This is a genomic window from Flagellimonas sp. CMM7 (assembly GCF_021390195.1).
Lineage (GTDB): Bacteria > Bacteroidota > Bacteroidia > Flavobacteriales > Flavobacteriaceae > Flagellimonas.
The window spans coordinates 2,550,142-2,665,484 of record NZ_CP090003.1; the positions used below are offsets into that span (position 1 = coordinate 2,550,142).

A 115,343-nucleotide genomic window follows, 5' to 3' on the forward strand; every position below is an offset into this window, starting at 1 on the left:
CCATTGGGTATTTCAGAGCCTGAATTGGTTAAATTTATAATCGCACATTCTCTTTTTATAACCATATTCAATGGATTCGCCGTGAGCTATAAGCAATATAGAATAGGCAATTTTTATCTTAAGGAAGTTCTGCTCATTGGTATTCCGGCAGTTTTGGCCGGTTATATGATGTCCGAAATAGTTAAGGCTTCTCATTGGTACGATAAAATCTATTTTGACATACTCTTTTTAGTTATGGTCTCTCTTGTGGCAATTAGGTTTTTATTCTTTCGCACAAATAATACGGTTTCTAATAGACAGGAAAAACTCCAAAATGGGAAACTAATGCACTATATGCTTGGTTTGTTTACGGGAGTGACCACAGCACTTTCTGGTTTTGGTGGTGGCATTGTTATAATTCCTAGCCTAACAGATGTTTTTGGAGTCCAAATACGCAAAGCAAGCTCTATTTCTATTGGAGTGGTAATGTTATTGGCAATTGGGGTAACTGCCAGCTATATAAGTTTTGATACCTCAGAACAAATACAACAAGTATTACCTAATCAGTTTGGTTACATTTCCATGAGTTTGGTATTGCCTATATTGTTGGGTGTGTTTTTGGCAGCACCGTTTGGTGTAAAAATGGCCCATAGAACCAAACCTGCACTATTACGACTCATTTTTGGTGGAGTAATGGTTTTAATAATAGCCAAAACCATTTTTGGATTTATTTGATTTCCCGAAATCTAGCTGTCTATTTATCAATAAACTCAAGTTTTGCAAGTACAGGAAGGTGGTCAGAAGGGTATCTGTAATTTTTAGAATCACTTAAAATGCCGCTTTTAAGCACTTTGAGCGTATTCCCGGAAACAAAGACATAATCTATTCTTCGGGTTACTGGTTGTGTAAAATGAAACCCATTAAAAGTTCCTTCGGGGCCATAGGCATTATCGGCGGCCAAAATATGTGCATCATCCAAAACTTCTTCAAGTAATTGAATGCCTTTTGCATCGCTTTCCAAATTAAAATCACCCATAACAATTACAGGAAATTTCTTTTTATTCAACTCTTTAATTTTGTTTAAAATTAACTGTGAGCTTTTGGTTTTGGCCTCTTTTCCAACATGATCAAAATGCGCGTTGAAAACATAAAATTGTTTCTCCGTCCCATTTATTTTGAACAAACCGTAGGTACATATTCTTGGCAATGCGGCATCCCATCCCCTAGAAGGTTTTTCTGGTGTTGTGGATAACCAAAAGGTGTTCTCTTCCAATAGCGAATACAGTTCTTTATTATAGAAAATCGCTGTAAACTCACCTTTTTCATTCCCATCGTCTCGACCAATTCCGAAAAATGAATAATCGGTTAAACCTTGATCGATGTCCTTCAATTGATGAATCAATCCTTCTTGGGTTCCAAAAACCCCTGGAGCATAAAAGTTGAGTTGCGAAATAAGAAAGTCTTTTCGGTGCTCCCAACTGTTTAGACCATCCTTAGGGTTGTCATATCTAATATTATAGGACATAACATCTAAACGTTGTGCATACATCGTTGAAGTGCCAAGTGCCAAAATGGCCAATAGAATCTTATTTTTCATTTGATCGGAATACCTCTTAATTTTTTAAAAGCTTTATCGGCAACATCCACTTCTGCTTTTGTTGCAGTTTCAAACTCCTTTTCGGTTACTAAATAGTGCTCTTGTATACTGTCCAGCTTCTGATGCATTTTAGTAATGATGTCTTTGTACCCTTGGTCATCAATAGCATTGTACAGCTCTTTTGGGTCCTTTTTCAAATCGTAAAATTCCCAAGCATCAATATCGTCATAAAAATGGATTAATTTATAGCGTTTGGTGCGTATTCCATATTGTTTTTTTACCATATGAAAAGCTGGAAAATCATAATAGTGGTAATAAATAACCTCTTTAAAATCAGTTGCTGTCCCATCCAACAATGTTTTGAATGATTGGCCTTGCATTTTTTTGGTATACTGTGTTCCACCAGTCAAATCCAATAGAGTAGGGGCAAAATCCAAATTTTGGACCATAGCATCCGTAATGGTTCCTGGTTTTATTTTTCCTGGTAGTTGGGCCAATAATGGCATCCTTAGAGATTCTTCGTACATAAAACGTTTATCAAACCAACCATGTTCACCTAAATAAAAACCTTGATCGGAAGTATAAATCACTAATGTATTTTGATCCAATCCAGTTTTCTCTAAATAATCTAAAACTTCACCTACACCTTCATCAACACCTGCTATAGTTGCCAAATAATCTTGTAGATAACGCTGCCCTTTCCATATGGCAAGCTCCTTGCCATGATGATTAGCATTATGAAACGCGTTGTTTTTGGGCAAATAGGCATTATCCCATCTTTTTCGTTGTTCTGTGCTCATTCGTTCAAAATCCTTTGTCCATGGATTGTGAGCTAGTTCTGTACTGCCATATCCAATACTCATTTTTAGATCATGTCCCTCATACATATCTTCATAAATCGTTTGCTTTTGCTCTTTCGCCGCTTGTTGATTTTCAAAATGCTTAAAATACGTGTTAGGAAGTGGAAATTGAATGGAATCATATAAATTGGCGTGCCGTAATGCAGGCATCCAATTGCGGTGCGGAGCCTTATGATGCACCATTAAAAAAAATGGTTGGGTAGTATCTTGGTTTCGTTTTAACCAATCTAACCCTTTTTTGGTTATAATATCAGTTACGTAGCCTTCGACTACAGTGGTGTCGCTTCCTTTTATAAACTCTGGATTGTAGTAATTTCCTTGATCATTAAGAATATCCCAATAATCAAAGCCTTGAGGTTTTCCGTGCAAATGCCATTTTCCAACAATGGCGGTTTTATACCTTAGCTCTTGTAAATATTTGGGCAAAGTAGCCTGATTCCCATCAAAACGATCTCCGTTCATTCTAAAACCGTTGATATGACTGTGTTTTCCTGTTAAAATAACAGCCCTACTAGGACCGCATATGGAATTCGTGCAGAAAGCGTTTTTAAACAGAATCCCATTTTGAGCTAACCTGTCTATATTTGGTGTTGGGGCAAGTTTACTTAATTCATGGCCGTAAGCACTTATAGCTTGGACTCCATGATCATCGGACATGATAAAAATAATGTTTGGAGGTTTGATTTGTTCGACGATGTCGCTTTCTTTTTTCTTGCACGTCATTATGAGAAAAAATAAACAAACGACACCTAACCTCCAATTCATTTTAATTAGTTTAGGGTGAATGACTGTTTTAAGTTGCAATTGGAATCAGTTCCCATGAAAACCTCAAATTCACCAGGTTCTGCAACAAATTCCATTGAGCTATTATAAAATTTTAAATCATCAGGTGAGAGTTGGATGGTGACCGTTTTCTGCTCTCCTTTTTTCAGGAATACCTTTTTAAAACCTTTTAATTGCCTTATGGGAGGGGTAATGCTACGTACTACATCCCTTATATAGAGCTGCACCACCTCTTCACCATCGTAGTTACCTGTATTTGTTAGTGTGATACTTGCATTTATGGTTTCGCCTTGGTTGATTTTAGTCTTGTCCAAAGTCAAATTCGAATATTTAAATGCGGTATAACTAAGACCATAACCAAACGAAAGCAAAGGTGCGTTGGGAGAATCCAAATAATTGGATTTGAATTTCTCAAATTTTTGGGATGCTGGTCTACCCGTATTTTTCACACTATGGTAAATCGGTATTTGCCCTACATTTCTGGGCCATGTTGCCGTAAGTTTTCCAGAAGGGTTATAATTACCAAAGACAACATCGGCAACTGCATTTCCCGCTTCCACTCCAGGGTGCCAAACTTGTAAAATGGCAACTGGCAAGTCAAATTCTTCGGGAATAGTCAATGGACGACCACTCATGAGTACTAACGCAACAGGCTTGCCTGTGTCAACCAATGCCCTGATTAGCTTTTTCTGACTTTCTGGAATGGAAATATCAGTTCTACTGGCTGCTTCCCCACTCATTTCTGTTGCCTCACCTACTACAGCCACTATCACATCAGATTTGTTAGCTGCAATCAATGCATCTTTAAGAAGTTTTTCTGGGGATTTTGGGTCAATTTCAATTCTTGGGCCAAATACATTGACCTTTTTTGCAAATTCGTTATTATCAGAAATATTTGCCCCTTTTGCAATACTGATATCTGCTGTTGGAGCTACGTTTTTAAATCCTTCTACGATGGTCACCGCTAAATCAGAATCCCCCGTAGGAGCCCATGTACCTAACATATTTTTTCTGCTATCTGCTAAAGGACCAACTAATGCTATTTTGCTATTTTTTTTAAGCGGTAAAATATCATTATGGTTTTTCAACAATACAAAAGATCTAGCGGCCACTTGTCTTGCAGTTTGGCGATGCTCTTTTGTTAGAATAGTTTCTTTGGGGCGGTTACTATCCAAATATCGATAAGGATCATCAAACAATCCTAATTTGTATTTGGCCTCTAAAACTCTTTTACAAGCGGTTGTTATTTCAGCTTCTGTTACTTTGCCTTCGGCAATGGATTTGTTTAACGTGCTAAGAAAACCTTCCCCAACCATATCCATGTCCAAGCCTGCTTTTAGCGCTAAAGCAGATACGGATTGTAAATCTCCAAGACCATGAGCTATCATTTCATTAACAGAAGTATAGTCGGATACCACAAAACCGGTAAAACCCCATTGGTTTCGCAACACATCATTTAACAGCCATTTGTTTCCCGTGGCGGGAACTCCATCAATATCATTGAAGGATGTCATTACACTAAAAACACCGGCTTCAACAGCTGCTTTATAAGGAGGTAAGTATTGGTTGAACATTTTAATTCTACCCATATCAACAGTGTGGTAGTCGCGTCCTGCTTCTGGTGCGCCGTAAAGTGCAAAATGCTTTACACAGGCCAACATGGTATTGGCAACAGAGATATCTTCTCCTTGGTATCCTTTTACCATAGCTTTCGCTATAGCAGAACCGAGGTAGGGGTCTTCTCCAGCACCCTCGGCAATACGTCCCCAGCGAGGATCTCTGGCAACATCCACCATTGGTGAAAAATTCCAATTAATACCATCAGCGGTAGCTTCAATGGCAGCGATACGAGCTGTTTTTTGGATTAACTCCATGTCCCAACTGCATGATGTGCCCAAAGGTATAGGGAAAGTGGTTTTATAGCCATGTATTACATCAGAGCCAATGAGTAAGGGGATTTTAAGACGACTATGATTTACGGCCATTTGTTGAGCAATACGTATTCTATCTGGACCAGATACCCCAAATAAGCCTCCAACTTGACCTGCTTTTATTTTTTGTTCAACGTTTTTACTTACCACAGCACCCGTTGCGACACCTCCACCAGGTGTAAGTAAATTTAATTGCCCAATTTTTTCATCCAATGTCATTTTATCCAATAAGGCTTCAATATATTGGATTTTTCCATCAGTTTGTCCGTACGAAAAAACAGTTATGTTGAAATAAAAGATAATACTAGTAATGATACTTCTTGTGTTCATTTATGAAGTTTTGAGGATACTCCTTTTGATTTTTTAAAAGCTGATAGGATTAATTACTGTGTTGAAAAGCCCAACTTGTCCAGACCATTCTGAACATCTTCATTTTGCATAAATAGGTCCCATAAAAGCTCCGTTCTATAATTTTCTATCATGATGATAATAGGTCCTTGATCAATGGCCAAGTATGCCTCAGCTACCCAATCATTATATTCCGGGCTAAATGCATCATAAAACCCGGCTGGCCCTAAAAGCTTTTCTTTTTTACTATAAAAATGATGTAGTGCCTTTAAGGATTCTGTTGGGGTATAGGGTATGGAACTAATAGCTGCAGTTGGGGAGATTATACCAGTGTCATTTGTAGGGTGGTGAGCATTATAACCCAAACCGCCATCAGTGTTTCGTGTATAACTTGCGGTAAGTCCCCAACAATCTTCACCATAACCTTTGAAATTCTTTGGGTTTTCAACACAGTAGCTGTAGTTAATTTTAGAATGATTTACATTGACATCCCAATAGTTTACATAATCATCTGTGAGGTTTTTCGGATTTAAACCTAGATATGAATAGTGGGCCCAAAATAATGGACCACCAAACTCATTTGAACCGGCATGTCTTACCAATAGGGGAAATCCATATTTGTTGTTAGGATAAGTAATGTTTCCGTTGGAAGCCCATCCATTTGTATAAACTTCTTTTGCAATACTATGGTCTGGTGAAGCTGCTGCAAGAACATAAGCAATTAGAACTTCGTTATATCCTTTAAGTTCCAGGTTTATGGCAAAGCCTAGATTTGGACTCCAATGCCAATACAGTGCATCGTTGTTTTGAGTATACCAATCCCATTCAACACCTTTCCAAAGATCATCTGCTTTTTGTGCTAGAACTTTTTCTTCATCTGTTCCGTTTTTCAAATATTCCTTGATACAGATTAAGCCTTGGGTCAAAAATGCGGTCTCAACAAGATCTCCCCCGTTATCGTTTGGACTAAAAGGAATTACTGAGCCGTTGGAACCATTTATCCAATGCGGCCAAGCCCCATGAAACCGATCTGTCGTTTCTAGAAAGTCTAGAAGAGTAGTTAATCGTTCAATACCCTCACTTCTTGTAATAAAACCTCTTTCAATACCCACTACAATTGCCATGAGTCCAAATCCTGTACCTCCTGAGGTAACTATTTGAGCATCTCTAGTTGGGTCATTTGGATGATATCTTTCTTTAGCCCCTCCTGAATTACTTTCTGCAAAATCCCAGAAATATTTGAAGGTTTCCTTTTGGGTTAGTGTCAATAATTCTTCATCTGAGATCTGAGGTACTTCATCAGGTACTTCACTGGTACCATCATCTGGGAATTCGGGAGGAGTGTAGGTATAATCATCCTTGCCACATGAAAGAAGCAGACAACTTATTAAAATAAAAAGGGAAAGTCTATTCATCAACTTTTAAATAGGGGCTTTGGAAATCCAATTTTTTCAAACCTTTCTGAATGTCTTCATTCGCCATAAACAATTTCCAGAACAAACCTGATCTATAGTTTTCAATCATTACTGGTATTGGACCTTGGTCTATGGCCAAATATCTTGGTAGAAACCAGTTTTTTTCATGACTAAAGGCGTCAAAAGGACCAAACTTACCAATCAAGCTATCTTGGTCCACATACAAATGCCTTAAGAACTGCATGCTTTCCTTTGGTGTATAAGGCATAGAAGAAAGCGCTGCTGTGGGTGATATAACTCCAAGATCCTTATTTGGTCTATGCGCGGCATAACCATCAACAGAGTAACTTGAGGTCAATCCCCAATAGTTTTCACCATACCCTTTATATTTTTTTGGATTTTCTACACAATGTTTGTAATGGATAAGGGCATGATTGGTATTTAGTTTCCAATAATCGCCATATTGATCGGTAAGCCCGTTTGGATTCAATCCCAAATACGAATAATGAGCCCAAAACAGTGGGCCTACAGGAGAGGAATCATGCTCATAGTGGTTCAGTTCGGTATCCAAATCGTAGTACATGATACTTTTTGTGATATCTCCATTTCTTCCCCATCCTTTTTCATAAACCTCTTTCCTTATGGGGTGGGTGGGAGACGATGCTCCTAAAATATACATGATAAGGGCTTCATTATATCCGCCAACTGGAAAATTCATTTCCCATCCGTAGTTAGGGCTCCAATGCCAGTAAAGAACATCTTCACCATTTTTGGTATACCAATCCCATTCTACTTCTTCCCAAAGTTTTTGAATTTTTTGAGCCAGTTCTTGTTCTCTTTTATTCCCGTCTTTAAAATATTGTTTTACTGTAAGCAATCCTTGGATTAAAAAAGCGGTTTCCACCAGATCCCCACCTTCATCCTTGGTACTGAAGGGGGTGGTTTTTCCGCTGGATAGCAGCCAGTGTGGCCAAGCACCATGATATCGATCTGCAGAAGCTAGAAAATCAACAGCTTTTTCAAAACGTTCCAATGCTTGTTGTCTGGTTATAAATCTACGTTCTACACCAACCAATATGGCCATAAGACCAAAGCCTGAACCTCCAGTGGTAATGATATCCTTATCATGTGTGGGATAAATGTTGTCAAGGTGTATGCGCTCTCGGGCTAGACCAGAAATGGGTTCAGCACCGCTCCAGAAATATTCAAAGGTTTGCCGTTGAACCATGTCCATCAATTCTTCGTCTGAAAAGGCTGGCTTAACGATATTTTGGGCAACCAATGCTTTTTCTTTAGTAGTTTTTTGGCCATTGCACCCCGCTACTAAAGATGCAACAGCCAAGAAAACTGAAATTAAAACTAACCTCATAAGTAATAAAAACTAACTAATTCAAATATTTTATTCTGTTCTTAGACTGTATTTAGATTACAAATCTGAATTTCTGACACTTTGCACTTCTCCTTGAGATAATGCTTTGTCAAACAATCGTAATTCATCTATGTAGCTTAAATCGGATAAGTGATTCCATTGATTAAACCTTGGTGCACCTGAGCCAATGGACAGTATGTCGCAACCGGTCCAATCTATTCCCGTAAAATCTCCTTGTGCTACTACTTCTCCGTCTATATATACCACACATTCTGTATTGGAAATGGTAAAGGCCAAATGAACCCAATCTGCGGTGTCTGACGGTATGGAGGCCGTTGCTCCACCATCAAACCAGCTATCTGCTGTTCCGTTGCCTACATTTAGTTTGAAAATCTGTCCATCGCCGCCTGCTTCCCTAAAGAAGCGGAAACCATTTGTTCTTAGATTCTGAATATCTGGATATTCTGCGCCTTCTGTATCTGGAGGCCCCATAACCAGTATTCCAGCTCTATCGGGATCTGCGTTTATTTTATACCACATAGTTGCACTAAATTCACCTGTGGTCAATCCATTGGTTGGAAACGTTAGATATGCATCTGTTGCTCCGGCATAGGCATCACTTCCTGAGGCACTTTCTCCAGCAAAGCTGGGAGTGCCAACAACAGAGGCATCACTGCTGGTAAACATTTCTGTATTATTTCCATCAAAAGGCATATAGAACATTTCTGCATCAAAAGAACCAACAAAACCACCTGCTTCTGCGGTCATTATACTTTGGATTTCAGATTGTGGAAGTACTCTGTTGAACATTCGCAGTTCGTCCATACTACTGCCATCATATTTATGGTTCCATCCAGAAAAACGAGGTTCTCCAGACATAATGGAAAGCAAATCACAATTGGTCCAATCCACACCGTCAAAATCACCTTGGCTTACAATCTGGCCATTTATGTAAACGGTAGCTTGGTTTTGTGAAATAGTAAATGCCATATGAGTCCAATCGGTACCTGGGGCAACATCTGCAGCTGCACCACCATCAAACCAAGATTCTCCTGCTCCAGTACCTACATTAAGTTTAAACCGTTGGTTTCCTCCTGCGTTTTCGCGGAAAAATCTAAATCCATTTTGACGATTATTTTGGGCATCAGGATTGGCCTCATCTGGAGGACCTATAACCAAAATACCTGCTCTATCTGGATCAGCGTTTACTTTGTACCAAAAAATAGCACTAAATTCATTTGTTAACATGCCGTCTGTAGGCAAGGTGAGATAGGAATCCGGGGCGCCTGCATAGGCATTGATGCCAACAAATCCTTCACCAGTGAATCCTGGGTCTCCAACTTTATCAGCTTGACGAATGTTTACTAAATCAAAGTTGTCCCCATCAAAGGGCATGTAGAGCGTTTCTCCGGCATATAGAGGTGTGTAGGCCGGTTCTTTTTCAAAGTTAACAGAGGAGGAAGTGGTTTTACCGTCTAAATCTGTAGCCCTGATAATTAACTCGTGAGTACCGTCTGTTAATTGATCATAAACGAAATCATCAATCAGGACGCGACGATAGTCCTTGAAACTATTGAAATCTCCAATTTTAGTTCCATCCAATAGTATTTCGATAGAGGCAACCTCAATATCGTCTGTTACTTCAAAATCTACAGTTATTGAAGTCACGACCTCCAGTACTTTTATTTTGCTACCTTCTGTTGGGGAGTTAATTACAACTGCCGGAGCTGATGCATCGGCGCCGGAATCTACTGCGGTAATGCTATCTATGCCTTGTTCACATCCCAAAAGAAATGACATGGCTATTATATAAAAACCTAGTTGTTTTAAATGTTTCATTGGTTTTTGTTTTAATTATTTCGTGTTCAATTATTTATCTAGGATAGGAAATTGGTCTACTTGAGCCTGAGGGTAGGGAAGGAAACTCTTATCTTCTGTAAATGTTCTTCCATCATAACTTAACTCGTTCACTCTTCCTAACCTAATCATATCATAGTAGCGTTTGCCCCATTCCATACCTAACTCGGCAAACTTCTCGTCAATCACCTGATCTAATGTTACTCCTGATAAGGCTGACATTCCAGCTCGTTGTCTTACCAGGTTTACAGCTTGATCAGCTGTCATACCAGAAGCAGAGGCTCCTTGAGTCAACGCTTCGGCATAAACCAATAGGATTTCAGCATATCGGATTATGTTGTAGTTTTTATTACTGCCATACGATGTTCTTCCAGAGATTAATTGATTTGAAGGTAAATAGTGCTTGCCGCTGGCAAAGAGTGCTCTTGCATAGTCGTTAATAATATCGCCATCTCTAGTTGTGTTTGAAACAAAAGCTGGTAAGGTGGCATAGTTTGGATCGGCCTGAATTTCGGCAATGCCTCTATCCGTAAACAGAACACTGGTTTCCAACCTTGTTGTTTCCCCTCGATCCAGCATAAATTTGATGAATTTCATACTGGGTTCATAGAACCCCCATCCACTTGCTGCTCCATCCACTGCGGGTGTCCAACCTTGTGGGCCATAAGGGGCGTAAAGATGTGATTCTCTATCACCTTCTCCCTGCCCAAAATCAGAATACTGCATATCTAAAATGCTCTCGTCACTTAGTTTTCCGGGTATTTTGAAAAGCTCATAAAAATCTGGGAACAAACTAAATTCATTGGAGTTTATAATTTGGCCTGCGGCATCTGCAACTGCTTGATAGTTGCCTAGTTCTTGATTTGCCAAAGCTTTTATAGCCAATGCAGTATAAAGCGTTACACCACCAGGGAGATCTTGCCTTTTATTAGGGTGCGTATCCAACAAAAAGGGCATGGCCTCATCCATTTGATCTGAGATATGTTGCATTACTTCTTCTTGAGTAGGAAGAACTTCCACATCAAAAAGTTCTGCGGTATCTGAAGATGTAGGAATGAAAACTTCACCCCAAACTCGAGAAATATGGAAAAGCATAATGGCACGAATTACCTTGGCTTCTGCAATATATTGATCACCTAAAGCCTTGCCTGCATCATCTGCCAATTCTTGATATCTCATGATTTGATCCATAGCAGTATGAGAAGTGATGACGTCCACATATACATTCTCCCAAAGTGAATTGTACATCCAGTAATCTTTGTTGTAGTTGAAGAGATCTGTCTCAGCAAAATCTTGTTGATCACCCAAACCTCCGGCATTTACATCATCTCCACGGACGGAAATTAGAAGAGGTTGTTCCCATCCGCGTGATTGAAAAGCTTCATACACTCCTATGATGGAGAGTGTCATATCTTCTGTCTTTGTAAAATCTGTTCCCCCTGCAAAATTGTTGTTCAATTCAGGTTCTTCCAGTTTGTCCGAGCATCCGATAACAACCATTAAAAGGCTAGCTATCAGGGTTATTGCTTTTGTTCTTTTAGATAGTTTTTTCATAGTAACTTTTTTTAAATTTTGACATTTACACCTATGGTGTACACGGCAGGTATTGGGTAAGTTTGGTTGTCTACACCATTTGCTACTTCGGGGTTAAACCCATTGTAGTTAAACAGCGTTAATGGCTTTTCAGCAGTGGCATATATTCGTACTTGTGGTATTCCTTTATGTTGGCCATTTTTATTGATAGTATACCCAAGTGTTATGTTTTGGATTCTAAAGAAGTCCCCATCCTCAACAAAAAAATCGTTCAAGCGTTGGTTCCAACCTTTTCTAATTCCCGCAGAAGAAGGATAACTATTGGTTGTTCCCTCCCCGTGCCAACGGTTAACTGCAAAATCTCGATCCCAGTTGGTATCATTGGTAAAAATAACTTCGCCACGTTTACGGTTTAAAATGGAGTTTCCACCTTGCCCGATTCCGCTTGCTGAAAAATCCCAATTTTTATAGTTGAAACCTATATTTATTCCAAAGGAATAGGAAGGCAAAAATGAACCCAGCACAGTTCTGTCATCATCGGTAATATCTCCATCACCGTTGATATCTCTATAGATAAAATCACCTGGTGCCAAGTCATTGGCAACAGCTACCGGATCTGCCTGGATTTGAGCATCATTTTGATATACCCCAATTACTTCTCTGCCGAAAAAGGCAAAAATGGATTCTCCTACTATGGATCGTTGGCGGAACTCGGCACTACCGGCATCCAAGAATTCGGCGCCACCTAGTCCCAATACTTCGTTGTCCAAGGTTGTAAAATTGCCTCCAATACTATAGCTGAAATCTTCGGATACCCGTTTATCCCAGTTAATGGCTATTTCCAAGCCTGTATTTCGTATTTCACCTACATTTTGTCTTGTTGCACCTGGAATAAGCGGTCTTAGCACAGGTATTACTGCATCTTTTGTGTCCCTAACATAATAGTCAGCTTCAATGGACAAATTGTTATTAAGCAATCGAGCAGTAAGTCCGGCATTGATTTCTTCAGTAACCTCCCATTTTAGGGCGGTAAAATCACTACTGGTGTTTAATCCACTAAAAAGGATATCCCCCAAGGCCGTTGTAACTACCTCTGAGGTAATTGAGCCTTCGCTGGAAGGAACTCTATCATTACCCAATTCTCCCCAACTACCTCTCAATTTTAAAAAATCGAATATGCCGTTGTTTTCCATAAAAGATTCACCTGTCAATACCCAACCTACACCTACGGTAGGGAAGTAACCCCATTTTTCTTGATATTTATTAGTACCGTCCGCTCTGAAAGTCCCATATAATAGGTAGCGGTTATCATAGTTGTAGTTAACCCTTCCAAAATATGAGAAACCAAATTCCCTGGCACCACCATCAAAAGTGTCTTCTTGGACAATTGTTTGGGCAAGGTTGATAAAGTATGATTCTTCTCCCGTCAGTGGAAAATTTAAGCCTCTAGCCTGTAGAAGATCAAACGCTTCATCCCTAAATGAAGTTCCTGCCAACGCAGTTAAGTTGTGTTTGCCAAATGATTCGGTATAGGTCAACGTATTGTCCCAAATTTGATTGGATATTGTAATATTTCGTTTTAAAAGATTTGCGTCAACACGTTGGAAATTATCACCAATGAAATAGGGTAATCTAACTTCACGACGGTTTATACTTTCAAAATTGTGATTGTAAGCTGTTCTAAACTTCAATTTTTCGGGAACCAAATCAATTTCTGCATAAAAGTTTGCCAACACATTCTTTATTTTTTCTCGATTCTCACTAAAGTCCATTGTTGGGAATGGGTTTTGACCTCCTCGATAGCCTAAATCTTGAGCGTTGGCATAATTTGTTGGAAAAACTTCGGGGTTTTCAGCAAGTATGGGATCAAAGACTGGTAATATTGGTACAGCAAAGTAGGCTAGGCGCCAAGCCGAATTTTCGGCATCATAGCGAGTTGCATTGCTGAATACAACATTACCACCCACTTTTAACCAATCATTTACTTTAAAATCTAATTTACTTCTTAGATTAAAACGTTCATATTCATTTTTCATTTTTAGAAGGCCTCCTTGCTCAAAATAGTTTGCTCCAATGGCGTACGTGGCATCCTCACTGCCTCCCGTAATACCAATACTATGGTTTTGTATCAAAGCAACTCGCATTACTTCATCGTACCAATCTGTATTTACATCAGGAATATTCGGATTTACTCTGCTTCTCCCGTAGCGTTGCATCGCATTTAGAATAAACTGAGCATCTGGATCGGACCCAGATTCTAATGCCAAAGTAGTAAACTGCTCAGCGTTTGCCATGGCGAGTACATTTTGAGGTACTTGATATCCAGTATAGCCATCATAGGTTATTTGTGGTTTTTGATTTCGGGATCCGGACTTTGTTTCTATTAAGACTACACCGTTCGCGGCACGCACACCATAAATTGCGGCTGCGGAGGCATCTTTTAAAATTGACATAGATTCTATATCCGCAGGATTTAAAAAATCAATGTCATCAAAAAACGCACCGTCAACAACAAATAGAGGGCCTGAAGCACCTGTATTATATGAGCCAATTCCGCGTACCCTAACTGTGGGTGATTGTCCTGGTCCTCCGTTGTTTACTATTTGGACTCCGGCTACCCGTCCTTGTATTGCTTGCATAGCTTGCCCAACGGGAGCTAAATCCAGTACTTCTGAATCAACGGTTACAATAGAAGAGGTGAGGTCTTTTACTTTTAACTCTCCATACCCAACTACCACTACTTCATCCAAAACATTTGTGTCTTCCTGAAGTGTTACATTAATGGTGGTTTGGCCATTGATATCAATTTCCTGCGGGCTAAAGCCTATATAGCTAAATATTAAAGTGCCGTTATCAGACACGTTGTTTAGAATGTAATTTCCATCAAAATCAGTTTGTACCCCTGTAGTAGTAGCTTTTAAGATGACATTTGCCCCAGGCAAAGGCTGCCCTTCACTATCAGAAACAGTTCCAGATACCGTAATGTTGTTTTGTGAGAAAAGCACAGCTTGAAACAACATAAACGAGATTAACAATAAGACGCTTCTAATTTTCATAATTGTTCAAAGATTGAGTTATATTTTTGCTAAATTATTAAAGAGGCTGCTCGTTGGTGCGCAATACGATTACATAAAAAATACATCATGGAAAGAATGCCCAATTCTTCCCACCTATGGGGCTTTGCAGTAGAGAAGGTGTTAAAAAGAACTTGAAAATTTAACACTGTGATGTGGTAATGATGTAGTAGAAAAATAGCTTCTTTTTACAATAAATTTATAACCTAGGTAGCATTAGAAGGTTATTAAAAAGTTAGATAGGTTTTTTGTACTATCAATCTGTAGTTTTTTTCTTAATCTATACCGATGTATTTCCACACCTCTAATTGTAATAGCCATAAGAGGTGCAATTTCTTTGGTAGAGAGGTTCATCTTTAGGTACGCACATAATTTTAGGTCTTTTGGAGTTAAGGTTGGATATTTTTTTAAAAGACGTTCGAAAAAATCTTCATGTAACTCTTTAAAGTTTACCTCAAATCTTTTCCAGTCTTCCGTATCCTTTACTGAATTATTTAATTTTTTGATAAAAGACCTGTATCGTTGAGAATTAGAGAATTTATCCTTGTGCAGTACAAGCATGTTTTTTAATTCTAAAATCATCTCATTCTTTTTGGCAATATTCAAAGTTGTGCTTGCCAATTCGTTTTGTTTGAGCTTGATTTCTTTTGCTAACTTTTCTTTTTCAAGTGTGGCCAATTTCTCTTTTTGTTCCTTTTTCATTTGCAACTCAAGCTCCTCTCGTTTTCGTTCCAATTTCCTCGCATTGTACCATCTAACTATAAAGACACCCGCTATAGCCATTAAGATGTAAAGAGCAATACTTATCTTGGAAAGGTACCAAGGGGGGATATTTTAAATTCTACGGTACTTGGAGAGGAGGTTTCATTATCAATGCCTACCGTTGAAACATTGAAAAAATAGTCTCCATAGGGAAGGTTCTGAAAGTTGATAAAACCATTAGTTGCATACGCCTCATAATTTTTAGGGCCTTTTAATTTATAATGGTAACGGGGTTGTATCAGTTCTGGAGAGGCTACTTCAATGGTTATATCGTGTGAATATTTAAAAGGGATTTTTAAGGCATTCTGATTTACAGTATGAGTATCTTTTTCGTCTTTTATAAAATTCAATGTGGGAGTTGGTAAAGCGAAACTATCCAACTGTTTTTGAAATTGTGAACGATTGATTTTTGCAAAACCATCACTTAATGTGATGAAAGCTAGACTATCGCTCAGTTTTATCATGTTTTGTGAATCCGATACCAGTCTTTCGCGCAACTGAAGATCAGTAATCAATAAGCTATCTGTTTTAAGGTTTGTATGGATAATTTCTTTCTCTTCTTCGTTGTCCACAAACCAGAAATAACTGTCATCAAAAAATAAAAGTTCCTTGTTATTAAATTTTTGAAACTCTTCAAAAAGGATGATGCGGTCAAGAATAGGGTCATATTTGTACCATGTTTTATCATTGAAGAAAACAATCTGGTTTTTAATGTTGTATATTTTGATGTTAAACTCACTTGGTGCATTTTCACCTATATATTGCTTTATGCTAACTACTTCATCAAAATCATTGTTAATGTGGATTCTATAAAACCCTTTGTAGGGATGTGCCGCCCATAGAATATTTGGAGTTTCAAAACATAATTGCTTTATAGGAAAGTTGACATCTCCATCTACTTTGGTAACTTCCCACGAATCATCTTCCCTCTTTTTGTATTTAACAAGTCCATTGTATGTTCCTTGCATGTATGAGGAATTTTGTTCAGGTATTTTCTTAATCTCATAACCACCTGAAAAAGAGGAAACTTTTTCAAGTTTTGTATGGTTGAGTTTATAAGTGCCCGTGTTGTGTCCGCAAAATAAATTGTCAGCAACAACTTCCAAGTCCCAAACATGACCTTGGGAACCTTCTACAAATTTTAGTTCATTATTTTCAAAATAAAACACTCCAGTATTGCTGCCAACATAAAGTTTGTTGTTATGAAAAGCCATATCATATACCATTCCCAATGTTCCATAGTAATCGGTATAATACGTTATTGGGTTGTTGAGTCTTACCCTTGCTATTCCATTGTCAAGCCCCAACCATAACTGATTGTTGAATTGGAGCATTGCAAGAACTGTGTTGTTTTGTAACCCAGATTCTTTATTTAGCACTTGTGAGGTCTGCGTATCTGGGTCAAAAAGATAAACTCCGTTTTTAATTGTTCCGAACGCTATTTTTTTTGTGGTGAGATTGAGTATTTTATTTAATTGGTGCATTTTCAATTCGTCATTCACCATTGCTTTCCATGGTTCCAGTTTTGCATCATCCAATAAGTAACATCCATTGAGTTTAGTTCCGATCAATAGGCCGTTTTCAATTATGACCATATCGGTAATCGTTTTGTCCACTAATAATCCTTGATTGTCCAAAGGAACTATAGCTTCGTCCTTTATCTCAAAAAGCCCTTCGGTTCCGGCGGCCACAATGATTCTATTTTTATAAGCAATGATATCAGAAATAATTTCTTGAGGGTCTATAACCGTAATTTTATCATTTTCATAGATATAGATTGCTGAAAAAGACCTAAACAAAATTTTGTTGTCAACCTGAAGAATTTCCCAAAACTCCTCACTAGTAAACAAATGGTTTTTGATTAGATGGGTCAATGATGTGTATTCCAGAACTCCAGTTTTATTTTTTTTCCAAAACCCAAATTCTTCATAGGACCCGGTATATATCCGATCACCCACTGATGCCGCAGATCGTATAATGGTATTGTTTGGCAACTTGTTAAGACTCCATTTTTCGCCATTAAAATAGAGGAGTCCCTTATTGTTGGCCACAAAAAGCTCACCTTTTTCATTCACGGACAATCCCCAATTTTTGCTTGCTCCTTTATACTCCAGAGGTTTGTAATTATAAATAGGAGGAAGCAAGTTTTGTGCAATGGTCAGTGCGGGAATTAAATATAAAAGGATAAGTATTTTAGAGGAATTCAACATTTAGGTTTACTGCTTAAGTATGAAAAGTATAGGTTGCTTAAAATGAATATACAAAACTATATGTATTGAAAAAGTGAATAACCTATGCTTAACCTTAGTTTTTGAAATGTTTTTCTACATCATTAATACTTCATAATTTATAAAAGAAAGAAAATGAATATTCTACATGACCTTTGTGGGGTCTGCAGCATCGTTTTCATTTCTACGGATTTATCCCATTCTTCTTTTTTTGAATTTGGAGATGTTCTCCAAAAGAGATTTGAGGATAGATTATAGCCAATATCTCGCTCTGTAATCTTATGCTGGAAAGTTGGTGATATCGAATCTTTACTTTTGCAGAAATCAAGAAATTGAATAGTTTTACACTTCACAATGAAAAAACCTGAACAGTTAATCTTATTCCTTTTTGTAACCCTGTTTTTGTCTTCAAAGGTTGCAGGGCTTCATGTGCTTACACATGATACGGATGATGTTGATGTTCAGCATTGCGAGCTTTGTGATGTAACATCTTCCATAAGTTTTACCCCACTATTATCAACGGATAATGAATTTTCCTCACCAGGGAATACCCTTTTTATTGAGTCCAAACATATTAAGGGAACCGAGCTAGTTGTTTTTTACAAGAAACTCTTAGAAAATTCTAGCTTATCTAGACCACCTCCACAAATTTCTTAAACCATTTTTAATTTTCAATTAAGCACTGGAAGGACTACTGATGTTTTTTTCATGGCATGATGTAGATGACATTCTTTTGTAATATGAAGATGCCATTGAGATCATAGCTGCTTGTTTTGGAATTAGGATGGAATATCTCACACAAAAGGAGCTGCGTAATTCCCATCGCTTGATGGTATGAGCGGTCGATTCAATTAATCAATTTTAACAAAATATTTATGCTTAAAGCAGTTAATGTGACTAAGTCGTACAACGGCAAAGTCGCTTTAAAAGACATTTCATTTGAAGTAGGCAGAGGAGAGATTTTTTGTCTTTTAGGCCAAAATGGTGCTGGAAAGACCACAACGATAAACATCTTTCTGGGGTTCATAGAAAAAGATGGAGGTCAAGCCTTTGTTGGTAATAAGGAAGTGGGGAAGGATAAAATAAATCAACTTACCGCTTATATCCCAGAAACTGTACAGTTGTACAGTAACTTATCTGGGATAGAGAATTTGGATTTCTTCAGCCGTTTAGCAGGCTTCACCTACACTACACAACAACTAGAAGAATTTTTAACCAAAACGGGCTTACAGCAAGATGCGCAGCACAAACGCTTGTCATCTTACTCCAAAGGCATGCGCCAAAAAGTTGGAATTGCCGTGGCACTGGCTAAAAATGCGGAGGTCATTTTTATGGATGAGCCCACATCTGGCTTGGACCCTAAAGCCACTGCCGAATTCACTAAAATATGCAAAGAACTTGCAGGCTTAGGTAAGGTCATTTTTATGGCTACTCATGACATTTTCAATGCGGTTGAATTGGGTACAACCATAGGTATTATGAAAGAGGGTGTCTTAGCACAACAACTAAAAGCTAACGAAATAGACGCAGGCCAATTAAATCAACTGTATTTAGAAACTATATAATAACCAAAAATGAAAAAATATATCCTATTAACTATTGCATTGCTAACCCTTCAATTATCGGTTGGACAGCTAAGTGTAAAAGGCAAAATAACAGATCAGCAAGGCAATGCAGTATTTGGAGCAACTATTTCGTATAACAATACTGATACTGGTAAATATGGCGGAGCTGTAACTGAGCAAGACGGAAATTTTAATCTTGAATTACCTCAGACAGGGGCGTATCAATTAAAGATAGATTACATTGGTATGCGGTCCCAAAGCTTCGATTATACCTTTGATGAAGAAAAGGAATATGATTTGGGTATGCTTGTTTTAGAAGAAAGCCTACAACAATTACAATCTGTAGAGGTGATAGGTAGAGCAAGACAAGATTACAATAGCGACTACTCCTTTTCCGCAACTAAAGTTGCCATTAAAAACAGGGAGTTACCGCAGGCAGTGGCAACTGTCACTAAAGAACTTTTGGCCGACAGACAGGCTTTTCAATTAACAGATGCGGTAAAAACCGTAAGTAATGTTGCTATTACCGGCCTTTACAATCATTACAATATTAGAGGTATCACTCAGGCTGATGACGGACAAGTGTTAAACGGTATGCGTACACGTCAGTACTACTTTTTGCAGCCCATTACCTCTCACCTTGAGAGGGTGGAAGTGATTAAAGGGCCTTCGTCAGTAACTTTTTCTAGTGCTGACCCAGGTGGTACAGTGAATATGGTAACCAAAAAGCCATTGTTCGAAAAACGTAATGAGGTGTCCGTGGCAGCAGGTAGTTTCGGTACGTTGAGAGCTACAGCAGATTTTACAGGGCCTTTAAACGACTCTAAAACGCTATTGTATCGTTTTAATGCTGCTTTTCAAGAGGCTGATTCATTTAGAGACGTTGTAAACAACAATGCCTTTTTAATTTCACCCTCTTTAAGTTATATCCCTAACGATAACACATCGCTGAATGTGGAAATGATTTATAACAATGCTGAAGGTAATTTGGATAGAGGACAACCCATTTTTGGAGCAATCAATGGTGAGTTTGATTTGAATAGCACCCCGATTACCCGAAATGTTGGAGCATCAAGTGATCATTACAAAAACAAGGAGTTTATTTTCATGACCAACTTCAGCAAAAAGTTTACCGAAAACTTTGGGTTTAATGCCCAATACATGAAACAGACTTGGGATGAAGATTTAGCAGAGCACAGAGTTGATGGTACAGCAGTTGATATTGATGGCAATGTGATTCCTACACTTGCAAGAATGAGGTATGATGAGAGACAACAATTTTGGGAAACAGATAATTTCAGTGGGTTTTTTAATTTCGACATTAAGAAGGGTAAGGTAACCAACAAACTATTGGTAGGGTACGATGCTACACGTTGGGAAAGAAAAATTGGTGCTGGATTCCTTCGTGCCCGAAGGTATTTAACCGTCAGTGGAGGCCAGTCGAATTTTGACCCAGATAATCCGGATAACTTTCAACAAATGGTTGTTGATGGTGTAACCATGCCGGTGCCTGCAGTTCCTCATTTTAATCTCGAAGACCCTTTCAATGGCGCAAGAAATACAAATGCTTATAATCTTGCTGAATTAACGATTCCTGCCAATCTTAATACAAGTAATGGTATATATATTCAAAACCAATTCAAGATTGGAAAGTTTTCTGCCTTGGTTAATTTAAGATACGAATGGTTCAAAGATATTTTCGACTATGAAGGCGATGAACAAGAATTTAAAGCCAATTCTTTGATTCCGAGATTAGGTTTGACCTATGAAATCAACAAGGACATTAGTGCTTATGCAACCTATTTAGAAGGTTTTCAGCCACATACGAATACGGTATCGTTGTCGCCAACGGCGGAAGGTTTCTTTTGGGCAGCCTCGCCAGGCAGATTTGACCCACTGGAAAGTAACTTAAAAGAAGTTGGTTTTAAAGGCGAATTTATGAACGGAAAAGTATTTGCCAACTTAGCCATTTTTGAAATTACCCAAAAAAATCTCTTGCTTGGTGATACCTATGATTTAGATAACCTAACAACGAGAGGTGAGCAACGCAGTAGAGGTTTTGAGATGGATATTTCTGGTTATGTGTCACCAAATTTTCAATTGATAGCTTCTTATGGCTATAACGATGCAGAAATTGTGGAAGATGCTATTGAAGAATTTATTGGAGAACGTATTGGAGGTGCCCCAAAGCACAATGCAAATTTTTGGACACGTTACGATTTTGTCAATGAAGCTTTAAGAGGCATTGGAGTTGGTTTTGGTGCTCAATATGTTGACGAAAGATTTACTTGGTACAATCCTACTTACGACACAGGTAGGGTATTATTGCCAGACTATACCGTATTTGATGCTGCTGTATACTATAAACCAAATAATACAGGTATCCAGTTGACTTTGAAAGTAAATAATTTGTTTGATGAAACCTATTGGTTAGGAGGCCTCAACCCTTCAAGGTTAGGCCCTGGAGCACCAAGGAACGTCTTGTTGAATGCCACATATAAGTTTTAAAGATGCGTAAAAAAGTAATCTATTTATTGGCGCGTCAGTTATGGATAGATGCCTTTAGGTCAAAGGTGATGCAATTAGCCTCAATTTTATTGGGGCTATTGCTAGCCTTTTCTATCTATACGGGTTGGCAGAATTACCATGATCAGAATTTTACCCGAGATTTAATTCAAGATGAGGTAAGGGAAAGTTGGGAGAGCAACCCAGATAAGCACCCCCATAGAATGGCACACTATGGTTCTTTCGCCTTGCGATTAAAACATGTACTGAGTGTATTTGACCTAGGAATGGAAAACTTTGTGGGAAATGCTGTTTTTTTAGAAGCTCATAAACAAAATACCGTGAACTTTTCTGAAGCTAGCATGTCTACAGGTCTGCTTCGTTTTGGAGAAGTAAGTCTGGCCATGTTGCTTAAGGTAATTGCCCCCTTGCTTATTTTCTATTTAGGCTTTGCAACCATATCAGGAGAAAGGGAGAGCGGAACCTTAAAACTTTTAATAGGACAAGGTATTATTAGAAAAGAGATAGTTTTTGGTAAGTGGCTGGGATTATGGAGTTTGTCTTTGGTTTTTCTGATAACTGTTTTTACAATATTACTTTTTTTCGTCGTTCTGGAAGGACATGAAGTACAGCACGCAAGTAGTTTTTCAAGATATCTCGTTTTGCTAGTGGCCTACTGGCTATTTTTTGGAGTTTTAAGTGCGATCACCATTTTGGTTTCGGCCTTTAGCAAAACAGCCAAAGGCGCCTTGGTAAAACTATTGGGCATTTGGTTGTTGTTTGTCATAGTGCTTCCTAAATCACTTCAGGCCATGGGGTATTATCTATATCCTACCCCGTCTAAAATTGAGATGGAAACTGCTGTGGAACATGACTTAAAAAAACTTGGAGACAGCCATAATCCAGATGACCCACATTTCAAAGCCCTAAGGGATTCTGTGCTTAAAGCACATAATGTAGATAAAGTGGATGACCTGCCATTTAACTATAGTGGATTTATTATGGCTCAAGGTGAAGATTTGAGCACTCACGTCTACTTGGAACATCAAAATAAACTTTACAATGTTTATAGCAAACAGAATGATGTAGAGCGTTTATCTGCCTTTATAAATCCGTATACCGCTATTAAAAATTTATCCATGGCCTTTTCCGGAACAGATTTCAAGTCTTTTCTACACTTTAAAGAAAAAGCGGAAGCATATCGATTCAATCTAGCACAGGAAATGAACCAGTTGCAAATGGATTTGATCCCAAATAGAGGTAAGGCTGGACCAAGTAAAATTTCTAATACCTACTGGAAGGAATTCCCTCCTTTCGAGTATCGTTTTTTAAAGTTATCTGAGGTGGTTCACAATGAAATGACATCACTATTGGCACTTATCCTATGGAGTGTTTTAGTAGTACTGGGATTACTTCGATTATCAACTAAATTAAAAGCTATTTAAATGATTAAATTATTGTTTAAATCCTTTTTTAGGACAAAAATTTTCGTGGTTAGCTTGGTGTTGCTGCTAACTGTTGGAGTCATTAGTATTCTAATAGGCAAGCAATATTTGGTGAAACAAGAAAAGGCGATAGTAGCCGCAGAAAAATTTCAGGAAAAGAGCATTGAGAACAATGTACAGTATCATAAAGAAGATTTAGGCCTATTGCTATATTATTTGCGATTTACGCTAATAAAACAGCCTGCCAGTCTTAGTGCTATTTCAATCGGTCAGAGCGATGTAAATCCAATTTTACAGGCGGTTACCATTCGTGGACTGGAAGGGCAGAAATATGATACCGACTTTGAGAATCCATCGTTGTTAATGTCCGGTAATCTAGATTTGGGCTTCGTGATAATTTACCTATTTCCATTGGTATTGATTGCCCTTACATTTAATCTTTATTCGGAAGAAAAAGAATTGGGTACTTGGCGAATGCTAGCGGCACAGACCAAAAACAAGATGATATTTCTATTACAAAAGCTTGGAATACGGGTACTGTTTGTTTTTGTTCTTTTACTTCTTCTGATTTTGTTGGCCAGCGCAATTCTGCAGATTGAGTATGATCAAAACCTTTTAGCGTTTGCCATTCAAGGCTTTTTGTATTTATCATTTTGGAGTGCACTGTGCCTTTTAGTGGTCTCTTTTAGGAAAAAATCGAGCTTTAATGCTATCGGATTGATTGCTATATGGGTCGTGCTGACTATTTTGTTTCCCGCGATAATAAACAATTACGTCCTAAATAAGTATCAAGTGCCCGAAGCGCTACATGCTATGTTAGAACAACGTGATGGTTATCATGAAAAGTGGGATTTGGAAAAAGATGTTACCATGAATGTGTTTTTTGAGGATTACCCACAATTCAAAAAACACGCGGTTCCAGAAGACAGATTTAGTTGGATATGGTACTATGGTATGCAGTATATGGGTGATAAAGAATCGCATAATACCAGTTTAGAAATGGCGAATAAAATTCTGATGCGAAACAAGGTTAGTGAACAAGTAGCATTGTTTGTACCCACAATGCACGCTCAGTTAAGCTTCAATAAATTGGCTGGAACCGATATGTTAAGTCACTTGGACTTTTTGGATGCCTTAACTGACTTTCATTCAAATCTAAGACTTGGCTTTTATCCTGAAATTTTCAATGAACAATCAGCAGATGTTATTGATTGGAAAAAACATCAAGCGAAATACCATGAACTTAATGGTGATTTTAGTTGGGTTTTAATTTTGTTACCAACACTTATAATTACATTGCTGATAGGTGGTATTGGCATATTAAATCTAAAAAAGGTATAAAATAAGAGGTCGGAATTTCCGGCCTTTTATTTTACGGGTATCCCTATACACATGAGGGTTTCTCCTTTAGTAACTGGAGGTGTGCCAATTTTATAAAGAATGGTACCTGATTCTGGAGCCAAAACTTTTTCTAACAATTCACCAAATTCGTTAGTTATAACGCCTATTTTTTGTCCTTTTTTTACAGGTTCCCCAGCATATAAATCACTATAAAAAATACCTGTAGCGGGGATCTTTATGTAAACTTGGTTATCGTAAAGTTCAAGTTTTTCAGGGATATCAAAGTTGGATGTGTACATGTCCAAGGCATTCAAAACATTATAAATCCCATTCTTGTTAAGTACTACTGCATCTTCTTGTACGTTGGCCAGTTTACCTGCTTCAAAACTTAACCCTACTTTACCATCCTGTACTGCCTGTTTAAATGCATATTTGGCAGGTTCATCATCTTCAATGGTATATGGATAGGATACTACATTGGCAAAACCACTTGTTTTTGATAATTTTTTTGCCAACTCCGTGGCCTCAGATTTTCCTTTATGATTATAGTAACATACAAAAGGAATGAGGTCTTCGCTGGCATCACCACCATGAATGTCCAAAAAAACATCGGTTGGTGGAATTATATTTTTAGTAATAAAATGGGCAATTTGTTGCGTTATGGTTCCATCTTCTTTACCAGGAAAAGCATTGTTTAGATTTGCCCCGTCCAAAGGGTTGACAAAAAGTGACCTACCATAGAAAGCTGCCGTATTGGCTATGGGAAGAATAATAATTGTTCCCTTTAAGTCTTCGGGGTTTACTTCTTTTAAGAAGGACTGTACGGCCATTATTGGAGGATACTCATAACCATGAACACCTGCAAGGACTGTCAAAATTCTACCTTGTTGTTTTCCCTTCACTATGACTATCGGCAGTTTGGCCGAATTACCAAAACTATCCGTAAACTCAGTAGTATATTTTAAAATGGACGAAGCCGCTGTTTGCTCTATTTTTTGTGCAAAATTCTCTTGGGCTTTCCCATATACCGCTATTATGAAAAATATGCCACCAATAATACTACGCAAAGAGTTCAATTTTCTCATTGTTAAATTTTTGGCCCAAACGGATTTATAACTATTTGAAGGCACCGTAAAAGGCGTAAAACAAGATTTGATTATCCTGTGTCGAAGGTTTTGTTTTTAGATAAACTTCGCATATAAATATACTGATTTGATTGTAATTTAGAGTTTGGTGATTTAGTTGGGAGGTAGTGCAAAATACTGGTTTAAGGATACAAGTGATGGCTTGCTTAATCCTGTTTCCTCTTATTAATATATCATCTGTAGCGGGTGTAAAAGTGTTTAGCCCAGGTGGAACCGTTTATAGTAGGACTAAATTTGCCGTTCGAGCGATATCGGAAGGACTGCGTCACGAAGTTGGTGGAAATATCAGAACAACCACTATTGAACCAGGATTCATTGACTCTGAGTTAAAACATGGTAGCTCTTATAAGGAAAGTTCTGATTTTGTAAAAGACTTTTATGAAATTGCCATACCTTCAGATTCCATTGCAAGAACCATTGCATTTGCTATAGAACAACCCTCGGATGTAGATGTAAATGAAATATTGATTCGCCCTGCGGTTCAGGATTTCTAAACAATTAAAGAACATAGAAAATCCAATTGAAAAGATTTTTTTGTAATCTAACAATAGATTAACTGAACAATGGTTAACAATTGTATTCAATAATTAAAAAAGCGCAAGTCACTGGATTTGCGCTTTTTTAATATGACTTTCCTTAAGACTTCAAAATGAATCTAAAACATCTCAATGTTTACTGGAAACAAACTTTTCTTTATTTAGATCCATTAATCGACCGTTTTCTGTTATTAAAAAAAGCCCTTTAGATAAACCTGGATAAGTTTGGAAATAGGCATAGGAAATTGAACTTTTAAAATGGGCAATTAAAATGGTATATGCAAATGGAAAAAAAAGGCACAAGATTTTATAAGAAAGAACTTGGATAGGTTGCTTTAAAAAGCTAAGGTCAACTAGTTTGCCATCATGTTCTTAATTAATTGGGGTAAAAGTTCAAGTAAAGGACAAAAAATGTAAACACTAGGCGCCTTTCGCATTAGTCATAATTGATTAAAACACTTCAAATTTTATTGATTCTTAAAATTTAAAAAATACAAGGCCATATAAATATTATAAAAGTGCTTCTAATTAGCATCTTTAAAATAAGTTTGTTAAAATGAAGAAAACAACAACTAAGATTATAAAAATTAGTCCGAACCAATGCCACCATGGCCTTCGAAGTTTCAACTCGTTTTCGTAATAGATTTTTTTTAGTTCAAAATCAAACTCACTTTTCTTTGAAGTCTTTTTACAATAATCGCATTCGCCAAATGTTCTCCTACCCATTGGAAAAATGGGAATCAGAAAAACATGAAAGTAACGTCCATATTCTATAATATTTTGTTGTACGTTGGTTTCACAATAGCTACATTGTTTTTTTTTAATTTTCAATGACCCAATATAGCTTGATCTTAATCCAAAAATTTTCATGCAAAAGAGGTTTAAGTTGTTGTTTTGTCAAGCCCTTTTTTCTTTCTAATATGGAAAATCAACGCTTTAACGTAAAATGATTCTTTATTGTTCGGCCATTTTGCAATTTCAAAACAAACCAATAATCACTTGATGGAAGTTTACGGCCATTTAAAGTTCCATCCCACCCAAGATGACCGGATGTCAATTGCTTTAGGAGTTTGCCATATCTATCAAAAATTTGAACAGTGACATTCGAAAATCCTTCAATACCTTTAATGTGCCAATAATCGTTTACCCCATCGTTGTTAGGGGTAAAAAATTTGGGATAGTCCAAAATGAAAAAGTTTTTTGTAGTAGTGCCACACCCATTTATATTCCTAACATGCATGGTGTAAGCTCCGCCTAGAACATCTAAAAAAAGATTGCTATTTTGGTAATGTAATCCATCAATGGAATATTCAATAGCTTCTTCCGCCGAGGCGAGCACTTCGACGGTATTACTAGATGAAAAGTCGTTAATACTAATTTCGTCAATTTTTGGAATCTTGGGTTGTTCAACAGAAAAGGAAAATGTCTTTTCGCATAGTAGCCCATTCTCTTTTTTTTCAACTGTAAGAGAGTAGTTGCCTCCATTAGTTAAATCGACTAAATAAGAATTTGACAATACGATTCCCGCTTCATTACGCCATTCCCAAAAGTCCATTGTAGGGTTTACTGATAGGGTCAGAGCTGTTTCAGGGTCACACAAATGATATTTTTCTTTTAAATCAATTTCCAAAGGAGCATTCACAACCAACTCAAAACTTGTTTCTGAAAAGCAGTCCAAGTTTTTTTTGCTAGTTACTCTTACAAGAATGGTCTGCCTATACGGAACAGTGTTCTGAAATGGATTGGAAAGTGGGGAAGGCAATGGAGTACCATCAACATTAAAAAAAGAAACTTCAAGGCCTGTTTGCTCCCCTAAAACTATAGATTCAATGTCCGATGTATCAAATGTTGAAGAAAGCCCCGTTCCTTGAATGTCTTCACAAGAAAAAATAGTTTCTATTGGGTATGCCCTTACAGGTTCAAAAACTTCAATATTTTTTTTAAGGGTTACTACTTTTTTCCCAATGGTTGTAACTTTTGCTGTGACTATATAAGTCCCCTTGGAAGTAAATTCATGGAAAGGAGCAATAGCTGTAGAATTATTACTGGTTCCTGAATCAGGGTCTCCAAAATCCCATTCTACTGAGGTAATATTATCTGTATTGGTAAGGCCAAAGTCTGAAGAAAGACTACCGCAATTGATCTCGTGATTTATGTTGTGCTCAGTAACAGTGTTGGGTGATCCGAATGCCTTCAGATAATAGTGTACTCCTGTATATCCATAGTCGGCCGTGGTAACATAATTATCAGGTGCGCAACCAATGGGATGAAACCAGGATGGATCAGTTTCACCTTCGGTATAGGCAATGATGATTTTATTTGGTCTTGTGACAATTTCCTCTACTTCCACTAAAATTCTTTTTGTATTTATTGGCACAACCACTGGAACATCAAAATCTAATGTCAATTTCTGCAAGTTGGTGCCCGTTCCAAATACAAGGGAAGGGTCTTTTAGTTCTACTGTTTGACTAGATCCAAGCAAATTCGCATCTGGAAAGGAATCAGGAAAGTCAGCATCAATCTCATAAATGTTAAAACGTACAAAAATAGGGTCGCTATTGTATATTGAGAGTACAAATGCAATTTCCGCAGAATCAATGATGAGCTCTTCATTTTGTAAAACACCAAAGTTTGAAAGTTCAAAGATTCGCCCCCAATAATTTGCTGGATTACAATGAAATATAATATGCCATGGATGTATTTCCCCTACATTTTGGTCTAGAGTAATTTGCGCCGTAACAGTCCTGGAAAAAAGAATGAGCATGACCATAGCCCATACTCTTGACAATTTAGCCAACCCTAACTGGGGAATTCTAATTTTTAACCTGTTTTGTTTGTAAAAGATAGTTCCTGATGATGTCATAATTACTAGATACTAAAGTAAAGGTGTTGTAAAGCCTAAGACCGTGCTTTTTTCTAAAAGGGATGTATCATTCATTCTTTGGCCATAAAGCCCCTTAAAAACCGTCCCAAGACCGTCATAAATTAAATTGAATAAATGTTCCTTTTTAGAAAGTATCAGTTTTTTGAAATTCTCATCCAAATCGGTCAAAAGGTTTAATTCATCAGATGACTTGTAAAAAGTAGGACAAATACTCTATTCCGAACAATGAAATATAAACACCGATAAATAAATGAAAATATCCTTTTGCTAAATATGATATCCTTAACAGATAGTAGTGGGTATAACTTTGATTCCAAATGTTTTGAGAATGTAAGAAGGTATAAGCCTGTTTACAAATATGAATGAAGCAACCAATCAATTTAACCTAAAATCGTGATTATGAAAGTTAAATACCTACTTACTTTTTTGATACTATGGATTTTTGGCTTTACCACAGTTCAAGCCCAGTGTGATGCAAACAATTTTTCTGTAACGGTCACTTCAGGAAGTTGCCTTGCGAATGGAACCATTAGCGTACTTCTCCCTGGTGGGGCTCCTTGTACCGGATGGCAGGCAATTCTTACCAACCCTAGTGGAGTGGAGACCATAAGGAATATCCCATCAGACGGTGGTCCTATCGATTTTAATTCCTTGGCAACTGGAGATTATAGCATACGATTGGTCAATGGCGCAACAGTAATACCTTATCCAAACAATCCAGTACAGGTAACTACTACGTACCAGGCCATGCTCATTTCCAGTAGCAGTCAAGCCCCGTCTTGTCCAATAGGCGCAGACCAATATACCCCAGATGGAACATTGGAAATTACCATTGACAATGGTGGTAATGGACCATTTCTTTACGAGGCAACTTCACAATTTGGAGTGCAGAGTTTTGGCCCAACAGCGAATACTTCCCACACTTTTGCAAACATGGAAGGAGGGGAATCGGTATCTTTTACGGTGACTGATTTGGGGTGCGGAGTTTCCCAAACACAAGATCCGGTAATTGCCCTTAACAACGATATAGCATCCGAATATCTTATATCTGGATTCAGAAGAAGATGTGCTCCCGAGTGTAGTACATATGATGCAGTATTTTTTACCAACATATTTTCCCAAAATCGAATAAATACTGTACAATTACCCGGTAATGCCACAATAAGTATAAATGGAGGAGCGCCACAGGACCTTGTACTGGAAAATGCAAACGGTTCCGTTATTTCTTTTGAATATCCTCCTGGATTAAACGAGAACGATTCCTATGTACTTAATTTTAATGACGGTTGCTTTACTTTTAGTGGAAACGGTACGGCCTTGCCCATAAATGACACTCTTTTGCAATTAAATAGAGATGCAATCTATGATCCCGTTACCTGCACTTTTATACATTCGGTAAGCCCTAAAGGTCTTACAGGTGTTGGAGAAGATGTCTACAATATGTTCTGCAGTACCAATAATTTGATTATAGAACAGGAGATTACATCGGGGGTATGGGTAAATGTGCCTTTGGTAGGAGGCTCTTCAAGTGATCCGTTAAATTCTGGAATTCCGTTTCAGTTGCCCGGCAGTGGGCATTATCGTGTTACCGCTTCGGATGATTGCCATACAATCATTGAGGAGTTTGATACTTTACCAGAGGTAAACCCCTTAGATGACATTGATATCCGCAATTCAAGTTCAGTTTTAGAAGGAACGGGTGCCTTGGTAATTGACAGAGTACCAGGAACGGCCTCCTCGGCACCCATCCCTGCTACAACCTATGAGATAAGCCCAGTACCATTTGTGCCCAGTATAACCATAAGCCCAAGCCATCCTTTTAGCTTGGCAGGGTCTTACACCATTAATTTTCCGGCAACCTATACTACATCAATAAATCGTTCCTATATAGGAGATTTGCCTCCTGGGGATTACGAAATCAATGTCACGGACGTATGCAATAATCAAGCGCAAATATTGCATACAGTTTCAGACGTATCTCAATATAATCCTTCGGTACAAGTAGTTAATGGATGTCTTAATTCTTCAAGCATTATTTATGATATGAATCCGATAAATGTGGCCAGTACTTTCAATACCCGCGTGGATGTTGAATTATGGACCGATAACGGGAATGGTGAATTAGGCGCCTTGGTGCAAGGGGATATTCCTCCAGACCACCTTTCCGGATTTTTTGATAACATTTCGTCCGGAGATTACATTCTTAGATTCACCAACATCAACTTTAGATCTAGCAATCTCAATGAAAACTTCTCAGTTGTTACACTCAATAATGATGACCGAGAATATCAAACACTTGTTACCGTTGCCCCTTTTCAAAATATTGGAGTAACAACTACGGGGGCATTTTGCGATTTAAACGATTCCTCCTCAGGAATGGTCTTTGCCGAAATTACAAGTGGCACCCCAACCTATCCTATGGTATATGAACTTTTTGATGCCTCTAACCTTAGTACTCCTGTACAGACTTTTACCGAAACGGATATATCCGTGACCAATCATCTTTTTCAAAATGTTTCCGAAGGAAGTTATATAGTAAGGATAAGCACGGCATGTGATGGATTGGATTCAGACCTTGATCTAATATTGGCGCCCATACAAACATTAATCACTTCGAACAACAATGGTCCCTTATGTTCTCCTGGAGAGAATATTGAACTGTCCGTAAATTTGCCCACAAGTCTTTTTGATATTGTATGGACCGATGACCAGGGCAATACGGTTGGTACGGAGTCCTCGGTCACGATTTCCGTGACTACCCCAACTACGTACACGGCAAGCTATTCCCTTAAATCTGTATTTTGTCCATCGGCCCAAGTAAACACCAATGATATTTTTATCGATTTTCACCCCGATCTTGTTCAAATAGGTTCAGAAAGCACTACTTGCAATAGTTCAGGAGCTGATTATAGGATTAGTGTAGAAGTCGCTGGAACACCTCCCTATACCGTAACGGGTACTGGGGCTCCGGGAATATTCAATGGAAACATATGGACTTCCGACCCTATACCCGCCGGTACAGATTATAATGTGAGCTTTGAAGATGCCAGTACATGTGCCATATTGAATGTATCGGATATAGCACCCAATTGTTGTGTGTTTGCAGTTACATGTCCCACATTTCCTGATATGGTCGTGCAATGTTATGCAGATTTGCCTTCAGCTATAAGTCTTACCGAAACGGCATTTGAGGCCTTGGGCAATGCAGATGGTCTAATTGGAGATTACCCCTGTGGAATTATTGAAATAACGGTCACAAATAGCCCGGATATGGGTAGCTGTGACCAGACCATAACCAGAACCTATACGGTAACCGAATATGAGGACACCAATGCAAACGGAGTCAGGGATACTGGGGAGAATGTAATATTAAATACATTGGACTGTCAACAGGCCATCAGTGTCGAAGATGCCATGCCACCGTCCTTCGTTGAAAGTGTTCCAGCCGATATAACTGTACTATGTACTGAAATACCAGAAGCCGCAACGTTAACGGCAATAGACAACTGTAGTCCGGACGTACAGGTAAATTTCACGGAACAGACCATATTTTCCAACACTACCGATGATTTTATCATAGAGCGTCTATGGGAGGCCGTGGATTCCTGTGGTAATGTTGAGCTATTTCAACAGATTATCAATGTAACACAACCTGAAACAGAAATTGTAATTATTGATGTTTGTGTTGATGATAATAATATTGATCTTCTCCCATATCTGCCTCCTTCTTTTGATGCCAATGGAGTATTTGAAGTCATATCTGGAGATGGAAGCTTGGACGGTAGTTTATTGGACCCTTCCGATTTTGGAGTTGGGGAACACCAGATTTCCTATAGTTCTGAACAGGGAATCTGTAAGTACTTTGTAGACTTTACCATACGTATCAATGCTGATTGTATCCCTTGCAATGCTTCGGAAATTACGGCGTCAACTGCGGTCACGGCAAACTTAGATGGTGTTAACGATTTCTTCGAAATAAAAGGAGGGGAATACTGCAATTATACCTTTGGACTGCAAATTCTTAACCGATGGGGCCGAATTGTTTACGAATCCAACGATTACAGAAATGATTGGAGCGGGTTTTCCCCAAGCAATACTTTCGGTAGTTCGATCACTTTACCATCAGGCACATACTATTATATTATTTCGGTCATAGGTCTTGAAATGGAGCCTATTAATGGATACATATACTTAGGTGCTGATTAGGGAGCCCATCAACCATAATAATTTCTATATAAATATGAACCCCCAAACTTATATTCTATTGATCGATAGATGTACTAAACCATGGAAAGCATGAAAACAATAAAAAAACATTTAATAATGATTGTGGTATTGTGCGGAACGACTACAAACGCACAACAATTGCCACAGTTCACACAGTACATGTTCAATACCATTTCCATAAATCCTGCCTATGCCGGAAGTAGGGAAAGTATTAATATGACAGCTTTGCACCGCAACCAATGGGCAGGTCTGGAGGGTAATCCCACTACCAGCACTTTCTCGGTTCATACCCCTTTGAACAATGAACGTGTGGGCTTGGGCCTTTCTTATATGGCTGACGAATTGGGCTTTGAAAAAACCCATTATGTATATGGAGATTTTTCCTATACTGTTCAAGTAACTGAAGAAGCAAAGCTGTCCTTTGGTCTAAAAGCGGGGGTTACCAATTACAATTTGCAGAATCCGGATTCCAACGACCCGTTCTTTAATTCCAACTTCAACAGTTGGAAACCGAATTTTGGTGTTGGAATTTACCTCACTACTAATAGATGGTATGCCGGGATATCGTCTCCAAGAATTTTGAACACGGACTTGAACGAAGGTGAATTCAAGGCATTGGAAAGAAACAGTTATTATGCCATAGGCGGGCTTGTTCTTGATTTGTCCGCGAACATCAAGTTTCGCCCGGCATTTATCACGAAGTTCACTAATGGAGCACCTTCAACCTACGACATTACTTCCAGTTTTTTATGGAACGAAAAAATTTGGCTCGGAGCATCGTATAGATTCAATGATGCTTCCAATTTCGGAGCTTTTATAGATTTTCAGGTTTCTAAAAATATCAGACTTGGCTATGCTTATGACTTGCCAACTTCTATCATAAGACCTTATTCTGGGGGAACGCACGAGGCTATCCTCATTTTCGAACCAAGATTGTCAAAGAAGACCAAACTCTATAGATCCCCAAGATATTTCTAAAACCTTATCCCATGAAACGTTTTAAGACCATTAGTCTACTGTTCCTTACTTTTTTTAGTGCATTGTCGCTCACTGCACAGACCATTGTTCAAAAAAGAGCAGACCAATTGTTCTACAAATTTGCCTATGCAAAGGCCATTCCCCACTATGAGAAAATGATCACTGGAAAAAATGCTGTACATGCCTACCAACATTTGGCAGAATGCTACTTATTCTTACGGGATTTTGAAAAGGCTTTGCCATATTTTGAACATTTTATTGATGAACCTGACACCCCAACCAATTATTACTTTGAGTATGCCATGGCATTAAAGAGTGCCGGGCAAGACAAAGAGGCATTGCAGTGGTTGAAACGCTATGGAAAATTGCATAAGAAAGATAAGAGGGTAAAACAGTTTTTGAAAGACGGAAATTTGGCCTCCGTGGTTTTCAATAGCAAAGAACGTTACCAAGTTGAACCGGTACATTTTAACACAGAGTTCAGTGAATTTGGGTCTTTTGTCCATGATGGACAGCTCTATTTTAGTTCAAGTCGTAAAGAAAAGGTTTCGGAAAATGTTTATGATTGGAACAATGAGTCTTGGCTGGATATTTTCCAAGTAGCCGAAGGCAGTGATACAGACGTTCCTCGAAAATTTGAAGGAGATATCAATTCCAAGCTCCATGAGAGTTCCATGGTTTTTTCCACCGATTATAAAAACGATACCATCATCTATTTTACGCGAAGCAATTATTTCAACAATAAAGAAAGTTTTCACATAAAAAAAGAGAATCTGAACATAGAAAAACAAAACAACCTAAAAATCTATAGGGCAGATAAGGTAGAGGGCAATTGGAAAGTTACTAAAAACCTCAAGACCAATGCGGATCATTACTCTACCGGACATCCATCGGTAAACTCAGACAGAACATTGCTGTATTTTGCTTCGAACAAACCGGGAGGTTATGGAGGAACGGACATTTATTACTGCAAAATACATCCAAGAGGCGGTGTTGGTTTCCCTATTAATGCAGGGCCCATAGTGAACACCCCCGGAAATGAAATGTTTCCGTATATTAATAACGAGGGGCAGCTTTTCTTCTCTTCTGATGGACATGTTGGTTTTGGGCAATTGGACGTCTTCGCCACAATTTCTGATGAGAGCGGAAAAATCAAAGATGTTATAAATCTAGGAAAACCCTTGAATAGCGAAAAAGACGATTTTGGGTACTATGCCCTGGATAATGGTATAGATGGTTATGTAAGCTCTAACAGAAAGGGAGGGAAAGGGAACGATGATATCTATAAGTTTAAATTTATTCCTCAATTGGCAGTGGAAGGAACAGTGACAGATGCCGTTAATCTAAAGGTGCTGGATGGTGTACAGATCTCATTATACGACCAGAAGACCGGCGACTTGATGAACAGGACCATAACCGATGATAATGGGGAATATAAAATGTTCATTGATCGAAAACAGGTGTATATGATAGAGGCGGTAAGAAGTACACATCCCCATAAGCACGTGTATTTTAATACTTCCAATACACCTCGGGCTACAAGAACAATCTTCAAAGATATCCAATTGGAGCCGGTATTGGATTTAAAGGTTCTTGCAGATCTGAACAAAATATACTTTGATTTCGACAAAAGTGATATCAGACCTGATGCAGCATTCGAATTGGACAAAGTGGTGAAACTGATGATGGAGACCTATCCGGAAATGACCATACGACTGGAGTCCCATACCGATCCCTTGGGCAGTCATGAATACAATGATAAATTGTCAGAGGAAAGGGCACGGTCAACTTATGACTACCTAATTTCAAACGGAGTTCCAAAAGGGCGAATACTATCCTATAAGGGATTTGGCAAGCGAAGACCCATAAACGATTGTAAAGGTAAGAAAGACTGCTCCAATGAAGAGTTAGAACTGAACAGAAGAACGGAATTCCCCATAGTTCAAATAAGTAATGACCAACCAAATCATGCCACTATCAAAAGCAAATGAACCAACTTTTCCAAAAAATAGACAAAATGAATCGATGCATAGATCAAAACGGCCTTTAATTAAACAATGAAGTAAACCGGGCAGGTCCCAAAGTATATTTGAAATGAGACTTGTAATACTTTTATTACGAAAAAGCTATGGATTTGACCACTTTGGACCATGATTGCCTTTTTTTAAGCGGAGAAGGTGGAGATTATACATAGAGAACATATAATATAATGCTGGACAAACCAATTGATTTTATTATCTACGATAAGCAAGGACCTTTTAGCAATGCCATAAGGCATGTATTAAAAAAAAAACCAACCCAAATACATCGCATTAAAAAAATCCAGGAGCTTGCGAAGCTTTTACAAGAAAAAAAAGACGTACATTTTTCACTTCTAATGTTTGTTTTTAACGAGGATTTTGAATTTATGGACTATTTGGAGTTGGAAAAATTTGATGTTCCCATCGTTTTCGCTCCCACAAACAAACGCTGTTATGATCGGTTATGTAAAATTGAAGGTATCTGGACCATGGACATATCCAGAAGTAAACAAGAATACATTCAACAGATAACCGATTTTTTGGAGTTATTGCAATATAATAAATAGTCTGACCATTAAGGCATGCCAATACTTTAATTCAACCTAATATGAACATTGTAATTATAGATGACACAACAGCGGACATAGAATACTGCAAAGAACTTTTAGCGAAGAACTTTGATAACTCCAATATTTTGGAATGCTTTGCTGATTCAGTGGCGGGGCTTGAATATGTTAACAAGCACAAGCCGGATCTTTTAATCCTGGATATGGAGATGCCACAATTAGGTGGGTTGGATCTGATCAAACAATTAAAATCGGCCCGGACAGAAATTGTGTTTTACACCTCCCATGCCGGTTTTGCGCTCGAAGCGTATAGGAATTTTGCCTTGGGCTTTTTATTGAAACCAATAAATGAGCCTGAATTTGTTGGTATCATTACCAAAGCTCTCCACCGATTGGAACAGGAAAAAAAAGGTAATTTAGGACTTGATAATTTAAAAAGTGCATTGCAGGCTTTGGAAAACAAAAAAGTGCCCATTCCGACTATGGGATGTACTTATTTTCCAAAGGTAATGGACATAGTTCGACTTGAGAGTGTGGATAGTTATGCAAAAATACACTTGGCGGATGGCAATATACATTTAAGCTCCTATGGTATCAAACATTTTGAACAAAGCTTGACACCACCGCTTTTCTTTAGAGTGCACAAGTCACACTTGGTCAATTTAAAGAGGGTGGAGAAGCTTTTCCCGGATGGTACATTGGTAATGAACAATGGCGATCATATTCCGGTGGCTAGAAGGAGAAGGGCGGAACTACTGGAACTCTTTTGAGCGTGGACCTGGATACTACTTCACAACTTTACATATGGTATTTCAACGGTTACCATAGTTCCACTTCTTTGTTCATCCCTAAGGTCTTTGAATATAATCCGATATTCTCTATCCCTTCGATTTATTTGGTTCATAAGATTTAACCTTTCTTTTAAGATTTGTGAGGCATACGATTGGTGCTGTCTGTTCTTTGCTCTGTTTTTTGATGCCTTGATCCCCAATCCATTGTCTTCAATAGTAATAATCAATTGTTCGGTGAATGATGACTTTTCAATGTTCAAAATAATTTCTTTGCTTGCTTGATTTTTGTCAAAACCATGTATTATGGAATTCTCCACAATGGGTTGTAATATCATGGGTGGGATTACCACATCATTTATATCAATATTTGACCCAAATTTTATATCCAAAATAATATTATCATCATTGTCAATATTGCTCAGTGCAACATAACTGTTGATAAAATCAATTTCCTTGGAAAGTTTAATGCGTTCATTTCTGGTAACATCCAATGTAAGTCTGGCAAGTTTGGAAAAAAGGGTCACATAAAGTTCTAATCCCTTTGTTTTGTCATTCCTTAATCTATTTCGTATCTCGTTCAAAGCATTGAATATGAAATGGGGATTCATTTGGGATATCAATGTTTTCCTTTCCAATTCAATCAATGCTAGGTTTAGGGCATATTTTTTTTTCACTTTGTTGCCATAACTCAGCACTAAAAAAAGTAATAGCCCCACTGAGAGAAATCCACTTAAAATTAAAAACCAAGATTGCTTATAAAAAACTTCCGCTATATTCAAATCATAAACCAGTTCGTCAATCGATTCGACACCAGTGGAATTCACCCCTTTAATCCTCAAAACATGATTGCCTGGGGGTATGGACAACAGCTTCAGAGTAGTCTGGCTTCCCAGATTCACCCAATCATCGGTGACTCCGTCCAATCTATAAGCATATTTGTTGGCATCTGTATTATAACAGTCGTTAATGGTATAGGATATTGAAAATGAACTTTTATCATAGGGAAGATTAAAGCTGCGAGTATCCTTGTTAATAACATCAAGCTTCATTTCTTTCTCTTCCTGGGCATCATAATATTCGAATTTGGTGGGGAATATTCTGATTTCTTGGGATTGAACAGTCTCAGCAACGCTGTCAAAAGTGATTAATCCGTTAATCCCTCCAAAGAGTAAATTGCCTGATGAAGACCGGTAATATGAACTTGGATTAAAATCATTAAAAGGTAGTCCATCTTCCACGTAAAATGAGGTGATTTTTTTTAAATTTTTCTCATACTGGTAAAGTCCGTTACGAGTACTGAACCATAAATTTCCATCGGTATCTTCCAAAATTCCCAACACATTTAGATTGGTAAGACCATGAGCTTCGTTTATCACTGTCAATTCTTTCAGATTCTTGTCTATGTGCACTGCTCCTTTGTCTGTACCTAGCCAAATATTTTCTTGCCTATCTAAAAAAATCAAATTTACCTTGTTAGATGGAAGAGCCAGTTTACCTTCAGTAGAATCGTTGTTTAACTGTAAAAAAGTATCAGAATCAAGATATTTTATAATGAGTCCGTTAGCATCAGTGCCAATAAAGAGTCTATCTTTGGCCCTATGAAGGTCCCAAACAAAAAGTTCCCTATTGTTCTCAACTATCGGAATGGGTAACTCTCTGAATTTATTATGTCTAGTGTTGAATTCGTGAAGGCCATAATGACTGGAAAGCAATAAGGTAGAGTCCGAAGATTGTAGGATATCATAGTAATGCAAACTTGGCAACCTCCAGTGCGAATTAAATAAGTGAACCTCCTCAATCTTATTTTTAACGTAATTTATTTTGACAAGCTTATTACTCTCCCCTAGGCACCATGCTGTGGAATCACTGACTTTTAAAAAAGATTTCTGGTAACCCAGCTCCATCCTATCAAAAACCTTTGCTGTTTCATAAGGGCTTTTGTTATAAGGATCATCGGAAGGGGTAAGCTTAAAGACCCCTTCATCAGTGGCTGCAAGGATTTCTTTATTGGGAAGCTCCAAAAAACCCCTTACATCAATCCTTTGACCCTCATAGTAATTAAGTATCCTATCAAAATTATTCTTGCTGAACTTTATTTTGCTTATGTGGTCATCGCTGCTGACATAAATGATACCGTTTTTATCGATTTCAATATCATCGATTAAATTGGGAAATGGAATCTCATATATTTTTTTTAGATGAAGGCTCCTATTCATTTCTATCATTTTGAATAGTGATAATTTTTTCCCCAAATCTTCGATACCAATGAGATCGACACGATTTTTTAGTACAGTGTTATCTTCTTCCTTGATGAGAATCATCTCTTGAACAGGTAAGTTAAGTACTTGAATATCCAAATCTTTTATGAAATGGGTTTTAAAAATACTTCCTTCATAGCTATATTGCGTTTCTATAGATTCCGAGAGGAGGTCACCATTGTTCGTAATTAATAGGCCATCACCACCATTATGTTGCCATTCAGGATGCAAATAACCACCATGAAAATAGTTAAGTGTCGAAGTGAAATCAGCAATTAACGTGGACTTCCCTTTGTCCAGGACAAATAGCTTACGTCCCTGTCTAATTAGAAATTTATCACAATCGATCATTCTTTCAAACTGCAGAAAATTCCTTAAAAAATATGCATCGTCGGCATATCTTGGTTCAATTCCAGGAACCTTATATTCAATGACTTCCAAAGAAGAATCAACTTTTAAAATAATATTATCCACCCGGGCGCCAGCAGCAATCCATAGGTTTCCATCGCAATCTTCGATAAAGGAGTTTGCCTGCAGTTCTAACCCTTTTAAAAAAAGTTTGAATTCTATTCGATTAGAACTAACATCTAAAGTTTCGCTGGATACGAAGATTCCCGTAGTTCCCGATACCCATACTCTCCGTTTGCTATCAATAAAAAAATCATGTATAAGTTTGGGTAGGTTATCTGTGTTTTTATCTATAAAAGGGCTGATAACATTATAGGAGCCGAAGTCCTTTACAAAACCATTAAAAGTAGAATACCATAGAAATCCATCATCATCCATCTGCATAAAATTCTTGTACTTATGGGATTCTCCATTGGAATTAATTTTAATATCCTTTATCGTATAATCCTGTGCTCGGGCAACACCCAAAATCAAAAAAAAGATAAATAGAATAATATGTCTGTATGGTATCTTCAAGTTGTTTAAATGGTTGGTAAATGACCCAAAAGTTTGGATTTTAGCAAATCTCAACAAACCACATGTTTGCATGAAATTACCTCGTCTTACTAATATACGGTCAATTAAGCATTTTAGGATTAGTCGTTAATGTTTTCAAGCCCTTAACAATTTATTCATGTTGGCGAATCAATGGAAAAATTATGACCAATTAAGGCAACAGCTGTTTTATGGATTTAACAGAAATTCTGCTTTCCCTATCTCCAATAAAATTGGTCAATGAATCCAAAAATTCAAAATCAAGTGGGTATTTCACTGATTATTGACCCTTGGTAAAGTTTCATTATTTTGAAATTCAATTGCCGTTTAAGGCATTGGGTCCACCGTTTAGGGTTTTTTGAATTTAGAGTTATAAGAAAAAAATTATTTTTACGTAAGAAAAATAGTCGGTATTGAATTTGCAATGTTTTTTTAGCACATATCTGATATGCAATCACTAATATCTAATACAATAAATTACAAACTTTGTTTGAATGATGAAGCTAAAAGTTTATTTACGAGTTCTCTGCAAGAACTTGTAAAATCGAATTGTTCTGACTTTATGGTGTATAGAGTAGTTAATGGTAATATTAAAAATTTACCAGATTATGATGATTGGGAGGAAGCCCTAGAAATTGATGAAGATATTTATGGAGAACTCCATTTGAATCTTTGTAAAAAAATGGGTGAGATTGTACGAGGAAGAAGTATACAAAGCATAGATTAATCTCTTTTAACTCTATAGGTTACACCTCTATTGGTAACAATTCTAGTGGGGCAACCAAGGCGTAGGGTATTGTCTTTTGATGATCCAAGTTCTTGCCCGCTAATCGCCACTAAAGGAACGCCATAAGTTGGGCTTGAAGGTGAAGTATCCACGGCCCCAGCCAATCTGTTGCTGGCGTCTAGGTTGTCTCTGGTAAAAGCCCCATCGCCTTCCAATGCATCTGGGCAATTATCGTTATCGCTATCTATGTCCACATAATCTATTATTCCATCGCCATCAGTATCTATGGAGCAATCCGAAACATCACCAGCTAATCGTTGGGCATATAGGCTTATTCCATCAATTGCCATGTATTCATAAACCATTCCAGTACCGTCGCTATCTGCTCGAAATTCCAACCATTTTGTAGGTGAGGTGGCAGTAAATGTCATTTCTTGTTGCATCCAAATTTGATTGCCCACTCCTTTATAGTCCATGGCAGTACTAAAAGAAATTGGTGCACCTAAAAAATCCCCGATTCTCCAACGTGCTTTCAGGGTGGGATCAATGGGCGTGATTCCTGCAATGCCTGCATTGGCTTGATAAAATTTTAACACATAGGTTCTAACTACGTCCAAATTATCCAATCGAACAAAAAAAGATTCACCGAAATTGTTCCGAACACTCGCACCTATAAAGACTCCTCCATCTGGGGAAGGAGCCATCCCATTAGCACTTGCAGCTAAAATACCGCTGCCAGTTGAAGGCACAGGGGCAACCCATGAATCTGGAGAGCCATTCCCTTGCGCCCAACCAGAGCCAGGATTAAATAATCCAACAAAAAATGAAACCCCTACCGTGCCATTGGGGTTATCACTACCTGCAACTGCAGACAAGGATTCAAAAGTGCCATCTGCATTTTGGTTGCTTAGAATATTCATTGCAGGACACTCCACTTCGTCAAGGATTCCGTCGTTGTCATCATCCATATCTTGGCAATTGGCTATGCCATCTTCATCGGTATCCTCATATTGGAACAACCTTACCCCATCTAGGACCATATACTCAAAATTGACCCCGGCACCATGACTATCAACCAAAAATGTCAAATCCAGCGCTGTTGTCGTTGAGGTAAAGGTCATTTCCTCTTCCATCCATATTTGGTTGCCCTCTCCCTTATAGTCCATGGCGGTGCTATAAAAAGTTTGGGTGTTGAGTGTAACCCTCCATCGCGCAGTTTGTGCAGTACCTATAGGCGTTATCCCATCAATTCCTGCATTGGCCTGGTAAAACTTTAGCACATAGGCTTTTCCCACCTCAAGATTAGTTATGCGGGTAGTAAGAGTTTCACCATTATTGCTATTGTTCACCCAACCACCGATAAAAACTCCCCCATCAGGGGATGGGGGCATTCCGTCTGCAAGGCCCGCCCAAAGGCCTGATCCCGTGACGGGTATGGGAGAAACCCATGAATCTGGTGTTGAAGGCGAAAATGAAGCTAAAAACCATCCCAATGCATAAATATTACTGTTGTATGCATCGTTACTAGCTACTCCTGATAAAGATTCAAAAGTGCCATCCGCACTCGAGCTGAAGTCAAATGGTATTAGGCACTGTCCAAACCCAATTTCATAGTTAAAATTAAAAGTGATCAGGAGCACTAAACAAGCGCTTTTCACGTACTGACTTTTTGAAGTCATTGGTTGGTTTTTTTGGTTTTCACCTAACCTTTCAAACCTTCACTACATGATGGGTATGTTGGCGAAAAACTATGTCACTGAGATAGAAAGTTATTTCGAAAAACAACTACTTGTTGCCCGTATTGAAGCAACGGTATTTTTCATCCATTTATCGGCACTTAAACTTGAAAAACATTCAAATAGCTATTTTCCTTTTTAAAAAAGAAAGTAGCACCCTTATAAAATCAGTGCATTGAGGGATAATTTTTTGAAGTATTTGTTTGTGGAGAGAGTGTGCACAATATAAACTTAGAAGTGTTTTTCAAAAGGCTATTGACCTCTTACCTTATTTCTCTTGAATCTGTTACTCTAAAGCTTCTTTAAATAAAGTTTATTCCCAATTAGCATAAAATGGTTTTGAGAAATACTTAAGACCAATTTATATGCAAATAAAAAAGGCCCTAGAGTTTAATTTCTCTAAAGCCTTACTATTAATGCTCCCCCTCTTGGGCTCGAACCAAGGACCCTCTTATTAACAGGTGTTAATCTCCAAAACAATACAACGGATTTCAATTAAAATGACCACACCAGTAAGCGGCAAATTGTTGTACCTATGTTGTATCTAAGTCAATTTTAGACATTAAAAAAAGGCTTCCGAGAAATTGGAAGCCTTTTCTTTTGTAGTAGCGGGGACTGGACTCGAACCAGCGACCTTCGGGTTATGAGCCCGACGAGCTACCTACTGCTCTACCCCGCGATGTGGAGGGCAAAGATACAACCGTTTTTCACTTATTTCCAAATTAAAACTAATTTTCACTAAAACGTTTAATGCAAGTCCAGCTTAAAATCCATAAATTCGAATTTTTACTCTATGGAAGGTTTTAATGATTTTTTGTCCGCAATGCTACCGTACACCGAGTGGGCCATGCTTATTCTTTTAATTGGTGGTGGACTGTTCCTCGTATTTCGATCTAAATTTTTACCATACCGTTATTTTGGTCATGCGATAGCCATTACAGCTGGTAAGCATGATAAAGAAGGGGCAAAGGGAGATGTGAGTCACCTTCAAGCACTATCTGCTGCAGTGGCTGCAACCGTAGGCCTTGGAAATATTTCTGGAGTGGCAATAGCTATTTATATGGGAGGTCCGGGTGTTGTTTTCTGGATATGGATAACGGCGCTTATAGGTATGTGTATAAAATTCTACTCTTGTAGTCTTTCAATCATGTTTAGAGGGACCGATTCTGAAGGTAAGCTTCAAGGAGGGCCAATGTTCTACATTACACAGGGCATGGGTGAAAAAGCAAAACCTTTGGCTACTTTTTTCTGTATTGCTGGCCTTTTTGGATTTTTAGGAGTGTTTACTGCAAATCAGTTTACGCAAACCTTTATGAATGTAGTAAAGCCAAATGAAAGTTTGGCCTTGTTAGGAGATTTTAACTGGAAGCTGATTATCGGGATTACGCTCGCCATTATAACGTCATTCGTCATTTTTGGAGGACTCAAAAAAATAGCTAAAGTGGCTTCAACAATTGTTCCTTTTATGGTGTTGGTATACTTTACGGCCGTAATAGTTGTTATGGCAACCAATGCAAGTGAAGTATGGCCTTCTTTAAAATTAATCGTAACAGAGGCATTTAATTTTGATACCATGATTAAAGGAGGCTTCTGGGGATTGGTAATACTAGGAGTTCGGCGTGCAATGTTTTCAAATGAAGCTGGATTGGGTAGTGCGCCCATGTACCATGGTCAATCCAAAACAGATGAGCCTGTACAAGAAGGATTAGTTGCTATGTTAGGTCCTTTTATTGATACCATTATCGTCTGCACCTTAACAGCAATAGTTATTATTCTAAGCGGAGCTTATTTAGAAGCAGAAAGCAATGGAATACTGATGACACTGATTGCCTTTAAAAAAACATTGTTTGGTTATGGTGATGTTTTATTGATGATTATCGTTTCAGCATTTGCACTATCCACATTATTTACCTATTCATACTATGGAGTGAAATGCCTTTCTTTTTTAACCAATGCCAAAATTGGAAAATACTACAACTGGTATTTTGTGGTCACTATTGTTTTTGCTGCAGTAGCCTCAGTAGATTTGGTCATAAATTTGATAGATTTGGCCTATGCACTTATGGTTATTCCAAATATGATAGCGGTACTTTATCTATCCCCTAAAGTTAATTTAGCAGCCAAAAAGTATTTTTCAAAAATGAAGCATGAAAAAGCATAAATCGGGTTTTGTAAATATTATTGGTAATCCAAATGTGGGCAAGTCTACTTTGATGAATGCTTTTGTTGGTGAAAAACTTTCTATTATAACGTCCAAAGCGCAAACTACAAGGCATCGAATTTTAGGTATTGTCAATGGGGACGATTTTCAAGTGATTCTTTCAGATACACCAGGGATTATAAAGCCGGCATACGAATTACAAAGTTCCATGATGAATTTTGTAAAATCAGCATTTGAAGATGCAGATGTTCTGCTATACATGGTTGAGATTGGGGAAAAAGCATTGAAAGATGAAGCTTTCTTTGCAAAAATCACCAATAGTAAAATTCCTGTATTACTGCTATTGAATAAAATAGACACTTCTGAACAACAGGTATTGGAAGAACAAATACAATATTGGCAAGGGTTACTTCCCAAAGCAGAACTACATGCAATTTCTGCATTGGAAAATTTTAATGTAAAGGAGGTTTTTGAACGGATTTTAGAATTGTTACCCGAAGCCCCACCTTACTACCCCAAAGATCAATTAACAGATAAACCAGAGCGTTTTTTTGTGAACGAAACTATTCGGGAGAAAATATTGATGCATTACAAAAAGGAGATTCCATATGCCGTAGAGATAGAAACTGAAGAATTTTTTGAGGACCCAGATATTATTAGGATTCGTTCTGTGATCATGGTGGAACGAGATACGCAAAAAGGTATAATTATAGGTCACAAAGGAAGCGCCCTTAAAAGAGTTGGGGTAGAATCAAGAAAAGACCTGGAAAAATTCTTTGATAAACAGGTTCATATTGAACTCTATGTTAAGGTGAATAAAAATTGGCGCAGTAACTCAAGACAACTCAAACGTTTTGGTTACAACAACTAAGACATAATTAAGTGTTGGACAAACGTTACTTCGTTATAATTGAGTTAAGTGAAAGGGCGTAGACATTAATCTACGCTTTCCCATTATTCTTAAAATCTGAAATTATCTCCCTTAGATAATCTTTAAGCTGACTCATCTGAGTTCGACCCTTAACCTTTCCCATTCTTCCAAAAGCATATAGTGCAAACCATAGCAGGACCAAAAAGAACATTCCTGCAAGCCAATAAGTTACATCATGCCCTAGGGAATAGTTGGAGTAAGCAAAAACTCCCAGAATAATAAAAAGAGTGCCTATGCCAAAATGCAAGAACATAAAAAATGTCCAAAGTGTAGGATTAGGACCAAAGACGCCATGAATTTTACTTATCCCTTCCTCAAACGAAGTAAGTTCTAGATGAAGCTGTGGGGACCAAAATGTGGTGTCAGCTTTTTTAAATCGTATATAGATGTGTTCATCCAGTCTTTTTATAAGGAATGGATGTTTGTCACTTTTGTCAAAAACTAACTTTAATTGTTCAATATCTTCTTTTAAAGAAACTTCAAAACGCGGACGCAAAACAATTTCATTGGTGAAATCACTCATAATTCATTGAAAATGATTAAAAAAGGTATCATTTTTTCTTCATAAATAGTGGTATTTTTGCCAAAATTTAATGCAGATGAGTGCTATCGTAGCAATTGTTGGAAGACCAAATGTTGGAAAATCTACTTTTTTTAATCGACTGATTCAACGTCGAGAGGCCATCGTGGATGCCGTTAGCGGTGTTACGCGTGATCGTCATTACGGAAAAAGTGATTGGAATGGGAAGGAATTTTCTGTAATAGATACTGGTGGGTATGTGCTTGGCAGTGATGATATTTTTGAGCAAGAAATAGACAAACAAGTAGAACTGGCCATAGATGAAGCCGATGCCATTGTTTTTATGGTTGATGTGGAATCTGGGGTTACAGGAATGGATGAAGATGTATCCAAGTTGCTTAGAAGAGTTGATAAACCTGTTTTTCTGGCAGTAAACAAAGTGGACAACGCCCAAAGGGAAACAGAAGCGGTTGAATTTTACGCATTGGGTCTAGGGGATTATTATACCTTATCGAGCATAAATGGCAGTGGAACAGGAGAATTATTGGACGCGTTGGTAAAGGAATTGCCAGAAATTGAAGAAGAAGAAAGTGAGTTGCCGAGATTCGCAGTAGTGGGGAGGCCCAATGCTGGAAAGTCATCCTTTATTAATGCACTTATAGGGGAGGACCGATATATAGTTACGGATATTGCAGGAACCACCAGAGACAGTATAGATACCAAGTATGATAGATTCGGTTTTGAATTTAATTTGGTAGATACTGCAGGAATCAGGAGAAAAGCAAAGGTCAAGGAAGATTTGGAATTTTACTCCGTAATGCGTTCCGTAAGAGCAATAGAACATTGCGACGTCTGTATACTTTTAGTAGATGCCACCCGCGGGTTTGATGGACAGGTACAGAACATTTTTTGGTTGGCACAACGAAATAACAAAGGTGTTGTGATTTTGGTGAACAAATGGGATTTGGTTGAAAAAGAAACCAACTCAGTTAAAGAATACACTCAAAAAATTCAAAAAGCAATAGAGCCTTTTGATGATGTACCAATTCTTTTCATTTCAGTGTTGACTAAACAACGAATATTTAAGGCGATTGAAACTGCCGTAGATGTTTATAAAAATCGCTCAAAAAAGATTATCACCCGAAAATTGAACGATGTTATGTTGCCCATTATTGAAAAGACATCACCACCGGCATATAAGGGTAAATATGTAAAAATAAAATTCTGCACTCAACTGCCAACACCATATCCACAGTTTGCTTTTTTCTGCAATCTACCACAATATGTGAGAGAACCTTACAAGCGTTTTTTAGAAAATAAATTGAGGGAGAACTTTGACTTTAGTGGTGTGCCTATTACTGTTTTCTTGAGAAAGAAATAGAACCTAGTTCTCCGAAGCCAATTTAACCGATACATTCTGTTGCATGCGATTGCCTTCATCGTCAACTACGGTCAATACATATTCTCCAGGTTTAATTTGGTAGATGAGCTCGTGAAAATTTTCAGTGGTGCCGATGTAAGTCTCATCTAAATACCAATACACAATACTTTCTCCTTGTTGATGTGCAAGCTTGAATATGATTTCAGTTGTGTTGTTGCCCAAGTCTTTTGGAAGTAAAACTTCCTCATTTTTCTTCGGATAGATAAATTCCATGAATTGTAATTCCGAAATTGAACATCCTTGTAGATAAGTTGGCAAAGGCCTGTAATTTGGATTTGACGTGGAGTAATAATATTCAATTACCGGAGGAAGGGTAAACCAATTTTTGGCTACCATATCCTCTAGCGGATAACACTCGGAATTTACCCTAAACACTTCTGATGCATCCAAAAAAACTTGTTTGTGGTAAGGACACTGCTTGCTTTTTATTCCATTATTTGGGAGCAGCTCTTTCTTGATATTATCACAGAAAGTGGAAGCGAGATGTCCACTTTGCGCACAGATTTCCATTTCTGCCAAATCGTCAAAAGGCTGTTGAAACCAACCACTATTGGGTAATGCATCAAGCACATCAAAAAGAATTGGTGCAGCAGCAGTAATTCCTGTTAATCCGGGTCTTCCTTCACCATCCGCATTTCCTGCCCATGCCCCAATGGCATATTTTGATGTTACTCCAACGGCCCATGCATCTTTAAACCCAAAACTGGTTCCTGTTTTCCATGCAATGCGTCTAGAAGAATCAAAAAATTGCCAATTTTCGTCACCTTCCGGCCTATTTACTTCTTGTAGTGATTTGAAAGTATGGTAAAGCGAACCAGCATTTATAACCGGAGCTTCAAACTGTTGTTTTCCAAAATCGATTTTAGTATTCAACAAATAACTGGGTTCTGCAAATTCATTAGTGCGATAAGTGCTGGAATTGGATTCAAAATAGGCTAATGTTGAAGCAGCGGAAGCATAGGTTTTGGTAAGATTCCATAGTGAATTTTCTGCTCCACCTAAAATTAACGCTAAACCGTAATGGCTGGAAGGGCTATTCAATTTCAAGTTCATTTTATGAAGTTTATTATAAAATTTTTGAAGCCCATATTGACGCAATAAACGAACTGCGGGCACATTTAAGGAACGTGAAAGAGCCCTGCCTGCAGGCACTACCCCCGAGTGCTTTCTATTAAAGTTTTTTGGATTGTAACCGTTGATCACCGTTGGGATATCTTTTACCAAGGTATTTGGCAGCAATTGGCCTTCGTGCATGAGCGAGGCAAAAAGAAAAGGTTTCAATGTGCTCCCTGTGCTTCGATTTTTGGTTATGATATCTACGTAGTTTCCGTGTTGTTTTCCTGAAGGAGAATTGCCCACATAGCTTAAAACCTTTCGGGTTTCCACATCCAAAATTAAAATGGCAAGGTTATGGATTTCGTTACCTTTTAATCGTTGGTAATGTCGTTCTGCTATAATATTTGCTTGATACTGCAAATGTCTATCAATCGAAGTCTGTATTCGTTTGCCTTGGTGTTCCTTTTTAATACGTTCCGTAAGATGCGGCGTTATGTTGGGAAGGGCAATTGGTTTTTGCGGTAAAGGCTCTGCAATGGCCAGTTCATAAGTAGTTTCATCAATATGATTTTCTTCCCATAATTTTTTAAGTAGCCGATTACGTTTTTTTAGGAGTAATTGTTCGTTTCTTCCTGGAAAAATAAGTGATGGTGCATTGGGCAAAACGGCCAAAGTAGCTGATTGTCCCCAGCTTAATTCTTGTGCCGGAATGCCAAAATAACGCCAGGAAGCAGTCTCCAAACCTACGACGTTTCCGCCATAGGGAGTATGTGCAGCGTACATTTTTAAAATGTCTTCCTTGGAATAGCGTAGCTCCAATCGAGTTGCCATAAAGATTTCAATGCATTTTTCAATATAGGTTCGACGCTTGTTTTTTCTGCTCAACCGTATAACTTGCTGGGTAATGGTACTTCCCCCTCTTCGCGTATCCTTGGTAAGGTTATGCTTTATGGCATTAAAAATAGAAATCGGATTAAAACCGGGATGGTGATAGAAATATTCATCTTCGAAAAGTAAAATACTTTGTTTAAAGCGTTCTGGAATGGAATCCATTTCAGGAAAACGCCATTGTCCATCATCAGCAATTCGAGCCCCAATCAAAACATTATCAGAACTGGTAACCACAGTTGAGGTTGGGTCTTTGAAAAGCTGTTTCGGTAAGCAAAAAAACCAAAACAAGAAAAGAATGAGAACCACCAAAAATTTAATTCGGTGTTTCAGTATAATTTTCTTCAATGCCAATAAAAAAACCTTCATTTACAACATCATCGTGATACTTTAATCCATTTACCCTTATTACGGGCATAGCTGGTATTGTCGTACATGGCTTCAACCTGAGACCCTGGCAAGTAATAGTCACCTAAAAAGGAAGCATTCAGTTTTATGGTAAAAGTTTTGGTCTTCTTCGCGCCTAAATCAAAATAGAAATTCGTTCTGTCGTCACGTGTGTCAATGTAATCCGCTTTACTTGAATTTGGGTCGCTTCCTCCTGCATAGGATGTATTTACAATTTCCCACCCACTAGGAACAATTTGGGTCAATGCCAAATTATCATAATAATCATTGGTCGCATTGAAAACCGTTAATTGTGCTTGCAATTCAGTTCCTTGACGAAGCTCAGTTACATTAATAGAATTTCCAACAGCATCCAAATATTTTACGGAAAGTGTTAGATTTTGCTGTTGCGCCAATTCTTGACCCACCGGTAGTTTGCCAGTTTGGGTAAGCGTGGCATAAATGGTATTTCCTTGATTGTTTTTGATAAGTATTTCACCTTTTGCTGAGGAGATTGAAATACTTCGTTGCGCAATAGCCCTATCTGTTTTTACCGCTATTTCTTTTCCATTATTGGTAAAAGTCAAATCAAGGGATTTACCCCCATTTTTTGCAACCATTTTAGCCATGGACAACAACGCAAATGCCGTCTCTTGTGTGCTGTACCATCTTTGTGAGGACAGGTTTTTTGCTAGTGAAACAGCCAATTCTCGCTGTTGGGAGTCTTCAAGTATGACCATAGTCTCTAAAGCCATTGCCCTATTCCTGAATACTGAACCATAGGTTCTGTAATTATAGGAATTAGGTCTAAAGTTAATGTTAGCCGTTTGGGCAAGTTCTTTTGCCACTTCTTTTTTGCCCACCAACGCATAAGCAGCAGCCAATCTCCATTTAGCTTCATTACTCAGGTTTTTGGATTCACGCAATCTGTTCATAGCTGCCAATTCTGGTTGTTGGGCCAAAGCCAATGTATATAGGCGGTAGGCTTGGGCAATATCATTATTATAACGAGTACTTTGATTGCTCCATTGACGGGCCGTATTTTTTTGATAACGTAGCCAATTACTCAAAAATGTTAATGGAAGTTGATACCCTTTTTGTTTGGCCTCCAACATAAAATGACCTGCGTAGGATGTTCCCCAATCATCTGCACTTCCATAACCGGACCAATAGCTTAAACCACCATTTGGCACTTGAAAATCGTTAAGCCTCTTAATGGCAGCTTTTATATTTTTTTCGATTTCTTTTTTCTTGTCAAAAGTGATATCAAGTACTTCTGCTAAAAATAGCTGGGGAAAAGCTGCGGACGTAGTTTGTTCCACACAGCCATGGGGATACTGCAGCAAGTATTCCATTCTTTTTGAAAAGTCCATAGGTGGGAGCGTGGAAAACTCAACAAATGCAGAATTGGTGCCAGATGTTCCAAAAATTTCAAAAGAGATGGTCTCCGATTGATTTTCGGTTATCGTATACAGCGTACTTTTAGTAGTTATAGGATTTGGATTTTCTACATCAATTTCCGTTTCATTACTGGCGTTTTCTCCATTTCCGGAAGCCGTCACTTTTATGGTTTGAAATGATGTTGAAGGGTTTACCCTAAAATCAAAATTTACAATTTGCTCGCCAATGGAATTGAAGGTGATATTTTTTGATGTAGGCCCGATTGCTTCCAGAGCTTTTCCTGCATCAATTGAAACGGTAACATTTTTGACCTTTTTTTCCATAGCAAACACGGTAACCGGAATGGTCACCTTTTCTCCAGGAGATAATTTTCGAGGTATTGAGGTCAATACCATTAACGGTTTCCGCACTGGAGTAGCCTTTTCTACATTACCATAAGCGCTGTTCTTATTTCCTGCAACAACCATCGTTCGTACAGACCCTACATAATTGGGCATGTCTATGGTATGGGATGCTTTTTCACCAGCTTTTAAAGTAAACGGACCTAAATAGGTGACGACCGGCTTAAACCGTTGTGCTTTCCTGTTTTTGGCTCCTTCACCAATTCCACCACCACCAATGGCATAAATATTATCTACGCTGATGGAATAAGCGCCCATTACATCATCAAAAATATCAAAGGTTTTTACGCCCAATGCTTGCCGTGCATAAAATGATGAATGTATATCTGGGGTTTTAAATCGAGTTAAATCCAGGAGGCCTTCATCAACGACTGCCAAAGAATAGGTCATTGGCTTTTTGTTTGCTTCTGAAACGGATACTTTAAAGGATTTTTCCGGTTCCAAAACTTCTGGCATTTTGAGTTCTGGTTTTAGAAAGGTGGCTGGGTTTTCAACCAATAAAGGGACTACGCCGTATAAACGGATGGGCAGGTCGTTCGCTACTTGTCCATGAGGTTGTAACAAGGAGATGTTGATGTAGGCATTGGGAGCCATGTCCGCAGTAATTGGAATGGTGGCTTTTGTCTCCTTTGCCGAGGTCTCAATCCATTGTTGCGATAAAACTTCTGAACCATTTTCAATACTTAACAAAGCTCTTCCGCCTAAATCCGATGGAAAAGTTACCACTGCTTGGTCTCCAAGCGTGTATTTTTCCTTGTCTGCTGAAAAAATCAAAATTTTTGAACTTTCAGTATCACCAGATGCTGGTCTTCTCCACCAGTTTCTATAGAAATAGGCTGTTCTTCCGGTAGCATGCCCTGAATCTTCATCAATAACCCGGATTAAGAATCGACCACCATCGTCATCAGGAATGTTTACTTTAAAATTCGCCTTCCCATCAGCTCCAGTTGTTACCGACATTTCCTTAAAAGGACGATGCACCGTGGCATTTTCGTAACGGGAAAGATTATCGTAACCACGGTTCCACCACCACCTCCATTCTATTTTATATACTTTGACCTTCAGTTTTCTATTAGCTGCTTGTTTACCATCTGCATTGACCGATACCACATCAAATGTTGTGTTCTCATCCGTTAAAAACGAACCATACTGTCTTGCTTTTGGGGAACGCAATCCTACAAAATGTGAAAAAGGCGCCAGTTTTTTAGAGAATACATCGATGGAGAAATCTCCGCCGCCCTCAAAAACTTTTGTAGTAAATGTGGCTTGCAACATGCCTGGTGCATTAGTGTTTGCATTGATTTTTTTATCAACATTGAGTAGCCCCTCTCCATCTAATTTTGAAGAAATAAATTGAAGTTCTGTTTCATTAAAGGTTCGAACGGGGTCTTGAAAAATGTACCCCTTATGATTAGGAAATGCATTGGCAGCTTGCTGTAATTTAGCGTTGACATCAATTTTTAAATTACGGGCTGGTGCGCCATGTAACCACTGCACTATTGCCTTTCCCTTGTTATTTTTGTTAGCTTTTAGTACTTCATCCTCAAAAGCAAAATCTACCTTTAATCTATTGGGCTTAACAGTAGCAATCTTTAAACTTTTATTGAATTGTGCTCCTCCAACAATGATTTTGGCGTTCCAAGTTCCTGTGGGCGAAGTAGCTTTTGTAGGGATGGGGAAGTAATAAAAATCCCCCTCTTTTTTTGCATACAATCCATCAGCAACGGGTACAGTACCATCTTTAAGTACATTTCGTTGCACTAGTTTCCCTCGTGCATCGCTCACTTCAAGGGTTACTGGGTGGCTTGCAGGTAATGGATTTGCTTTATCATCAAGGACAAAGGTAAGATGGACAGGATCGCCAGGGCGATGTACACCTCTTTCCGTATAGATAAAACCTTGCAGTCCACTTTGCAATTCTTGGCCAGAAACATCAAACTTGCTTAATGAAAGCGCATTGCCATCTGCAAGTTTTGCATAGGCAAAATTGCTGCTCTTTTCTGCCACGGCGAACGCTATTGTTGCCTCTCCATCATAAATTCCAAATCCAGAGGCATCTGTTGTTATTTCAGTAAGTAGTTGCTGTTGAAAATTATACAATTTGATATTCGTATTTGCCTCTGGCTTTGTAGTCAAAAGATTTGTTGTGGCAAAATGGTAAGAACGGTTATTTCCTTTTTTTACAATAAGCCCCAAATCACTGCCTAAAAGATTGGTTGTTACAATTCTATTTGCGTTATAATAGGCTTGGTGACAAGGATTGTCCTCCTCTTCCCAGTTATAGTTGTAGTTTCTCCAATAATAAATCTCATTGTCCCAATAGCGTTCTTCTAAAGCTTCTTCGCTTAGGCTTTGGGAGTCATTATCACTTGAAGCATAGCTTTCTATTTGCTCTTCGGAACTTCCTGAAGCTGAACAGTCATAGGAAGTATGTTCTTTTTTAAAACTAAATTCTATTCGATATAAGGACCCTGGATTCACTTTTATCAATTCTGATAGATCAAGGGCATGTGCTTTCCAGAAGCTCATATCATCATCCTTGGTTTCTGCAAGTGATATTACTTTGTAAGCTACTCTTCGGCCCACAGGTCTAAGGTCGGAGTTGTATTCTTGCGTAAGATTGTTGTTTTGGAGGTATTGCAACATATTGTTCTCAAAAATCTGAATGACCCGCACTTCAACAGCTGAAAGATTAACGGTTTCAAAATAGATGGGTGTTGATGTAGCGTTGGGTAAAATAGTTCCTTTTGAAATTAACCGCACATTTGGTTTTAACTGCTCAAAAGAGACCAATTCTGAAAAGGATTTTTTAAGTGTATAACCATATTCACTTTTAATGCCCTCAAATGCGTTTACACGTACTTGACCCATAATTCGGTTTGAAGGATATACCTTCAGAACATTACCGTTTATTTCGTAACGCAAACTTTGGGCATTTTCAATGGTGACCAAACCATTTAGATTCTGGTTTTGTTTTAAGGGGTCTGAAAAATTGAGCGTCAAAGCAGCGTTGGGAGCAGTTGAGGTTTTGGCATCTACTACAACAAATTTGTTCAACCCTGGGATGATGTATTTCTCCGAACCACCGTTATCAGCACCTAGTTCTTTACCCTGCCAACTAACCGTTAGTTCACTATCATCTGTTTTACGTGGGATACTATCAATTTTAAAACTGAAATACCTGGCATCTTCACTTGTGTTGTTCCATTTTACCGAAATCTTTTTATCACCTTGTGCAACCGAGAGAACAGTGTTTATCTTTTTCGCATTTAAGATATCGGAAGCTTCCAAAGTACCCGTTAGATATTGCCAATTTTTACTGTAAGATTGGAGATTCCCCAGACTGATTTTAAAATTTGGAGTAATGGTTTTAAAACTAAATGTGTAGTTTTTGAAGTCACGCTCAATGTTTTCAAAAAGCTTACCTAGTGAAAGGCTAACGGTGTATTCAGTATTTGGTTTTAAATATTCTGAAGGTTGAAAAGTAAGTTCCCTACCGTTTTCAATAGCCAACTTTCCTTCAACCTTTGGGCTTATTTTCATGTATTCGACTGGAAGTTCTTGAGCAAGTTCAAACTGATTCAATTGCTGTGCCAATACTATGTTGATAGGAGTAGAAATACTTTGATTTCCATTGGTGTGGTAACTAATATAATCCTTGAATTTAAACAAGTTGTCCGTATCAGTGGAGTCCTTCTTTTTTTTACAGGAAACAAACAAAACAAGTATGGAAATAACTAGAACTCGAACAAAACGTGACATGCCAAAATGGAATTAATTAAACTAATAGTTGACCATGACTAAGATAGCTTAAAAATAGGTGGAGGGGCATTGAAAATTTATAGGTAGTTCATATTGATTTACGAATGGTTTTTAACAAATGGACGGTACGTTATGAAACATTTATGATTTATGCCATGACATGTATTGTTGAAAAAAGATAACTTGAAACTATTAGGAACAATCTAAAACGAACATCATGCGAAACCTTATTCTTTTGCTTTTTTCTGCAGGTATTTTTTTATCGACCAATGCACAAGAGTCAGATTACCAACTTGTTGAACAAACCGTAAATTATTACTTGGATGGCGGTACCAACAATGATTTTGAAACATTGAAAAAAGCATTTCATGAAACCGCAACCATGAAATTTATTGGGAAAGATGGATACAAGGAAGTTAACGCTCTTGAGTTTTTCAGTACTATAAAACCAGGTCCAAAACAGAATAGAAAAACTAGAATTGCTGATATTAACATTGCCGGCAATGCGGCCAATGCAAGATTAGAAATTGAATACCCGACCTTTACATTTATAGATTTTATGAACTTGCTTAAAGTTGATGGGAAATGGAAAGTGGTGAGTAAGATTTTTTATAAACGGATGGAATAGTCATCACTCTGGAACAAAAACCGTAACTCTAACCGGTAAGATATCGCTGTTCGTGAGCTCCCCTGCGATTCCTGACAGTGAAGCATCGTCAATACCAGTATATGGGCCACAACAAAAACTTCCCGCTCCGTCAAAAGTGGTTATGTTAAAAGTGAATGTAGTAGTGTCCGCGAGAGAAATTTGGTAGGTCTGTTCTCCTATTGGTGTATTTTGAATATCAATAATTAAAATATCCTGGTTTTCAAAATCCTTTTGTACCTCAAAATCAATAGTATTGGTGTCTGCATCCGAAATAGTTATTTGAGCCGCTTGATAGGTTCCGTTAGTGATAAGGTTTGCGCCGGTAGTATTATCTATAAATTCAAAGTATACTGAATCGTCAACGGCTGCACAGTCAACAAGTGAGCAGTCTTCAAAATCATCCTCTGGCGCGCAGATAACCGCATTGAAAAGCATAGAGTAAAGAATCAACTTTTTTAAGAACATAGCTGAAGTTTTTTATTAGAGATGATAAGATGGGGTCAAAGTTGCGTCACCAACCACCAGAGGCTCCGCCACCGCCAAAGCCGCCACCGCCAAAGCCACCTCCAAACCCACCAGACCCGAAACCACCTCCTGAGGAGGAACCACGGTATCCACCGCGTCCCATGTTACTTAGGATAATCATCTACTCCCGATTTTCGACCTCCACCGCGACCTCCACGATTATTTTTATTTCTTCTGGAAAGAATGATGATGATGACTATAAAAATAATAAAGGGAAGTAATGATTTTAATGAAAACCCCTGGTCATTTGCAAAACTACGGTCCTCTTTAAATTCTCCATTTAACACCTGAAAAATAGCATCGGAACCTTTATCCAATCCGCCATAGTAATCTCCTTTCTTAAATTCGGGAATAATAACTGATTCTATTATCCGCTTGGACATAAAATCCGTTAAAGAGCCCTCTACTCCGTAACCCGTGTTAATAGCTATTCTACGGTCGTTTCTTGCCAATAATACAAGTATACCGTTGTCTTTGTCCGCTTGGCCAATTCCCCATTTTTGACCCCATTGCGCACCCAAGAAATTAATGTTTTCTCCTTCTGTAGACTTGATGATTGCAACTACAATCTGGGTAGAAGTACTATCTGAATATCTAATAAGTTTTTGTTCCAAAGCTTTGCTTTGGGATGCGGACAACAGATTTACATAATCGTAAACACTGGTTTGTTTTTTGGGTTTTTCAGGTATAGAAAATTGCCCCCATCCAAAGGAAACCCAGAATAGGGTAATAAGAAGACTAACCTTTTGATATGGCATCGCTCAGTTCATTGGTATCATTATGGTCCCATGGAAAATGAGCTTCCAATTCTTCTCCAGCTTTTATCACGCCTTCTACAATGCCTTGTTTAAAATCACCATTTTTAAAGTGTGAGGAAATCAAATCTTTTGTAGTATCCCAGAAACCTTTAGGGACAGCACGGTCAATCCCACTATCTCCATAAATAACAAATTTTTTGTCATCAACGGCTACATAAAGTAAGACTCCATTTTCTTCTTTGGTGTTATCCATTTTAAGAAAGTGGAATACCTGTTGTGCTCTACTAAAATGATCTATTTTGGCAGTTGCTTCAAGATGCACTCGGATTTCTCCTGAAGTGTTTTTTTCGGCCTGAAGAATAGCTTCAATAATTTCCTGTTCCTCCCCAGCGGTCAAAAATTCCTCTACGTGCGACATGTATCTAATTAAAATCGAAGTTTACATCTGGTGCATTTTCAGAACCTGGATTAGCTTTGTAGCGCGGCATTTCACCAAAACCAAACCAACCTGCAAGCAATTTTCCTGGAAATTTGGTAGTGTGAATATCATAGATATTAACTTTTTCATTGTATCTATCTCTTGCTACATTAATCCTATTCTCGGTACCTTCCAATTGTGACTGCAATTCCAAAAAGTTTTGATTTGCCTTTAAGTCAGGGTAGCGTTCCACAGTGACCAAAAGTCTGGAAAGTGCTGAAGAAAGCCCTGTCTGTGCTTGTTGAAATTGTGCCAATTGCTCTGGAGTAATATTATTGGCATCTATAGTAGTAGAAGTTGCCTTTGCACGTGCTTCAATAACATCTTTTAATGTGCCTCTTTCAAAATCCGCAGCCCCTTGAACTGTTTTGACCAGGTTTCCTATCAAATCGTTTCTTCGTTGATAGGAACTTTCTACATTGGACCAAGCCGTCTTCGCATCAGCTTCATATTGTACGGCAGTATTATTAAACCCCACTGCCCATTGATAAATTATAAATGCAATGACCCCAATAACAATTAACGGAATTAACCATTTTTTCATTTTCTTAAGTTTTTAGTGTTTATAGTGTTATTATAGTTGTTCTTTAATTTTGAGAAGTTCGGCCTTTACTTTTTGGAGTTTTTGGACCACTTCAAAATTGGATAGGGTTTTTTGCTTTTCTTCTTTTAGATGTGTTTTTGCACCTTCTAGGGTAAACCCACGCTCCTTTACCAAGTGGTAGATCAACTGCAAATTTGTAATATCTTGAGGAGTAAATTTTCGATTGCCCTTGGCATTTTTTTTAGGCTGAAGTACATCAAACTCTTTTTCCCAAAACCGAATCAGAGAAGTGTTCACACCAAATGCTTTGGCTACTTCACCAATGCCGTAATATCGTTTTTCAGGAAGATCTACATGCATTAATCCAGTGATTGGTTCTCTTGGTTGGCGAATTTGAGCATATTTTCAAACTCTTCCGCCGTCAAACTTCCATAATAGAAGTTAATGGGGTTGATGCGTTCTCCATCTTTAAAGACTTCGTAATGTAAATGAGGAGCTTCTGAACGCCCCGTGTTCCCTACAAAACCTATTAAATCCCCTCGCTTTACTTTTTGCCCCTTGCTAACGTTGTATTTGCTCAGGTGGGCATACAAAGACATATAACCATACTCGTGATCTATTCTAATGTGTTTGCCATATCCTGAAGAACGGTTGTCCGCACGTTTAACTGTTCCGTCACCTGTAGCATAAATTGGCACACCTCTTGGAGCGGTAAAGTCCATTCCCCAGTGCATTTTTCTAGCCTTTGTAAAAGGGTCTGAACGCCACCCATAGCCAGACGCCATTCTGGTCAAATCCTCATTTCTTACAGGCTGTATGGCAGGAATAGCGGCCAAAAGCTTTTCTTTTTCTTCGGCGAGCTTGGCAATTTCGTCCAAAGATTTGGATTGAATCACCATTTGTTTCTGAATAATGTCCAAACGTTGTGTGGCATTGATGATGATTTCAGAATTATTAAAACCTTCTAAGGACTTGTATCGGTTTATTCCGCCAAAACCGGCCTTACGTTGTTCCTCTGGTATTGGATTTGCTTCAAAATATAACCTGTAGATATTGTTGTCCCTATCTTCAATATTGGCTAAAACCTGCTCCATCTGTGCCATTTTCCTTGTTAAGATTTCAAACTGGAGCTCATAATTATGCACCTCACGATCTAGGGAAAGCTCTTTGGGAGTGTTTAACCAATTGGTATTTAACAGTACAATAAGGCCAATAAAGCCAAACAAAGCAGCCCCTACTATGAAAAAGAAGAGATTTCGATACTTTTTGGACTTTTTAGGTTCAATCTTCCTATAAGAAAGTGTATCTGGATCGTAATAGTACTTAACTTTAGACATGAAGGGATTTTATCCTATTTTTGCGCATTCTTTTAATCAAAACAAACAAATATAAAAATTGTTTTGCTTAAAATGTTAAATTTAATAAAACCCTAGCAATTCCAATGACATCCCAAGAAGTTAGAGCTCAGTTTTTAGACTTTTTTAGAGAGAAAAAGCATAAAATAGTCTCTTCTGCACCAATGGTCATGAAGAATGATCCCACTTTGATGTTTACTAATGCTGGCATGAACCAGTTTAAAGAATTTTTCTTAGGGAATTCAATTCCAAAATCCAAGAGAGTTTCTGATACTCAAAAATGCTTGAGGGTAAGCGGTAAACATAACGATTTGGAGGAAGTGGGTAAAGATACTTACCACCATACCATGTTTGAGATGTTGGGGAATTGGAGTTTTGGCGATTACTTTAAAAAAGAAGCCATACAATGGGCATGGGAGTTATTGACAGACGTTTATAAAATAGACAAGGACAGTCTTTATGTCTCTGTTTTTGAGGGAAGTAAGGATAAGGATAGTCTGGAAATGGATAAAGAAGCCTTTGAATTATGGAAGGCTATTGTTCCGGAAGACCGGATTATCATGGGCAATAAAAAGGACAATTTTTGGGAGATGGGAGATCAGGGCCCATGCGGACCTTGTTCAGAGATTCATGTAGATATACGGTCAAAAGAAGATAAAGCTAAAGTTTCAGGTGCTTCTTTGGTGAACCAAGACCACCCTCTAGTGGTGGAAATCTGGAATTTGGTTTTCATGCAATACAACCGAAAGGCAAATGGTGCATTGGAAAGTCTTCCAGAAAAGCACGTGGATACGGGAATGGGTTTTGAACGTTTGTGTATGGTTTTGCAAAATGTAAAATCCAATTATGACACAGATGTTTTTACACCTCTAATTCGCGAGATTGAAACCATTACTGGTGGTAAATATGGCAAAGATGAGGAGACAGATATAGCTATTAGGGTGGTTGCCGATCATATTAGGGCCGTGGCATTTTCTATAGCTGATGGGCAATTGCCTAGTAATACAGGTGCGGGTTACGTAATAAGAAGAATTTTAAGGCGTGCCATTCGTTATGGATTCACTTTTCTGGGAACTAAAAAGCCATTTATTTATCGGTTGGTGAAAGTGTTGGGCGAAACTATGGGTAAAGCTTATCCAGAACTTCGTGAGCAATATCAATTGATTGAGAATGTGGTCAAAGAAGAAGAGAATTCGTTTTTGAGCACGCTGGAACAAGGGTTGGTGCTGTTAGATTCCGTTATAAAGTCTTCAAAAAATAAAACGATTGATGGCCAAAAAGCTTTTGAATTGTATGACACATTCGGCTTCCCGATTGATCTTACCGCTCTAATTTTAGAGGAAAAAGGGTATGAATTGGATTCTGAAGGTTTTGAAAAAGCGTTAAAAGCGCAAAAGGATCGTTCCAGAGCAGCATCTGAAGTATCCAAGGAGGATTGGACAATACTTTTAGATGATGCTGAACAAGAGTTTATAGGTTATGATAGTCTTGAAGCTGAGGTGAAATTGGTGAAATACCGTAAGGTAAAAAGTAAAAAAGAAGGTGAACAGTTTCAATTGGTTTTTAATCTAACCCCATTTTATGCGGAAGGTGGCGGCCAGGTAGGGGATAAGGGATATTTGGAGGCTGCAAACGGAGATGTCATTTATATTATAGATACCAAGAAAGAGAACAATGAAATAGTTCATTTCTCTGAGAATTTGCCCAAAGATGTTTCAGGAACACTTAAAGCTACGGTAGATAAAAAGCAACGATGGCGAACAGCTAGTAACCACACGGCTACCCATTTATTGCATCAGGCATTAAGGGAGGTTCTGGGAACGCATGTGGAGCAGAAAGGCTCAGCGGTACATTCTAAATATTTAAGATTTGATTTCTCGCACTTTTCCAAATTAAGTGTTGAAGAACTTAGAAGCGTAGAGAATTTTGTGAATGCGCGAATAGAAGGTCAATTGCCATTTGAAGAAAACAGGAATATTCCGCTTAAAGAGGCTATGGAACAAGGGGCAATGGCATTGTTCGGTGAAAAATACGGAGACACTGTGCGTACTGTTCGGTTTGGGCAATCTGTGGAGCTATGCGGAGGTACCCATGTGAAGAATACAGCAGATATTTGGCACTTCAAAATTGTATCGGAAGGAGCAGTTGCGGCTGGAATACGAAGAATTGAAGCTATTACTTCCGATGCGGTAAAAGAGTTCTATTTTAAGAACAATAGAATGCTTTTTGAGATTAAGGACCTACTTAATAATGCACAGGATCCAGTAAAATCTGTAACCGTACTTCAGGAAGAAAACACTGCTTTGAAAAAGCAGGTGGAGCAATTGCTTAAGGATAAGGCCAAAGGCCTTAAATCTGAACTTATTTCAGAATTAGAAGAAGTAAATGGAGTCCAATTTTTGGCCAAAAAGGTTGATTTAGATGCCAATGGGATTAAAGATCTTGCTTTTGAAATTGGAGGCCAATTTTCCAATTTATTTTTAATGCTCGCTGCAGAAAATGATGGAAAAGCACTCTTGTCCTGTTACATTTCCAAAGAATTGGTGTCCAATAGAAAATTAAATGCTGGAAATATCGTTCGCGAATTGGGTAAATATATCCAAGGCGGTGGCGGTGGACAACCTTTCTTTGCTACCGCTGGAGGTAAAAATCCTTCAGGTATTCCAGATGCTTTGAAAAAAGCAATGGAAATGGTCAATCAAATGGAATAGCTTATGCGATTTATTAAACTAAAGGAAATCAAATGGAAATACATTCTAGGTGAGATTTTCTTGATTTTTGTGGGGATAAACCTTGCTATATGGTTTAATGATTGGAATACTTCAAAAACTACAAATTCCAATATTGAAATTGCTTTGGATAAAATAAAAGGCGAACTCAATACTAATTTGGAGCAGCTTATAGAAAATAGGACAAACAATCAAGAGATTACATTCTTCCTTGATGCTATTGAGGAAATACAGAATGAGAATTCAGGTAAATTATTGGTTTCGCCAAAAATCATGAGTGCCTTTGAAGATACATACAAGGATTTTTTCATGGTAACCGATTCCACTTATGTTGATACAGATTTATACAATTATGAGGGGGATACCTATATCAATCTTGATATTACAGAACTGAGCAGAATTGCGTGGGAGACCTCAAAATCTACAGGAATATTTCATGAATTCGGATATGAATGCCTTTACGAATTAGAAGGTATATACAATACCCAGAATTTGGTTCAAAATGAGATTGATAAAGCCACGGAAGCGTTGCGAAATCAATCTATTGATGATTTGGGCCGAATTTTAAAATTTGTGAACCAACTAGAAATACAGCTAGAATCTCAATACAAAGAAATGATTAAGGATTTAGAAAATTGCAGATAGTTGCACAGATACTTCCAAAATGAAACTCCTAACCACAATCCCTCTTGCAAAATCTGACAATCCAATAGATTATCAGAGTAAGCTACTGTTGCTGGGCTCTTGTTTTGTAGAAAATATTGGAGACAAATTGGGGTACTACAACTTTCAGCAATTGCAAAATCCTTTTGGAATATTATTTCATCCACTTGCAATTGAAAAATTGGTGGAACGCGCCATTGAAAATCGTAATTATCAAGGAAATGAAATTTTTGAACAGGGAGGAAGATGGCATTGCTTTGATGCCCATTCGGATTTGAGTGCTAATACAGCAGAAGAATTGCTCCGGAACCTGAATAATGGACTCGAAGAAACCAAACGACAAGTAGAACAAGCTACCCATGTCATTATTACTTTGGGCACCGCTTGGGGATATCGTTATAATAAAACAAAGGAGGTAGTGGCCAATTGCCATAAAGTCCCTCAAAAAGAATTTACTAAAGAATTATTCTCGGTAGAAGTGATTCAAGCTGGTTTGGAAAGGCTAATCGGTTTGATTGAATCCATTAACCAAAAGGCTAAACTCATTTTTACAATTTCCCCAGTACGTCACCTGAAAGATGGTTTTGTTGAAAATCAACGGAGCAAATCGCATTTAATTTCTGCAGTACATGGAGTTCTATCAGCTCGATTGCAGTCGAGAGGTCTCTCGTACTTTCCTTCATATGAGATCATGATGGACGAGTTGCGAGATTATCGTTTTTATGGAAAGGATATGATACATCCCAATGAATTGGCGATAGATTACATCTGGGAGAAATTTAAACTCAGTTGGATTTCTTCAAAGTCCTATGCGGTTATGGAAGAGGTTGAGGTGATTCAAAAAGGACTGCGGCACCGACCTTTTAATCCAAATTCCAAAGAACACCAAAAGTTCAAAAAGTCGCTCCAGACGAAAATTACGTATCTTAAAGATAGGTATCCGTTTATGAAATTTGATTAAATGAAAAAAGTACTCATTGGGGCAATAATTGCCTTGGCATCTGTTTTAATTTATAAATCATGTGCTGATGATAAAGCACAGCAGTCGATTCTTAAGGAAAATTCAATGTTGCTTCAACAGGAATTAAAGCAGGTATCCAAACTCATTGTAACCGAAGGACATTTTGTTGAAGTTTACAATTATGCGGATTCTAAAGAATTGTTTGGAGCATTGGTCACAGCGGATAAGAAAGCCTTGGTGGTGGTAAACGCCGAGGCCACAATTTCATATGACCTTTCCAAAATTGAATATGAAATGGATGAAGCTCAGAAAACAATTCACATTAAGTTTATCCCTGAACCCGAAATCAAAATCAATCCAGATTTTGAATATTACGATGTTACCGCGGATTATTTTAACCCGTTTAAAGCAGAGGATTACAATGCCATAAAACAAAATGTTACCACTTCACTGCTAAAAAAGGTAAAAGCTTCATCGCTAAAATCCAATGCTGAAAATAGATTGATCAGCGAACTTTCCAGAATATATGTGCTTACAAATACCTTGGGCTGGACATTGACCTACGGTCAAGAAAAGATTAACTCAGCAGAAGCGCTAGAGACTATGGGAAAAACTATTGTTGATTAATCCTATACCGTCATCAATTAAATGCCCCACCTTGGGATTATTCAGTTTAACCGTCTCTAAATGTACTAACAGTTCTTGCTGAAAGTCTTTGTCATCACTCTTTTTGGCCAACTCATAAAGTTCTGTGGGCAAAAGCCAATCATCAGGATGGTCTTTCTTAAGTTCTTGAAAAACCTTGTTCCTAGAAATAGTGGTGTTCACACCTTCTCTAAAATCCCTAATTTGAGCGTAGTATAACTCCAATTGTCTTCTATCGGTACTTTTTTCTGATTTAATGGTGGTTTCGGTAAGCTCATGAGAGATGAGGTCAAAGCTATTTAAATCAGCAGGACCGTTGAAAGCGGAGACCACTTTTTGGCCAACGGCCATGTGGTATAGTCCCCAATTGGGAAGGAACAAAAGTGTGCCATCATGAGTAACCTTACAATCTTTAAAGGTGATCAAGATGATTTTGCCTTGTAAGTTTCTGGTTCCAGTAACAATGGTGCCTTCTATACTCACACCTCCCTCAAACTCCAGTGAAACCTGCTCTCCTTCAAAAATTTTGTATGCTTTTAAATCACGTGGCCCCATATCCTCGATAGCAAGGTTGATGCCTTTTAGTTTTCCAATGGGTGAACCAAAGCCCTCAGGATGCTGTTCGGTACTGTGACCCACGAGTTCTTTCTCACGATAGGCCAATGCTGTTGGCCCCACCGTTCGCATATAAACTGGTTTGCCATTGTGTTCAATAACCGAATTGAAATGCCCGGATACTTGAAGACCTGTACTAAGTTCAATACTTCCCAAAGCCTTGGAATCTATTAGTTTTTGAACCCCAGATAAACCTCCGGTACGTAAAGCCATGGTATTGGCAAAGTCTTCCAAAACCTGGCTTAAATGCGCAAAATGAGGTGTAACAAAAAGTTGTGGTTGCGGTTTGGTAATGTCAAATGCTTTTTGGGCCGCTTCAATAGTATAAAGCTCTTTAACTACATCGCTTTGCATACACCATTTACTTTCCCCAATAGATGAAAGTAACCCTGCACCATAAATTTTTGGCTGTTCCAAAGTGCCTATCATACCATATTCCACTGTCCACCAGTGAAGGTTACGGATAAGCGCCATTTCACTAGGTACGCCCATATTTTTTTGAAGCTCTTCAATATGCCTTTCAGACTCTTCTATTTCTTCTTTTGAGGTTCCCGTTGCCTCTTTGATAATGGATAGATGCCTTACGGCTTGATAGAGTTCATAGTCTTTAGCACTTGAAATAGCTTTGCTACCAATTTCCCCAAATCGCCTTAAATACTCGGCATATTCAGGATTTGCAATTATGGGAGCATGTCCTGCTCCTTCATGAATAATATCTGGAGCTGGGGTATATTCAATATTTTCCAGTTGCCTAATGTCAGAGGCAATGACCAATACATTATAGGCTTGGAACTCCATAAAGGCCGAGGGAGGAATAAAGCCATCCACAGCAACTGCTGCCCAACCAATTTCTTTTAAGATACGGTTCATGCCATACATATTGGGAATATGGTCAATGGAAATCCCCGTTTTCAGTAAACCATCTACATATGATTTATGTGCTACTTTGCTTAAATAGTCCACATTTTTGCGCATTACATAGCGCCAAACAGCTTGGTCAATTGCAGAATAATCATCGTAATTCTGCGGCTTTATAAACTGCTTTAGATGCCCGGGAAGCTTGTCAAGAATGGGATTGGATTCGTAATTCATTGCACTTTTTTAATAGCCTTAAAGATACAAAATCGCAATGTGATTCTTTTTTTAATTGGCAAGAAGGACTTAAAAAAAACCGCCTTAAGGGCGGTTTTAAATTTTTTAGTTTGCAGCAATCTCGGTAGATGGCGGGTATGCTTTAAGGATGTTCGCTACAAATTCACGAATACGTTCCTCTTTTTTATCAATATTCTTGGTGTTGTTTAAGGTGCCTACACCGCGACCTTGCCAAACAAGTCCTTTGTTTTTGGCATCTATCAAATCTATATATAAGGAACCTTCTGTTCTGGTACTTACGTTATTTCCAAAGCCTCCGCCTGGACCCCAAAGCCAAGGGTTGTAAAAACCTCCGTAGCCCCAGCCACCCCAACCCCAGCCAAAGTTGTTGTTATATACATCCACTTGTTCACGTTCTTTGGTAAAGATGTTCACCAATAGATCCGGTTTTTGGGATTTTACAAAACCACGAGAACTCATTTCGGTATCAATAGCTTTTAGAATTCGTTTTTTGTCCAAATCGGAGATTTGAGCTTTATCAATACCTGTTTTGTAAAAAGCATACGTTTTATAGGTTTTAAAATCAGCTTCTTTATCATAGTCGGCAATAACCCTAACAGAACTGCAGGACGCCAAGAAAGTAACTGCAAGTGCAGTCAATGTAAATAGTTTTAAATTTTTCATAGTAATCTTTTTTTTGAGTTCATTGAAACGACTACAAATCAATCACAAATATTATGCCGAATATTCCTGCTCAACGCCTGGCATTTGTTTTTTTGTTGTACCCATAAGGGCAATGTCTACAACCACTTTCACAACAATAGCCACGTTTTAAATGGTATTTTTTAGTAAACACTTTGTAACCCTCTTCCGAGAGATAAAAATCACCCTCTTCCAAGGGAATAAGCTCCTTCATATCTTACGAAACCAATTTCGTTATCCATAAAATTAAGGTATTCCAGTGAGCGGGACTAGAATTTTATGATTTGAAAGAACCTGAAGTAGTTCAACGAAAATGTTAATGTTATTATCGAAACAATTTATTTTTCACATTTTTTTGCTGTTATATTTGTAGGAATCTTATGATAGTTTTAGTGTGATATTAGTATTTAAACACTTTTTTTATCGAAATTATGTAGGCCTATCCCTTTGGCCTTTCATCATCTTAAAAGAGGATGCCCTCAAAAAAGATGAAGCACTCATTAACCATGAACGTATACATCTTAAGCAGCAGCGAGAGCTACTTATTCTTCCGTTCTATATCCTTTACATTTCAGAATGGTTGTTAAGAACATTACTTTATCTTGATAGTTACAGAGCATATCAAAATATAAGTTTTGAGCGTGAAGCATATGCCAATGAAGAGGATAAAGATTATCTTTCGCGTAGAAAAACCTTTGGTTTTTTGGACTATTTGACGCGATAAATACACAGCTTGTTAATCCCTAATCAAAAAGTACACTTACCTCTTCTTGAGGAAAAAGACGTGACCCTTTATATCAAAAGGGAGGATACCATACACCCCTTTATTTCTGGAAATAAGTACCGAAAGTTAAAATACAATGTACTTGAGGTAAAAAAACAAGAGCACACCATGCTGCTTACATTTGGCGGGGCATTTTCCAACCATATTGCAGCTACGGCGTTTGCAGGTAAAGAGGCAGGCCTGAAAACCGTTGGTGTTATTCGTGGTGAAGAACTTAGAGATAACTGGCAAGAAAATCCCACTTTGAAATTAGCTAAGGACCATGGAATGGAGTTTTATTTTGTATCACGAAGTGACTATAGGATTAAGAACACCTCGGATTTTTATGAAAGACTAAAAACCCTTTTTGGCAACTTTTATCTATTGCCAGAAGGAGGAACCAACACTTTGGCGGTAAAGGGCTGTGAAGAAATTTTGACCGAATCAGATTCCGAATTCGATTTTGTTTGCAGTTGTGTGGGAACTGGAGGGACAATAGCTGGGCTCATAAATTCGGTAAGGCCCCATCAAACTGTTTTGGGTTTTCCAGCGTTAAAGGGTGATTTTCTAAAGCAAGATATTCTTAAATTTGCCCGTAACAAAAATTGGGAGCTAGTTCCCAATTACCATTTTGGAGGCTATGCCAAGGTAGATGAACACTTGATTGATTTCATCAATACCTTTAAAAAAGAGACCCAAATCCCATTAGATCCCATGTACACGGGAAAAATGCTTTTTGGTATTTTGGACAAGGTAAAGCAGGGTTTTTTTAAACCGGGCATCAGAATTTTGGCCATTCATAGTGGAGGATTACAAGGTATAAAAGGCATGAACCTTGTACTGAAAAAGAAAAATTTACCATTATTGGATATATGATCAGGCGAGTAGGATATGTAGTAGTTTTGGCATTATTGGTTGCAAGTTGTGGGTCAAAAAAACGAACCGCATCAAAACAGACAAAAACGGTGGTTAAGAATGAACCAATCCGTAACCCCAATAAAGGGATTCCCAAAGATGGACCCAAAGAAACTGAGCTATACCCATTGCCTACAAATCCAGGAAGATTTGTAAAATTCCCTGTGGCCAACACGCAGGAGTATATTGAAACGTTTGCCGAGATGGCCCAGTACGAAATGCGTGCTTTTGGTATTCCGGCAAGTATTACCTTGGCGCAAGGTATTTTAGAGAGTGGTTCGGGTAAAGGTGAACTTACCAAAAAAACCAATAATCACTTTGGTATTAAATGCCATACCGGGTGGGACGGTGAATTTGATTTTCATGATGATGATGCCAAGGGCGAATGTTTTAGAAAATACAACCACCCTATGTATTCGTTCAGGGATCACAGCATTTTCCTTTCTTCCCGTTCCCGTTATAAATTCTTGTTCAACTATAGAAGGAACGATTACAAAAAATGGGCATATGGACTCCGACAAGCAGGGTATGCCACAGACCGTAAGTACCCACAGAAGCTTATTGCTCTTATTGAACGCTACAATTTAGATTCCTATGATGAAGATGTGGTTCGTGGAGGGCTAGAAACAGTTCGGAAACCTAAAAAATATGAAGTGTTTACCCATGTGGTGGAAAAAGGGGAAACGCTCTATGCTATCTCCCGAAAATATACCATTTCAGTGGACGAACTCAAACAAATCAATAATTTGAATACCAATACATTGTCCATAGGACAGGTACTCAATATTCGAAAAGAAAAAACAAAATAATTTGTTACATCAAGCACAGTCGAGATGTCTTATGCTTTGAATCGTTTTTTTTGCCCATCGATAAACTCAGGATGACAATTTGTACTGATAACTAAATAGAATACATTCCATGCTATACCAACGAAGTAGCGCCTTGTTTGCCGAGGCCAAAAAATATATCCCTGGCGGGGTAAATTCCCCAGTAAGAGCATTTAAAGCGGTCGGAGGCGATCCTATATTTGTAAAAGAAGCAAAAGGCGCTTATTTGTATGATGAAGACGGCAATCAGCTTATCGACTATATCGCTTCTTGGGGGCCACTTGTTTTGGGCCACGCCTACGAGCCCGTAATCAATGCAGTGGTAGAGAAAGCTAAAAAGGGAACTTCCTTTGGAATGCCTACAGAAATTGAAACGGAACTGGCCAAATTGGCCGTTTCCATGGTGCCAAACATAGATAAGATTCGTTTTGTAAATAGCGGTACGGAAGCTTGTATGAGTGCAGTACGACTTGCCCGTGGCTATACCGGAAAAGATAAGATTATCAAGTTTGCAGGTTGCTACCATGGCCATTCCGATTCATTTTTGATTCAGGCTGGGAGTGGTGCGGTTACTTTTGGTAGCCCCAATAGTCCCGGGGTAACACAGGGAACAGCCAAGGATACGCTATTGGCTGATTATAACGATTTGGAAGGAGTAAAAGCATTGACCGTTGCTAACAAAGGAGAAATTGCAGCGATTATTTTAGAACCCGTAGCTGGGAATATGGGTTGTATCATTCCTAGCGATGAATTTATCCAGGGATTACGAAAATTGTGTACGGAGGAAGGCATTTTGTTATTGTTTGATGAGGTGATGACCGGTTTCCGATTGGGAAAAGGTGGTGCGCAGGAAGCTTTGGGAATAGATGCTGATATTGTGATGTTTGGAAAGGTAATAGGAGGGGGACTTCCCGTTGGAGCGTTTGCCGCAAAAGCAGAGATTATGAGCCATTTGGCCCCAGATGGACCGGTATACCAAGCGGGAACCTTGAGCGGAAACCCATTGGCCATGAGCGCTGGACTTGCCATGCTTACCGAATTGAACAATAATCCCGAAGTCTTTACCAGCCTAGCTGAGAAAACCGAATACTTGCACAAAGGTATTGCCAGTGTATTGAATGAAAAAGGCGTAACAAATCAAATTAACCGATATGGTAGCATGATTTCGGTACATTTTTGCGAAGAACCTGTGGTTGATTTTGCTTCCTCTGCAAAAGGAAACAATGATACCTTTAAAAAATACTTTCATGGTATGTTGAATCAAGGGATATATTTACCTCCCTCTGCTTTTGAAAGCTATTTTTTAAACGACGCCATCAGCTATACTGATTTGGATAAAACCATTGAAGCGGTAAAAACAATATTCTAGAACACGTGAACTTTTCCCTCTGTCATCTGGGATCAGAGTTGAAGGAAAGATGAGTTAGATTCATTTTCTGAACAATCCCCACAACCCTAAAATAGGACCCAGAGCCAAAACTGTAAAAAGATATTGTGCGGGGATAACATCCTGAAGCGCGCTAATCACCTGTAAGCTAACAATGGTGATTGCAAAACCAATACAATTGACAATGGTCAGTGTGGTGCCTTTAATTTCTACCGGGGCACTTTGCGCCACCATGGTAGAAAAGAGAGGTGAATCTGCAATGACCACCATACCCCAAAACAATAAGAATGCTATAAAAATGGGAGTGGAGGCGTAAAACAACAGCAATGGAGATACCAAACAGCAAATCCCAGAGAGGAATAGGGAAGTGGCCGCAATACGTTTAGTGCCCTTACGCTGCGAAATATATCCTCCAAATACGCAGGCCAATCCACCAATCGCAATGACCCAAAATGACCAGAACGAAACACGAAATAGATTATGCCCCTGCCATTCTGCATGTAGCCCAAGCAAAAACGGAACAAATGCCCAAAACGTGTAGAGTTCCCACATATGTCCAAAATACCCAAGAGCAGCAGCCCTAAAATCCTTCTTTTTAAAAACAGAAAAACAAGCTGTAAAATTGAGATGTTGGCTGGGTTTTCGGTAGGGGCCATTGGGTACTAAAATGACCATAAGGAGACCGCCCAAAACAGCAAGTGCAGAGGTGGCATAGATTACATATTGCCAAGGAAATACAGCAGAAAGCCATTTTAGAAAATGGGGCAGGGCAGTACCCAATACCAAAGCACCTACCAAATAGCCAAGTGATTTGCCCAAACCCTTGTTAAAATAATCTGCGGCAATTTTCATTCCTACGGGATAGATGCCCGCTAAAAAGAGGCCAGTTAAAAAACGGGATAGTAATATATGTGTGTCTCCAGGGCCATCCCAAACTATGCCCAAATTACTTAAAGCGCCCAAAGCGGCACTCCATAAAAATACCTTGGAAGGTGAAAAACGATCGGTTATGGTCAATAGGGCAAATAACAAAGTCCCCAGGATAAACCCAAACTGAACCGCTGAGGTGATATTGCCCAAACTGCCACCCATCTCAAGTTCAGCGATAAGATTGGTCATTACCCCGTTCCCTGCAAACCAGAGTGATGTGCAAAAAAATTGCGCAATTACAATAACAGGTAGAATATGTTTGGGTGGTTTCACGAGGTCAATTTCTAATAACTGTCGCGCAGTTTAGGACAGCTTTACGAAAATAGGGTTATTTGTGAGTTTTATCCTTGAATTATATGCCGCAAAAAAGTTTCAATAGCTTCTGAACGACCCAAAGGTTCTAAAAAACAAGTGTATACATTTACAAAAACTGCCAAATAGGTCGCTGGGTGTTTCAGTTTTTCATATTTCCAGGCTGCCAAAAGAATAAGTGAAATAATAATCGCCTGAGTCAAATATACGGGCGACATAATATCCACATTGGGCCAATCCTCAAGATGAATCAAAACCTGGGTGTTTTGAACTCCGCGGCCTAAAGCGGGCATCATAATTATGAAAACAGTTGTTATTAGCCACCAGGCATGGTCCTCCAAACTTTTCCGTTTGATGATGCTCATGATAATGGCATAGCCAAAGGCGATGATCATCACTATTTCCACTGCAGCAACTCCCATAAAGAACCAAGGTTCAAAGGGTCCAAAGGCATCTCGTAATTCAGCGGAACGGTCGGCATTGACAATATCTCGGTATAACATGCTAAAGGCGGTTATACAAACTCCACCTGCCAAGAACATACCGATGATACCATTAGTTCGGTGCTTTTCCAACTGGCCGTGAGTTGCGTAGTAGGGTTGTAGTATCAGGTAGAGGTACCAGATGGTACCGCTCCAATAGTGTACATGTACCGACCATGCATTTTCGGTGAAGTCGCCCCAATAATCTCTGAAAATTCCAAATTGCATCAACACCATAGGGATAAGCATCCACAGGTGGAGGGTTTTGTATTTGTTCATAACCAATATTCTTTTGGTGGGGGGACTTTTGGAAAATGAAGGGGAGTTTGTTGATTACAAGATAGTTAAAATTTGTTTTGGAAGTTATCGAAACAGTATAACTGGCGGTTAACTATGCTTTTATGGATGCTACATACTTCGACAGGCTCAGGGTGACAAGTTCAGTATGACACTATAAATGAAGATTGCTAAGGAATGTTTTGTGAGTTTAAGTTGTCATACTGAGCCTGTCGAAGGGCGAGAACTCTTTAGAACGTGGATTGGGAAAAGATCTCGACTGCGCTCGATGTGACAATTTGGTTAAAGAATGTTAAAAGATTACCGAACGTTTGGTAAAATTGAAAATAGTGTTATATTTGTCCCATGAGAATGGCAAAAGTATCAGATCTAGAAATTTTGAACGGCTTAATGTCCGTGTTCCGAGCAAAGGGATATGACGGAGCCAGTTTAAATGAATTGGCAGAAGCTACAGGTCTAAAGAAAGCTAGTCTCTATCATCGGTATCCTGGTGGTAAAAAGGAGATGACGTCAGCTGTGCTGGACTTTATGGAATCTTGGATTGACAACAAAGTCTATGCTGTATTGTCCGACGATAAAATACCCGCTGTACAGCGCTTGGATGAAGCATTGATGAACATAAAAACGGTCTATAACAATGGCAAGGAAGTGTGTTTATATCGCTCCCTATCCATGGATACCGGAATGGCGCTATTTGGCGAGAAAATAGAAAGGGGAATCAACCAATGGTTGTCATCATTTATTAGCTTGGGTATGGCCGTGAGTTTGGACAAAACCACTGCAACGCAATTTGCAAAACAGACTTTTATAGATATTCAAGGGAGTTTGGTGCTGTCCAAAGCTATGGATACTACGGAGCCTTTTGAAACGGCCATCAGCCAAATTAAAGAACGTTATACGAATACATAAAAAAATTTGAACTGCGAAATTACCGAACGTTCGGTAATTATTAACATTTATTAAACTTAAAACAATGAAAACAAGAAAAATCACAGTAACACTTTTTACGTTGGCACTCGTATTTGCCATGAACCTTAACGGACAGAACAAAAGAAAGTCCGTAATCAAAGATGATTATCCAACTACCTTTCATACGGCCAAGGTTGATGGATTGGATATTTTTTATCGCGAAGCGGGACCTAAAGATGCCCCAACATTACTTTTGTTGCACGGGTACCCTACGTCTTCGCATATGTTTCGTAACCTAATCGAAGACCTATCTTCTGACTATCATTTAATTGCACCTGATTATCCTGGGTATGGACGTAGTTCCCAACCCACTATGGCGGATTTTGAGTACTCTTTTGACAATTTTGCCGAAATTATAGATGAATTGTTGGTGCAACTGAAAGTGGAACGTTATAGCTTGTACTTGATGGACTATGGTGCACCTGTTGGGTACCGTATCTTTGAAAAACACCCAGAACGTGTTGATGCATTCATCGTACAAAATGGAAATGCCTATACGGAAGGATTGACAGACTTTTGGGACCCGCTTCGCAAACTTTGGGCAGACAATTCGGAAGCAAATAAAAAACCTTTGGAAGGATTCCACCAAATAGGAGGTCTAAAATGGCAGTACTTACACGGCGTACAAGACAGCACTAAAATTAGCCCTGATAATTGGAATCATGATTTACAACATTTAACACGTCCAGAGAATAACGAGATCCAGTTGGCCATGTTCTATGATTACCGGACCAATGTGGAGAAATATCCAGGATGGCAAAAACTCTTCAGAAAGTATCAAGTGCCTACCTTGATTGTTTGGGGAAAGAACGATCACATCTTTCCACCTTCAGGAGCACATCCTTATAAAAGAGATTTGAAGAATGTGGAATTCCATTTGTTGGATACTGGTCACTTTGCTTTGGAAGAAAAGGGTGATGAGATTGCAAACTATATCTACAATTTTTTAAAGAAGAATAAAATACAGTAATGACCACATTGCCTGCAGCATTTTTTAGGATGCTGTGGGTAGTGTTTTTTCGTTTATTACGACTCAACAACAAACAACAAAGCATACCATGGAACAAGAAGAGATAAAGTTGCCTATACCACCATTTACTCTGGAGACTGCCAAACAAAAAATTCAACTTGCTGAAGACGGTTGGAACAGTCAAGACCCAGTAAAAGTTTCTGAAGCTTACACGATTGATAGTGAGTGGCGCAACCGTTACCAATTTGTAAATGGGAGAGAGGAGATTCGGCATTTTTGACAGACAAATGGCAAAATGAGCATCATTACAAGCTTAAAAAAGAATATTGGGCGCACACTGATGATCGCATAGCCGTTCGTTTTGAATATGAATATCAAAATAAGGATGGTGATTGGTTTAGAGCGTATGGCAATGAAAACTGGGAGTTTAATGAAAAGGGATTGATGAAGAAACGTTATGCCAGTATCAATGATGTTGCCATAACGGAAGAAGAACGAAAGTTGAAGTAATTATCTTCTGATTATCTATTGTCGGTTCGAGATGTCACCCTTAGTTTACCGAAGGACCAGTTTTAGAAACTGGATTGCAAGACATCTCGACTGTGCTCAATATGATTTTAGGTTATGAGCCTAGAGAAACAGCAGAAATCTCAACTTTATCTTTTTTTCCTTTTAATGGAATACTTCCCATGGCGGTATAAGCAAAGTCATTTGAAGTTAATTGCCCCTTAAGACTTTCGGAAAGCAACAATGCACTTTCCAAAGCATTACATTGCCCTTGAATTCTAGCTGCAGTGTTGATGGTATCTCCATGATAAGCGATTTCCTTTTTGTATTTACCTACTTCTGTAACAGTGACCAAACCTGCATGCAGACCTGCTTTAAAAAACGGTCGGCAGCCATATTTTTTTTGGTAGTGATCACTCTTTTTATGAAGTAATTTGGTAAAGTTATAATACGCTCTAAGGCAATTTTCATTTTGTAATCCCTGTTTCAATTTCCATGTAAGTACGGCTTCGTCTCCAACATATTGGTAAATTTCAGCTTCATTTTCTACCGCTATACCCAAATCGTTAAAGCAGTCTTGTACCAGCATACTATATTTAACATGTCCCAATCGTTCCGCATGTGCTGTTGAGGACTGTAGATCCAGAAACATAAAAATGCGTTCTTCTTCTCGGGGAGTATAGAACTTGCCACGCAGTAATCTGGCCAGATTACCTTCACCCAGCATTAAATTTACTTGGCGAAATATGGCCAAAAGCAAATCCACAACAATTACGTAAAAATAAATAGCCACACTACCCGTATCAAAAGCAAAAGTGATAATGTCAATGGGAACACCAAAGTATAGTTCGTAAACCCCATAGGCTATAATGATGAGCAATACAATAAATAGGATGGAATATAAAGCGTTAATTAACAGAAGTCTTCCAATAGAGACATGCTTGTAAACACGTTCCTCCATTAATATTTGGGCAACCGCAGAACCTACTCCCATTATTGGGCCAAGAGTGAATGCGATCATTAAGCCAGAAATGAAATCAAATTTTAAGGTTCCCAGCTCCTCTGTTCCCACTCCCCTAACAATATTTAGAAAAACAAAGGCAGAGGTCCAACCAATTAGGTAAAACCTAATGATACGCCATCTACGTTTGTTAATCAATTTGAATAAGAAAGAAATCACAGCTTTAAAGGTATCCTTTTTGGATAAATTTTATAAGCTCTAACTGCCAAAAAAGAAAAGTGGGGCAACGCCCCACTTTTCGCAACAAACTAACTGAAACCTAACCAAACTAAATCGGTTTTATCCAAAGCAAATGTTTCCATTTTGCTTTTCTTTTAAAACCAAAGCAATATTGATGGCAAAAAGTCCACCTGTTTGCAGTAGCTCACCCATTTCATCTGCTTCCAGAAAAACATGAAATAAAAAGATGTGCAGGGTAATGGGCAGCAAAAATATTGCCCCAATAAAGCTGGTTCCTTGGAATAGTATCAGCAATCCAAAGATTAGCTCTGCAATTCCTAAAACCTGCCAAAAGTATCCCGTCTGTTTTGCGCCACTGATGTACAAAATCTTTTGAAGAGTGCTTTCCTTTTCAGGTGCTTTGAATTTCTCCGCCTTTTCAACTACTTCAATGGGTGAAGGGATGGGTTTTTGGAATTTTTGAATTCCACCGTAGACCATCATTCCGCCCAAAATCAGTCGAAAGATTATGAAAATGATGTTTTCAATGTTCATTTTTCTATGTTGTTTGGATTACAGTCGCTCATATGTGAACTGACCATTACCTCTTTCACCTTCTGAACTTACAAAAGCGGTAAAGTTGATTTTATAATAGTTCCCTCCAGCATCTTTTAGGACATAGTATCGATCATCCTTGAGTACTCCTGCAAAGGCATTTCTCCAGCCACTACCTATTACTGTGCGATCATCATAAACAAGTGAAGATTCGTCCACATCTCCTCTTGCAAAGTCTGCATATGTGGGTACATCGAAATCGGTTCTTTCATCTGTATCGGGATCGATTTCATAAAGAGTTACTTGATAAAGCCCTACATCACCTAGGGTATTGTGCACAGCATAGTCAGAGTAAGTCAATCCAAAACCATTTTCATAGTAAGAAAAAACTCCACTAAAGTTGACGTCCCATTTGTCCTTTTGTGGTTCCACGTTAACACTTTGACCATTGGTTAGACTAAATGCAGATAAGAGATAGCTGTCGTTTTTGGAAATTGTCACCTCAGACATATTGGTTGTTTCGTTCAAAGGAGCATATTGTATGGTGTACCCGTTACTGTCGCTTAGAACCCTTACTTTCATAAAACCACGGTGATCACCGGTCGTAATAATGCTTCCCGGTTCTGCCGACTCTGTTGGGATTTCATTGCCCAGTCCTACGATATACACATAGTTTTCTTCTGCAGTAGTTGAAATTGCCGCAAAAGCTGTCCCTTCGAGCCCTCCCTGCCTGTTATCTGTAAAAACAAGATTTTCGGCGACATTGCCGTATTGCGTATATCCTACAGGCAACCCTGCAATCAATTCGGCAACTGTGTTTACGGTAACTGTAGTAGGCTGGAACATTGCGTTTACAGTATTCAATTCTAACGGAGCAGTTAGATCACTGCTTTCAGTAACAGAGAGTAAATCGGTAATACCAGATAGTTCAGCTGCGGATACGAGTAATGACGAATTAAGGTATACCCTATTTTCAGAACCATTGTAAAGCGCTATTTCCCAAGTGTCTCTTTTCACTGCGGTTTGGACACCGGTACTAAAATCGAAATACACTTGGTTAGGTAGATTAGATCCACCAGTTTCCAAATCTATAATTCCACTTAAAGCGGCAATTGGAGAAAAGCTTACCATAGCTGATGACACCGAGCCCTGAAGCCAATCGGTATTGTCAAAGCCATCAAAAGAAAATGAAACCGATTTAGTACTTCCCTCAATGGCATTTGATAATTTGTTGAAGGTAACAGTTGCATTTAGATCACCAACTGCAACGGGAACAGCTATTGTACCCGAATCGCCCGATGGCGAGGTTGTAAAATCTGTGCCATATGTTGCGTTGTCCCCAGCATAAGAAATGTTGATTGTTCCGGCCTGCGTTGCCGCTCTTGAAAAGGTAATGGTGATGTCTTTACTCGTATCTTCCTCGGTTGTGCTGATGGTTGCACTACTGAAAGCTACAGTAAAATCTATGAGGTCTTCCGAGTCATCATTGTTACACGAGCTCAATACCAATAAAAATAGCGCTGTGCATAAAAAGGTAATCTTCTTCATGGTTTTTAGTTAAAGTTTAAATTGTATAAAAGTTTTAAAAAATAAGATCTTCCGTTACCGAATAATCTGCTAGCCGTAGTTGACGAATTATGTGTTCCAGAAGGAACATCGGAGGCATTTACGGTAACAATATTGAAGATGTTTCGTGCACCAAGGGTGATTTCCAAATACTTGGTAAGGTCGGTTCTAAATGAGGCATCCATCCAAGTAAAATCATCTGTTTGGCCGACGACCAAACCGTCAGCTCCTTCTAAAATCACTTGAGTTCTGCCTGTGTATTTTAATTGAGTTGAAATTGTTGTCTTAAGTCTTGGAATGGTATATCCCAAAGAGGATTGTAGGTTAAAGCTCCATAGGTAATCACTATTGCTTGTTGAGGACTCATTGATTGCAGTGGATTCACCCATATAAGTGGCGCCAAGACCAACTTGCCAGTTTTTTACCTTGAGACTGTTCTCCCATGAAAACCCCAAGATTTTGGAATAATCCACATTGGCAAAAGTGAACAGGCTTCGGTCATTTTCATCGGGTACTACGACACTGGCAATTTTGTCTTGAATGTCGAAATAATACGATTTGATAGCGGACTTTAGGAATCCTGTCTGGGTAACTTTAAACTTGTTCTCCAGATTTACGAAAACTGATATGCCGTCTTCGGGCTGAAGGTTAGGATTTCCCTGAACGTTGTGGTTAGCGTCAACGAAATAGAAGAAAAGCTCCTCAAAGTTGGGGGCTCGAAAGGCAGAACCGAAGATGGCTTTCAATTTAAAAGTATCGGTTAAGTCGTATGTGGAGGACAAAGACCAGATCAATTTATTTCCAAACTGCGAATTGTTCGTAAATCGTGCTCCCGGATAAATAGAAAGGTTATCGGTAAGATTAAAGTCAACTACACCAAAGAAATCATAGTTCTTCAAAGTGTTTTCTACAACATCATTTGAATATTCACCTGTAGCAATGGCATCAAAACCTGACTGGCAAGTGAACTCATAACCTAGTTGAAGATTAAAGAAATCCGATTTGGGGACCATGTTGCTTACAAATCCTTTGGAGTACCATATTTCGCTGGATTGACTTAAATTGTCTGTAATAAAAGACTCAATGCCTTGTTGTAATATGTTATAGACGTACTGCTGGAAGTAGCGCTTTTGGTTTTGTTGGGAAAAGAAAAAATTATAGGTGGTCTGCCCTTTTATCGGCCCCGATATGTTTAGGTTGTTTACGAATCTATCTGTTTCATAAATTTCGTCCAAAGCGGTGGGATTTACCAATCCTGTTGCTGTATCTAGCCGTCCAGTAACGTTGCGGTCGAAAACGGTCACGACTTCATCATAATATTGTAGTTTGTAAAAAATATTGTGTTTGCCAAGATTGAGATTAACATTACCGTAGGTAGTAATTTGTTCCTTGGGATTCCATTCCGTTCCTCTAAGCCCGTCATTGACGACTGTATTATCTTGAATGTTCACATAGTTTTCACCTCTGAAATCATTATAAAATCCAGCGTAGTCGTTTCTAGACGCTCCAATTGAGTACCCTAATTTGTCATTGACCTGATTGCTGACCTTGAAATTTTGAATGTGCCTGCCCTCATCGAATAAGGAGTATTCTGGACCAACGGTTTCTTCTTGAGCAGAAAGCTGTATTTGCCATGCGTAATCCCCTTCAAGGCCGCGTTTGGTGACAATATTGATTACCCCTGCAACAGCGTTGTCACCATAAAGCACTCCCATGGAACCTTCTACAATCTCAATACGCTCAACATCCTCTAGGTTTATTTGTGTGATATCGATATTGTTGCCAATACCATTATCGCTTGTCATGGGTATGCCATCAACTAATATTTTTACATATTGCCCATCAAGTCCAAACATACTTACAGTAGACCTTCCCGAAGAGGCATCTGGGGTAATTGTAATGTTGAGGTTATAGTTTAGTACATCAGCCAGATTGTTCCCAGCAACTTTGGCAATGTCCTTTTTATCCAGAACACCTACTGCAAATAGTTTTTTACTTAAGGACATTACTTTGCTTTCTCCAGTGACAACTACCTCTTTCAGATTTTGAACACTTTTAATGGTTTCAACTTTCACACTATCAGCTTGTTGTGAATGACTTACGAAGCACAGTATGGTAGCGAAACAAATGGCAAAACAGTCCTTATTTAGACTCATTATTAATAATTTTGATGCAAATATATATTTTATTTTTATTCAGTCTAAATAAAAGTTATAAATTTGCCTCTCATTTTAAAAACAGACCTAATTCGTATTATCATGAAAAAATCAACAATCTTTTTGATGCTTTTGGTTGGAGGTGTCACCATATTATCAGCTCAGAAAAAAAAGGAATTGGACAAGCAAGCCATTAAGGATATGTGTGGATGTTATGACATTACCTTTAAGTACACCGAAACTTTTGCACCCGAAATTGACTATGAGAAAAAAATGGATTATTCAGCCGGCGCATTAGAACTGGCTTTGCCTATTGTGGATGAAAAGAACAAAATATCTATCCAACATTTGTTGGTGATCAATGATACCATGATTATTAAACATTGGCGACAGGATTGGGAATATGAAAACCAGGATGTTTTTTACTTCGATAAAGAAAATAATTGGGTTTTTAAGAAATTACCCAAGAATCAGGTAAAAGGACAATGGACCCAAAAAGTATATCAAGTGGATGATAGCCCAAGATATTCCGGTTCTGCCACTTGGATACATGCGGATGGAAAACACTACTGGGAAAACACAGCAGATGCCCCGCTACCTAGACGCGAATACTCAAAAAGAAGTGATTATAATGTGATGAAAAGGGGTAACCGACATGAGATAACTTCTTTTGGCTGGATTCACGAACAGGACAATGACAAAATTATTCGTGAAAATGGTAAGGAAGATGTGCTATTGGCCCAAGAAAAGGGAATGAACATATATACCAAGGTATCTGATTCAAAATGCCAAGCTGCTATTGACTGGTGGGAAAAACATAAAGACTTTTGGGGGATTGTACGCTCGTCTTGGGATGAGGTATATAGTAGAGAAGGTAATCTAACACTGCATAAAAAAGTAGATAAAAAACCTTTGTTCATGCACTTTTACCCATTGGAGAAAAAGGGAGCGAATAGTGTTCAAGTTTCCAAGTTGATTTCCAAATTTGTGGATGATAAGTAAACAGGTAATGAACAGAGCAAATAAGACAAGGTTCCAAATAGGGGTCATGCTATGCATGGCCTTTTTGTTTTTTGGATTTTCACCTTCCAAAATTTTACCACGACTTTGGCAAAAACTTAATGCCGCGGTACAGACGACTTTTGAAGTAAACGATTTCTCTCTAGAGGAGATAAAAGTAAATAGCGGACTGATTGACAGAACTACGATAACATTAAACGGAGAAAACCTGTTTAGGATAATTCAAAAAGAGGCGCTAGTTGGTTATGCTTATTTAGGGGAAGCACCCAGTATGAAGAGCACCTTTGATTATGTAGTGTTGTTCAACAAAGATTTGAGCATAAAGAAAACAAAGGTGCTGATTTATCGAGAAGATTATGGTCGACAGATCGGGAGTCAGCGTTGGTTAAGACAATTCATTGATAAAAAAGTGGGTGAGTCGATAACCTATGGCTCGGACATTGATGCCATTTCTGGAGCAACAATTTCGGCAAAATCTATGACCAAAGCTTTGAATGATGTTTTGACCAGCATGGAAGTTTTGAGAGACGAAAATATACTGAACCAGTTGAACCATAAATAATTCAAAGGGAACTCGCTGCCGCGGGAGTTTTTAAATTTTCTGCAAATTGGATTCGATGAATATTAAGGGAATAATACAACGTTTTTCCAAAGAAATAAGGTGCTTAATATTCGCGTATCTTATGATAACATCAATAGGGTTTATTTCTGCCATACGATTTGTAGGTGTTACCACAAATAATACACCAGTAGGAATTGAGGAAAATTATTTAGGAAACGAGGATGACCTGAAAGCACAGGAATTAAAGTTTGCCAAAAGCGAAAAACAGATTCTCAATATAGTCCACTCCCATATACTTTCTATGGGGATGCTTTTTTTTATTCTAGCATTTTTGGTAGCCACAACACCCGTGCACGGCCTTTTGAGAAAGTTCCTTCTTTACGAACCGCTACTGTCAGTTCTGCTGACTTTTGGTGGAATTTATTTTTTGTGGAAGAAAGTGTTGTGGATGAAATATGTGATCATGGTTTCCGGTATGCTAATGACAACTTCCTATGTTTTGTCCGTTGCAATAATCTGTTTTTGGCTTCTAAAAAAACAATTGAAGTAATCTGATGTTTACGTTTTAGTAATCACTTTCGACCAACCGTTTGGAAATCCACCAATAATTCCCAGCAGGATCAATTATTCCACCTTGCCGGTCTTCATAAGGCATATCTTCCGGTTCAAATACAACTTCTGCGCCATGGGCCAGTGCATTTTTATATACTGTATCCACATCTTCCACATATAAATAGAAAGCGGTACGCATTCCTTCAAACTGGCCTCTTGCTTGGCTGAGCATAAAACAACTATCTCCTATTTTAAGAATAACATTACTAAGATCACCGTTGGTTTCGTTGATGGATCTACTTATTTCTTCAGCATAAAACGCTTTTTGCAAAAAATCGATCAACCCTAATGGATCTGATACGAACAAGTATGAATTTACATTGCTAAAACCTTCAGGGGTATATGTGTTGAATACTGTTTTCATAGCTTACGATTAAAAATGTTAAGGGTTTACAACAAAATAAGTACTTTTAATTTATATCAATAAGACGAATGAACAGGGATATATTAGATATCAATGATTTTACCATTTTGATAGAAGAGGCAACTTCTACAGAGGTTACCACAGATTCGTGTTTATTTGATGAACCTGTTATTGCGGTTGCTTTTTATGGGTCCGGTAATGTAGATTTAACTGTTAAGTATGGAAATCAGCAAAAAGACTTTAATCATACCAAAGGATTGACGCTTTCATTCTATGCTGATGAAAAAGTGGAATTTAGGCACACAGTTTCTGCAGGTAAGCCTTTGGAATGCATTGTTATTGCCACTTCTCCAAGAAACCTTAAAAAATTACCAAACAATGAAGGTGAACTTTTTACCGAGCTGTTGGGACAATTGGTAAAGCCTTTTGATCATTATGTAGAAGGCCCGCGCTTTTTTATGACACCAGAAATGCAACATATTGTCGATGGTATTTTTAGCAATAGATATGAAGGTAAGGCCAAGATGATGTTTTTCCGTAGCCAGATAACCGCTTTATTATCACATTTTTTTTGGCAATTATCCATGTTAAAGGATGAAGGGATTAAAAGTGTTGAGCGTGAAAAACTGTATGAGGCTAAAGAAATATTATCCCAGAATTTGGATACTCCGCCCTCACTTACTGAACTTTCGCGCCAGATTGGGCTGAATACCTTTAAACTGAAAAAGGACTTTAAAGAACTTTTTGGGGTGCCCGTGTTCAAATACCTGCAAAATGAGCGTATGACAAAGGCCCACAATCTTATCAGAAACAAAGAAGCCACGGTACAAGAAGCCGCATGGCATGTGGGGTACGATAGCTTAGGCTCTTTTTCTAACGCTTTCGCTAAAAAATTTGGCTTCCGCCCAAGCGAAATAAAGTCATAATACTTTTCGAACAAATCTTTCTCCTTTTTGAATAAATCACCCCACCGTGGCTGTTCTAGTTTTGCGCTATAATTAAAACCGAACAGTTATGAAGATTTTTAGAGCAATTGGAATAGGAGCATTGATTTGGATTCTTGGGGTAAGTTCATACGCCTTGTCATTTTATGTTCCAATTATGGAAAATGTAGAACAACAAGCGAATATCGTATTATTTGTGGTAGTTATGCCATTGGTTTGGGCGGGCTGCTGGATGTATTATAAACAAGATAGCTGGACCCATGGTTATAAAGTAGGACAGGCACTTTTTTTAACCAGCGCCGCTTTAGATGCCCTAATCACCGTTCCTTTTCTTATCATGCCCAATGGGGGTAGTTACTATGACTTTTATACTGATGCTGGATTCTGGGTGATAGCCTTTGAGTTCATCGTCGTAGCCGTATTGTATTGGTACGCTAAAGTTTATGTGCAAAAACAAGAAACAATATAGTCAATCAGAAACATGAATTATGGAAATTTCAATGAGTAATCTTACACTTTTTGCAACTACTTTATGTTTTGGCCTTGTCGCAGGACTTTGCTTTACATGGGGGAATGCGGTTACCCCGGGGATTGGACAATTGGACGATTTAGGTTATTTGCAGTCGTTTCAAAGAATGAATCGCAGCATAGAAAACCCCTTGTTTTTTGCAATTTTTATCGGTTCATTTTTTATTGGTATCGCTACCATATTTGCCAATAAAGGTATTTCACCATCACACTTTTGGTTGATACTTATTGCGGTGATTATCTACTTTTTGGGAGTGGTTTTGGTAACCATAACGGGCAATGTACCCCTAAACGAGCTGTTGGACAAGACCAATTTGACCGATAGTGGTATTGAAGATTTGAAGGCACTTCGTGAAAGGTTTGAAAACCCATGGAACCGCTTTCATACCATTCGAATTATTACCGCAACCATCTCATTTGCTATGTTGATCATAGCAGGAATAAACAAGTAAATCATAATTAAAATAAATATCAAAAATTAAATATCATGAAAAACAACATTTTAGTATTAGGAGGGAAAGGAAAAACGGGAAGACGTATTGTAGAACGATTAACTAAAAAAGGACACAATGTACGCATTGGTTCACGAGTTGAAAACCCTGCCTTTGACTGGAACAAGCCAGCTGGTTGGCCAGCAGTATTGGAAAATATAGAAAGCGTGTACATTACCTATCAACCAGATTTAGCTGTGCCAGGCGCAAAAGAAGCTATTGAGGCATTAACCAAAGTGGCTAAAGAGCAAGGTGTAAAGAAATTGGTGCTTCTTTCAGGTAAGGGAGAAGTTGAAGCTGAACGTTGCGAAAAATTGGTAATGAATTGTGGCTTGGATTATACCATTATACGTGCTAGTTGGTTCAACCAAAATTTTAGTGAAAGTTTCTTTTTGGATCCTATTTTAGCTGGTCATGTGGCACTTCCACAGGCCGAAGTGAAGGTTCCTTATATAGATGCAAATGATATTGCTGATGTAGCTGTGGAGGCTTTGTTGAATGAGCAGCACAATGGAGAAATTTATGAACTGACAGGTTCTAGGTTCTTAACTTTCAAAGAAGTGGTACATGAGATTGCAGAAGCCACTGGAAGGGATATCCAATTCACAGCTATTTCTTTACCGGAATATAATAAAATGATGGAAGAGCATGGAATTCCTACAGATTACATCTGGTTGATTAATTATTTGTTTACTGAAGTTTTGGGGAATGATGATAACCAAGTAATTACTCATGGTATCGAACAAGTATTGGGTAGAAAACCTAAAGATTTTTCAGATTATGTAAGGGAGACAGCTGCAACAGGAATATGGAATCAAACAGTCGATGCATAAACCCTAACGCTAGAAACTTAAAGGCAGACCAAATAGGTCTGCCTTTTTTATATGATTTCAATCAAATAGGTGTATGTCACTCCAGATAGGATGGCCAGCCCAAAACTTAATAAAGTGCCTATTAGCACATATTCGGTAAGTTTTCGGTTTTTCCCCTTGTTTAAATCTCCAAACCGGAAGACAGATTTAGCGGCGATTAATAATCCAATGGCGGCCCATTGGCCAATCATAATAAAGCCAAAGACAAAAAGCCGTTCCAACATGCCAATATACTTTCCGGCATTTTTTAAAGACCCACCTTCCTCTGGGTCATCATCCTTTATAATTTCAGCGATGTAAGGAGCCAATAGCATTCGCATAATAATTCCTGAAACGTAGGTGACAAATACCAGAAAGGTAATCAACAGGAGATTTTCTTGTCCAAATAGGCTTTTGAGGTCTATTTCAAAAGGGGTTGTCCAATAGACCAAAGCTACTATAACAGATAAATGTAATATTTGATCAAGGACAAAGAGCCAGCGGTAATTTTTTTCATTGGTAAAACTTAGTTTGCCCAAGTCAATAAAATAATGGGTTACTATAATGATGGCCACCATTCCTATATGCTGAAATTGTAATAACACCAGAAGGACAAGTAAGTGCACTCCAATATGCCAATACAGGTATTTGGATTTCCACTTTTTTTCGAGCTTATCGTCTACCCAATGGCTGGGCTGCAGCATAAAATCACCAATAAAATGAGCCAATAAAAGTTTTAACGTAAGTAGAATCATAACTTTGAGAGATGGGTTTTATAAAATTGAATCATTTTTTGTACTTCATCAAAACCTGCCCGTATTAGCGCCTCACTAATATTACTTTGTGATTTTTCCAATACTGAAGCCAACTCTTTTTGATTTGCTTTTGGGTGTGTCATTGCAGTTTTCACTATTCTCGAAGTTGCTGGTAACCAATTATCCATACTGAGCGCTGCAAGTTGTAAGATTAGATTGATCGTAGTATCAAATGTTTCTGAGTTGGATTTTAATGCTAAGGTCTGCTTTTTTAAGTTTTCAAAACACTCCCCTGAATTTATAAAGGCAGAACCGTTGGATTCTGTTATTTTTTCTGAGTTATAATCTTTTTCCCCTAGACCTATGGCCATGCGAACATCTATTCCTTTTTTCTGTTTTACGTTTGCCTTAATATAGATAGCGGCTTCCAAGGCTTTTTCTGGTAAAATTTCCAATTGAAAACTATCGCCGCGGTAAATTTCCCAGTGTGTTGGCTCCTTTCCGTAAGTGTTCAAGGCTGTTTTTAGGTAAGGTAGCCAGACTTCTGGTGTTGCTTTTCTAGAGTTGATGATATCTCCGGTAATGATAGCGGTTGTTATGTCCATATATACAAATATCGGTAAAATAGCCGATAATTAAAAATATCGGTAAAATAACCGATAATGTAGAATATCGTTTAAATAACCGATAATGAAAGGATAGCAGTATAATAATAGTAGCAAGCCCCTTTCCAATATATGGGAAGAGGCCTTTAACTTTTTCAATTTTAAATTCACTCTCGATATTTTGGGACTAATTTTCCTTCTACCCAACTCAATTCTCTGGTTTCCATCGCAGTTTTTGTCCATCGAGAGGCTTCATCTAAACTTTCGTTACGTTCTTTCTTGAAGATAATTTTTTCTGGAATACCGCCCTCATCAAAAGGGAAAATAAATTTTTCTGAATAATAGAATACACCGGCATCTGAAATTTGTGACAATGCCGCAACCTTGGTAAGCTCATCGTTTTGGACAAAAAGGTAAATGCCTCCTCCTTCCATACCACATGCTTCTGCATAATAATCAACAAATAAGATTCCATCTAGATCAGGAATACCTTTGTCATCCATGACTTTAATGTCAATATTGGTGTTGACCAATGGAATCTTTTTTTCAATATAAGTTCCATTTTTTATGTTTCTTATATTTAAGAAGATAGACTTACCTTCTTTGGAATAGGCAAAGAAATAGTTCTGATTATTCAATACTTTTTTCTCAAAAGATAATAGACCTGCCAAGACATAACCAGTTACATCATCATGGTACTGCACTTTGTAAAAAGGAGAGTCAAAACCTCTATAGGGCCATGAGAATTCTGTTTTTTCTATGATTTTTACCCATTCTCCAATCTTCAATAGTTCCAATACTTCAGATTCAACATCTGGCGCAGCTCGTAACTTAACATCATTGCCAAACAGATATACCTGTTCACCAGGTTCAAAATCACATTCTCCCAGTGGACAGTTGTATCCATTTTGCGCTGTAATTAAAGAAATAGTAAATAGGGTGGTTAGGGCCGTAATGTAAAAAACTGCTTTCATCTTTTTCAATTTTAAGGATTAAACAGTTTTTAGGAAGGTTAAAATATATACGGTACAAAATAGCAAAATGGTTTACCACAATAGGCTTAAGAACAATTATAGACGCGGAGATTTTGTGTTCAAAGAAAAAAAGAAGCCACGTACATGGCTGACGTGACTTCTAAAATCAACAAAAAACATTATCCTCTTCTTCCTTTCCCCTGCATTTTCTTTTTGCCATACATTGCCTTCTTTAACTTTAATTTTTTCCACGTTTGGTACTGCTCATCCGATAGTACCTTCTTCATTTTTTGATGCTGAGCAATTTGATAATCCAATCTTGCATTCTCTATTTCAAATTGTTCATCTGCGGAAGGTCTTTTCCATTCTCCGCTTTCTTTTTTTGCCTTAATCTCTTCACGTTTGGATTTTCGCATTTCAGCTTCTTCCAAACTAATTTCCATGACCTGTTTTTGCTGCCCTTGACTTAGGTCTAATGCTAAAGTCAATTTTTTGGTGTGTAGTGTTGCAATTTGGGCCGCGGTCATATCAGCCCTTACACTTTTTCCTTTTCTATTGCCCTCATGTTTTTGTGCGGTTGCACTCAATGTGGTCATTATGACCACTAATACTACTAATCGTTTCATATGTTTAAACTTTTAATGATTTGGTAATTGGACATAGGTTATGACCAATGGTTTAATAACCAATACATCATTTATAAAGTTTTTAACAATAAAATTTGGAGGGACCTACTCTTCTATTTCTAAGGGGTTTTCTTGGGGCTTTTCAAGTTTGTTGGCGTCTTCAAAGTCGGCTTCAACAAACTCTTCAGAATTTAACTGAGTTTGGAACTCATCTTCCTGTTGTATACCATTATAGATAAAAGCGGCAACTACAAAACAGGACAAATAGATAAGACTTTTGATTTTGTAGGTCATCATAATAAGATTTGGGATTACTAAATTAGGGAAACCATTTAGCAATCTTTATGATATGTTGTGAAACGATCTTTTCTAGATGTGAAACGGTCAAAAAGTATGGTATACCCGACAAAATGCACGGTTTGCCATAAAAAGACCAATTACAATGGTAAATTCTTACAGAATTTAAGCCTTAGCTTGGGTCAAGAATAGCATCAATACGCTCTAACGCATCTTGTAAGTGGTATCTGCTCATTTGATCCGAAATACGACTCATACCATTCCTGATGTCTCTTTTCAAGTTGTTTAATTCAGCTCTTGCCACAGAACGAATATCAGACTGGCTGGTGTTAACTACCGTAGATTTACGGTAACCACCAAAATCTGAAAGCTTTTTCTGGTTTTCAGCCGTCATAAGATATGCCAAACGATCAATATGTGCTTTTTGAAGATTTCTTCTATAGGTATCAATGGATTTTCCACTTCTTGTCTCAGACCAAATGCCTTTACGCAAATCGCTCATCATATCTAACAAACGATATGCTTTATTTCCATTTATAGCTTCATTTTCAATAATACGAGCCATTTTGCCTAAATGAAGAATAGTATTCAAATAACGCACTTGTGTTGAACGAATCCGTTCTATGGAACCAGAGTATTGAATTTTATTAAAAATATCTTGGTCTATTAACCATTCTGGTGTTTTGAACAATTGCTCTTGCAAGAAGGTCATACAGTTTTTTTGATGTTCCTTATCCACATGGGTATAAACAGCACCTTCTTGATCGGAGGTTTTATGATATTCATAAACCCCACCAATATTATTGGAAACGTGGCCCATATATCTTCTGTATTGACCAACTACTTGACCATAAAGCGTTTCCAAATCATCATAATTCTTTCCATCTTCTGTGGTCCATTCGGCCAAATTTGGGACTATCCTTTTTAAGTTTTCTATACCATAAAGACTTGCTTTAATAGCATCATCTCCTAAGTCTTCAGTTTGCGAACTTGGGTCATGGATATCACCTATTTGTTGATGCCCAAAACGATAATTGGGGTCATTTTCATGAGCTAGAATCCAATTGCGTAAAATTGGTTTTTCTTCTTCTGCAGATACACCCAAAATAGGTTTGTAGCCCCAACGGATGGCATGTTTGTCATAGATGCCAATATTGGGCATAAGGGCAACTCCTTCATCCCCCGGTTGGGCTATATAGTTAAATCGGGCATAGTCCATAATGGAAGGAGCCGTTCCAAATTTTTGGGTAAATTTCTTTGAACGAAGAGAGTCTACGGAATAGGCAGCGCTGCTTCCCATGTTATGCGGTAATCCAAGGGTATGACCTACTTCATGCGAGGAAACAAAGCGAATTAATCTACCCATTATTTCGTCTTTAAAAGCTACGTTACGCGCTTCTGGATTAATGGCTGCGGTTTGCACAAAGTACCAATTACGCAACAAGGTCATTACATTATGGTACCAGTTAATATCAGATTCCAGTATCTCACCACTACGAGGATCGCTTACATGGGGGCCATTTGCATTTGGAATGGGAGATGCCAAATAACGAACCACAGAGTATCGTATATCTTCTGGTGACCACTCAGGATCTTCTTCTTTTGTTGGTGGGTCCTTGGCTAAGATTGCATTTTTAAACCCAGCTGCTTCAAAAGCGATTTGCCAATCTTCAATACCTTGTTTTATAAAGGGGATCCATTTTTTAGGCGTGGCGCGATCTACATAATATACAATAGGTTTTTTGGGTTCTACCAATTCACCAGCTTTGTACTTTTCAATATCTTCATCTTTTACTTCCAATTTCCAACGATCTAGATAGCGCACGGTCTTACTTTCTTGAGCATCCAGCCCATAATCTACTTGACCTCTGGCAAACCAACCTACACGTTCATCAAAATAGCGACGTTTCATGGGTTCTTCTGGCAAAAGAATCATGGAGTTATTTATTTCTATGGAAATGGAACCTAAACTTTGGTTGCTGGGTGATGCTTTGGCCAGATAGGTTTTCACATGGCGTGCTTCCAAGTTTAATGGGTAACTTTTTATAGATTCCACATAACTTCTTTCTGCGTCCAAGCGACTGACCTTATATCGTTTTCTGTAAAATTCTGGCATACCAATAGCATTAACATCTTTGGTAAACATAGGGTCAACCTCAATAACAGTGGCCGGGTTCAAAGAGTCCTTCTTATTTAATGCTTTGATGTTAAATGCAAAGAGCACAGGCTCAAAATTGGAATTGACAACGGCTTCATGAACAGGTAAAGAATCGGCAGCCACATTTCCATAAGAAACCACACGTAGCAAAACTTTTTTAGGCTTCTTTTCCCACCGGAGTACCTGGGTATTGATTTTTCCCCCGCCAAAACCAATTCCAGTTGCTGTTTTTGAAATTCTGCTCACCATTAGCATTTCGCGATTAAATAATGAATCAGGAATCTCATAATAATGTTTGTCATCTACCTGATGAACTTGAAAAAGACCTTCATCTGTCTTTGCTTCTTTGGTAATTACCTTGTCATAAGGTTGAATGTCACCTTTTTTAGGTTTGGCCTCGGCTTTTTTTTCAGTGTTTTTCTTCTTCTTTTTAAAAAGTTGGGCTTCTGTGGTCTGAAAAGTGCTAACCAAAAAAATAAGTACGAAGACTTTTGGGAGTAATTTTTGAATCATTTTAAGTCAGTTTGATATGCTCAAGGCGATCAAAGAACCTAAAAAACGCGAAAACAGACTGTTAAATAATTATTAACTCTCATTTTTTTTCTAAAGATGACCAACCTCTGGGAGTATTGCATTTTACTGATGTTTTCCGTTGAAATCCCACCTATAGCTGGGCTGAGAGAAAATAAATTTTACCTAAAAAAAACAAAAAGCTGTAACAATTTAAAATTTGGATAGTCTTATAAGCATATTACATCAATCAAAAAATTCAATCAAAAATGAACAAGTTATTAATGATTTACGGATGTGTACTCTTAGGTAGTCCCGCCGTAGCAGAAGACCAACAAAGTACTACTACTATTGTAGAAACCAAAACAGAAACAGTTAGTACGTTTGAGAACAATTTTACAGTATTGAATATCAATACTGAGTTAAGTGAGACATCTTCAAGATTTTATGGTATAACAAATGAAGAGTTCTTTGAGCTGAATTTAAACGAAATTGAGTTTGTAGAAGAAGAATCGGAAATTGATTTAGGTTTTAATACCTCCGATTACCTTCCAGAGGATTTTAATCCTTATGAAACTTATTTTGATTTGAATTCTATTATATACATCGAAGACGAAACCAATTTGAACCTAAATTTTGATGCTGGCGACTATTTACCAGCAGGTTTTAATCCTTACGCTGAAAATGTAGATGTGCATTCTATCAATTATATTGAAGATGAGGACTTAGATTTGGGTTTTAACGCGTCTGATTATCTTCCTGAAGGATTCTCACCTTATGAAGTGTATATAGATTTGAATGCCGTTCCTTACATTGAGGAAGAAGTTGATTTAAACTTGGGCTTGAATAGAGAATATTCTTTACCAGAAGGTTTTGATCCTTATACAGATTTAATAGAAGTTACGTCGATCAACTATGTTGAAGATGAAGAAATACACCTAGGTTTTGATACTGCCGAGTATCTACCGGAAAACTTTGACCCGTATACAAGGGCAAACTAAGTAAGATGTTTTAGTTTTCATTTTACAAATTTTTGAGTTAGTTAGTTATGAAAAGCCCTCACCAGAGGGCTTTTTGTATGGAGGTTGCTTTCTTTTGCCTAGTAAATTCATCGATTAAAAGTGCTTAACAAAAAAATAACATTAAAATCGATGAAGTGTAAATGTTAATAAAATGGTTTTAAAGCTATCAATCTGATAATATTTGAAGCTTTGGACTAACACTTTGCTAATTCCTGAAAGTGGGAATTGATAATTCGATGACACTACTGTTTTTGCGGGTTCGTTAACAAAAAACTAATTATAATAATCATCATTTTTTGTGGTTTTATCTTTGTTGTAAATTAAAAAACGACAGTTATGAAATACAATAATTATATATTGACAGCACTTGGGTTTGCCTTATTGACATTTAATGCAAATGCCAAATCATTAGCCACAATGGATGAAGATTTTGATATAAGCAAAGTTATTTTCATTGAAGAGGACCAGGATTGGGAACTAGGTTTTGATACCGCTAAATACCTTCCTGAAAACTTTGATCCTTACAGTGGTAATTTTTCAGTAAAAGCTATCAATTTTGTGGATGAATGTGATGAAATAGAATTAGGGTTTGAAACAGCTGGTTACTTGCCAGAAGATTTTGATGCCTATACAAAGTAAGTTAGTTTCTTACTATTTTTTTTGAGTTAGTTAGTTTGTCAAGAGCCTTTCCAATTTGGGGAGGCTCTTCTATTTTAGAATAATAGTGGTATCACAAACTGAAAGACCAGAATTAAAAGTGCTACGGAGATAAGGTTCAGAATAATGCCTACTTTGGCCATTTGAGGAACCTTTACATACCCGCTAGCAAAGACTATTGCATTGGGCGGTGTGGCCATGGGCAACATAAAGGCACAACTACTCGCAATGGTAACTGGAATTAATAAATAAAGTATCGGAATTTCAAGACCAATGGCTATTCCTGCCACAACAGGTGCCAAGACAGCAACCAGTGCCACATTGCTCATGAGCTCTGTCATAAATAGCATCAACAGAATTAAAAGTGATGCAGTCAAAAGAATACTGATATCACTACTGGCAATTGCGGTTGCCACCATATCTACAATCCCACTGGATGACATTCCTTTTGCCAATGCAAGTCCTCCTCCAAACAGTATTAAAATACCCCAAGCAAGTTGAGAGGTATCCCTCCATTGGATTATAAAATCTCCTTTTTTCAAGTTATAAGGAACAGCAAAAAGAGTTATTGCGGCAAAAATACTGATCATTGTATCTGTAAGACCAAGACCAGGGAATAAGTTATTGATCAATGTCCTAAAAATCCATAAGAAGACGGTAATACCAAAAATGACCAAGACCATTTTTTCTTTTTTAGAAGTTGGGCCTAACTTTTGAAGTTCATCATGGATTACTTCCTTGGATGCATTAAATTTTAAATCCCGGTTTGGAAACATCCATTTTACCAAGACCAAATAACTGATGCCAATCATGATTATGGAAAAAGGCAACCCAAGTGTCATCCATTTTAAAAAAGAAATCTGGGTATTATATTCATTTTCCAAAAGCCCAATGAGGATAGAATTTGGCGGAGTGCCGATCACGGTTGCTATTCCTCCCGCGTTTGCGGAGAAAGCAATGCCCAACATAACACTTAAAGCAAAATTCTGATCGTTTTTAGTAAAACCATCTTCATCATCAACCAACAAATTGATTACAGAAAGAGCAATGGGCAGCATTACCACGGTACTGGCCGTATTGCTTATCCACATGCTCAATGATGCTGTGGCAATCATAAAACCAAGAATCACTTTATTTGGTGTGGTGCCTGTTAAACGTATAATATTTAATGCTATGCGCTTGTGTAGGTTTACTTTTTCAAGCGCCAAAGCCATTACAAACCCGCCAAAGAATAGAAAAACAATGGGACTTCCATAATTGGCACCTACTTCGGCAATGGGTAATATTTTGAGTAATGGAAAAAGCAATAAAGGTAAAAGTGCGGTCACTGAAATGGAAACAGCTTCAGTTATCCACCAAATTAACATCCAGACCGCTACTGCAATAACAGGGTCACCTTTTTGAGAGACAATGTCAAACGGTAAATTGCTTAAAATAAGAAAGACAATGGGGCCAGCAATAAGGCCTACTTTTTTACTCAACTCAAAAAGTTTTAATCAGGCCTAAACTAAGACTTTTTACTAGAACAAAAAAAACCAGAAAAAGTTTCTGGTTTTTTTAAAACTATAAATGATTAAAATTTCCACGGAACGTTTAATTATTTTACAACAGAATAAACCCGAATTTCCGGTTCTGCAGCTAATAATGGCGCTAACTCACCAACAATATCCTTGGAAAACAGCTCAGTTGATAAATAAGCTTTGGCACTCTCTACTGTTTCAAAACCATGCAAGACTTGAACATCGTTTTCCCTTATTAAAAGTTGCTTTGATACAGCTCCTTTTATGGATTCCAAAAAAGGGTTTTTGTATTTTGAATAAACTCCTGAGGCAGCGTCTCTATTTTTTTCTTCAATGGTCAATGTGATTTCTAAAAATGCATTGGTACCCATTAGAACTATTTTCTCTTTTTCATTTGTATTCATCGCTAGTGTATCTTCTGCAGGCGATGGTTCTTGTTTTACTTTTGAATTACATCCGGCAATGAGTATCATTACTGCTACTGTTTTTAAAATTGTTTTCATATGAAGTTGTTTTTAGTACTTCAAAGATATTGTCGAGCTATATGCCGAAATAGTTCAAAACATACTTTAAGTGGTAAAAACGGGAGAAAGAAAAACGTGAAGTTTTCGCAGTACTATTGTCTATATCTACTAGGAGATTCTAAAACGTGTCTTTTAAAATATTTTATAAAGTACGAAGGATCATCAAAGCCAACGCGATACGCCACTTCTCCTATTTGTAAGGAAGTAAATCTTAGTAACCGCTTTGCCTCTAAAATTACTCGTTCTGATATGATTTGAGATGGGGGTTTATTTGCAATGGTCTTGGTAATTGTGGTCAATGTTTTAGAAGAAATATGAAGTAAATTGGCATAATTACTTACTGAAAAACCATTCTTATAATTTTCTTCTATAAGTTCTTTGAACTTAAAAAATTGAAGCTCATAAGGACTGGTAAATTCCAATTTCCCGTTTAAGTCTTCCAGATGAGCACGTTCAAGGTTTATTAATAGACATTTCAGTAAAAACCGAACAATATCTTCAAAGCCAAAACGGCTTCTTTTATCAAGTTCATTTAAAATCAAAGCCATATGATTTTTAGCCGTTTCTGTAGCTTCAAAATCCATGGCATAACATGGACTTTGCTGTGCTTTAAAGATGTTGTATTTCAAAAAAATGTCAACATCGGTATGCATAAAAAAACTCTCATTAAAATGAATAAGCCAACCAGGAACATCTAGATTATCATCAAAATAGTGGATTTGATCTTTGGAGATAAATAGAATGGTATTTTCATTGATATCATACGTTTTAAAATCTACCGTATGTGTTCCTCCTTTGTTAAAAAACCATATGATCTGATAATAGCTATGTGAATGCGGAGTAGCTGCTTTTTCAACATTTTTGATTCGGTACTCTTTAAGATCATATACCTCAAACTGCAGTTTTTTTGGATTTGCTTTATGCAGATGGTATTGCGCTATTTTTGTTGAATTATCCTTCACGTGTATAAAGTGCTATTTCCTCTAAAATTAAACCAATTCTTTGTGTAATAATTTATTAGCCGTGTTTAATCCACTATGGACGGCACCATCTAAGTAGCCGCCATACACAGGAGATGTTTCAGTACCAGAGAGTAACAATTTTCCATTGCAATGCCATTGGTTATAGAGCCCATGCCCATATTGGGGACTCATATATACGGACTTTAAGTTTTCACAAGATGTTCGTCGGTCTTTTGACCAGTCCTTTTCAAAATACGCTATATGGTTTTTAACCTCTTCGCCCAAATATTTTTCCAGATAACTTAAAATTCTTTCTTTTCTTACTTCCGGCCTAGTATCCCTTAATCCTTCATTTACAAAACCCATGAGCGCAAAGGTATTCTCCTGATGGTTACAATGATCATACAATTCTATAACGGGCCCTACTTGCCCTATAACGGTGCCTGAAAAGTCATTTTCTTTCCAAAATGGTTTGTTGAACAACATACCTATTTTAATGGCATTGCTCATCCAGGTATGGGTAGATTTCATTGTTTGAAGCAGATTCTCTGGTAACTCTGGGCTAAAATCGATTCCTGATGCCAGTTTGGGTGGTATGGTAATGATAACTTTCTCTGCAGAATATGTTTTATCCTCAGTTGTTAAGGTAAGAACATCTTGGTCTTCACTAATATTAGTAACTATTGAATTGAGATGAATTTTACCGTCTAATACGCTAGCAAGCTTGTTGATGATAGCAATGGAACCACCAACAATTCGATATGCCGATGGTCCATTATGTTGACTTTCAAAATAGTGCGCGGGAGCCATGGTATTGTACACCAGTACACTTTTACCCTTACTATACTGTTCAAACCTGCTAACGGATAAAGCATCTAGCAGTTTAGCTAAATTGACGTGGTGGTCTTGAAACCAGGTTGCTCCCAAATCGATACCATCTTTGGTGTGGATTCTACCTCCAATTCTATCTCTTGCCTCTAAAATGATAAAATCCTTCTCACCATTTTTAATTAGTGAATAAGCTGTGGTCAAACCAGATAACCCAGCTCCTACAATGATATATTTTGAATGTATTGTTTTCAAAAAGACAAATTTAATTTCTTCCAGACATTACACCACCATCGATATCCCAAATAGCACCAGTGACCCAAGAAGCTTTGTCAGAAAGTAGGAATGAAATGGTATTGGCCACATCTTCTGCACGACCATTTCTACCAATTGGATGGAATGCATGAAAATTTTGAAGTGCATCATTTGCCTCCTGCTTGCCTCCGAACACACTGTCATAGACCGGTGTTTCAACTACTGCTGGCGATACTGCATTTACACGAATTTTGTGATCAGCCAACTCCATGGCCAAATGTTGTGTTAAACTATGCAATCCTGCCTTTTGCATAGAATATGCTGAGGAAGGAGTTGCTTTCACAGATTGTTTGGCCCACATAGAACCTACATTTACGATAGCACCACCTTCGGTTGCCGCCATTTTTTTCGCAGCAGCTTGGGTGATGAAAAAGAAACCTCTATTTAAATCTAAGTATGAATCATAATCGGATTCAGTATGGTCTAAAAACGCCTTTGGTCCAAAAATACCTGAAGCGTTTACCAAATAATCTAGATTGTCCCAGCTAGCAATATCACTTTGTAAAGCATCTACTTGGGCTGTATTGGTAATATCTACCCTATGGGTTATCAAGTCGTCATTGGTTTCACTTTTAAAGGAATTCAATTTAGTGTCATTAGTACCAACTACGTGAACTTTAACACCTTGGCTTAAAAGGTTTTGTGCGGTTGCTTTCCCGATTCCGCTGCTGCCTCCTATAATTAATGCTCTTTTCTTCATTTTAATTTGATTTTTAATAATTATGACGCAAAGTTATATCACCCTCATGGGGCGTTTAAGCCATAAAAAGAGAACAAATGGTAATTTTGGGAAGCAGTTTATCATTCATAAAAAAACCTTCCGGTTAAGGAAGGTTTTTTGATAAACTAAACTTGACTAATTCAAAACCTATATCGGACTATAGGCTTAATCTTAAACGAGCAAAAAGAAAACGGCCGCTATATCCAAATTGAGATGTTCTTCTTGAATATACAAACTGGTCACCCGAAGTACCACCTTCTCTATTTTCATCTGGGTAAACATCAAAAAGGTTATTGGCCCCGACAGTTAGTGATAGGTTTTCCGTAAATGTCTTGGTTATAGTAAGGTCGGTCACCAATTTTCCTGCGTAAATAGCATCATCGCTAACGGTGGTACCAGAAACACGGGCATCCCCATTAAAATCATCAGGATCGGTGACTTCTCCGAAGTATACATTTCTTAGTAGAAAATCCCAAGAATTTAATGAGACGAGATTGGTTAGATTCAATTTTGTTCTGGGTTGTGCCAAGGTCAAAAATGCCTCTTCTTGACCATCAAAGAAAGACCCGCTCAATCCCGCATTTTCTATAAGTTCTGGTACAAAAATGTTTTCAACTTCTGTTTTGTTGAACGTAGCTGCCAAATCATTTTTTAATATAGCATCGCCCAAATTGGTTTTGTGGGAAAGGACAATATCCAAACCTGAAGATTTGGTATCAATCGCATTTACAAAGAACCTAGCGCTAGTGGCGCCAGCAGATTCAAAAATTGCTGTAAGTTCAGGATCACCGCCATTCCCAAAGCTTCCGCTATACACAATACGATCGTCAATATAAATTAGATATCCATCAACCGTAATTGAAAAGTCTCCGAAATTACCTGTTAGTCCAGCACTAAAACTATTGGAAGTTTCTTCTCTTAACTTATCAATTCCAATAAGAGTAGCTGCTCTACTGTCATTGGTAAAAGTCCCTTGCTCAAAAGGAACGTTATCGACGAACACGGTGCTTGTTCTGCTAAAAAATTGTTGGTGCAAAGAAGGTGCCCTAAAACCAGAGCTGCTTGCCGCTCTTAACGCCAGATTTTCTGTAAGTTTTAATCTTGTGGCCAATTTATAGTTGAAGGTGCTCCCAAAATCTGAGTAGTTTTCATATCTACCTGCTAAACTTAGCAACCAGTTTTCGGTAAAATCTGCTTCAAAATCAGCATAAAGAGAAATATTGTTCCTGAATTTTTCTGTTGCGTTACCAGGATCATATCCACGAAAAACTTGAGAACCTCCACCTAATGGTGAACCTGTAAAGTTATTTCTTACCAATTGATCGTCTGGTGTAACACTGTTTACGGGATTTCCGTTGATATCATAACTGGTATAAGAAGACTCTTCCCCTGCTATAATCTCGTACTTTTCAACCTTGTATTCCGCACCAAAAGCAACGTTAAATCCTTCGAAAATATCTTCGTGGAACCTACTGAAATCCAGGTTAGTTGTGTTCTGTGTAAATCCTAATCCACCTGCATCAAAGCTACGTGGAGTTGCAACCCCGAGTGTTCCGTTACTTGAATTTCCTACGGTAATATCAAATGTATTTCTACCGTATGTATTTGAAAAGTCAACATCCCATTCATTTACCTTTCCTTTAATCCCCATAGCAATGGATTGATCTATTATATCTGTTCCAATGTTAGGTAAGAACCCATTGGGAAATGCCGGAGTGTTTGCACGTCCATCACCTTGCGCAGGTCTTCTGTAGAACCCAGAAGCCAGCCCTTGACGATAACTTATGCCTCCAAAACCATAAACCTCTGTAGTTTCTGAAACAGGGATAGAAAGGTTTGCAAAGAATTTCCCTTCTCTTAGTCTTGATGTGCCTACTTTAAACCTGAAATCTTCTCTTGTAAGTCCACGTGCAGATAGTTCAGCCTCATCAGCGTCAAAACCTAATAGTCCACGAAAGGTGTCAATATCAGTTGCATCGTTTAGATCAAGACCTGCAATTTGATCCTTCACTCCTTGGTCTAGATAACCAATGCCCTGTGCAGCATTTGCATAATCTTGTAAGCTCATATCAGCTACCGTTCCTCCTCCAGCAGCAAAAACGCGTTCTGCACCATGAAATCCTTGAAAAATATCTCCTGCATAATCTTTGTTTCTTAATGCAGGTTCTCTGGTGGATAACGAACCAGTAAAATTAATATAGCCGCGATCTCCAATAGGAAGCCCAAAATTGGCATCTAACTGAAACTTTTCTCCATCACTTCCTCCTTCAAATTGATTACTGTTTTCACTAAAATTTGCTCCAGAGGTCAACGAAAGGTCTAGCTTACCGGTCGATTTTTTAAGCACTATATTGATGACGCCGGCAATGGCATCTGAACCATATTGAGCGGCCGCTCCATCTCTAAGCACCTCAATACGCTGTATGGCAGCTATTGGAATTGCGTTCATGTCAGTTCCCACGCTTCCTGCCCCAACGGTTCCGTTAACATTTATTAGAGCGGTGTTATGTCTTCTTTTTCCATTGATCAATACCAATACTTGGTCTGGACCTAAACCACGAAGCGAAGCGGGATCTATATGATCTGTACCATCTGATACAGTCTGTGATTGAGAAGTGAAAGAAGGTGCAACATAGTTCAATATTTCATTTACACTAACCTGTGGTCCTTGATTAGCAATGGTGGCTACATCAATTACATCTACTGGAACAGTAGTTTCAGTCGCTGTTCTATTAGGGTTTCTAGACCCTACTACGACCACATCATCCAATTGAGCGGCGTCTTCCGCAAGAACTATGTTGATGGTAGATTGCCCGTTCAATGGGACTTCAGTTGTCTTAAAACCAAGGTATGAGACGACCAGAACAGCATTTTCATCATCAACTTCCAGTATAAAATTTCCATCAAAATCCGCTTGTGAACCATTTGTGGTTCCTTTGACCAAGACATTTGCTCCGGGCAATGGGTTGCCGTCACCGTCTTTAACCGACCCATTTACCTGCCGCTGGTCATTTATAGGGTCGATAGCGCTTTTGTCCAACGATAGTTTTTTGAGAACAATTTGATTTCCATTTATGGAATAGTCTAAACTTTCTTGTTCCGATAGCCTATCCAAAACAGTGAATATCTTTTCATCTGATGCAGTCAATGAAGTTTTTTTATCATCGTTGATTTCATTCACGTTATAGAAGAAATTGTAGCCAGATTGTTTTTTTATCTCATTTAAAATATCCTTTAAAGGAACATTTTCAAATTCAAAATGGACTTTCCTCTGTGAGTAAGCGTCACTAGCAGTGAGCTGACAAATAATAAATAAAGTGAGAAAAAAACTTAACTTCATTTTTAAGGTCAATTTTGTGCTGGCCACCAAGAAAAAAGGTGACTTGAAAACCATGCTTTTTTTCATAATTTTGAGTGTTTGATTGTTAGTAATAATTCTTGTTAGCGATCTACAATTGGGGGAGGTGCTGCAACACCTTCCCTTTCTATTTTGATATGGTGATTATGTTGTTTTCTATTTCATAAGTAAAAGGTGTGCTAGAAGCTATTGTATTTAAAATAGTTTCAATACGTTCGTTCTGAAACTCTCCCATGAATATCTCATTGTTCAAGCTTTCTGCATTATTGATTATTGAAACATTATGTGCCCTTTCAAGTTTTCGCAGTATTTGTTCAAATGACAGATTGTCTATGATCAATCTATTTTCCATCCAACTCGTGAAGGTGCGCACGTCGACCTTCTGTTTTGTCAAAGTGCCGTTCTCTTTGGCAAATGCTGCCTGATAACTTGGACTAAGAAGGATTTTTGTGTCAGGATTGGAGTTCTCATAAACATTAACGGAACCCTCTACCAATGTGGTGGAGATTTCACCATCCGATTTATAGGCAGATACGTTGAACTGCGTTCCCAAAACCTTAATATCTAGGTTTTCCGCATTAACAATAAAAGGTCTTTTTTCATCTTTGGTGACATCAAAAAATGCTTCACCTTCCAAATAAACCATACGATTTTGAGCGGATGTATTTAAGTTTTTTGGAAACCGTAACCTAGATCCGGAATTTAGCCAAACCTTTGTTCCATCAGAAAGTGTTATCCTGAATTTTTGACCATAAGGGATATAAACTTCGTTGAAAACTATATTATCATCAGATGGATTTGCTATTTGACTAAAATCCAAACCTGTTGATTCTTTTTCTGCTATGACATTACCTTTTTTGTCTGTAAGTACCTTCCTGTTATCCGCAGCTATTACTTGTTGCGTTCCATCTGCAAGGGTAATCACAATTTGATTGGCTAGACTATTTGTCAGCGTTGATTCAGAATCACCTTTATTGTTAAATTGGGAGACGTATATAAAGCTTACAGTAGCTAAGAGGCCTATAAAAAGAGCTGCATAACGAACCAAGTGAAGCTTTTTCCTTCTTACGACTCTGCCCTTGTCCACAGCAATCATGAATTCCTTAAAAGCATCTTTTCCATCAAAGTGATGGTGCAAATTATTTTCCGACCTATTTTTTATCTCTTTTTTAAAAGCGCTTAGGTTTTCCTTATTGGCTAGCACCCACTTTTTTAATCGTTTTCTTTCGTTAGCGGAAATAGTTCGGTTTAAAAATTTCTCAATTAAATCTTGCATTTTTGATAGTCTTACATCTCTATGATACGAATTTGATAAAAAACCCCTACTTTTTTTATAAATTTTATACTTTAGCCTATATTTTTTTATGATGAACGAAAAAATACTGGTAGCAAATTTGAAGAAGGGCGACGTAGATGCCTATGAGTATTTGTTCAATGAATACTATGATTGGCTGTGTAATTATATCTTTAAACTAAGCGGTAATAGAAGCCTTTCCAAGGACATTGTTCAAGAGACAATGATTAAGATTTGGGAAAAGAAACATCAGATAACTATTCGAGAATCGCTTAAGGCATATCTCTTTAAATCATGTCATAATCAATTTTTACTTCAACTAAGAAAGGACAAAAAGAAACCGGATCTTTTAGATAGGATTCGATGGGAGACGATTTACGATAGCTATTTTGAACTTAAGGAAGATGATGATCTTATAAGAGCTAGCTATAACAAACTGGAAGAACTCATTGACAAGCTGCCGCCAAAATGCAAGGAGATTTTTATCATGAACAAGTTGGAGCGCAGAAAGTATAGGGAAATTGCGGAGGATATGGGCATTTCCATCAAAACTGTGGAGAACCAAATGTCCAAGGCCTTACGGATAATTAGAGAGAATGCTTCGGTTCTTTTGTTTTGATATTATCTAATTACCAATTCTCTTTTTCAAGTAGTGTTAATCACACAAAATGTATTGCTTACACCGCTGCGGGTGTTACTATGCCATCTTTAGAACGACCTAGCTTAATATTTACCAATATCTCATGCAAAGTTTCAGTGGCAAGCCCATGAAGCACAAGACGATATGCGGCGGTATATGTGGAAGTTGGTACCATGGGGTGCTTGTTGTTAACTAGCCCTAAATGTCCTGGTGTTCCCAATATTTGGGTGGTATAAATTGCAACGGTCTCGTCTAATTGCAAGGAATTTGAAGCTCTTACAAAATCATTTGCAGTGAGAAAGAGTTGGTAAAAGGGGGTAAACAATTCTATTGCAGATCTAAGGTCAAGGACGTTTGTCCATTTCTTTGGAAATTCAATATGCTTAAACTGATTTTCAGAAACCATACTTAGATTTAATGTATCCTGCTTTTGTAGTACCAATCCTTTTTCTTTCAATTCACTGTTTAGCTTAATTACAAAATTGTACAGGTTTAAATCATGATTTAGGAAAAGATCATCTTTAACGTCATTAAAATCATAAGGTTTTAAAGGACTTGTGGTAACTTGAATTCCGTCTACATTTTTGGCAACAAACTCCAATATTTCGCTTCCTGCATGAAAATGACGAAAAATCAATAGATTGGCATCAGGGCTAACAAAACGTTTTAATCCCCATGCCAAAATTCTATGGAGGGCCTTGGAAGAATTAAAGAATTTTGGAAAGAAAAACTTAAAAATGTGGATGAAGAACATTGATATTTTTGACCAAAATTTAATGAACGGAAGCAGATATCTGGTTGATCTGCTGTTATTGTCCCGCATTAGGGCCTGCTTGGTCAAATTATTAATTGGGATACTACTGTCCAGATACATTGCCAGCCAAGGATTGGGGTCTCTGGTATCATGATTTTTTATGTCAAATTGATTATCCATGTCTGTAAATTAGTAATTACCCAGCTCTTTTAACTGTAAATGATATAATAGTGCTGTAGTTTTTGCTGTTTTGGCAATTTGCCTTGCCAGTTCCATATTCATTAATGGGTGATTCAAGGCCTCTTCTAAATGATGAAAATGGTTTTCATCTGCCACACCATGATAGGTTAAAAATGAAACCTGGTTGTCTTCAAGTTTAAGTTGGTCCTGAATTAGGTTTCCCCAATACCCAGCAAGCCGTTTTCCAATGCCTTCTATAATAAACATTGCCCCTAACAGGTCAATAGGATTTGGACTACTTGCCCTCTGAAACATGAAGGAGGACAAAGCCGCACTTCCAATATTTTTTTCTCCAAGCTGAATTTTTTCCAAGGACTCTCCAAGTGCCACATAGTTTTTTTCCAAGAGCTGAAAGTCTTTGTGTTCAGTAGCCGTATGTTTTATAAAAGCAGACCTAAGCTCAAATATGGAAATATCAATATTGGATGCTGCTCTAGAAATCCATTGAGAGCCATCAATAACCTGTTGTCTTAGATCAAACAAAAGTAATTTGTAGTTTTCAATACTAAGAGTTCCTTGATGAATCTGCTTAACAATGGGAATTTCCAATAGTTTGTTTTCAAAATCAATCCAAATTTGAGTCAATTGTCTAACCAACCATTCCGATGTTGGATTCCTGTTTATATTAAGACCTGGAGCCTCTACTTTTCTAATTGAATATTTGGGAGCTATTTTTTTTGAGCTCCCAACTACTTTGAGTTTCATGAAAGAAGTTATAAACCTGCCGCTTTCCGGAACCATACATATAACGGTATCGCCCTCCTTCAAATTACCAGAGTACATCAATTCTTCAAGCATTATAAACATGGATGCTGAACCCGTATTGCCTTTACTGGTTAAGTTGCTAAACCATTTTTCTTCTGGAATGTTGGCCCCACCCTTTTTTAAAAGATCTATTATGGGCTGTTTAAAATAAAGGGACGAGTAATGGCAGCAAAACCAATCAATTTCCTCCGTAATTATTTTCCCTTGATCAATTAAGTTAAAATAGTGAGATACGCCCACTTCAATAACTTTGTTTAAAAGTCTGGTATTTTGTTTTAAATTAATTGCACCATCTTTTGAAGCAGTCTCATAGTCAGGATAATCTAGCCATCCGTTTACATGATTATCATTACCCATGGAACCAACATACATACATAGTGGGTTCTCATTTGCGTAGGATTTTATGTCTACCCATTCTATCTGTAAAGAAAGCCCTTTGGTATTTGGTTTATTTTCCAGAACCATTGCACCGGCACCATCGGATAGCATCCATCTTAAAAAATCAGTATCAAAAGGGATGGATTTTTGTTCTTGCCCTTCAAATCTTGATGCTTTAAAAAGCCTACTGGCAAACTCACTTCCAACGCAAAGTGCATTTTCTTTTTCATTTGCTTTAATTTGAGAATAAGCACTTTTAATGGCCATCATTCCACTTGCGCATACACTTTGAAAACTTGCTAGCTCACAATGGGCAGTATCGAGTTCTGCATGCACCAAACTGGCAAAACCTGGTACAGGGAGGTCACCTTGGGTAGTACCTGCGGAAATCATTTGCACATCTTGATTAAGTACGCTACTTTTTTTAAGAGCGGCTTTACATGCCATTGCGGCTAATTGGGCATTGGAGTGGGTGCTTTTCTGATTTTCATCCAAGGCATAGTACCTATTCTCAATTCCATTCTGACTTAGGATTCTTGATTTGACCCTACTTGCCTTACCATGTATTTTCCCCAGATAATCTTCCATTTCTTTATTGGAAATTGGATTGTTTGGCAGATAAACTCCTAGGGCATTGATATAAACCTCCTCCATAAATTTGATGATGAATCTTATGACAAGATAGAGCTATTGCATAAAACAAAAAGAGTTTGTTCAGTAGTCTTCACAATTCTACTGCTACCTTCTGTAATTGATGGTCTTTTTGTCTTTTAGCAAATATGAAGCAAAATTATTTCATCGTAATTCTAAAAAATCTATAGCGTTTTTATAATAAATCTTGTGGAGAATTTCTTTTGAAAGTTGTAATCCTTGTGTTTTTTGGCCACGTATAACCAAAGAGTCGGAACTGCTTAGATAGCGCCATAACTTATTATAGCTTTCATCAAGATTCATTTCCTCTTCTTTGAGTTCATCTGGGGACATTATATTTTCGGGAGTAGCATTGCCATAATCTGAACCGAATAGTATTCTGTCTTGATACTTTTCAAAAAACGCCCTTACTTTTTTAGAGTCTTGGTTGGCTAAATCCCCAAATCTGGCAGCAGGTTCCACATACATATTTGAAAACCTGTCAAGGCGTTCACTAACCATCTCAACATCGTGGGACATACTTCCTAAATGGGCACACAGAATTTTTAAATCTGGATTGTTTTCAATCCATTTGTCCCTTGCACTGATAATGGTTTCGTACGAAGGTATTTCGGGAAACTTGTAGGCGTGGTATTGTGGATTGTTTTTATAATATCCGTAGTGCGGGTTGTTAGGATCTAATGGCCTCCAGGCTTGTTCTGGTTCCCCTATATGTGCCATTACTGGGATATTTTTTTGCTTCAGAAAATCCCAAATGGGTTGCAAGCGCGAATCATCTATTTGAATGTAATGTCCAGAGCTGTCTTTGGTCACCATCCCAAAGTTCTTCCAAACCTTGACCATTCTTGCACCAGAATCGATTTCTCTTTTTAATTGTTGGATTGCTTGTTCCACAAAATCGGGAGAATCTATTCCTACACCGATTAATGAGGAGCAGAGAAAAAACAAATCAGGATGTTTTTGGGCGTGAGTCAAATAAGAATCCCAGCTTCTAACGATTCCCGTGGAGTCTTTAATGGAAACATCGACTAGAACAGATTGCATATTCCATTTTTGATGTAGTACAGGAAGGTATTCTCTGGAATACTTATAGTGTGAATGCACATCAATTTTTTTAATGGATTGTTTATCATTTACAAGTTCTGAAGTTTCTTTTGAAGCATCATTTTCAGAATTCGTTTTACAGGAAGAAACTATAATTAAAGAAGTTAAAAGCCAAACACCAATTTTCATGACAAGATGGTTTATTTGCCTTTAAATTAATGAATTATGGCGCTTGTTTTCCTTTTTGTAAAGAAAATGGAACTAATTCTTAATTCTGGAAATTAAGCCAGCATCTGTTTTTTGTACTTCAAAGAGTCCCAGTTTTGCCAAATTTTTAGAGCTCTTATCCCATTTTTTACCACTGAGACCTGCTTTTTCCTTAAGCTCTATCAAAGGCATTTCACCGATAGGTTTAAGAATGTCCATGATAGTTTTTTCTTCTTCCGTAAGTTCCACAGCTTTTTTTTCTGGACGCATTTGCGGAAAGAACAATACCTCTTGTATGGATGAATTATTGGTCATCAACATGACCAAACGATCTATTCCTATTCCAATACCTGAAGTGGGAGGCATTCCGTATTCAAGCGCACGCAAAAAATCCTGATCAATGAACATGGCTTCGTCATCTCCTTTTTCAGAAAGTTTCAATTGATCTTCAAAACGTTCACGTTGATCAATGGGGTCGTTTAACTCAGAGTAAGCGTTTGCCAGTTCCTTGCCATTTACCATGAGTTCAAAACGCTCGGTAAGTGCCGGATTGGTGCGGTGTTCTTTGGTCAATGGACTCATTTCTTTAGGATAGTCTGTGATAAAAGTGGGTTGCACATAAAAGTGTTCACATTTCTCTCCAAAAATCTCATCTATTAGTTTACCCACACCCATGGTTTCATCAACCTCTAGCCCTAGTTTTTGAGCAACTTCTCTCAGCTGAACTTCATTCATGCCAGCTACATCATAACCGGTATGTATTTTAATGGCTTCCAAAATAGGAACACGGGCATAAGGCGCTTTAAATTCAATTTCATTTTCCCCAACAGTAATTTTAGTACTTCCATTGGCGTCAATGGCTATTTTTTCCAATAACTGCTCTGTGGTATCCATCATCCAGTTATAGTCTTTATATGCCACATAGAGCTCCATTACGGTAAACTCAGGATTATGGGTACGATCCATTCCTTCATTTCTGAAATCTTTGGAAAATTCATACACCCCATCAAAACCACCAACAATCAATCTTTTAAGATATAGTTCATTGGCAATTCTCAAATACAAGGGAATATTCAATGCATTGTGATGCGTTAAAAATGGCCGCGCCGCAGCTCCACCGGGAATGGGTTGCAAAATAGGGGTCTCTACCTCTAAATACCCTTTTTCATTGTAAAACTCACGAATACTGTTTGTGATTTTTGTACGCTTGATGAAAGTCTCCTTAACAGATGGGTTTACCACCAAATCCACATAACGCTGGCGATAACGCATTTCAGGATCATTGAACTCATCATATACGTTACCATCGGCATCTTTTTTAGGCAAAGGCAATGGTCTCAACGCTTTGCTCAATAAGCTAAATTTTTTGACCATAACGGTCTTCTCTCCTACTTGTGTGGTAAAAAGCTCACCTTCAACACCAATAATATCACCAATGTCCAATAACTTTTTGTAGACATCGTTGTAAAGGGTTTTGTCTTCCCCAGGACAGATTTCATCTCTATTGAAATAAACTTGAATTCGCCCTTCACTATCTTGCAATTCAGCAAAGGAAGCTTTGCCTTGAATTCTTCTGGACATCAATCTACCGGAAATCACTACCTGTTTACTTTCTTCAAAGTCACTTTTGATGCTCTTAGAAGTAGCATCAACTGGATATAACGCAGCAGGGTAGGGGTTAATTCCCATTTCCCTGAGCTTAGATAATTTTTCCCTTCGAACGATTTCCTGTTCCGATAGTTGCATAGTCTATAAAAAATTAAAGCGCAAAATTACACTTTTGCGCTTTAATTCCTTACTTGCTCTTGCTTAATGTGGCATAATTAGGGGTGTATGGTTTCCCGCTTACGATTTGAACCATGTCTTCTTCCAAAGATTCAATGGGAGTTTCCACTATTCTATTTACTTCTTTACCGTCTTTAAAGAAAACCATTGTGGGCACTTTTATGATATTTAGACCTTTTTCTTCCCCAGTTGGACTGGTCTTTACAAACCCCTTCCTACGATCAAGAGCGATGATTTCCAATTTGCTCATTGGAAAGTTGGCAGTTTCTAATATTTTAATGATTCTAGGTACTTCTCTCTTGCTATCACCGCACCATGTGCCTAGGAACAATTTAATTTGATGGCGCTTTAGTGGTTTTTTAATAGCCTTGATCAAAGTTTCATCAACATCATAAGATTGATGGCCTTGTTGGAACCAAGCTTGATACGTTTCTGAATTTAGACCATCAAGGTTAATTTTTCCCAACAAGAATTTTTTGCCATTTTCTAAGGTAATTTCCTTGTTAAATTCTTGGGAGAAAATCAGAGAGGAACTAATAAATAATGCCGTTACTAAAATTGATTTCATAATTCTCGGTTTTTAAGTTTAGAACCGAAAATTCAATAAAATCAATTGGCAATTGGGTTTTGTATAGATGGAAATTGGGACTAGACCCTAGGTGGATTTTTTAAAATATGGGTATTTTCATTCAATATCCTTTCGTGATTCAAGATTAAGCTTTTTGTAGATACTGTTGATATGGGTTTTTACCGTGCTTAAACTTATAAAAAGTGAAGAAGCAATTTCCTTGTTGGTTTTTCCTTTACGCATTGCATCAAAAATTTTGAGTTCTTGAGATGTCAAAATCTTTGGAGCCAATTTGTCAATTTTTCTTTTACGGTTTTTTATAACATGGTAACCCGATTGGAGAATTAATAGGCCCAACAAGAGGTATGCAAAATAACTTATAGGTAAGTTGTTTCCATCTTTCGATTCCTTTTCAATTATAAGTTTATCTGCTCGGTGTTCATTTTCATATTGTTTTGTAAATGATGCATTGGGATATTTATTTAGAAGTCGAATCCAAAGTTTGGAGTAATAGGTATTCGATTCTAGATCTACCATATAGTAATCATGTGTCTCATTCTTTCTATCCGATAAAAAGTCATAGATATACAATTCAGCCAATGGTTCATCCGACTTTTCTGCAAAATCCTGTAATATATTGAACCATTTTTTTGAATTAAGGGAAGTACTCGATTCGCTAGTGTAATCCATGAATTCAAATATCATTTCTTCTTTTAGCGCATCAATATCCAGAAAAATGGATGACTTGGAATTGGTTGAAGTAATAGTGCATAATGCTTGGTTCTCGAATGATGTGGGAAACTGAAGGGTATCTTTATTGTTTGCAATAAAAAGCACACTTTCACTATTGTCGCATTGTCCTAAAAAATGGTTGGCTTTTAGCTCATCTGAACATCCGTCCAAATGAAGTTGGTATACTCGGTTGTCTGCCAAAAGATTATTTCCTTCAAATTGAAAATACCCTAAGGAGTCCACTAAAGTTTTTTGGATGATTTGATCTAGATAGATCCGTGAGGATTTTCTATAATCTTCTATCAATGATAGATATATTACCCTGCCTTCATTTTCTTTGGATACTTGCCCTGAGAAATGATATTGCCCCAGCCCGGTAAAAGCGTTTAGAAGAATAAAAAGAAATATGAAAATCCGCATGTTACTTTTGTAAAGTGGTTAAATTTAATGGTTTTGTGTAACAAATCCAGCAAATAGGATACCTATAAGTATCATCAATCAAAATCAAATCAATGAGTTTTTGGAGAGTTTTATTGGCTATTATTTTCCCCCCTTTGTCGGTCATCGGAAAAGGTTGTGGTTCTTTTGTTATTGTATTACTTTTAACCCTCTGTGGATGGGTGCCGGGCATTATTGGAGCACTTGTCATACTAAACAACACTAACTAAAAGTAACCACATGAAAAGAATCCAAATCATGTTATGGACAGTTGTAATTGTCCTAACCTCGTCATGCAATTTTACAGAAGAAATTTTTTTAAAGGAAGATGGTTCAGGAAAATTGTCTATCAATTTTGACGGATCAGAGCTTATGGAAATGGCGGGCGAAGAAATGATGAAGAGCAATGAAAAAGCTATTGATTCCTTAATTTCATTTAAAGATATGTTGGAGGAAAAAAAGGATAGTATAGCTGCTTTATCACCAGAAGAACAGGCCAAATTAAGGAGATTGGAACCTTTTAATATGCATATGGTGATGAATCCTGAAGAAAAGTTGATGAAGTTTGACTTATTCAGTGAATTCAAAAATGTAAATGAGGTCAATGATGCATTTAATGCTTTTCAAGGAGCAAGTGCATTGGGTCCAAATAGTGGAGAAGGAAAACCATCCCCAATGGGTATGCAGGAACCTACCACGGAAGTCAAATATGCTTTTTCAAAGAATACTTTTTCAAGAAAAGCTAAAATCCTTGACGAAGAATTGTTTCAACAAGGATTGGACAGTCTGGCAGGGGCCGAAATGTTTCTTTCAGGATCTACCTATACCTTAAAATATCATTTTCCGAGAAAGGTGAAATCCACAAATATTGAGGGCGCCACTTTTAGTGCCGATGGTAAGACACTTTTCTATGAAGTTGGGTTTATGGATTTGATGAAAGATCCATCTTCGTTAGACCTAGAGGTAGAGTTGGAGAACTAGGTTACAGCTAAAGGTCTTTGTATCTTTGCGGGATGAACAAGAAAGTTATCTTGCAGGATTTAGGTTTAAAAGATTACAAGGAAACTTGGGATTACCAAGAAGCTCTTTTTAAGGGAATAGTTGATGTAAAAATCAAAAATAGAAGAGAGCAGACCAATATTGAAACGCCTAATTACTTTCTTTATGTAGAGCATCCGCATGTATATACCTTGGGCAAAAGCGGAGATATGAATAACCTCTTGGTCAATGAAGCTCAGCTCAAAGAAAAAGAAGCCACTTTTTATAAAATTAATAGGGGAGGAGACATTACCTATCATGGTCCAGGGCAAATAGTGGGCTATCCTATATTGGATTTAGATAATTTCTTTACGGATATTCACAAATATCTTCGCTTTTTAGAAGAAATAGTGATTTTGACCTTAGCAGAATATGGATTAAAAGCTGAGCGTTCTGATGGCGAAACGGGGGTGTGGTTGGATGTTGGAACACCCTTTGCACGAAAAATTTGTGCTATGGGTGTGCGAGCCAGTAGATGGGTCACTATGCATGGCTTTGCTTTAAATGTAAATACAGATTTAGGTTATTTTGATTTAATGATTCCCTGTGGAATAAAAGACAAAGCCGTTACTTCTTTAAACGTTGAATTGGGCCAAAAAGAAGTAGATGTGGAAGAAGTAAAACAAAAACTCCTCAGACACTTTGAGGAGCTTTTTGAGGCAAAGTTGGTAAAAGAAAAAAACCCGGTGTAGAGCCGAGGTTTTGATGATTATCAATAGTCTAGATCAAAATAATCCATTACTTCCTCATAAGGCATTTTAGAGAAATCAGGATGACTGTTCTTTTCAGTTACGGTAGCAGGAATGATTACGTATCTAAACGAATCAAATCTGTTAAAAACTACGTCACTACCAGTTTCATTATACCCTTCAAAAAAAATGTTGCCTATGCCAAAAGTAAAGTTGTAGATTATCCCTGAAACAGTATCTGGTAGATTTACAATAAAAGTGTCTTGACGTCCATAGGCTAATATGGCGGAAGAATCAATAACATCTTGTGTAAATCTTGGGTCATCTACTCCGAAGCCATCCGAAAATGACTGTGGATCGTTAGAAAATCCTGAAGGAATCCATTCTGAAGCCATAACATTGGCATTGCCATCTTCACCATCAGCTCCATTTATCCCATCAATACCAGCTGGACCTTGTGGTCCAACAGCTCCGTCCATGCCATCTTCTGCACTACAAGAAATTAATACAATAGCTAATAGAGATAATATTGAATACTTAGAAAATCGCTTTAAATTTTTCATGATTATGAGTTTTAAATTATTTGTTTGCTTATTAGCAAGGTCAATAGAAAAAGGTCAACATTTTATTCTTAAAATGGTGTTACCAATATCTCTACCCTTCTGTTTTTTGCTCTGTTTTCATCACTATCATTAGCGACAATAGGTCTGGATTCCCCATAGCCTTTTTCTTTCCATTTGAACTCCGGGCTATCCAAAACAGTTTTTAATTCCGCCATTACACTGGCTGCCCGGTTCTTCGATAGGGTTTTATTATTGGCCTCATTGCCAACATCGTCAGTATGGCCTTCAACGATTATGGTGCCTTTCGTTAAATTTTTCATTTGTAAGGCAAGCTCCCGTATGGCTTTTTTGCCTTCTTCCTTCAGCGTATGGGAACCGGTTTCAAACAAGACCGCGCTATCCAAGTTTAATCTAAGAGCGCCGCCAATGGCTGCGACAGCATCAATATCTGCACCTGGCACATCGCTCCA

General features: G+C 38.0%; 93 protein-coding genes, 1 tRNA gene and 3 pseudogenes (2 of these 97 only partly in view). 41 read left to right on the forward strand and 56 right to left on the reverse strand.

Annotation, left to right across the window (positions count from 1 at the left end; all coding sequences use genetic code 11):
* Nucleotides 1-714 carry the 3' portion of a sulfite exporter TauE/SafE family protein gene (locus LV704_RS11605; protein ID WP_163419939.1) on the forward strand. The gene continues 120 nt to the left of window position 1, outside the view, so the window shows 714 of its 834 coding nt (coding positions 121-834); its start codon lies off the left edge, out of view; it ends in the stop codon at nt 712-714.
* 19 nt (nt 715-733) lie between these two features.
* Here the strand turns inward: LV704_RS11605 and LV704_RS11610 are convergent, their stop codons facing one another.
* From LV704_RS11610 to LV704_RS11655, 10 genes are all read right to left on the reverse strand, one after another.
* Entirely contained in the window at nt 734-1,576 is an 843-nt protein-coding gene (locus tag LV704_RS11610; protein WP_163419937.1) for an endonuclease/exonuclease/phosphatase family protein, read from the reverse strand.
* On the reverse strand, nt 1,573-3,201 hold the full coding sequence (locus tag LV704_RS11615) for a sulfatase (RefSeq protein ID WP_163419935.1): 1,629 nt from the start codon (nt 3,199-3,201) through the stop codon (nt 1,573-1,575). Before LV704_RS11615 ends, LV704_RS11610 begins: the two co-directional genes overlap by 4 nt.
* A 5-nt stretch (nt 3,202-3,206) precedes the next feature.
* On the reverse strand, nt 3,207-5,480 hold the full coding sequence (bglX, locus tag LV704_RS11620; RefSeq protein WP_163419934.1) for a beta-glucosidase BglX: 2,274 nt from the start codon (nt 5,478-5,480) through the stop codon (nt 3,207-3,209).
* A gap of 53 nt (nt 5,481-5,533) precedes the next feature.
* Nucleotides 5,534-6,913 carry a glucoamylase family protein gene (locus tag LV704_RS11625; RefSeq protein WP_163419932.1) on the reverse strand — a complete coding sequence of 460 codons (1,380 nt, stop codon included), beginning with the start codon at nt 6,911-6,913 and terminating at the stop codon, nt 5,534-5,536.
* The gene (locus LV704_RS11630) at nt 6,906-8,282 is read right to left on the reverse strand and encodes a glucoamylase family protein (protein ID WP_163419930.1); all 1,377 of its coding nucleotides are present in this window, start codon (nt 8,280-8,282) and stop codon (nt 6,906-6,908) included. The genes LV704_RS11625 and LV704_RS11630 overlap by 8 nt, the downstream gene beginning before the upstream one ends.
* A 57-nt stretch (nt 8,283-8,339) precedes the next feature.
* A complete protein-coding gene (locus LV704_RS11635) occupies nt 8,340-10,121 on the reverse strand; it encodes a LamG-like jellyroll fold domain-containing protein (RefSeq protein ID WP_163419928.1) in 1,782 nt (593 codons plus the stop codon).
* Nucleotides 10,122-10,151: 30 nt separating this feature from the next.
* On the reverse strand, nt 10,152-11,693 hold the full coding sequence (locus LV704_RS11640; RefSeq protein WP_163419926.1) for a RagB/SusD family nutrient uptake outer membrane protein: 1,542 nt from the start codon (nt 11,691-11,693) through the stop codon (nt 10,152-10,154).
* A gap of 11 nt (nt 11,694-11,704) precedes the next feature.
* Entirely contained in the window at nt 11,705-14,728 is a 3,024-nt protein-coding gene (locus LV704_RS11645) for a TonB-dependent receptor (protein WP_163419924.1), read from the reverse strand.
* 234 nt (nt 14,729-14,962) lie between these two features.
* Nucleotides 14,963-15,529 carry a hypothetical protein gene (locus LV704_RS11650; RefSeq protein WP_233782030.1) on the reverse strand — a complete coding sequence of 189 codons (567 nt, stop codon included), beginning with the start codon at nt 15,527-15,529 and terminating at the stop codon, nt 14,963-14,965.
* 20 nt (nt 15,530-15,549) lie between these two features.
* The gene (locus tag LV704_RS11655) at nt 15,550-17,718 is read right to left on the reverse strand and encodes a Two component regulator three Y domain-containing protein (protein ID WP_233782031.1); all 2,169 of its coding nucleotides are present in this window, start codon (nt 17,716-17,718) and stop codon (nt 15,550-15,552) included.
* Nucleotides 17,719-18,090: 372 nt separating this feature from the next.
* Here LV704_RS11655 and LV704_RS11660 point away from each other — a divergent pair, with 372 nt between their 5' ends.
* The 5 genes from LV704_RS11660 (at nt 18,091) to LV704_RS11680 (ending at nt 24,592) form a co-directional block, all read left to right on the forward strand.
* On the forward strand, nt 18,091-18,393 hold the full coding sequence (locus LV704_RS11660; RefSeq protein ID WP_163419921.1) for a hypothetical protein: 303 nt from the start codon (nt 18,091-18,093) through the stop codon (nt 18,391-18,393).
* A gap of 218 nt (nt 18,394-18,611) precedes the next feature.
* Complete coding sequence (locus LV704_RS11665) at nt 18,612-19,301, forward strand: ABC transporter ATP-binding protein (RefSeq protein WP_163419919.1); 690 nt, start codon at nt 18,612-18,614, stop codon at nt 19,299-19,301.
* A 9-nt stretch (nt 19,302-19,310) separates the two neighbouring features.
* On the forward strand, nt 19,311-21,809 hold the full coding sequence (locus tag LV704_RS11670) for a TonB-dependent receptor domain-containing protein (protein ID WP_163419917.1): 2,499 nt from the start codon (nt 19,311-19,313) through the stop codon (nt 21,807-21,809).
* A 2-nt stretch (nt 21,810-21,811) separates the two neighbouring features.
* Complete coding sequence (locus LV704_RS11675; RefSeq protein WP_163419915.1) at nt 21,812-23,251, forward strand: DUF3526 domain-containing protein; 1,440 nt, start codon at nt 21,812-21,814, stop codon at nt 23,249-23,251.
* On the forward strand, nt 23,252-24,592 hold the full coding sequence (locus LV704_RS11680) for a DUF3526 domain-containing protein (RefSeq protein WP_163419913.1): 1,341 nt from the start codon (nt 23,252-23,254) through the stop codon (nt 24,590-24,592).
* A gap of 26 nt (nt 24,593-24,618) precedes the next feature.
* Here the strand turns inward: LV704_RS11680 and LV704_RS11685 are convergent, their stop codons facing one another.
* Nucleotides 24,619-25,677, reverse strand: a complete 1,059-nt coding sequence (locus LV704_RS11685) for a succinylglutamate desuccinylase/aspartoacylase family protein (protein ID WP_163419911.1) — start codon at nt 25,675-25,677, stop codon at nt 24,619-24,621.
* A 224-nt stretch (nt 25,678-25,901) separates the two neighbouring features.
* Here LV704_RS11685 and LV704_RS11690 point away from each other — a divergent pair.
* Nucleotides 25,902-26,231: pseudogene (locus LV704_RS11690) on the forward strand (SDR family oxidoreductase); the annotation flags it as partial.
* A 579-nt stretch (nt 26,232-26,810) separates the two neighbouring features.
* On the opposite strand, the gene LV704_RS20055 reads toward LV704_RS11690, so the two are convergent.
* Nucleotides 26,811-27,143, reverse strand: a complete 333-nt coding sequence (locus tag LV704_RS20055; protein ID WP_163419909.1) for a zinc-ribbon domain-containing protein — start codon at nt 27,141-27,143, stop codon at nt 26,811-26,813.
* 58 nt (nt 27,144-27,201) lie between these two features.
* A complete protein-coding gene (locus tag LV704_RS11695) occupies nt 27,202-29,136 on the reverse strand; it encodes a T9SS type B sorting domain-containing protein (protein ID WP_163419906.1) in 1,935 nt (644 codons plus the stop codon).
* A gap of 420 nt (nt 29,137-29,556) precedes the next feature.
* Between LV704_RS11695 and LV704_RS11700 the strand changes: the two genes are divergently transcribed.
* The 5 genes from LV704_RS11700 to LV704_RS11720 all read left to right on the forward strand — a co-directional run bounded on the left by LV704_RS11700 (nt 29,557) and on the right by LV704_RS11720 (nt 37,719).
* Nucleotides 29,557-33,363 (forward strand): gliding motility-associated C-terminal domain-containing protein, encoded by a 3,807-nt coding sequence (locus LV704_RS11700; protein ID WP_163419904.1) that lies wholly within the window; start codon nt 29,557-29,559, stop codon nt 33,361-33,363.
* A gap of 90 nt (nt 33,364-33,453) precedes the next feature.
* Nucleotides 33,454-34,362 carry a type IX secretion system membrane protein PorP/SprF gene (locus tag LV704_RS11705; RefSeq protein ID WP_163419902.1) on the forward strand — a complete coding sequence of 303 codons (909 nt, stop codon included), beginning with the start codon at nt 33,454-33,456 and terminating at the stop codon, nt 34,360-34,362.
* An 11-nt stretch (nt 34,363-34,373) separates the two neighbouring features.
* Nucleotides 34,374-36,353: an OmpA family protein gene (locus LV704_RS11710; protein WP_163419900.1), complete on the forward strand. Its 1,980-nt coding sequence runs from the start codon at nt 34,374-34,376 to the stop codon at nt 36,351-36,353.
* Nucleotides 36,354-36,571: 218 nt separating this feature from the next.
* Nucleotides 36,572-36,949 (forward strand): hypothetical protein, encoded by a 378-nt coding sequence (locus LV704_RS11715; RefSeq protein ID WP_163419898.1) that lies wholly within the window; start codon nt 36,572-36,574, stop codon nt 36,947-36,949.
* 41 nt (nt 36,950-36,990) lie between these two features.
* The gene (locus LV704_RS11720; protein WP_163419896.1) at nt 36,991-37,719 is read left to right on the forward strand and encodes a LytTR family DNA-binding domain-containing protein; all 729 of its coding nucleotides are present in this window, start codon (nt 36,991-36,993) and stop codon (nt 37,717-37,719) included.
* Between the two features lie 20 nt (nt 37,720-37,739).
* On the opposite strand, the gene LV704_RS11725 is transcribed toward LV704_RS11720, so the two are convergent.
* Entirely contained in the window at nt 37,740-40,922 is a 3,183-nt protein-coding gene (locus LV704_RS11725; RefSeq protein WP_163419894.1) for a two-component regulator propeller domain-containing protein, read from the reverse strand.
* Between the two features lie 580 nt (nt 40,923-41,502).
* On the opposite strand from LV704_RS11725, the gene LV704_RS11730 reads away from it, so the two are divergent.
* Entirely contained in the window at nt 41,503-41,667 is a 165-nt protein-coding gene (locus tag LV704_RS11730) for a hypothetical protein (protein WP_163419892.1), read from the forward strand.
* Here the strand turns inward: LV704_RS11730 and LV704_RS11735 are convergent.
* Nucleotides 41,664-43,346: a hypothetical protein gene (locus LV704_RS11735; protein WP_163419890.1), complete on the reverse strand. Its 1,683-nt coding sequence runs from the start codon at nt 43,344-43,346 to the stop codon at nt 41,664-41,666. The two genes, LV704_RS11730 and LV704_RS11735, sit on opposite strands and share 4 nt — an antisense overlap.
* A 663-nt stretch (nt 43,347-44,009) precedes the next feature.
* A tRNA-Met gene (locus tag LV704_RS11740) sits at nt 44,010-44,082 on the reverse strand.
* Between the two features lie 114 nt (nt 44,083-44,196).
* Here LV704_RS11740 and LV704_RS11745 point away from each other — a divergent pair.
* Nucleotides 44,197-45,564, forward strand: a complete 1,368-nt coding sequence (locus tag LV704_RS11745; protein ID WP_163419888.1) for a sodium:alanine symporter family protein — start codon at nt 44,197-44,199, stop codon at nt 45,562-45,564.
* On the forward strand, nt 45,551-46,435 hold the full coding sequence (gene era / locus LV704_RS11750) for a GTPase Era (protein ID WP_163419886.1): 885 nt from the start codon (nt 45,551-45,553) through the stop codon (nt 46,433-46,435). Before LV704_RS11745 ends, era begins: the two co-directional genes overlap by 14 nt.
* 70 nt (nt 46,436-46,505) lie before the next feature.
* On the opposite strand, the gene LV704_RS11755 is transcribed toward era, so the two are convergent.
* Nucleotides 46,506-47,018: a GTP-binding protein gene (locus LV704_RS11755; RefSeq protein ID WP_163419885.1), complete on the reverse strand. Its 513-nt coding sequence runs from the start codon at nt 47,016-47,018 to the stop codon at nt 46,506-46,508.
* A 76-nt stretch (nt 47,019-47,094) separates the two neighbouring features.
* Here LV704_RS11755 and der point away from each other — a divergent pair, with 76 nt between their 5' ends.
* Nucleotides 47,095-48,396, forward strand: coding sequence for a ribosome biogenesis GTPase Der (gene der / locus LV704_RS11760; RefSeq protein WP_163419883.1), 1,302 nt, complete (start codon nt 47,095-47,097; stop codon nt 48,394-48,396).
* A gap of 3 nt (nt 48,397-48,399) precedes the next feature.
* On the opposite strand, the gene pbpC is transcribed toward der, so the two are convergent.
* Together pbpC and LV704_RS11770 are read right to left on the reverse strand one after the other, a co-directional pair.
* Entirely contained in the window at nt 48,400-50,769 is a 2,370-nt protein-coding gene (gene pbpC / locus LV704_RS11765) for a penicillin-binding protein 1C (protein ID WP_163419880.1), read from the reverse strand.
* A gap of 8 nt (nt 50,770-50,777) precedes the next feature.
* Nucleotides 50,778-56,351 carry an alpha-2-macroglobulin gene (locus tag LV704_RS11770; RefSeq protein ID WP_163419878.1) on the reverse strand — a complete coding sequence of 1,858 codons (5,574 nt, stop codon included), beginning with the start codon at nt 56,349-56,351 and terminating at the stop codon, nt 50,778-50,780.
* Nucleotides 56,352-56,568: 217 nt separating this feature from the next.
* Between LV704_RS11770 and LV704_RS11775 the strand changes: the two genes are divergently transcribed.
* Nucleotides 56,569-56,979, forward strand: a complete 411-nt coding sequence (locus tag LV704_RS11775) for a nuclear transport factor 2 family protein (protein WP_163419877.1) — start codon at nt 56,569-56,571, stop codon at nt 56,977-56,979.
* A gap of 3 nt (nt 56,980-56,982) precedes the next feature.
* On the opposite strand, the gene LV704_RS11780 is transcribed toward LV704_RS11775, so the two are convergent.
* The 6 genes and pseudogenes from LV704_RS11780 to LV704_RS11805 form a co-directional block, all read right to left on the reverse strand.
* Nucleotides 56,983-57,465 (reverse strand): hypothetical protein, encoded by a 483-nt coding sequence (locus LV704_RS11780; RefSeq protein ID WP_163419875.1) that lies wholly within the window; start codon nt 57,463-57,465, stop codon nt 56,983-56,985.
* Between the two features lie 46 nt (nt 57,466-57,511).
* Nucleotides 57,512-58,283, reverse strand: a pseudogene (locus LV704_RS11785) (YgcG family protein).
* Entirely contained in the window at nt 58,264-58,701 is a 438-nt protein-coding gene (locus tag LV704_RS11790) for a TPM domain-containing protein (protein ID WP_163419873.1), read from the reverse strand. Before LV704_RS11790 ends, LV704_RS11785 begins: the two are co-directional and overlap by 20 nt.
* 4 nt (nt 58,702-58,705) lie before the next feature.
* The gene (locus tag LV704_RS11795; RefSeq protein WP_163419871.1) at nt 58,706-59,305 is read right to left on the reverse strand and encodes a LemA family protein; all 600 of its coding nucleotides are present in this window, start codon (nt 59,303-59,305) and stop codon (nt 58,706-58,708) included.
* Between the two features lie 30 nt (nt 59,306-59,335).
* Nucleotides 59,336-59,665, reverse strand: a complete 330-nt coding sequence (locus LV704_RS11800; protein WP_163419870.1) for a MerR family transcriptional regulator — start codon at nt 59,663-59,665, stop codon at nt 59,336-59,338.
* Nucleotides 59,665-60,642 (reverse strand): M23 family metallopeptidase, encoded by a 978-nt coding sequence (locus LV704_RS11805; RefSeq protein WP_163419868.1) that lies wholly within the window; start codon nt 60,640-60,642, stop codon nt 59,665-59,667. Before LV704_RS11805 ends, LV704_RS11800 begins: the two co-directional genes overlap by 1 nt.
* A 104-nt stretch (nt 60,643-60,746) precedes the next feature.
* Between LV704_RS11805 and alaS the strand changes: the two genes are divergently transcribed.
* From alaS to LV704_RS11825, 4 genes are read left to right on the forward strand one after another with little or no spacing between them, the layout of a single operon-like run.
* Nucleotides 60,747-63,371, forward strand: coding sequence for an alanine--tRNA ligase (alaS, locus tag LV704_RS11810; protein ID WP_163419866.1), 2,625 nt, complete (start codon nt 60,747-60,749; stop codon nt 63,369-63,371).
* Nucleotides 63,372-63,374: 3 nt separating this feature from the next.
* Nucleotides 63,375-64,034 carry a hypothetical protein gene (locus LV704_RS11815; protein ID WP_163419864.1) on the forward strand — a complete coding sequence of 220 codons (660 nt, stop codon included), beginning with the start codon at nt 63,375-63,377 and terminating at the stop codon, nt 64,032-64,034.
* Nucleotides 64,035-64,053: 19 nt separating this feature from the next.
* Nucleotides 64,054-65,013 carry a GSCFA domain-containing protein gene (locus tag LV704_RS11820; protein WP_163419862.1) on the forward strand — a complete coding sequence of 320 codons (960 nt, stop codon included), beginning with the start codon at nt 64,054-64,056 and terminating at the stop codon, nt 65,011-65,013.
* Nucleotides 65,014-65,640 (forward strand): DUF4230 domain-containing protein, encoded by a 627-nt coding sequence (locus tag LV704_RS11825; RefSeq protein ID WP_163419861.1) that lies wholly within the window; start codon nt 65,014-65,016, stop codon nt 65,638-65,640.
* On the opposite strand, the gene LV704_RS11830 is transcribed toward LV704_RS11825, so the two are convergent.
* From LV704_RS11830 to LV704_RS11840, 3 genes are all read right to left on the reverse strand, one after another.
* Nucleotides 65,608-67,365 carry an aromatic amino acid hydroxylase gene (locus LV704_RS11830; protein WP_163419859.1) on the reverse strand — a complete coding sequence of 586 codons (1,758 nt, stop codon included), beginning with the start codon at nt 67,363-67,365 and terminating at the stop codon, nt 65,608-65,610. The two genes, LV704_RS11825 and LV704_RS11830, sit on opposite strands and share 33 nt — an antisense overlap.
* Before the next feature lie 105 nt (nt 67,366-67,470).
* Complete coding sequence (locus tag LV704_RS11835) at nt 67,471-68,049, reverse strand: DUF4136 domain-containing protein (protein WP_163419857.1); 579 nt, start codon at nt 68,047-68,049, stop codon at nt 67,471-67,473.
* Between the two features lie 70 nt (nt 68,050-68,119).
* Nucleotides 68,120-68,281 (reverse strand): DUF5522 domain-containing protein, encoded by a 162-nt coding sequence (locus LV704_RS11840; protein ID WP_163419855.1) that lies wholly within the window; start codon nt 68,279-68,281, stop codon nt 68,120-68,122.
* Between the two features lie 180 nt (nt 68,282-68,461).
* Here LV704_RS11840 and LV704_RS11845 point away from each other — a divergent pair, with 180 nt between their 5' ends.
* The 4 genes from LV704_RS11845 (at nt 68,462) to hemL (ending at nt 71,941) form a co-directional block, all read left to right on the forward strand.
* Nucleotides 68,462-68,791 carry a hypothetical protein gene (locus LV704_RS11845; protein ID WP_163419853.1) on the forward strand — a complete coding sequence of 110 codons (330 nt, stop codon included), beginning with the start codon at nt 68,462-68,464 and terminating at the stop codon, nt 68,789-68,791.
* A 9-nt stretch (nt 68,792-68,800) separates the two neighbouring features.
* Complete coding sequence (locus LV704_RS11850) at nt 68,801-69,706, forward strand: 1-aminocyclopropane-1-carboxylate deaminase/D-cysteine desulfhydrase (RefSeq protein WP_163419851.1); 906 nt, start codon at nt 68,801-68,803, stop codon at nt 69,704-69,706.
* Nucleotides 69,703-70,554, forward strand: coding sequence for a glucosaminidase domain-containing protein (locus LV704_RS11855; RefSeq protein ID WP_163419849.1), 852 nt, complete (start codon nt 69,703-69,705; stop codon nt 70,552-70,554). The genes LV704_RS11850 and LV704_RS11855 overlap by 4 nt, the downstream gene beginning before the upstream one ends.
* 109 nt (nt 70,555-70,663) lie before the next feature.
* Nucleotides 70,664-71,941 carry a glutamate-1-semialdehyde 2,1-aminomutase gene (hemL, locus tag LV704_RS11860; protein ID WP_163419848.1) on the forward strand — a complete coding sequence of 426 codons (1,278 nt, stop codon included), beginning with the start codon at nt 70,664-70,666 and terminating at the stop codon, nt 71,939-71,941.
* A 60-nt stretch (nt 71,942-72,001) separates the two neighbouring features.
* Here the strand turns inward: hemL and LV704_RS11865 are convergent, their stop codons facing one another.
* Together LV704_RS11865 and LV704_RS11870 are read right to left on the reverse strand one after the other, a co-directional pair.
* On the reverse strand, nt 72,002-73,162 hold the full coding sequence (locus LV704_RS11865) for a nitrate/nitrite transporter (RefSeq protein ID WP_163419846.1): 1,161 nt from the start codon (nt 73,160-73,162) through the stop codon (nt 72,002-72,004).
* A gap of 68 nt (nt 73,163-73,230) precedes the next feature.
* Nucleotides 73,231-73,962 (reverse strand): hypothetical protein, encoded by a 732-nt coding sequence (locus LV704_RS11870; RefSeq protein WP_163419844.1) that lies wholly within the window; start codon nt 73,960-73,962, stop codon nt 73,231-73,233.
* 369 nt (nt 73,963-74,331) lie between these two features.
* On the opposite strand from LV704_RS11870, the gene LV704_RS11875 reads away from it, so the two are divergent.
* The 3 genes and pseudogenes from LV704_RS11875 (at nt 74,332) to LV704_RS11885 (ending at nt 76,429) form a co-directional block, all read left to right on the forward strand.
* Complete coding sequence (locus tag LV704_RS11875; RefSeq protein WP_163419842.1) at nt 74,332-74,889, forward strand: TetR/AcrR family transcriptional regulator; 558 nt, start codon at nt 74,332-74,334, stop codon at nt 74,887-74,889.
* A gap of 64 nt (nt 74,890-74,953) precedes the next feature.
* Complete coding sequence (locus tag LV704_RS11880) at nt 74,954-75,919, forward strand: alpha/beta fold hydrolase (RefSeq protein WP_205597853.1); 966 nt, start codon at nt 74,954-74,956, stop codon at nt 75,917-75,919.
* A gap of 88 nt (nt 75,920-76,007) precedes the next feature.
* Nucleotides 76,008-76,429, forward strand: a pseudogene (locus LV704_RS11885) (DUF1348 family protein).
* 112 nt (nt 76,430-76,541) lie between these two features.
* Here the strand turns inward: LV704_RS11885 and LV704_RS11890 are convergent.
* The 4 genes from LV704_RS11890 to LV704_RS11905 form a co-directional block, all read right to left on the reverse strand.
* Nucleotides 76,542-77,585 carry an adenylate/guanylate cyclase domain-containing protein gene (locus tag LV704_RS11890; protein ID WP_163419841.1) on the reverse strand — a complete coding sequence of 348 codons (1,044 nt, stop codon included), beginning with the start codon at nt 77,583-77,585 and terminating at the stop codon, nt 76,542-76,544.
* Between the two features lie 141 nt (nt 77,586-77,726).
* The gene (locus tag LV704_RS11895) at nt 77,727-78,161 is read right to left on the reverse strand and encodes a DoxX family membrane protein (protein ID WP_205597852.1); all 435 of its coding nucleotides are present in this window, start codon (nt 78,159-78,161) and stop codon (nt 77,727-77,729) included.
* Nucleotides 78,162-78,179: 18 nt separating this feature from the next.
* Entirely contained in the window at nt 78,180-79,709 is a 1,530-nt protein-coding gene (locus tag LV704_RS11900) for an HmuY family protein (protein WP_163419839.1), read from the reverse strand.
* Nucleotides 79,710-79,714: 5 nt separating this feature from the next.
* Nucleotides 79,715-81,883, reverse strand: a complete 2,169-nt coding sequence (locus tag LV704_RS11905; protein ID WP_163419838.1) for a TonB-dependent siderophore receptor — start codon at nt 81,881-81,883, stop codon at nt 79,715-79,717.
* Nucleotides 81,884-81,985: 102 nt separating this feature from the next.
* Between LV704_RS11905 and LV704_RS11910 the strand changes: the two genes are divergently transcribed.
* The 3 genes from LV704_RS11910 to LV704_RS11920 all read left to right on the forward strand — a co-directional run bounded on the left by LV704_RS11910 (nt 81,986) and on the right by LV704_RS11920 (nt 84,015).
* Entirely contained in the window at nt 81,986-82,885 is a 900-nt protein-coding gene (locus LV704_RS11910; protein ID WP_163419836.1) for a DUF6607 family protein, read from the forward strand.
* 7 nt (nt 82,886-82,892) lie between these two features.
* Nucleotides 82,893-83,465 carry an FMN-binding protein gene (locus LV704_RS11915; RefSeq protein WP_163419834.1) on the forward strand — a complete coding sequence of 191 codons (573 nt, stop codon included), beginning with the start codon at nt 82,893-82,895 and terminating at the stop codon, nt 83,463-83,465.
* A 121-nt stretch (nt 83,466-83,586) separates the two neighbouring features.
* Nucleotides 83,587-84,015 (forward strand): hypothetical protein, encoded by a 429-nt coding sequence (locus LV704_RS11920; protein WP_233782033.1) that lies wholly within the window; start codon nt 83,587-83,589, stop codon nt 84,013-84,015.
* 15 nt (nt 84,016-84,030) lie between these two features.
* Here the strand turns inward: LV704_RS11920 and LV704_RS11925 are convergent, their stop codons facing one another.
* Nucleotides 84,031-84,441: a VOC family protein gene (locus tag LV704_RS11925; RefSeq protein ID WP_163419830.1), complete on the reverse strand. Its 411-nt coding sequence runs from the start codon at nt 84,439-84,441 to the stop codon at nt 84,031-84,033.
* A gap of 68 nt (nt 84,442-84,509) precedes the next feature.
* On the opposite strand from LV704_RS11925, the gene LV704_RS11930 reads away from it, so the two are divergent.
* The 4 genes from LV704_RS11930 (at nt 84,510) to LV704_RS11945 (ending at nt 87,237) form a co-directional block, all read left to right on the forward strand.
* Nucleotides 84,510-85,367, forward strand: coding sequence for an AraC family transcriptional regulator (locus LV704_RS11930; protein WP_163419828.1), 858 nt, complete (start codon nt 84,510-84,512; stop codon nt 85,365-85,367).
* A gap of 88 nt (nt 85,368-85,455) precedes the next feature.
* Nucleotides 85,456-85,854 carry a DUF5367 family protein gene (locus LV704_RS11935; protein WP_163419826.1) on the forward strand — a complete coding sequence of 133 codons (399 nt, stop codon included), beginning with the start codon at nt 85,456-85,458 and terminating at the stop codon, nt 85,852-85,854.
* A 19-nt stretch (nt 85,855-85,873) separates the two neighbouring features.
* Nucleotides 85,874-86,365 (forward strand): DUF1772 domain-containing protein, encoded by a 492-nt coding sequence (locus tag LV704_RS11940; protein WP_163419824.1) that lies wholly within the window; start codon nt 85,874-85,876, stop codon nt 86,363-86,365.
* Nucleotides 86,366-86,400: 35 nt separating this feature from the next.
* Entirely contained in the window at nt 86,401-87,237 is an 837-nt protein-coding gene (locus tag LV704_RS11945) for an NmrA family NAD(P)-binding protein (protein WP_163419822.1), read from the forward strand.
* A 47-nt stretch (nt 87,238-87,284) separates the two neighbouring features.
* On the opposite strand, the gene LV704_RS11950 is transcribed toward LV704_RS11945, so the two are convergent.
* The 6 genes from LV704_RS11950 to LV704_RS11975 form a co-directional block, all read right to left on the reverse strand.
* Nucleotides 87,285-88,010, reverse strand: coding sequence for a DUF3307 domain-containing protein (locus LV704_RS11950; RefSeq protein WP_163419820.1), 726 nt, complete (start codon nt 88,008-88,010; stop codon nt 87,285-87,287).
* Nucleotides 88,007-88,615: a transcriptional regulator gene (locus LV704_RS11955; RefSeq protein ID WP_163419818.1), complete on the reverse strand. Its 609-nt coding sequence runs from the start codon at nt 88,613-88,615 to the stop codon at nt 88,007-88,009. Before LV704_RS11955 ends, LV704_RS11950 begins: the two co-directional genes overlap by 4 nt.
* A gap of 167 nt (nt 88,616-88,782) precedes the next feature.
* Nucleotides 88,783-89,589 (reverse strand): SH3 domain-containing protein, encoded by an 807-nt coding sequence (locus LV704_RS11960; RefSeq protein WP_163419816.1) that lies wholly within the window; start codon nt 89,587-89,589, stop codon nt 88,783-88,785.
* A 179-nt stretch (nt 89,590-89,768) separates the two neighbouring features.
* Nucleotides 89,769-90,215: a hypothetical protein gene (locus LV704_RS11965; protein WP_163419814.1), complete on the reverse strand. Its 447-nt coding sequence runs from the start codon at nt 90,213-90,215 to the stop codon at nt 89,769-89,771.
* Nucleotides 90,216-90,320: 105 nt separating this feature from the next.
* Entirely contained in the window at nt 90,321-90,512 is a 192-nt protein-coding gene (locus tag LV704_RS11970; protein WP_163419813.1) for a hypothetical protein, read from the reverse strand.
* Nucleotides 90,513-90,684: 172 nt separating this feature from the next.
* A complete protein-coding gene (locus LV704_RS11975) occupies nt 90,685-93,183 on the reverse strand; it encodes a zinc-dependent metalloprotease (protein ID WP_163419811.1) in 2,499 nt (832 codons plus the stop codon).
* A 266-nt stretch (nt 93,184-93,449) separates the two neighbouring features.
* Between LV704_RS11975 and LV704_RS11980 the strand changes: the two genes are divergently transcribed.
* Together LV704_RS11980 and LV704_RS11985 are read left to right on the forward strand one after the other, a co-directional pair.
* The gene (locus LV704_RS11980) at nt 93,450-94,181 is read left to right on the forward strand and encodes a hypothetical protein (RefSeq protein ID WP_163419810.1); all 732 of its coding nucleotides are present in this window, start codon (nt 93,450-93,452) and stop codon (nt 94,179-94,181) included.
* 357 nt (nt 94,182-94,538) lie between these two features.
* A complete protein-coding gene (locus tag LV704_RS11985; protein WP_163419809.1) occupies nt 94,539-94,841 on the forward strand; it encodes a hypothetical protein in 303 nt (100 codons plus the stop codon).
* Nucleotides 94,842-94,915: 74 nt separating this feature from the next.
* On the opposite strand, the gene LV704_RS11990 is transcribed toward LV704_RS11985, so the two are convergent.
* The 7 genes from LV704_RS11990 to LV704_RS12020 form a co-directional block, all read right to left on the reverse strand.
* Nucleotides 94,916-96,340, reverse strand: a complete 1,425-nt coding sequence (locus tag LV704_RS11990) for a DASS family sodium-coupled anion symporter (protein ID WP_163419808.1) — start codon at nt 96,338-96,340, stop codon at nt 94,916-94,918.
* A gap of 116 nt (nt 96,341-96,456) precedes the next feature.
* Nucleotides 96,457-96,882, reverse strand: coding sequence for a hypothetical protein (locus LV704_RS11995; RefSeq protein WP_233782034.1), 426 nt, complete (start codon nt 96,880-96,882; stop codon nt 96,457-96,459).
* 113 nt (nt 96,883-96,995) lie between these two features.
* Nucleotides 96,996-97,865, reverse strand: coding sequence for an AraC family transcriptional regulator (locus tag LV704_RS12000; RefSeq protein ID WP_163419807.1), 870 nt, complete (start codon nt 97,863-97,865; stop codon nt 96,996-96,998).
* Nucleotides 97,866-97,892: 27 nt separating this feature from the next.
* The gene (locus tag LV704_RS12005; protein ID WP_163419806.1) at nt 97,893-98,948 is read right to left on the reverse strand and encodes an NAD(P)/FAD-dependent oxidoreductase; all 1,056 of its coding nucleotides are present in this window, start codon (nt 98,946-98,948) and stop codon (nt 97,893-97,895) included.
* Between the two features lie 10 nt (nt 98,949-98,958).
* Nucleotides 98,959-99,708, reverse strand: coding sequence for an SDR family NAD(P)-dependent oxidoreductase (locus LV704_RS12010; RefSeq protein WP_163419805.1), 750 nt, complete (start codon nt 99,706-99,708; stop codon nt 98,959-98,961).
* A gap of 178 nt (nt 99,709-99,886) precedes the next feature.
* Nucleotides 99,887-103,135: a TonB-dependent receptor domain-containing protein gene (locus LV704_RS12015; RefSeq protein WP_233782035.1), complete on the reverse strand. Its 3,249-nt coding sequence runs from the start codon at nt 103,133-103,135 to the stop codon at nt 99,887-99,889.
* A 79-nt stretch (nt 103,136-103,214) separates the two neighbouring features.
* A complete protein-coding gene (locus LV704_RS12020) occupies nt 103,215-104,363 on the reverse strand; it encodes a FecR family protein (protein WP_163419804.1) in 1,149 nt (382 codons plus the stop codon).
* A gap of 88 nt (nt 104,364-104,451) precedes the next feature.
* On the opposite strand from LV704_RS12020, the gene LV704_RS12025 reads away from it, so the two are divergent.
* Nucleotides 104,452-105,000 carry an RNA polymerase sigma factor gene (locus LV704_RS12025; protein ID WP_233782036.1) on the forward strand — a complete coding sequence of 183 codons (549 nt, stop codon included), beginning with the start codon at nt 104,452-104,454 and terminating at the stop codon, nt 104,998-105,000.
* A gap of 58 nt (nt 105,001-105,058) precedes the next feature.
* On the opposite strand, the gene LV704_RS12030 is transcribed toward LV704_RS12025, so the two are convergent.
* From LV704_RS12030 to LV704_RS12055, 6 genes are all read right to left on the reverse strand, one after another.
* Entirely contained in the window at nt 105,059-105,955 is an 897-nt protein-coding gene (locus LV704_RS12030; protein WP_163419803.1) for a hypothetical protein, read from the reverse strand.
* 9 nt (nt 105,956-105,964) lie between these two features.
* Nucleotides 105,965-107,812, reverse strand: a complete 1,848-nt coding sequence (locus LV704_RS12035) for a 3-oxoacyl-[acyl-carrier-protein] synthase III C-terminal domain-containing protein (RefSeq protein ID WP_163419802.1) — start codon at nt 107,810-107,812, stop codon at nt 105,965-105,967.
* A 141-nt stretch (nt 107,813-107,953) separates the two neighbouring features.
* Nucleotides 107,954-109,042, reverse strand: a complete 1,089-nt coding sequence (locus LV704_RS12040) for an amidohydrolase family protein (RefSeq protein WP_163419801.1) — start codon at nt 109,040-109,042, stop codon at nt 107,954-107,956.
* Between the two features lie 72 nt (nt 109,043-109,114).
* Nucleotides 109,115-110,806: a lysine--tRNA ligase gene (gene lysS / locus LV704_RS12045; protein ID WP_163419800.1), complete on the reverse strand. Its 1,692-nt coding sequence runs from the start codon at nt 110,804-110,806 to the stop codon at nt 109,115-109,117.
* Nucleotides 110,807-110,855: 49 nt separating this feature from the next.
* On the reverse strand, nt 110,856-111,413 hold the full coding sequence (locus tag LV704_RS12050) for a thioredoxin family protein (protein WP_163419799.1): 558 nt from the start codon (nt 111,411-111,413) through the stop codon (nt 110,856-110,858).
* Nucleotides 111,414-111,530: 117 nt separating this feature from the next.
* Entirely contained in the window at nt 111,531-112,565 is a 1,035-nt protein-coding gene (locus LV704_RS12055) for a response regulator transcription factor (RefSeq protein ID WP_163419798.1), read from the reverse strand.
* A 92-nt stretch (nt 112,566-112,657) separates the two neighbouring features.
* Between LV704_RS12055 and LV704_RS12060 the strand changes: the two genes are divergently transcribed.
* The 3 genes from LV704_RS12060 to lipB are packed head-to-tail and all read left to right on the forward strand — an operon-like array spanning nt 112,658 to nt 114,313.
* Nucleotides 112,658-112,813, forward strand: coding sequence for a YqaE/Pmp3 family membrane protein (locus tag LV704_RS12060; RefSeq protein ID WP_082433465.1), 156 nt, complete (start codon nt 112,658-112,660; stop codon nt 112,811-112,813).
* 10 nt (nt 112,814-112,823) lie between these two features.
* Complete coding sequence (locus LV704_RS12065) at nt 112,824-113,564, forward strand: hypothetical protein (RefSeq protein WP_163419797.1); 741 nt, start codon at nt 112,824-112,826, stop codon at nt 113,562-113,564.
* A 32-nt stretch (nt 113,565-113,596) separates the two neighbouring features.
* A complete protein-coding gene (gene lipB, locus LV704_RS12070) occupies nt 113,597-114,313 on the forward strand; it encodes a lipoyl(octanoyl) transferase LipB (protein ID WP_163419796.1) in 717 nt (238 codons plus the stop codon).
* 20 nt (nt 114,314-114,333) lie between these two features.
* Here the strand turns inward: lipB and LV704_RS12075 are convergent, their stop codons facing one another.
* Together LV704_RS12075 and LV704_RS12080 are read right to left on the reverse strand one after the other, a co-directional pair.
* Nucleotides 114,334-114,873 (reverse strand): collagen-like protein, encoded by a 540-nt coding sequence (locus LV704_RS12075; protein ID WP_163419795.1) that lies wholly within the window; start codon nt 114,871-114,873, stop codon nt 114,334-114,336.
* A gap of 68 nt (nt 114,874-114,941) precedes the next feature.
* Nucleotides 114,942-115,343 carry the final stretch of an OmpA family protein gene (locus LV704_RS12080; protein WP_163419794.1) on the reverse strand. It continues 1,431 nt past the right edge of the window, so the window shows 402 of its 1,833 coding nt (coding positions 1,432-1,833); the start codon falls outside the window, past its right edge — the gene reads right to left on this strand; its stop codon occupies nt 114,942-114,944.

Excerpts from the sequence above, each read along its gene's own strand:
- LV704_RS11610 (WP_163419937.1), bottom strand. The coding sequence starts at position 1,576 with ATGAAAAATAAGATTCTATTGGCCATTTTGGCACTTGGCACTTCAACG.
- LV704_RS11615 (WP_163419935.1), bottom strand. The coding sequence starts at position 3,201 with ATGAATTGGAGGTTAGGTGTCGTTTGTTTATTTTTTCTCATAATGACG.
- bglX (WP_163419934.1), bottom strand. The coding sequence starts at position 5,480 with ATGAACACAAGAAGTATCATTACTAGTATTATCTTTTATTTCAACATA.
- LV704_RS11625 (WP_163419932.1), bottom strand. The coding sequence starts at position 6,913 with ATGAATAGACTTTCCCTTTTTATTTTAATAAGTTGTCTGCTTCTTTCA.
- LV704_RS11630 (WP_163419930.1), bottom strand. The coding sequence starts at position 8,282 with ATGAGGTTAGTTTTAATTTCAGTTTTCTTGGCTGTTGCATCTTTAGTA.
- LV704_RS11635 (WP_163419928.1), bottom strand. The coding sequence starts at position 10,121 with ATGAAACATTTAAAACAACTAGGTTTTTATATAATAGCCATGTCATTT.
- LV704_RS11640 (WP_163419926.1), bottom strand. The coding sequence starts at position 11,693 with ATGAAAAAACTATCTAAAAGAACAAAAGCAATAACCCTGATAGCTAGC.
- LV704_RS11645 (WP_163419924.1), bottom strand. The coding sequence starts at position 14,728 with ATGAAAATTAGAAGCGTCTTATTGTTAATCTCGTTTATGTTGTTTCAA.
- LV704_RS11650 (WP_233782030.1), bottom strand. The coding sequence starts at position 15,529 with ATGGCTATAGCGGGTGTCTTTATAGTTAGATGGTACAATGCGAGGAAA.
- LV704_RS11655 (WP_233782031.1), bottom strand. The coding sequence starts at position 17,718 with ATGTTGAATTCCTCTAAAATACTTATCCTTTTATATTTAATTCCCGCA.
- LV704_RS11660 (WP_163419921.1), top strand. The coding sequence starts at position 18,091 with ATGAAAAAACCTGAACAGTTAATCTTATTCCTTTTTGTAACCCTGTTT.
- LV704_RS11665 (WP_163419919.1), top strand. The coding sequence starts at position 18,612 with ATGCTTAAAGCAGTTAATGTGACTAAGTCGTACAACGGCAAAGTCGCT.
- LV704_RS11670 (WP_163419917.1), top strand. The coding sequence starts at position 19,311 with ATGAAAAAATATATCCTATTAACTATTGCATTGCTAACCCTTCAATTA.
- LV704_RS11675 (WP_163419915.1), top strand. The coding sequence starts at position 21,812 with ATGCGTAAAAAAGTAATCTATTTATTGGCGCGTCAGTTATGGATAGAT.
- LV704_RS11680 (WP_163419913.1), top strand. The coding sequence starts at position 23,252 with ATGATTAAATTATTGTTTAAATCCTTTTTTAGGACAAAAATTTTCGTG.
- LV704_RS11685 (WP_163419911.1), bottom strand. The coding sequence starts at position 25,677 with ATGAGAAAATTGAACTCTTTGCGTAGTATTATTGGTGGCATATTTTTC.
- LV704_RS20055 (WP_163419909.1), bottom strand. The coding sequence starts at position 27,143 with ATGAAAATTTTTGGATTAAGATCAAGCTATATTGGGTCATTGAAAATT.
- LV704_RS11695 (WP_163419906.1), bottom strand. The coding sequence starts at position 29,136 with ATGACATCATCAGGAACTATCTTTTACAAACAAAACAGGTTAAAAATT.
- LV704_RS11700 (WP_163419904.1), top strand. The coding sequence starts at position 29,557 with ATGAAAGTTAAATACCTACTTACTTTTTTGATACTATGGATTTTTGGC.
- LV704_RS11705 (WP_163419902.1), top strand. The coding sequence starts at position 33,454 with ATGAAAACAATAAAAAAACATTTAATAATGATTGTGGTATTGTGCGGA.
- LV704_RS11710 (WP_163419900.1), top strand. The coding sequence starts at position 34,374 with ATGAAACGTTTTAAGACCATTAGTCTACTGTTCCTTACTTTTTTTAGT.
- LV704_RS11715 (WP_163419898.1), top strand. The coding sequence starts at position 36,572 with ATGCTGGACAAACCAATTGATTTTATTATCTACGATAAGCAAGGACCT.
- LV704_RS11720 (WP_163419896.1), top strand. The coding sequence starts at position 36,991 with ATGAACATTGTAATTATAGATGACACAACAGCGGACATAGAATACTGC.
- LV704_RS11730 (WP_163419892.1), top strand. The coding sequence starts at position 41,503 with ATGGTGTATAGAGTAGTTAATGGTAATATTAAAAATTTACCAGATTAT.
- LV704_RS11735 (WP_163419890.1), bottom strand. The coding sequence starts at position 43,346 with ATGACTTCAAAAAGTCAGTACGTGAAAAGCGCTTGTTTAGTGCTCCTG.
- LV704_RS11745 (WP_163419888.1), top strand. The coding sequence starts at position 44,197 with ATGGAAGGTTTTAATGATTTTTTGTCCGCAATGCTACCGTACACCGAG.
- era (WP_163419886.1), top strand. The coding sequence starts at position 45,551 with ATGAAAAAGCATAAATCGGGTTTTGTAAATATTATTGGTAATCCAAAT.
- LV704_RS11755 (WP_163419885.1), bottom strand. The coding sequence starts at position 47,018 with ATGAGTGATTTCACCAATGAAATTGTTTTGCGTCCGCGTTTTGAAGTT.
- der (WP_163419883.1), top strand. The coding sequence starts at position 47,095 with ATGAGTGCTATCGTAGCAATTGTTGGAAGACCAAATGTTGGAAAATCT.
- pbpC (WP_163419880.1), bottom strand. The coding sequence starts at position 50,769 with ATGAAGGTTTTTTTATTGGCATTGAAGAAAATTATACTGAAACACCGA.
- LV704_RS11770 (WP_163419878.1), bottom strand. The coding sequence starts at position 56,351 with ATGTCACGTTTTGTTCGAGTTCTAGTTATTTCCATACTTGTTTTGTTT.
- LV704_RS11775 (WP_163419877.1), top strand. The coding sequence starts at position 56,569 with ATGCGAAACCTTATTCTTTTGCTTTTTTCTGCAGGTATTTTTTTATCG.
- LV704_RS11780 (WP_163419875.1), bottom strand. The coding sequence starts at position 57,465 with ATGTTCTTAAAAAAGTTGATTCTTTACTCTATGCTTTTCAATGCGGTT.
- LV704_RS11790 (WP_163419873.1), bottom strand. The coding sequence starts at position 58,701 with ATGTCGCACGTAGAGGAATTTTTGACCGCTGGGGAGGAACAGGAAATT.
- LV704_RS11795 (WP_163419871.1), bottom strand. The coding sequence starts at position 59,305 with ATGAAAAAATGGTTAATTCCGTTAATTGTTATTGGGGTCATTGCATTT.
- LV704_RS11800 (WP_163419870.1), bottom strand. The coding sequence starts at position 59,665 with ATGCATGTAGATCTTCCTGAAAAACGATATTACGGCATTGGTGAAGTA.
- LV704_RS11805 (WP_163419868.1), bottom strand. The coding sequence starts at position 60,642 with ATGTCTAAAGTTAAGTACTATTACGATCCAGATACACTTTCTTATAGG.
- alaS (WP_163419866.1), top strand. The coding sequence starts at position 60,747 with ATGACATCCCAAGAAGTTAGAGCTCAGTTTTTAGACTTTTTTAGAGAG.
- LV704_RS11815 (WP_163419864.1), top strand. The coding sequence starts at position 63,375 with ATGCGATTTATTAAACTAAAGGAAATCAAATGGAAATACATTCTAGGT.
- LV704_RS11820 (WP_163419862.1), top strand. The coding sequence starts at position 64,054 with ATGAAACTCCTAACCACAATCCCTCTTGCAAAATCTGACAATCCAATA.
- LV704_RS11825 (WP_163419861.1), top strand. The coding sequence starts at position 65,014 with ATGAAAAAAGTACTCATTGGGGCAATAATTGCCTTGGCATCTGTTTTA.
- LV704_RS11830 (WP_163419859.1), bottom strand. The coding sequence starts at position 67,365 with ATGAATTACGAATCCAATCCCATTCTTGACAAGCTTCCCGGGCATCTA.
- LV704_RS11835 (WP_163419857.1), bottom strand. The coding sequence starts at position 68,049 with ATGAAAAATTTAAAACTATTTACATTGACTGCACTTGCAGTTACTTTC.
- LV704_RS11840 (WP_163419855.1), bottom strand. The coding sequence starts at position 68,281 with ATGAAGGAGCTTATTCCCTTGGAAGAGGGTGATTTTTATCTCTCGGAA.
- LV704_RS11855 (WP_163419849.1), top strand. The coding sequence starts at position 69,703 with ATGATCAGGCGAGTAGGATATGTAGTAGTTTTGGCATTATTGGTTGCA.
- hemL (WP_163419848.1), top strand. The coding sequence starts at position 70,664 with ATGCTATACCAACGAAGTAGCGCCTTGTTTGCCGAGGCCAAAAAATAT.
- LV704_RS11870 (WP_163419844.1), bottom strand. The coding sequence starts at position 73,962 with ATGAACAAATACAAAACCCTCCACCTGTGGATGCTTATCCCTATGGTG.
- LV704_RS11875 (WP_163419842.1), top strand. The coding sequence starts at position 74,332 with ATGGCAAAAGTATCAGATCTAGAAATTTTGAACGGCTTAATGTCCGTG.
- LV704_RS11880 (WP_205597853.1), top strand. The coding sequence starts at position 74,954 with ATGAAAACAAGAAAAATCACAGTAACACTTTTTACGTTGGCACTCGTA.
- LV704_RS11895 (WP_205597852.1), bottom strand. The coding sequence starts at position 78,161 with ATGAACATTGAAAACATCATTTTCATAATCTTTCGACTGATTTTGGGC.
- LV704_RS11900 (WP_163419839.1), bottom strand. The coding sequence starts at position 79,709 with ATGAAGAAGATTACCTTTTTATGCACAGCGCTATTTTTATTGGTATTG.
- LV704_RS11905 (WP_163419838.1), bottom strand. The coding sequence starts at position 81,883 with ATGAGTCTAAATAAGGACTGTTTTGCCATTTGTTTCGCTACCATACTG.
- LV704_RS11910 (WP_163419836.1), top strand. The coding sequence starts at position 81,986 with ATGAAAAAATCAACAATCTTTTTGATGCTTTTGGTTGGAGGTGTCACC.
- LV704_RS11915 (WP_163419834.1), top strand. The coding sequence starts at position 82,893 with ATGAACAGAGCAAATAAGACAAGGTTCCAAATAGGGGTCATGCTATGC.
- LV704_RS11920 (WP_233782033.1), top strand. The coding sequence starts at position 83,587 with ATGATAACATCAATAGGGTTTATTTCTGCCATACGATTTGTAGGTGTT.
- LV704_RS11925 (WP_163419830.1), bottom strand. The coding sequence starts at position 84,441 with ATGAAAACAGTATTCAACACATATACCCCTGAAGGTTTTAGCAATGTA.
- LV704_RS11930 (WP_163419828.1), top strand. The coding sequence starts at position 84,510 with ATGAACAGGGATATATTAGATATCAATGATTTTACCATTTTGATAGAA.
- LV704_RS11935 (WP_163419826.1), top strand. The coding sequence starts at position 85,456 with ATGAAGATTTTTAGAGCAATTGGAATAGGAGCATTGATTTGGATTCTT.
- LV704_RS11940 (WP_163419824.1), top strand. The coding sequence starts at position 85,874 with ATGGAAATTTCAATGAGTAATCTTACACTTTTTGCAACTACTTTATGT.
- LV704_RS11945 (WP_163419822.1), top strand. The coding sequence starts at position 86,401 with ATGAAAAACAACATTTTAGTATTAGGAGGGAAAGGAAAAACGGGAAGA.
- LV704_RS11950 (WP_163419820.1), bottom strand. The coding sequence starts at position 88,010 with ATGATTCTACTTACGTTAAAACTTTTATTGGCTCATTTTATTGGTGAT.
- LV704_RS11955 (WP_163419818.1), bottom strand. The coding sequence starts at position 88,615 with ATGGACATAACAACCGCTATCATTACCGGAGATATCATCAACTCTAGA.
- LV704_RS11960 (WP_163419816.1), bottom strand. The coding sequence starts at position 89,589 with ATGAAAGCAGTTTTTTACATTACGGCCCTAACCACCCTATTTACTATT.
- LV704_RS11965 (WP_163419814.1), bottom strand. The coding sequence starts at position 90,215 with ATGAAACGATTAGTAGTATTAGTGGTCATAATGACCACATTGAGTGCA.
- LV704_RS11970 (WP_163419813.1), bottom strand. The coding sequence starts at position 90,512 with ATGATGACCTACAAAATCAAAAGTCTTATCTATTTGTCCTGTTTTGTA.
- LV704_RS11975 (WP_163419811.1), bottom strand. The coding sequence starts at position 93,183 with ATGATTCAAAAATTACTCCCAAAAGTCTTCGTACTTATTTTTTTGGTT.
- LV704_RS11980 (WP_163419810.1), top strand. The coding sequence starts at position 93,450 with ATGAACAAGTTATTAATGATTTACGGATGTGTACTCTTAGGTAGTCCC.
- LV704_RS11985 (WP_163419809.1), top strand. The coding sequence starts at position 94,539 with ATGAAATACAATAATTATATATTGACAGCACTTGGGTTTGCCTTATTG.
- LV704_RS11995 (WP_233782034.1), bottom strand. The coding sequence starts at position 96,882 with ATGAAAACAATTTTAAAAACAGTAGCAGTAATGATACTCATTGCCGGA.
- LV704_RS12010 (WP_163419805.1), bottom strand. The coding sequence starts at position 99,708 with ATGAAGAAAAGAGCATTAATTATAGGAGGCAGCAGCGGAATCGGGAAA.
- LV704_RS12015 (WP_233782035.1), bottom strand. The coding sequence starts at position 103,135 with ATGAAAAAAAGCATGGTTTTCAAGTCACCTTTTTTCTTGGTGGCCAGC.
- LV704_RS12020 (WP_163419804.1), bottom strand. The coding sequence starts at position 104,363 with ATGCAAGATTTAATTGAGAAATTTTTAAACCGAACTATTTCCGCTAAC.
- LV704_RS12025 (WP_233782036.1), top strand. The coding sequence starts at position 104,452 with ATGATGAACGAAAAAATACTGGTAGCAAATTTGAAGAAGGGCGACGTA.
- LV704_RS12030 (WP_163419803.1), bottom strand. The coding sequence starts at position 105,955 with ATGGATAATCAATTTGACATAAAAAATCATGATACCAGAGACCCCAAT.
- LV704_RS12035 (WP_163419802.1), bottom strand. The coding sequence starts at position 107,812 with ATGGAGGAGGTTTATATCAATGCCCTAGGAGTTTATCTGCCAAACAAT.
- LV704_RS12040 (WP_163419801.1), bottom strand. The coding sequence starts at position 109,042 with ATGAAAATTGGTGTTTGGCTTTTAACTTCTTTAATTATAGTTTCTTCC.
- lysS (WP_163419800.1), bottom strand. The coding sequence starts at position 110,806 with ATGCAACTATCGGAACAGGAAATCGTTCGAAGGGAAAAATTATCTAAG.
- LV704_RS12050 (WP_163419799.1), bottom strand. The coding sequence starts at position 111,413 with ATGAAATCAATTTTAGTAACGGCATTATTTATTAGTTCCTCTCTGATT.
- LV704_RS12055 (WP_163419798.1), bottom strand. The coding sequence starts at position 112,565 with ATGCGGATTTTCATATTTCTTTTTATTCTTCTAAACGCTTTTACCGGG.
- LV704_RS12060 (WP_082433465.1), top strand. The coding sequence starts at position 112,658 with ATGAGTTTTTGGAGAGTTTTATTGGCTATTATTTTCCCCCCTTTGTCG.
- LV704_RS12065 (WP_163419797.1), top strand. The coding sequence starts at position 112,824 with ATGAAAAGAATCCAAATCATGTTATGGACAGTTGTAATTGTCCTAACC.
- lipB (WP_163419796.1), top strand. The coding sequence starts at position 113,597 with ATGAACAAGAAAGTTATCTTGCAGGATTTAGGTTTAAAAGATTACAAG.
- LV704_RS12075 (WP_163419795.1), bottom strand. The coding sequence starts at position 114,873 with ATGAAAAATTTAAAGCGATTTTCTAAGTATTCAATATTATCTCTATTA.